Origin of the sequence: Gilliamella sp. BG3 (genome assembly GCF_046635605.1) — a bacterium.
Classification (GTDB): domain Bacteria; phylum Pseudomonadota; class Gammaproteobacteria; order Enterobacterales; family Orbaceae; genus Gilliamella; species Gilliamella bombi.
In genome coordinates this window covers 57,672-173,014 of sequence record NZ_JBIDFE010000002.1, presented here as the reverse complement: position 1 = coordinate 173,014, position 115,343 = coordinate 57,672, and the positions used below count along the sequence as shown (strand labels likewise).

Annotated in this window: 101 protein-coding genes, 1 pseudogene and 1 riboswitch (2 of these 103 cut by a window edge); of the genes and pseudogenes, 32 read left to right on the top strand and 70 right to left on the bottom strand. The window is 35.0% G+C overall.

Features of this window, described 5'->3' with window-relative positions; genetic code table 11:
* A protein-coding gene (gene mprF / locus ACGH6S_RS01710; RefSeq protein WP_411578249.1) for a bifunctional lysylphosphatidylglycerol flippase/synthetase MprF crosses the window boundary here: on the bottom strand, nt 1–235 show its 5' portion. 2,369 nt of this gene lie to the left of the window's left edge; 235 of the gene's 2,604 nt are visible here — the first part of the coding sequence; the start codon lies at nt 233–235; its stop codon lies beyond the left edge, outside the window.
* A gap of 292 nt (nt 236–527) precedes the next feature.
* Between mprF and ACGH6S_RS01705 the strand changes: the two genes are divergently transcribed.
* The gene (locus ACGH6S_RS01705; protein WP_411578248.1) at nt 528–1,217 is read left to right on the top strand and encodes an HD domain-containing protein; all 690 of its coding nucleotides are present in this window, start codon (nt 528–530) and stop codon (nt 1,215–1,217) included.
* A gap of 90 nt (nt 1,218–1,307) precedes the next feature.
* Here ACGH6S_RS01705 and ACGH6S_RS01700 read toward each other — a convergent pair whose 3' ends face one another.
* The 9 genes from ACGH6S_RS01700 to murA all read right to left on the bottom strand — a co-directional run bounded on the left by ACGH6S_RS01700 (nt 1,308) and on the right by murA (nt 13,689).
* A complete protein-coding gene (locus ACGH6S_RS01700; protein ID WP_085163899.1) occupies nt 1,308–2,231 on the bottom strand; it encodes an AEC family transporter in 924 nt (307 codons plus the stop codon).
* A 25-nt stretch (nt 2,232–2,256) separates the two neighbouring features.
* A complete protein-coding gene (glnD, locus tag ACGH6S_RS01695; RefSeq protein ID WP_411578247.1) occupies nt 2,257–4,911 on the bottom strand; it encodes a bifunctional uridylyltransferase/uridylyl-removing protein GlnD in 2,655 nt (884 codons plus the stop codon).
* A gap of 178 nt (nt 4,912–5,089) precedes the next feature.
* A complete protein-coding gene (gene nrdB / locus ACGH6S_RS01690; RefSeq protein ID WP_065608766.1) occupies nt 5,090–6,220 on the bottom strand; it encodes a class Ia ribonucleoside-diphosphate reductase subunit beta in 1,131 nt (376 codons plus the stop codon).
* A 144-nt stretch (nt 6,221–6,364) separates the two neighbouring features.
* Entirely contained in the window at nt 6,365–8,653 is a 2,289-nt protein-coding gene (gene nrdA / locus ACGH6S_RS01685) for a class 1a ribonucleoside-diphosphate reductase subunit alpha (RefSeq protein ID WP_411578246.1), read from the bottom strand.
* 695 nt (nt 8,654–9,348) lie between these two features.
* A complete protein-coding gene (locus ACGH6S_RS01680) occupies nt 9,349–9,609 on the bottom strand; it encodes a GNAT family N-acetyltransferase (RefSeq protein ID WP_034914455.1) in 261 nt (86 codons plus the stop codon).
* Between the two features lie 235 nt (nt 9,610–9,844).
* On the bottom strand, nt 9,845–10,807 hold the full coding sequence (gene pfkA / locus ACGH6S_RS01675) for a 6-phosphofructokinase (RefSeq protein WP_034914458.1): 963 nt from the start codon (nt 10,805–10,807) through the stop codon (nt 9,845–9,847).
* Nucleotides 10,808–10,900: 93 nt separating this feature from the next.
* Nucleotides 10,901–11,797: a cation diffusion facilitator family transporter gene (locus ACGH6S_RS01670; protein ID WP_065589615.1), complete on the bottom strand. Its 897-nt coding sequence runs from the start codon at nt 11,795–11,797 to the stop codon at nt 10,901–10,903.
* An 11-nt stretch (nt 11,798–11,808) separates the two neighbouring features.
* Nucleotides 11,809–12,384: a DJ-1 family glyoxalase III gene (locus tag ACGH6S_RS01665; RefSeq protein WP_366941226.1), complete on the bottom strand. Its 576-nt coding sequence runs from the start codon at nt 12,382–12,384 to the stop codon at nt 11,809–11,811.
* 51 nt (nt 12,385–12,435) lie between these two features.
* Nucleotides 12,436–13,689, bottom strand: coding sequence for a UDP-N-acetylglucosamine 1-carboxyvinyltransferase (gene murA, locus ACGH6S_RS01660; protein WP_174798879.1), 1,254 nt, complete (start codon nt 13,687–13,689; stop codon nt 12,436–12,438).
* A 483-nt stretch (nt 13,690–14,172) separates the two neighbouring features.
* On the opposite strand from murA, the gene ACGH6S_RS01655 reads away from it, so the two are divergent.
* Together ACGH6S_RS01655 and can are read left to right on the top strand one after the other, a co-directional pair.
* The gene (locus ACGH6S_RS01655) at nt 14,173–15,264 is read left to right on the top strand and encodes an FAD-binding protein (protein WP_411578245.1); all 1,092 of its coding nucleotides are present in this window, start codon (nt 14,173–14,175) and stop codon (nt 15,262–15,264) included.
* A 46-nt stretch (nt 15,265–15,310) separates the two neighbouring features.
* Nucleotides 15,311–15,970, top strand: coding sequence for a carbonate dehydratase (gene can, locus ACGH6S_RS01650; protein WP_034914468.1), 660 nt, complete (start codon nt 15,311–15,313; stop codon nt 15,968–15,970).
* Nucleotides 15,971–15,984: 14 nt separating this feature from the next.
* Here the strand turns inward: can and nrdG are convergent, their stop codons facing one another.
* The 5 genes from nrdG to trxA all read right to left on the bottom strand — a co-directional run bounded on the left by nrdG (nt 15,985) and on the right by trxA (nt 22,485).
* Nucleotides 15,985–16,449 (bottom strand): anaerobic ribonucleoside-triphosphate reductase-activating protein, encoded by a 465-nt coding sequence (gene nrdG / locus ACGH6S_RS01645; protein WP_174798878.1) that lies wholly within the window; start codon nt 16,447–16,449, stop codon nt 15,985–15,987.
* Between the two features lie 16 nt (nt 16,450–16,465).
* On the bottom strand, nt 16,466–18,601 hold the full coding sequence (gene nrdD / locus ACGH6S_RS01640) for an anaerobic ribonucleoside-triphosphate reductase (RefSeq protein WP_085163892.1): 2,136 nt from the start codon (nt 18,599–18,601) through the stop codon (nt 16,466–16,468).
* Between the two features lie 343 nt (nt 18,602–18,944).
* Complete coding sequence (gndA, locus tag ACGH6S_RS01635; RefSeq protein ID WP_411578244.1) at nt 18,945–20,360, bottom strand: NADP-dependent phosphogluconate dehydrogenase; 1,416 nt, start codon at nt 20,358–20,360, stop codon at nt 18,945–18,947.
* Nucleotides 20,361–20,532: 172 nt separating this feature from the next.
* A complete protein-coding gene (rho, locus tag ACGH6S_RS01630; protein WP_034910472.1) occupies nt 20,533–21,795 on the bottom strand; it encodes a transcription termination factor Rho in 1,263 nt (420 codons plus the stop codon).
* Between the two features lie 363 nt (nt 21,796–22,158).
* On the bottom strand, nt 22,159–22,485 hold the full coding sequence (gene trxA, locus ACGH6S_RS01625; protein WP_085163891.1) for a thioredoxin TrxA: 327 nt from the start codon (nt 22,483–22,485) through the stop codon (nt 22,159–22,161).
* Between the two features lie 150 nt (nt 22,486–22,635).
* On the opposite strand from trxA, the gene rhlB reads away from it, so the two are divergent.
* Nucleotides 22,636–23,865 (top strand): ATP-dependent RNA helicase RhlB, encoded by a 1,230-nt coding sequence (rhlB, locus tag ACGH6S_RS01620; RefSeq protein WP_065609437.1) that lies wholly within the window; start codon nt 22,636–22,638, stop codon nt 23,863–23,865.
* A gap of 153 nt (nt 23,866–24,018) precedes the next feature.
* Here rhlB and ACGH6S_RS01615 read toward each other — a convergent pair whose 3' ends face one another.
* Complete coding sequence (locus ACGH6S_RS01615; protein WP_174798876.1) at nt 24,019–24,645, bottom strand: TfoX/Sxy family DNA transformation protein; 627 nt, start codon at nt 24,643–24,645, stop codon at nt 24,019–24,021.
* Nucleotides 24,646–24,971: 326 nt separating this feature from the next.
* Between ACGH6S_RS01615 and ACGH6S_RS01610 the strand changes: the two genes are divergently transcribed.
* The gene (locus tag ACGH6S_RS01610; protein ID WP_051634156.1) at nt 24,972–25,595 is read left to right on the top strand and encodes a hypothetical protein; all 624 of its coding nucleotides are present in this window, start codon (nt 24,972–24,974) and stop codon (nt 25,593–25,595) included.
* A gap of 6 nt (nt 25,596–25,601) precedes the next feature.
* Here ACGH6S_RS01610 and glnB read toward each other — a convergent pair whose 3' ends face one another.
* Together glnB and ACGH6S_RS01600 are read right to left on the bottom strand one after the other, a co-directional pair.
* Nucleotides 25,602–25,940, bottom strand: coding sequence for a nitrogen regulatory protein P-II (gene glnB, locus ACGH6S_RS01605; protein ID WP_034910467.1), 339 nt, complete (start codon nt 25,938–25,940; stop codon nt 25,602–25,604).
* A 24-nt stretch (nt 25,941–25,964) separates the two neighbouring features.
* Complete coding sequence (locus tag ACGH6S_RS01600) at nt 25,965–27,569, bottom strand: NAD+ synthase (RefSeq protein WP_411578243.1); 1,605 nt, start codon at nt 27,567–27,569, stop codon at nt 25,965–25,967.
* Nucleotides 27,570–27,689: 120 nt separating this feature from the next.
* Here ACGH6S_RS01600 and aroB point away from each other — a divergent pair, with 120 nt between their 5' ends.
* Nucleotides 27,690–28,769 carry a 3-dehydroquinate synthase gene (gene aroB, locus ACGH6S_RS01595; RefSeq protein ID WP_034910466.1) on the top strand — a complete coding sequence of 360 codons (1,080 nt, stop codon included), beginning with the start codon at nt 27,690–27,692 and terminating at the stop codon, nt 28,767–28,769.
* Between the two features lie 21 nt (nt 28,770–28,790).
* Nucleotides 28,791–29,027: a hypothetical protein gene (locus ACGH6S_RS01590; RefSeq protein WP_174798874.1), complete on the top strand. Its 237-nt coding sequence runs from the start codon at nt 28,791–28,793 to the stop codon at nt 29,025–29,027.
* Nucleotides 29,028–29,576: 549 nt separating this feature from the next.
* Here ACGH6S_RS01590 and ACGH6S_RS01585 read toward each other — a convergent pair.
* The 29 genes from ACGH6S_RS01585 to pgk form a co-directional block, all read right to left on the bottom strand.
* The gene (locus ACGH6S_RS01585) at nt 29,577–29,945 is read right to left on the bottom strand and encodes a diacylglycerol kinase (RefSeq protein WP_034910464.1); all 369 of its coding nucleotides are present in this window, start codon (nt 29,943–29,945) and stop codon (nt 29,577–29,579) included.
* 21 nt (nt 29,946–29,966) lie between these two features.
* Nucleotides 29,967–30,926, bottom strand: coding sequence for an acetyl-CoA carboxylase carboxyl transferase subunit alpha (gene accA / locus ACGH6S_RS01580; protein WP_174798873.1), 960 nt, complete (start codon nt 30,924–30,926; stop codon nt 29,967–29,969).
* 244 nt (nt 30,927–31,170) lie between these two features.
* Nucleotides 31,171–34,650, bottom strand: a complete 3,480-nt coding sequence (gene dnaE / locus ACGH6S_RS01575) for a DNA polymerase III subunit alpha (RefSeq protein WP_174798872.1) — start codon at nt 34,648–34,650, stop codon at nt 31,171–31,173.
* A 179-nt stretch (nt 34,651–34,829) separates the two neighbouring features.
* Complete coding sequence (locus tag ACGH6S_RS01570; protein ID WP_167370036.1) at nt 34,830–34,997, bottom strand: hypothetical protein; 168 nt, start codon at nt 34,995–34,997, stop codon at nt 34,830–34,832.
* A 351-nt stretch (nt 34,998–35,348) separates the two neighbouring features.
* On the bottom strand, nt 35,349–36,593 hold the full coding sequence (gene fabF / locus ACGH6S_RS01565; protein ID WP_034910454.1) for a beta-ketoacyl-ACP synthase II: 1,245 nt from the start codon (nt 36,591–36,593) through the stop codon (nt 35,349–35,351).
* Nucleotides 36,594–36,754: 161 nt separating this feature from the next.
* Nucleotides 36,755–36,988, bottom strand: a complete 234-nt coding sequence (gene acpP, locus ACGH6S_RS01560) for an acyl carrier protein (protein ID WP_034910452.1) — start codon at nt 36,986–36,988, stop codon at nt 36,755–36,757.
* A gap of 150 nt (nt 36,989–37,138) precedes the next feature.
* On the bottom strand, nt 37,139–37,873 hold the full coding sequence (fabG, locus tag ACGH6S_RS01555) for a 3-oxoacyl-ACP reductase FabG (protein ID WP_411578242.1): 735 nt from the start codon (nt 37,871–37,873) through the stop codon (nt 37,139–37,141).
* Nucleotides 37,874–37,892: 19 nt separating this feature from the next.
* The gene (gene fabD / locus ACGH6S_RS01550) at nt 37,893–38,828 is read right to left on the bottom strand and encodes an ACP S-malonyltransferase (protein WP_174798867.1); all 936 of its coding nucleotides are present in this window, start codon (nt 38,826–38,828) and stop codon (nt 37,893–37,895) included.
* A 35-nt stretch (nt 38,829–38,863) separates the two neighbouring features.
* Nucleotides 38,864–39,817, bottom strand: coding sequence for a beta-ketoacyl-ACP synthase III (locus ACGH6S_RS01545; protein ID WP_174798866.1), 954 nt, complete (start codon nt 39,815–39,817; stop codon nt 38,864–38,866).
* Between the two features lie 4 nt (nt 39,818–39,821).
* On the bottom strand, nt 39,822–40,868 hold the full coding sequence (plsX, locus tag ACGH6S_RS01540; RefSeq protein WP_081298000.1) for a phosphate acyltransferase PlsX: 1,047 nt from the start codon (nt 40,866–40,868) through the stop codon (nt 39,822–39,824).
* Between the two features lie 33 nt (nt 40,869–40,901).
* Nucleotides 40,902–41,069: a 50S ribosomal protein L32 gene (rpmF, locus tag ACGH6S_RS01535; protein WP_025316508.1), complete on the bottom strand. Its 168-nt coding sequence runs from the start codon at nt 41,067–41,069 to the stop codon at nt 40,902–40,904.
* 4 nt (nt 41,070–41,073) lie between these two features.
* Complete coding sequence (gene yceD, locus ACGH6S_RS01530) at nt 41,074–41,583, bottom strand: 23S rRNA accumulation protein YceD (protein ID WP_065561382.1); 510 nt, start codon at nt 41,581–41,583, stop codon at nt 41,074–41,076.
* A gap of 242 nt (nt 41,584–41,825) precedes the next feature.
* Complete coding sequence (locus tag ACGH6S_RS01525; protein ID WP_411578241.1) at nt 41,826–43,748, bottom strand: BglG family transcription antiterminator; 1,923 nt, start codon at nt 43,746–43,748, stop codon at nt 41,826–41,828.
* On the bottom strand, nt 43,749–44,489 hold the full coding sequence (gene dagF, locus ACGH6S_RS01520) for a 2-dehydro-3-deoxy-phosphogluconate aldolase (RefSeq protein WP_065589631.1): 741 nt from the start codon (nt 44,487–44,489) through the stop codon (nt 43,749–43,751).
* On the bottom strand, nt 44,489–45,628 hold the full coding sequence (locus ACGH6S_RS01515) for a DgaE family pyridoxal phosphate-dependent ammonia lyase (RefSeq protein WP_411578240.1): 1,140 nt from the start codon (nt 45,626–45,628) through the stop codon (nt 44,489–44,491). The genes dagF and ACGH6S_RS01515 overlap by 1 nt, the downstream gene beginning before the upstream one ends.
* Nucleotides 45,606–46,760 (bottom strand): amidohydrolase/deacetylase family metallohydrolase, encoded by a 1,155-nt coding sequence (locus tag ACGH6S_RS01510; protein ID WP_411578239.1) that lies wholly within the window; start codon nt 46,758–46,760, stop codon nt 45,606–45,608. The genes ACGH6S_RS01515 and ACGH6S_RS01510 overlap by 23 nt, the downstream gene beginning before the upstream one ends.
* A gap of 58 nt (nt 46,761–46,818) precedes the next feature.
* Nucleotides 46,819–47,457 carry a DUF4310 family protein gene (locus ACGH6S_RS01505; protein WP_065589668.1) on the bottom strand — a complete coding sequence of 213 codons (639 nt, stop codon included), beginning with the start codon at nt 47,455–47,457 and terminating at the stop codon, nt 46,819–46,821.
* Nucleotides 47,458–47,486: 29 nt separating this feature from the next.
* Entirely contained in the window at nt 47,487–48,239 is a 753-nt protein-coding gene (locus ACGH6S_RS01500; protein WP_034910435.1) for a DUF4311 domain-containing protein, read from the bottom strand.
* Between the two features lie 20 nt (nt 48,240–48,259).
* Complete coding sequence (locus ACGH6S_RS01495) at nt 48,260–48,556, bottom strand: DUF4312 family protein (protein WP_174798863.1); 297 nt, start codon at nt 48,554–48,556, stop codon at nt 48,260–48,262.
* Nucleotides 48,557–48,569: 13 nt separating this feature from the next.
* Entirely contained in the window at nt 48,570–48,938 is a 369-nt protein-coding gene (locus tag ACGH6S_RS01490) for an SFCGS family glycine-rich protein (RefSeq protein WP_034910428.1), read from the bottom strand.
* 46 nt (nt 48,939–48,984) lie between these two features.
* The gene (locus ACGH6S_RS01485; protein WP_174798862.1) at nt 48,985–49,314 is read right to left on the bottom strand and encodes a hypothetical protein; all 330 of its coding nucleotides are present in this window, start codon (nt 49,312–49,314) and stop codon (nt 48,985–48,987) included.
* 655 nt (nt 49,315–49,969) lie between these two features.
* Nucleotides 49,970–54,187: a DNA-directed RNA polymerase subunit beta' gene (rpoC, locus tag ACGH6S_RS01480; protein ID WP_085163874.1), complete on the bottom strand. Its 4,218-nt coding sequence runs from the start codon at nt 54,185–54,187 to the stop codon at nt 49,970–49,972.
* Between the two features lie 90 nt (nt 54,188–54,277).
* Nucleotides 54,278–58,306 (bottom strand): DNA-directed RNA polymerase subunit beta, encoded by a 4,029-nt coding sequence (gene rpoB / locus ACGH6S_RS01475; RefSeq protein WP_411578238.1) that lies wholly within the window; start codon nt 58,304–58,306, stop codon nt 54,278–54,280.
* Between the two features lie 245 nt (nt 58,307–58,551).
* Nucleotides 58,552–58,920, bottom strand: a complete 369-nt coding sequence (gene rplL, locus ACGH6S_RS01470; protein ID WP_034884317.1) for a 50S ribosomal protein L7/L12 — start codon at nt 58,918–58,920, stop codon at nt 58,552–58,554.
* A 58-nt stretch (nt 58,921–58,978) separates the two neighbouring features.
* On the bottom strand, nt 58,979–59,476 hold the full coding sequence (gene rplJ, locus ACGH6S_RS01465; RefSeq protein WP_065589635.1) for a 50S ribosomal protein L10: 498 nt from the start codon (nt 59,474–59,476) through the stop codon (nt 58,979–58,981).
* Between the two features lie 231 nt (nt 59,477–59,707).
* Nucleotides 59,708–60,409: a 50S ribosomal protein L1 gene (gene rplA, locus ACGH6S_RS01460; RefSeq protein ID WP_065589636.1), complete on the bottom strand. Its 702-nt coding sequence runs from the start codon at nt 60,407–60,409 to the stop codon at nt 59,708–59,710.
* A gap of 3 nt (nt 60,410–60,412) precedes the next feature.
* Nucleotides 60,413–60,841: a 50S ribosomal protein L11 gene (gene rplK / locus ACGH6S_RS01455; protein ID WP_034884321.1), complete on the bottom strand. Its 429-nt coding sequence runs from the start codon at nt 60,839–60,841 to the stop codon at nt 60,413–60,415.
* A 187-nt stretch (nt 60,842–61,028) separates the two neighbouring features.
* Entirely contained in the window at nt 61,029–62,108 is a 1,080-nt protein-coding gene (gene fbaA / locus ACGH6S_RS01450) for a class II fructose-bisphosphate aldolase (RefSeq protein ID WP_065589637.1), read from the bottom strand.
* Nucleotides 62,109–62,180: 72 nt separating this feature from the next.
* A complete protein-coding gene (gene pgk, locus ACGH6S_RS01445; RefSeq protein ID WP_065589638.1) occupies nt 62,181–63,344 on the bottom strand; it encodes a phosphoglycerate kinase in 1,164 nt (387 codons plus the stop codon).
* 224 nt (nt 63,345–63,568) lie between these two features.
* On the opposite strand from pgk, the gene rpsT reads away from it, so the two are divergent.
* The 4 genes from rpsT to dtd all read left to right on the top strand — a co-directional run bounded on the left by rpsT (nt 63,569) and on the right by dtd (nt 65,872).
* Nucleotides 63,569–63,832, top strand: coding sequence for a 30S ribosomal protein S20 (rpsT, locus tag ACGH6S_RS01440; RefSeq protein WP_025316521.1), 264 nt, complete (start codon nt 63,569–63,571; stop codon nt 63,830–63,832).
* A gap of 198 nt (nt 63,833–64,030) precedes the next feature.
* Nucleotides 64,031–64,573 (top strand): SPOR domain-containing protein, encoded by a 543-nt coding sequence (locus ACGH6S_RS01435; protein ID WP_411578237.1) that lies wholly within the window; start codon nt 64,031–64,033, stop codon nt 64,571–64,573.
* A gap of 23 nt (nt 64,574–64,596) precedes the next feature.
* Nucleotides 64,597–65,430 carry a virulence factor BrkB family protein gene (locus ACGH6S_RS01430; protein WP_218055834.1) on the top strand — a complete coding sequence of 278 codons (834 nt, stop codon included), beginning with the start codon at nt 64,597–64,599 and terminating at the stop codon, nt 65,428–65,430.
* A 7-nt stretch (nt 65,431–65,437) separates the two neighbouring features.
* On the top strand, nt 65,438–65,872 hold the full coding sequence (gene dtd, locus ACGH6S_RS01425; RefSeq protein WP_065589641.1) for a D-aminoacyl-tRNA deacylase: 435 nt from the start codon (nt 65,438–65,440) through the stop codon (nt 65,870–65,872).
* A 155-nt stretch (nt 65,873–66,027) separates the two neighbouring features.
* On the opposite strand, the gene metA is transcribed toward dtd, so the two are convergent.
* The 6 genes from metA to rne form a co-directional block, all read right to left on the bottom strand.
* Nucleotides 66,028–66,960: a homoserine O-acetyltransferase MetA gene (gene metA / locus ACGH6S_RS01420; protein WP_065589642.1), complete on the bottom strand. Its 933-nt coding sequence runs from the start codon at nt 66,958–66,960 to the stop codon at nt 66,028–66,030.
* A gap of 211 nt (nt 66,961–67,171) precedes the next feature.
* Nucleotides 67,172–67,984 carry an ATP-binding cassette domain-containing protein gene (locus tag ACGH6S_RS01415; RefSeq protein WP_065589643.1) on the bottom strand — a complete coding sequence of 271 codons (813 nt, stop codon included), beginning with the start codon at nt 67,982–67,984 and terminating at the stop codon, nt 67,172–67,174.
* 22 nt (nt 67,985–68,006) lie between these two features.
* The gene (locus tag ACGH6S_RS01410) at nt 68,007–68,996 is read right to left on the bottom strand and encodes an oligopeptide/dipeptide ABC transporter ATP-binding protein (protein ID WP_065589644.1); all 990 of its coding nucleotides are present in this window, start codon (nt 68,994–68,996) and stop codon (nt 68,007–68,009) included.
* Between the two features lie 2 nt (nt 68,997–68,998).
* Entirely contained in the window at nt 68,999–69,859 is an 861-nt protein-coding gene (locus ACGH6S_RS01405) for an ABC transporter permease subunit (RefSeq protein WP_065589645.1), read from the bottom strand.
* Nucleotides 69,852–70,592, bottom strand: a complete 741-nt coding sequence (locus ACGH6S_RS01400; RefSeq protein ID WP_174798859.1) for an ABC transporter permease subunit — start codon at nt 70,590–70,592, stop codon at nt 69,852–69,854. Before ACGH6S_RS01400 ends, ACGH6S_RS01405 begins: the two co-directional genes overlap by 8 nt.
* A gap of 266 nt (nt 70,593–70,858) precedes the next feature.
* On the bottom strand, nt 70,859–73,549 hold the full coding sequence (rne, locus tag ACGH6S_RS01395) for a ribonuclease E (protein ID WP_065589647.1): 2,691 nt from the start codon (nt 73,547–73,549) through the stop codon (nt 70,859–70,861).
* Nucleotides 73,550–74,291: 742 nt separating this feature from the next.
* Here rne and syd point away from each other — a divergent pair.
* The 7 genes from syd (at nt 74,292) to ACGH6S_RS01360 (ending at nt 80,504) form a co-directional block, all read left to right on the top strand.
* The gene (gene syd, locus ACGH6S_RS01390; RefSeq protein ID WP_085163865.1) at nt 74,292–74,825 is read left to right on the top strand and encodes a SecY-interacting protein; all 534 of its coding nucleotides are present in this window, start codon (nt 74,292–74,294) and stop codon (nt 74,823–74,825) included.
* A 118-nt stretch (nt 74,826–74,943) separates the two neighbouring features.
* Nucleotides 74,944–76,119: an aromatic amino acid transaminase gene (locus tag ACGH6S_RS01385; protein ID WP_174798857.1), complete on the top strand. Its 1,176-nt coding sequence runs from the start codon at nt 74,944–74,946 to the stop codon at nt 76,117–76,119.
* Between the two features lie 291 nt (nt 76,120–76,410).
* On the top strand, nt 76,411–77,772 hold the full coding sequence (purB, locus tag ACGH6S_RS01380) for an adenylosuccinate lyase (protein ID WP_411578236.1): 1,362 nt from the start codon (nt 76,411–76,413) through the stop codon (nt 77,770–77,772).
* Nucleotides 77,769–78,293 (top strand): GNAT family N-acetyltransferase, encoded by a 525-nt coding sequence (locus tag ACGH6S_RS01375; protein WP_081296750.1) that lies wholly within the window; start codon nt 77,769–77,771, stop codon nt 78,291–78,293. The genes purB and ACGH6S_RS01375 overlap by 4 nt, the downstream gene beginning before the upstream one ends.
* Nucleotides 78,290–79,072 (top strand): amino acid ABC transporter substrate-binding protein, encoded by a 783-nt coding sequence (locus ACGH6S_RS01370; protein WP_085163861.1) that lies wholly within the window; start codon nt 78,290–78,292, stop codon nt 79,070–79,072. Before ACGH6S_RS01375 ends, ACGH6S_RS01370 begins: the two co-directional genes overlap by 4 nt.
* On the top strand, nt 79,069–79,740 hold the full coding sequence (locus tag ACGH6S_RS01365) for an amino acid ABC transporter permease (protein WP_411578235.1): 672 nt from the start codon (nt 79,069–79,071) through the stop codon (nt 79,738–79,740). The genes ACGH6S_RS01370 and ACGH6S_RS01365 overlap by 4 nt, the downstream gene beginning before the upstream one ends.
* A gap of 11 nt (nt 79,741–79,751) precedes the next feature.
* Entirely contained in the window at nt 79,752–80,504 is a 753-nt protein-coding gene (locus ACGH6S_RS01360; RefSeq protein WP_065568694.1) for an amino acid ABC transporter ATP-binding protein, read from the top strand.
* 37 nt (nt 80,505–80,541) lie between these two features.
* Here the strand turns inward: ACGH6S_RS01360 and ACGH6S_RS01355 are convergent, their stop codons facing one another.
* Nucleotides 80,542–81,900 (bottom strand): MmgE/PrpD family protein, encoded by a 1,359-nt coding sequence (locus ACGH6S_RS01355; protein ID WP_411578234.1) that lies wholly within the window; start codon nt 81,898–81,900, stop codon nt 80,542–80,544.
* A gap of 234 nt (nt 81,901–82,134) precedes the next feature.
* Here ACGH6S_RS01355 and folK point away from each other — a divergent pair, with 234 nt between their 5' ends.
* The 3 genes from folK (at nt 82,135) to gluQRS (ending at nt 84,135) form a co-directional block, all read left to right on the top strand.
* Nucleotides 82,135–82,620 (top strand): 2-amino-4-hydroxy-6-hydroxymethyldihydropteridine diphosphokinase, encoded by a 486-nt coding sequence (gene folK / locus ACGH6S_RS01350; protein ID WP_065589653.1) that lies wholly within the window; start codon nt 82,135–82,137, stop codon nt 82,618–82,620.
* 135 nt (nt 82,621–82,755) lie between these two features.
* Nucleotides 82,756–83,211, top strand: a complete 456-nt coding sequence (gene dksA / locus ACGH6S_RS01345; RefSeq protein WP_034910366.1) for an RNA polymerase-binding protein DksA — start codon at nt 82,756–82,758, stop codon at nt 83,209–83,211.
* Between the two features lie 33 nt (nt 83,212–83,244).
* Entirely contained in the window at nt 83,245–84,135 is an 891-nt protein-coding gene (gene gluQRS / locus ACGH6S_RS01340) for a tRNA glutamyl-Q(34) synthetase GluQRS (RefSeq protein WP_411578233.1), read from the top strand.
* Here the strand turns inward: gluQRS and moaA are convergent.
* Nucleotides 84,115–85,089, bottom strand: coding sequence for a GTP 3',8-cyclase MoaA (moaA, locus tag ACGH6S_RS01335; protein WP_411578232.1), 975 nt, complete (start codon nt 85,087–85,089; stop codon nt 84,115–84,117). The two genes, gluQRS and moaA, sit on opposite strands and share 21 nt — an antisense overlap.
* Nucleotides 85,086–85,207: riboswitch (molybdenum cofactor riboswitch) on the bottom strand. It overlaps the preceding gene by 4 nt.
* Before the next feature lie 314 nt (nt 85,208–85,521).
* Between moaA and ACGH6S_RS01330 the strand changes: the two genes are divergently transcribed.
* Genes ACGH6S_RS01330 through ACGH6S_RS01315 form a run of 4 tightly spaced genes read left to right on the top strand, consistent with a single transcriptional unit; the run spans nt 85,522 to nt 89,173 of the window.
* Nucleotides 85,522–85,806: a hypothetical protein gene (locus tag ACGH6S_RS01330; RefSeq protein ID WP_411578231.1), complete on the top strand. Its 285-nt coding sequence runs from the start codon at nt 85,522–85,524 to the stop codon at nt 85,804–85,806.
* Between the two features lie 12 nt (nt 85,807–85,818).
* On the top strand, nt 85,819–87,894 hold the full coding sequence (locus ACGH6S_RS01325) for a hypothetical protein (RefSeq protein WP_411578230.1): 2,076 nt from the start codon (nt 85,819–85,821) through the stop codon (nt 87,892–87,894).
* A complete protein-coding gene (locus tag ACGH6S_RS01320) occupies nt 87,885–88,520 on the top strand; it encodes a hypothetical protein (protein ID WP_411578229.1) in 636 nt (211 codons plus the stop codon). Before ACGH6S_RS01325 ends, ACGH6S_RS01320 begins: the two co-directional genes overlap by 10 nt.
* A 5-nt stretch (nt 88,521–88,525) precedes the next feature.
* Entirely contained in the window at nt 88,526–89,173 is a 648-nt protein-coding gene (locus ACGH6S_RS01315; RefSeq protein ID WP_065561354.1) for a hypothetical protein, read from the top strand.
* A gap of 320 nt (nt 89,174–89,493) precedes the next feature.
* Here the strand turns inward: ACGH6S_RS01315 and ACGH6S_RS01310 are convergent.
* The 5 genes and pseudogenes from ACGH6S_RS01310 to nirB form a co-directional block, all read right to left on the bottom strand.
* Nucleotides 89,494–90,042, bottom strand: a pseudogene (locus tag ACGH6S_RS01310) (IS3 family transposase); the annotation flags it as partial.
* A 32-nt stretch (nt 90,043–90,074) separates the two neighbouring features.
* Entirely contained in the window at nt 90,075–91,448 is a 1,374-nt protein-coding gene (cysG, locus tag ACGH6S_RS01305) for a siroheme synthase CysG (protein ID WP_411578228.1), read from the bottom strand.
* Nucleotides 91,449–91,676: 228 nt separating this feature from the next.
* Nucleotides 91,677–92,444: a nitrite transporter NirC gene (gene nirC, locus ACGH6S_RS01300; protein WP_411578227.1), complete on the bottom strand. Its 768-nt coding sequence runs from the start codon at nt 92,442–92,444 to the stop codon at nt 91,677–91,679.
* A gap of 27 nt (nt 92,445–92,471) precedes the next feature.
* The gene (gene nirD, locus ACGH6S_RS01295) at nt 92,472–92,804 is read right to left on the bottom strand and encodes a nitrite reductase small subunit NirD (RefSeq protein WP_085164526.1); all 333 of its coding nucleotides are present in this window, start codon (nt 92,802–92,804) and stop codon (nt 92,472–92,474) included.
* Nucleotide 92,805: 1 nt separating this feature from the next.
* A complete protein-coding gene (gene nirB / locus ACGH6S_RS01290) occupies nt 92,806–95,328 on the bottom strand; it encodes a nitrite reductase large subunit NirB (protein ID WP_411578226.1) in 2,523 nt (840 codons plus the stop codon).
* Nucleotides 95,329–95,534: 206 nt separating this feature from the next.
* On the opposite strand from nirB, the gene ACGH6S_RS01285 reads away from it, so the two are divergent.
* The 3 genes from ACGH6S_RS01285 to ACGH6S_RS01275 all read left to right on the top strand — a co-directional run bounded on the left by ACGH6S_RS01285 (nt 95,535) and on the right by ACGH6S_RS01275 (nt 98,376).
* Nucleotides 95,535–96,032 (top strand): MarR family winged helix-turn-helix transcriptional regulator, encoded by a 498-nt coding sequence (locus ACGH6S_RS01285; RefSeq protein WP_411578225.1) that lies wholly within the window; start codon nt 95,535–95,537, stop codon nt 96,030–96,032.
* 74 nt (nt 96,033–96,106) lie between these two features.
* On the top strand, nt 96,107–97,219 hold the full coding sequence (locus tag ACGH6S_RS01280; RefSeq protein ID WP_411578224.1) for an HlyD family secretion protein: 1,113 nt from the start codon (nt 96,107–96,109) through the stop codon (nt 97,217–97,219).
* Nucleotides 97,216–98,376, top strand: coding sequence for an ABC transporter permease (locus ACGH6S_RS01275; RefSeq protein WP_411578223.1), 1,161 nt, complete (start codon nt 97,216–97,218; stop codon nt 98,374–98,376). Before ACGH6S_RS01280 ends, ACGH6S_RS01275 begins: the two co-directional genes overlap by 4 nt.
* A gap of 847 nt (nt 98,377–99,223) precedes the next feature.
* Here the strand turns inward: ACGH6S_RS01275 and ACGH6S_RS01270 are convergent.
* The 7 genes from ACGH6S_RS01270 to gatA all read right to left on the bottom strand — a co-directional run bounded on the left by ACGH6S_RS01270 (nt 99,224) and on the right by gatA (nt 105,378).
* Nucleotides 99,224–100,078, bottom strand: coding sequence for a tagatose bisphosphate family class II aldolase (locus ACGH6S_RS01270; protein ID WP_085164531.1), 855 nt, complete (start codon nt 100,076–100,078; stop codon nt 99,224–99,226).
* A gap of 21 nt (nt 100,079–100,099) precedes the next feature.
* A complete protein-coding gene (locus ACGH6S_RS01265) occupies nt 100,100–101,044 on the bottom strand; it encodes a hexose kinase (RefSeq protein WP_085164533.1) in 945 nt (314 codons plus the stop codon).
* Between the two features lie 181 nt (nt 101,045–101,225).
* A complete protein-coding gene (locus ACGH6S_RS01260) occupies nt 101,226–101,999 on the bottom strand; it encodes a DeoR/GlpR family DNA-binding transcription regulator (protein ID WP_085164535.1) in 774 nt (257 codons plus the stop codon).
* Nucleotides 102,000–102,093: 94 nt separating this feature from the next.
* Nucleotides 102,094–103,137 carry an alcohol dehydrogenase catalytic domain-containing protein gene (locus tag ACGH6S_RS01255; protein ID WP_411578222.1) on the bottom strand — a complete coding sequence of 348 codons (1,044 nt, stop codon included), beginning with the start codon at nt 103,135–103,137 and terminating at the stop codon, nt 102,094–102,096.
* Nucleotides 103,138–103,238: 101 nt separating this feature from the next.
* A complete protein-coding gene (locus ACGH6S_RS01250) occupies nt 103,239–104,621 on the bottom strand; it encodes a PTS galactitol transporter subunit IIC (RefSeq protein ID WP_411578221.1) in 1,383 nt (460 codons plus the stop codon).
* A gap of 4 nt (nt 104,622–104,625) precedes the next feature.
* Complete coding sequence (gene gatB / locus ACGH6S_RS01245; RefSeq protein ID WP_065606572.1) at nt 104,626–104,910, bottom strand: PTS galactitol transporter subunit IIB; 285 nt, start codon at nt 104,908–104,910, stop codon at nt 104,626–104,628.
* A gap of 15 nt (nt 104,911–104,925) precedes the next feature.
* On the bottom strand, nt 104,926–105,378 hold the full coding sequence (gatA, locus tag ACGH6S_RS01240; protein WP_085164542.1) for a PTS galactitol transporter subunit IIA: 453 nt from the start codon (nt 105,376–105,378) through the stop codon (nt 104,926–104,928).
* 288 nt (nt 105,379–105,666) lie between these two features.
* On the opposite strand from gatA, the gene gntK reads away from it, so the two are divergent.
* Together gntK and edd are read left to right on the top strand one after the other, a co-directional pair.
* Nucleotides 105,667–106,194 (top strand): gluconokinase, encoded by a 528-nt coding sequence (gntK, locus tag ACGH6S_RS01235; RefSeq protein ID WP_411578220.1) that lies wholly within the window; start codon nt 105,667–105,669, stop codon nt 106,192–106,194.
* Between the two features lie 30 nt (nt 106,195–106,224).
* Nucleotides 106,225–108,030, top strand: coding sequence for a phosphogluconate dehydratase (gene edd / locus ACGH6S_RS01230; protein ID WP_411578219.1), 1,806 nt, complete (start codon nt 106,225–106,227; stop codon nt 108,028–108,030).
* A 131-nt stretch (nt 108,031–108,161) separates the two neighbouring features.
* On the opposite strand, the gene ACGH6S_RS01225 is transcribed toward edd, so the two are convergent.
* Nucleotides 108,162–109,883: a thiamine pyrophosphate-dependent enzyme gene (locus ACGH6S_RS01225; RefSeq protein WP_174798845.1), complete on the bottom strand. Its 1,722-nt coding sequence runs from the start codon at nt 109,881–109,883 to the stop codon at nt 108,162–108,164.
* 305 nt (nt 109,884–110,188) lie between these two features.
* Here ACGH6S_RS01225 and ACGH6S_RS01220 point away from each other — a divergent pair, with 305 nt between their 5' ends.
* Complete coding sequence (locus ACGH6S_RS01220; protein WP_411578251.1) at nt 110,189–112,030, top strand: SLC13 family permease; 1,842 nt, start codon at nt 110,189–110,191, stop codon at nt 112,028–112,030.
* 80 nt (nt 112,031–112,110) lie between these two features.
* The gene (locus ACGH6S_RS01215) at nt 112,111–112,425 is read left to right on the top strand and encodes a hypothetical protein (RefSeq protein WP_065609344.1); all 315 of its coding nucleotides are present in this window, start codon (nt 112,111–112,113) and stop codon (nt 112,423–112,425) included.
* 702 nt (nt 112,426–113,127) lie between these two features.
* Here the strand turns inward: ACGH6S_RS01215 and ACGH6S_RS01210 are convergent.
* Entirely contained in the window at nt 113,128–114,576 is a 1,449-nt protein-coding gene (locus ACGH6S_RS01210; RefSeq protein ID WP_411578218.1) for a VWA domain-containing protein, read from the bottom strand.
* Between the two features lie 128 nt (nt 114,577–114,704).
* A protein-coding gene (locus ACGH6S_RS01205) for a VWA domain-containing protein (protein ID WP_411578217.1) crosses the window boundary here: on the bottom strand, nt 114,705–115,343 show its end. It continues 729 nt past the right edge of the window; the window shows 639 of its 1,368 coding nt (coding positions 730–1,368); the start codon falls outside the window, past its right edge; it ends in the stop codon at nt 114,705–114,707.

Below are 115,343 nucleotides of genomic sequence, written 5' to 3'. Positions count from 1 at the left end.
TCAACATTAAATAACTACCAATGGCAGATAAACACGAAAATAAAATTGTAGACATTGAAAGGTGATGAATAGCTCTTTTTAACTCATTAACATTAATTGTCTTAAGTAAGTGCCAACACACAATCAGTGCTATAAAAAAGATAGATAGACCAAATAGTAGAGCTATAAATTGGCGATAACGAGTGAAGTATTCTATTAACTGCCAAGGCAAAACTTTACGCGTTGATATTTTCACTTAATCAACTCCAATATTTGCTTTGATAATATTTTGATTCGCGCATTCTACCTTTCCATTTTAGTGAAAACAATCGTGATAAAATAAAAAAAAGATAAAAAATATTTACATTCAATGTTTTTCTATATGTAGATATTTCATATAAAAATAATAAGACTATCTATTTAGCCTAAATTGATATTGATTTACTATATTAAATAACGTCTTTGCTAATTATTTAGTATATATATATACATAAAATTTTTATGTGTTTATCATTCTGTCTTTAATTAATTTGTTGAGTAAAAATGAGATGAACGAATTATCAAATACCTTCTTAACAAAGGAACAACAAAAGCTTGTTTTGGATGTTCAATCTTTTGTTAAACAGAAACTATCCAATGATTTTTCTGGTCATGATATGGCGCACATTGAACGTGTTGTAAAGTTAGCAAAAAAGATTTTACAGCATGAACCAAAAGCGAACGGTTTTATTGTGATTGTTAGCGCTTATTTACATGATGTGATTGATGAAAAAGTGGTTGCTGATGTAAGTCAAGCAATAATGGAATTGCGTGATTATTTAACGTCTCTAAAACTTACCGACACCGAAATTAAGATGATTTTTGCTATCATCGAGAATATGTCATATCGAAAAAATCTTAATCAGAAAAAAGAATTATCACTAGAAGGGCAGATCGTACAAGATGCCGATCGTTTAGATGCATTGGGTGCAATTGGTATTGCTCGCACCTTTTATTATGGCGGTAATAAGCATAATATTATGTACGATCTTAATATTTCACCACGAACTTCATTGGATGAAAATAATTATAAACATCCTAATACCGTTATTAATCATTTTTATGAAAAACTTTTTTTACTTAAAGATATGATGAATACCCCCATAGCAAAAAAGCTAGCTGAGCCAAGACATCATTTTTTAGTTCAGTTTGTTAAACAATTTGAAAAAGAATGGCAAGGAGAGGATTATTCTTACTGAAAATTAGTTTATCGATAATAGTTAGAGTATGAATAATTAATTTTTGAAAAATTTGTATAACACCTGCCTCTTTTAAAAAGACAGGTTTTACTAAAATGGAATTGGTGTTCCAACTAATCCAAGCACAATAGGAAGAGTGATCAAGCTTAATAAAGTACTGAGCAAGGTCGCACTTGATACCAGTTCTGGATGACTATCAAATTGTACTGACATTAATGTGGTATTGGCGGCACTTGGCATTGCAGCTAGGACAATTAAAACTTGTTTATAAACAGGCTCAATTGGCATAAAGTAAACCATACAAAATGCCACAATTGGTGAAATAACCATACGTGCAAGCAAGGCAAATGAGATTTTAGGATAATCAAGCTGAGTAAGTTTTATTTTTGCCAGTTGCATGCCCAAAATAATCATGATCACTACAATTGATGCGTCACCGATCATTCCGATTGAAGTCATAATCGATTTAGATAAAGGGATGTGGCACAATTGGAAAATAATACCTAAAAAAGCACCATACGCTACAGGCATGCGAATAACTTTATTAATAACGTCTTTTTGATTTACAATGTCACTATGAGCGCTACCTTTAGCCGCATAGTAAATGCCGACAGTGCTCATTACAAACTGTTGTAATACCATCATTATTACGCCAAGATCAAAGCCGACTGCTCCAAAAAAGATTAATAGTACAGGAGTACCATAGTTACCATTGTTCATAAAACAGGAACTCAAAATCATTGCACAGCGCTCTTTAACTGAATACTTCATGAGTATCGACCAAATTGAGACGATAATGACTAATGAAAAGCATAAACCAAAGACATAACCAATATAAAATAGATAATCTGTGGTTAAAGTATGAGTATAAAACGTTTTAAATGCCAAAAAGGGCGATAGCACATAAAGTGACATTTTCGATAGGTTGGCGACATCAAATTTTAAGGCTTTTTGTGCGATAAAACCTACAATAAAGATACAAAAAATAGGAAATAAAATAATAAAAAATTGCATAAGTTATATCTTTTGGTTAATTAAATTAATTCATTGAATCAAAAGCTATAATGATTGATTCTCGAAGTTTTTGACATGTTTCATCATCAAGCGCTTGATTGTTTTTATCAGTTAGAATAAACAGATCTTCAATATGTTCGCCGATAGTTGCTATTTTAGCGCTACGTAATGATAAATCTAAATTAGCAAATATTTCGCCCACACAAGCCAGCAATCCCGGTCTATCAAGTGCTATGAGCTTCATATAGGTTTGGCTGTCATTAAAGGCTGAAAGAAAATTAACCTGAGTCGGCACTGAAAACGATCGCAATCGTTGTTTCGGTGGTTTTATGGTGACAGGTTTGTATACAGGTTGTTGTAGTGCTTTATCAAGTGCATTTACTAGACCTTGGTTTCTATCTTCTTGTACTGTCTGTCCATTAGGCTCTAATACGATAAATGTATCGAGTGCAAATCCTTTTTTATTTGTAATGATAAGTGCATCATGAATAGTTAAATTATGCATACTTAGCGTATTACACACAGTTGCAAATAGATAAGGTCTATCTGGCGAATAAATAAAAAGCTCACTACCACCATGAGATGGATTTGGATTTATGGCTACTAATGTTTTGCCCAAGTCATGTTGCAATAGAATTTTTGCATGCCATACAATTTGTTCGGTTGTATAACGGACAAAGTAGTCAATGCGATAGTTTTGCCAAAGCTCTTTAATAATTTGTTCATCATAATTTTGTTTAACTAAAATGGTTAATGCTTCTTGCTTATTTTTACGTGCAACACTTCGCTGTTCGGGTATTTGGTGTATACCAGAGTCAAAGGAATTTGCTGCACTAAGATAGAGTTCGCGCATTAAACTTTGTTTCCAATTATTCCAAAGCGTTTCGTTTGTAGCACAAACATCAGCTACTGTTAGGCATAACAAATACTGTAAGCGACGCTTACTTTTGACCAATTGAACAAATTCTCCAATTACCGCAGGGTCTTGTAAATCTCTGCTTTGAGCAGTAACAGACATCAGTAAGTGATAACGTACTAGCCAGCAAATTAAATCAGTATCTTTGGTTTCGAGTTCGTGTAGTTGACAAAATTTTTCAACTAAATGAGCGCCAATTTCCGAGTGATCGCCATGCCTACCTTTGCCAATATCATGAAATAGACCAGCAATTACCAATAATTCGAGTTTAGGTAATTTAGCAAATACTTTTGCACTATTAGGATGTTTTTGTTTGCCACTTTCGGTTTTAAGACTATCAAGTTCAAGCAGTAAGCGGATAGTATGTTCATCAACAGTGTAAGCATGGAACAGATCAAATTGCATCATCCCAGATATATGCTTCCAACCCGGTATATAGACAGAAAGTATACCGTATTTATGCATTGGTAAAATGGCTTTATTAATTGCATCTGGGTGCTTGATAATCGACATGAAAAGCACTCTTGCTTTGGCATCTTCACAAAGTAAAGTGGTTAGTGTGCGCCGAGCGGAACGTAATTGTCTAATTGTATTAGAATACAGTCCTGTAATTTGAGGATTCAACAAAATAGTGTGAAAAAGCTGCATAATCATGACGGGATCTTTTTTGAAAATGTCATTATCTTTTACATCAATTAGGTTGTCTCGAACTTGAAAATATTTATCAATATCGTAAGGTTTGTTGTGTGGATTATGTTCAAGTATAGATTCATAAAACAGTTGTAATAACATTTGATTAAGTTCAGTAATATTGTGAGCAACACGATAATAATCATGCATCATTTTCTCAACAGGAGCATTACCTTCGCCTTGATAACCTAACATGTTAGCAATGCTTAACTGACGATCGAATAACAAACGATTATCATAACGAGTTATGACACAATGAAGCGCAAAACGTATTCTCCATAAAAATTTACGACAAGTTTTAAAGTCTTCAATATCTTCAGGGGTTAAATAGTTGAAATCAGCTATTTTTTGTAGAAATTCGCCACCAAAGTGACGAATCGCTATCCATTGAATAATTTGCATATCTCGCAATCCACCCGGACTATTTTTCAAATCAGGCTCTAGGTTATAAGAGGTGCTGTGATATTGCTTATGACGTTCATGTTGTTCTTGTATTTTTGCCTTATAAAAAGCACGAGACGGCCAGATTTTATCGCTAAAAATTTGCTTGTGTAGTTCATCTAATAGTAATTGATTGCCAGAAATAAGCCTTGATTCAATCAAATTAGTCATTATTGTGATATCATTTTTTGCTTCTTTTAGGCAGATTCTTAATGTTCTAACACTGTGCCCTATATCTAAATGCAAATCCCATAACAAGCGGACTAAATCACTGATCTGTTTTTCTATCTCTTTAGTCAACGGATAATCACTTAAAATTAAAATATCAATATCTGACAGTGGGTGTAATTCCGCTCGACCATAACCACCAACAGCAACCAAAGCGATACGATTACGTTTAAAGAAGGAAGAAACATGTTTAGGTATTTGATAAAAACGCCATAAGCGCTCAAGTAAACGGTCAATAAATTGACTGCGTAAATTCACTAAGGTATCAATGTCAGCTTGTTGTTCAAACTGAACCATGGACCATTGCTGAAACTCCTCAAGCTGTTGTTTTAGATATGTAATATTTATCTGTTCATCATTAAAATTAAGTGGAGAGACAGGGTAACACAAATGGGTTTTAGTCATAGCTATATTATCAAATTAAGACAATTCAATAACTATATCGTTACCCGATTTTAAATGGCTGTCAAGCTACGGTTATAAGAAAGCAAATTGTTAGTGATTGATATTAATTATACAAAAGGAACAATAATTTGTTCCCTTTGTAAAAAAGTTTCAGGTAAGTATGTGTTTGAGTATAAAATTATAAAGTAAAATCGCTTAAATCATCTTCATTAATTTCAGAATCAATTTGTCCAACTAGATATGAGCTCATTTCGGCTTCTTGTGGTGCTACTTGCACATTATCGGAAACAAGCCAGTTATTAATCCATGGAATTGGATTGGATTTAGCTTCAAAAGGTAATTTTAGTCCGACCGCTTGCATACGAATGTTCGTTATATACTCGACATATTGGCATAATATATCTTTATTTAAACCAATCATTGAGCCGCCCTCAAACAGGTATTCGGCCCATTGTTTTTCTTGATTAGCGGCTTGTAAAAATAAGTTATAACAATCTTGTTCACATTCTTTGGCAATTTCAGCCATTTCGGGATCGTCTTCACCACTGCGTAGTGTGTTGATCATAAACTGAGTGCCAGTTAAATGTAGCGCTTCGTCGCGGGCAATAAGTTTAATGATTTTGGCATTCCCTTCCATTAGTTCTCGTTCAGCAAAAGCAAATGAGCAGGCAAAACTAACATAGAAGCGAATAGCCTCAAGTGCATTGACACTCATTAAACATAAGTAAAGTTTCTTTTTAAGTTCACGTAAATTAATGCAAACAGTGCGATTATTGATGTTATGTTCACCCTCACCAAATAAATTATAGTAACTTGCATAGCTAATAAGATCATCATAATAACCTGCAATGTCACCAGCACGTTTTTGAATTTCTTTATTAGTGACAATATCATCAAAAACTACAGATGGATCGTTAACGATATTACGAATGATATGAGTATATGAACGAGAATGAATGGTTTCAGAAAACGACCAAGTTTCTACCCATGTTTCCAATTCAGGTATTGAAATAAGTGGCAGTAAAGCAACATTAGGGCTACGGCCTTGGATGGAATCAAGCAGAGTTTGATATTTTAAATTGCTGATAAAAATATGTTTTTCATGCTCTGGTAACGCAGCATAATCAATACGGTCTTGTGAAATATCGACTTCTTCTGGGCGCCAAAAAAAAGAAAGTTGTTTTTCAATTAGCTTTTCAAACATCTCATATTTTTGTTGATCATAACGCGCAACATTCACTGATTGTCCAAGGAACATTGGTTCTTTAAGCTGGTCGTTATGCACTTGCGAAAAGGTACTGTAATTCATACTCATAAAAGAACTCCTACTCATTTACTGTTGCTTTTACCGCTTCCTTTTGACAGTGTAAAAGGCAAGTTGAATGGGGAAATTACTAGTTTTCCCCGATAAAAAATTGAATTTTAGCGTGTAGCTATTTAGTTTTAATCAAGGTTAAATTTTGCAAGCGCCACCTTCACAGCCATCATCCGAATGGGTTGTTGAAACAATATCACCTTGAATATCTTCAGCGCCATCGCGTGTATTATGATAATAGAGTGTTTTTACGCCAAATTTATAAGCAGTCAATAAGTCTGATAATAGCTGTTTCATGGGTACTTTATTATTTGGGAACTTAGCTGGGTCATAATTAGTATTAGCAGAAATTGATTGATCAATAAATTTCTGCATGATGCCAACTAATTGTAAATAACCAGTGTTATTTGGAATTTGCCAAAGTAATTCGTAAAAATTTTTCAGATGGTTATACTCAGGAACCACTTGTTTTAAAATACCATCTTTTGATGCTTTTACACTAATAAAACCACGTGGTGGTTCAATACCATTTGTTGCATTGGAAATTTGTGACGAAGTTTCTGATGGCATTAATGCCGATAATGTCGAATTACGAAGTCCATAGGTTTTAATTGATGCTCGTAGTGATTCCCAGTCATAGTGTAACGGCTCTTTAGTAATGGTATCTAAATCTTTTTTATAAGTATCAATAGGTAAAATACCTTGCGAATATGTGGTTTGACTAAATAATGGGCAGGCACCCTTTTCTTTAGCTAGATTATTCGATGCTTTTAGCAAATAGTATTGCATTGCTTCAAAGGTACGGTGAGTTAAATTGTTGGCGCTGCCATCGGAATATTTAACCCCATGTTTTGCTAAATAATAGGCATAGTTAATAACACCAATACCTAATGTACGACGATTTAATGAAGAATGACGAGCTGCAGGTACAGGATAATCTTGGTAATCAAGTAGTGAATCAAGAGCACGTACTGCTAAATCGGCTAGTTCTTCAAAGTCATCTAGGGATTCTATTTTACCTAAATTAAAGGCTGATAATGTGCAAAGAGCAATTTCGCCATGTTCATCATTAACGTTATTAAGCGGTTTTGTTGGCAGTGCAATTTCCATACATAAATTAGATTGATGAACAGGTGCTAATTGAGCATTAAATGGGCTGTGAGTATTACAGTGATCGACATTTTGGATATAAATACGCCCAGTTGATGCGCGCTCTTGCATTAATAATGCAAAGAGTTCAACGGCTTTAACTTCGCGTTTGCGAATATTTGGATCTTGTTCATATTGTTTATAAAGTGTTTCAAATTTATCTTGATCGGCAAAGAAAGCATCATAAAGACCAGGAACGTCCGATGGGCTAAATAAGGTAATATTTTCGTTTTTGATTAAACGTTGATACATTAATTTATTGATTTGTACGCCATAGTCTAAATGGCGGACACGATTTTCTTCAACGCCACGGTTGTTACGTAATACTAATAAACTTTCAACTTCTAAATGCCAAAGAGGATAGAAAACAGTTGCTGCTCCTCCTCGCACACCACCTTGCGAACAAGATTTAACCGCTGTTTGGAAATATTTATAAAATGGAATGCAGCCTGTATGAAAAGCTTCACCACCACGAATTGAGCTTCCTAACGCACGAATTCGCCCTGCATTAACTCCAATTCCTGCCCGTTGTGATACATATTTAACAATAGCGCTTGCTGTGGCGTTAATAGAATCTAAACTATCATCACATTCAATTAATACGCAAGAACTGAACTGTCGAGTAGGAGTACGAACCCCCGCCATAATTGGCGTTGGTAGCGAAATTTTAAAGGTTGAAACTGCATCATAAAAGCGTTTGATATAACTAAGACGTGTATCTTTAGGATAATTAGCGAAAAGGCAAGCTGCAACTAGAATATATAAAAACTGCGCGCTTTCATAAATCTCGCCAGTGACACGATTTTGTACTAGATATTTTCCTTCAAGCTGTTTAACTGCGGCATACGAAAAAGACATATCTCGCCAGTGATCGATAATCTTATCCATTTGTTCAAATTCTTCTTGCGTATAATCTTCAAGCAAGTGTTTATCATAAAGTTCACTGTCGACCAATTTTTTAACGTGTTCATAAAGTGAAGGTGGGGTAAATTGATTAAAGGCTTTTTTACGTAAATGAAAGATTGCTAAGCGTGCAGCTAAATATTGATAGTCTGGCGCTTCTTGTGAGATCAGATCGGCTGCAGCACGAATAATTGTCTCATGAATATCCGATGTACGAATGCCATCATAAAATTGAATATGTGAACGTAATTCAACCTGAGAAACAGAAACATTTTCTAATCCTTCAGCAGCCCATGTAATAACACGGTGGATTTTATCAAGGTTTATTGGTTCTTTCTTTCCATCTCGTTTGGTAACGAGTATTGATTTATTCATTCTTTCATTCCAATGTTAAAGTATATTTTTAATTATGATAATTGATATTTATCAAAATATACAATATGTAGTACCTATTAATTAAATTTATCACTATATGTAGTATTATTAATCAATAGTTCAAATTTATTAATTAAAATAAAACGTTATTGATTTTAATAGCTAGAATTTATTTTTTCATAAAAAATGAAAAAAAGAACTTATGCCAGTTACCGTCGTGCTGTCGATATCTTTTAATTGATTATCGGCAAAGTAAAAATTTGTGTAAAGCGATAACAAAAAATTTGAAAGCGATTTATCAGGCTACAACAGAACAGCAAGCACAAGCATTTACGCATTTTGGGTGAATTTGGGTTGAAAAGTAGGGCTATACTAGCCAGTCGTAGCGTATAGGAACTGGGAAAACTCAGCACCTTGTACTTACCCGTTGACATTCGCAAAGCAAATTTACATTACCAATGCAATAGAGTCTTTAAACAGTCCTATTCGCCATATCATCAAGAAATGTAAAGTTTTACAAACAGATAAATCAGTTAAAAAAGTCATTTTTTGGACAATACCACACGCTTGTAATAAATTGGCTATATCAATCCAAAACTTAAAAAAATGCTATAAGTCGGTTCATTATAAAATTTGGTGACTGAATCAACCATCACCTTGAATAGGTAAATACACAAAATTTAGGGTAGTGCCTTTCAATCTGATTTTCTAGTTAATTTCTTAATAGCAAACGAGCAAATAGGAATAATCTCACGCTTTTCTTGCTGTAATTTTTCTACTACAAGGTCTAATAAATTATCTGCAATACCTTGACCACGATACGCAGAATCAACATAAGTATGATTAATAGTAGCTTTATCTTTCCCTACCCTTGTAAAGGTCATTTCAGCTATTTCTTTATTATTAGCATCACAAGCATAAAAACGATCATTATCTTCTAAAAAATGTAGTGTCATAAAATTACCAATATAACATTGTAATTAGTTTACTATGATTCACATCCATACTTGATAAATAAAAACTCTTTTATTATTAAAAGCAACCTAATTCCATATCGACTCATTTTAAAGGAGTTAGTAGATAAACAAATAGGTGACTGTCATAAAATATCATTTTTACCAGTTCACCTATTAATAAAACAATCAGATATTTATCTACTACTAATTATGCTTAAATGGCACAATTAACAATTTAAAATAATCGTTTGGCTGTATTGTATAGATCCATATCAAATGGACGCTTCATATTATTGATAGCATCTATAATATCGTGATGTACTAATTTACCATTTTGTACGCCAACGCTTCTACCTGCATAGCCTTGTAGCAGTAATTCAACAGCATAAGCCCCCATACGAGACCCCAAAATACGATCATAAGGGACAGGAGAACCACCACGTTGAACGTGCCCTAATACTGTGGCACGAGTTTCGTGATGAACAGCAGCTTCAATGTCTACTGCAAGTTGATTTACATCACACATATGTTCTGTAACAGTCACAATTGCATGTTTTTTACCTTTTGCAAAGCCTAGTTTAATTTCTTCGATTAGATCTTCCTTCGTATAAGAAACCTCTGGAATAATCATAAATTCACAACCACCAGCAACTGCTGCATTTAAGGTTAAATCACCACAATCTCTCCCCATTATTTCAATAACTGAAATTCGGTTATGTGAAGAACAAGTATCACGTAATCTATCGATTGCTTCAACAGCAGTACTAAGTGCAGTAAAATACCCTATAGTATAATCAGTACCACGAATATCATTATCAATAGTTCCTGGTAAACCAATACATGGAAAACCTTCTTCAGTTAATCGCATTGCGCCCATATATGAACCATCACCACCAATAACAACTAAAGCATCAATTTGATGTTTTTTTAGATTAGCAATGGCTTTTTGTCTTACAGCTTTATCTTTAAACTCTGGAAATCTAGCCGAACCAAGAAATGTACCACCACGAGTAATAATATCAGATACACTTGAACGCTTTAGTTGAACAATGCGATCTTCACAAAGTCCCATATAACCATCATAAACACCAAAAACATCCAACCCTTCTGATAATGCTGTTCTCACTACACCTCGAATAGCAGCATTCATTCCTGGAGCATCGCCACCACTGGTTAAAATACCTATTTTTTTTATCATATAAAATAACTCCAAATTATTAACTTTTAGTTATTATAGAGTCTTAACAGATATCTAACAATAGACAATAAAAGCTATTTTTGATTAAGTTTTCTACTTCATCATTTCGATGGGCACAACAGAAATTGGATCTTGATGAATAATCACCGTTGCAGGAGAAAATTCTTTAGAAATATGTTTTTCAATAGCATCAGCAATGGCATGAGCAGTGATTAAAGGCATATCATCGTCTAATTCAAGATGCAATTGAATAAATTTGAGAGGGCCTGCTTGGCGGGTCTTTAGATCATGAAAACCTCTTACATCTGGATATGAAGCAACAATTTCAGCTATTCGCAAATTATCACTATCTGGTAAAGCATGATCTAATAGGTCTTTAATTGCATTATGTGCAATGTGATAAGCATTATAACAAATATACAAAGCAATAAAAATTGCAAAAGCCGCATCAGCATAAGTAATGCCATACCAACTTAAACAAAGTGCAATTATAACAGCAATATTCAACAACATGTCGGAAGAATAATGCAACATATCGGCTTGAATAGCATTACTTTTAGTGATTTTTACAACATATCTTTGATACAAAACAAGAATGCATGTCACTACAGCAGAAACAGTTGAGACAATAATCCCCAATAAAGGTTCCTGCAGTTCATTCGGATAAATAAAAGAGCGAATACTAGAAAGTAACAAAATTATTGCAGAACCAATAATAAACGCGCTTTGTAATAATCCTGCCAAAGATTCGGCCTTGCCATGACCAAAAGTATGATCAGCATCTGCAGGCTTTAGTGCATAACGAACTAAAAAAAAGTTAACACCAGAAGCAAGTAAATCGATACTTGAATCTAATAATGAAGCAAATAAACTTATTGAACCAGTAAACCAACAAGTAATAAATTTAATTAAAATTAAGGAAATAGAGATTGAAACGGCACCTAGCGTCGCTCTTTTAACTAATTTTTCATACAAATGTGAATTTGACATTTAGTACCTATTTATTGATAGGATTCAATTCCCAAAGGAAGAACTAATTGCCGAGCAATTTCAGCTGCTTTTATTCGGCCTAACAACGCATCTATAATTTTTAAAGCAAAATCAATAGAAGTTGCGGGACCTTGGCTAGTAATAACTTTATACAACTCATCAAAATAAACTCTATCGGACTTCCAATTTTTAAACGCCTCTTTAGTGGTTGGATAACCAGTCATATATGCGTGTGGAAATAAGTTATGATGTTGTAAAACCATAGCTGGAGAAGCACAGATTGCAGCAACAATACCGCCACTTTCGTGCGTTTGTTTCAATTTTTCGATTAGCAATGGACAATCTCGAAAATTTTCAGCGCCTTTAACACCTCCAGGTAAAACAACAACATCAAAATCAATGTATTGAACATCCGAAAGTATTTTTTTGGCCAAAATGGTTACCCCTCGAGAACATTCAATTTCACGAGAATTTGAAATACTTGCAGTAGTAACTTTAATATCAGCTCGGGTTAATAAATCGATAGTGGTTACTGCTTCTGTTTCTTCACAACCATTCGATAAAAACACCAATGCTTGCTTTGTCATCATTACGCTCCTTTTGAAAAAACAACTTATTAATTTTTTAGCGAAAATGAATTATTTCACCCTTTCAATATTGGCGCCTAATTTTCTTAATTTTGCTTCAATATTGTCATAGCCTCGATCTATATGGTAAATACGATCAACAGTGGTTAAACCTTCAGCAATACAACCAGCTAAAACTAGACTCGCTGACGCCCGCAAATCCGTCGCCATCACTTGTGCACCGCTCAAGGTTTCAACACCATGGGTAATTAAGGTATTACCTTCAATTTCTGCTTTTGCACCCATGCGAATTAGCTCAGGAACATGCATAAATCGATTTTCGAAAATGGTTTCTTTAATGATTCCTGTACCTTCAGCAACCATATTTAGCAATGAGAATTGTGCTTGCATATCAGTAGGAAAACCTGGATGCGGAGCAGTATGAATGTTAACAGCTTTTGCCCTTTTTCCTTGCATATCTAAACAAATCCAATCTTCACCTACCTCAATCTTAGCACCAGCTTCCTTCAATTTAGAAAGCACCGCATCAAGTAGGGTTGGATCAGTTTTACGGCAAGTGATTTTACTTCTAGATATAGCTGCCGCAACTAAAAAAGTCCCTGTTTCAATACGATCAGGAACTATTTCATGTATACCACCACCTAAACGTTCAACCCCTTCTATCTCAATACGCATTGTACCAGCACCAGTAATTTTAGCGCCTAACATATTTAAGAATTTAGCGGTATCAACAATTTCAGGTTCACATGCTGCATTTTCGATGATAGTTTTGCCTTCAGCTAAAGTTGCGGCTGACATAATCGTAACGGTCGCGCCAACACTCACTTTATCCATGACAATATGAGTACCTTTTAGTTTTCCATTGACTGACGCTTTAACATAGCCTTCATCAAGTGCGATTGTCGCACCAAGTTGTTCAAGACCACTAATATGAAGATCAACAGGTCTTGCACCAATAGCACAACCGCCAGGTAATGAAACTTGTCCTTGCCCAAAACGAGCGACAAGAGGACCTAAAGCCCAAATTGAAGCACGCATAGTTTTTACTAGCTCATAAGGTGCACAGTAGTTATTCAGATGACCTGCATCAAGGTAAATAGAATCATTTCGTTCATATTTTACACCTAGCTGGCCTAGCAATTCCAAAGTTGTATCGATATCTTTTAATTTAGGAACATTTCGAAGTTCTACTGGTTTTTCTGCCAAAATTGCAGAAAATAAAATGGGTAGCGCAGCATTTTTTGCGCCAGAAATAACCACTTCGCCATTTAGCGATGTTGGACCTGTTACGTGAAACTTTTCCATTGTTAACTCTTATGCGTGATAAATTGGCGATTATTATAGAAGCTATTTACTAATAGTTAAATGAATTTCATTAAAAATTGAAAATATCGCTTTTTTGAGATCAATTAAAACAACTAAAAATCAATAAGTTAAAAATTTTATCTTATTTTGAATATAGTAAATAATTACGATTAATCAATGATTGACTCAAACAAATTAGCGTCTTATAGTGAATATACTATTTTCACATACAATTTGGGTTATATGATATAGACCGCAAGGCGCCATTATTTCAATACGATAATATTCAGTCGAGGGAAAAATATATTTGATTCACTTGCAAAAACAAGTCAGATTAATAACAAAAATAAATTCATTAAAAAAGAACGTTTATATCTAATTTTATACTGAAACACATAGTTACCTGAAACTTTTTTACAAGTTAACTGGCATAGAGAAGTGCTCATCTTTAATAGTCACACATAATTTAATTTGCTAACATAAATGGATTTTAAACATGGTAAAAAAGAACTACACAATAACATGGATTACGATATCGCGATTATAGGACTAGGGCCTGCTGGCAGTACGCTAGCCCGTTTACTGAGTCCTTCATTCAAAGTCATTGCATTAGATACAAAACATAAAACGGGAAATGGCGGATTTCATAAACCTTGTGGGGGACTATTAGCAGATGATGCACAAAAAGCCTTTGCTAGGCAAAATATAAACTTACCCGCTGATATTTTAACTGATCCTCAAATTTTTAATGTCAGAACTTATGACTTACAAACCAAACTTGTTCGCAATTATCAGCGGAGTTATGTAAGTTTTGATCGGCACAAATTTGATCTGTGGCTAAAGTCACTAATACCATCAAATGTAACAGTCCTTCATAATACACTCTGTAAAGAAGTAAGACGCATTATTGATGGTTATCAGATCACTTATCTTGATGAAAATAAAAATGAACACAACGCCACTGCTCAATATGTGGTCGGTGCTGACGGTGCCAATTCTCTGGTTAGACGAATGCGATATCCTCAACATACGATAAGACAATATGTAGCGATACAACAATGGTTTATAGAGCAACATCCAACGCCATTTAATTCTTGTATATTCGACAATGAATTAACAAATTGCTACTCGTGGAGTATTTCAAAAAATGGTTATTTTATCTTTGGCGGTGCTTTCCCTAAAAAGGTAGCGAATCAAAATTTTGAACAATTAAAAGAAAATTTAACTAAACAAGGGTTTATTTTTGGTAAACCTCTCAAAACAGAAAAATGTTTAGTGGTCTATCCAAATCGGCTACGTGATTTTTATACTGGTAATGAAAATATTTTTTTAATTGGTGAAGCTGCTGGTTTTATTAGTGCAAGTTCGCTAGAAGGTATTAGCTATGCTTTAGATAGCGCTGAAATTTTAAGTAAAATATTAAATAGTGGCCATCCAAAACCTAATAAATGTTATTATCAACGTACAATACCATTACGCTTCAAACTTTATAGTAAAATTGTTAAAGCCAAACTATTAACAACTCCTTTGTGGCGTAAATTAATAATGAAAAGTAAGATTCAGCATATTGAATAACTTAAAATAAAAAAATAATAATGAAATATATTGGGAAATATTAATTATGTTTGATGTAAACGATCTGATCCGTTTTAACCACGAATGGTCAGAAAAAATAGAGCAAGAAGATCCTGAATTTTTTAAACAACTTGCAGTTGAACAAAATCCTAAATTTTTATGGATCGGCTGTTCAGACAGTCGTGTGTCAGCAGAAAAACTCATTAAGTTAAAGCCAGGTGAGTTATTTGTGCATCGTAATGTCGGTAATCTTGTAATACACACTGATTTAAACTGTTTATCTGTCGTTCAATATGCAGTGGATGTACTTAAAATTGAAGATATCATTGTTTGTGGTCATTTAGGTTGTGGTGGAATTCGTGATGCGGTTGAAAATCCTGATTTAGGGCTAATTAATAACTGGTTACTGCATATTCGTGATCTTTGGTTTCGAAACAGCTCACTTCTAGGGGAATTTCCACCCGATATCCGTTTGGATGTTTTATGTGAACTTAATGTAATCGAACAAGTATACAATCTTGGACACTCTACAATTATTCAATCTGCATGGCAACGAGGTCAAAAGGTTAATTTGCATGGTTGGGTTTATGGAATTCATAATGGCAAAATTACTGATTTGCATATCACTTCATCAAGTAGCGAAAATCTTGAAATTAACTACCGAGAAGCTATTTCTTATCTTCTAAATTTACATAAATCTCACTAATTAGCCCATGATTTTTATTTAAAACGATGGATAACTTGATTGCTGCTTCCTCGCCATAATAGGCGAGGATCAGCAAGTTCCTGCACAAATTTCCCATCAATTAACACATCAATATAAGGAATAACCGCTTGTTGTTCAGCTGTTAACTCATCAAGCTTATACCCAGTCCAAAGCCAAATATCTTTATTATCGCACTCAGATTTAACACGTTGGACCAGTTTTAATATAGTTGCAACGTTTTTAGGATGCAAAGGATCACCGCCAGAAAGCGATAATCCTTGACGTTTTATTTCAGTATCTTGTAAATCTTTAATGATTTGATCTTCAAGTGCTTGTGTAAATGGTAAACCAGAATTTACTCCCCATGTACTTTTGTTATAGCAACCTGGGCACTGATGTACACACCCGGCAACAAAAAGAACACAGCGAGTTCCTTCCCCATTAACAACATCGACAGAATAATAACGATGATAATTCATAAATATTTATTGATTATTAACCAATTTGACCATTATTTAAATGTTTAACTCGACGTTTTACTTCTTCTTGTTTACCTGCATTGAATGGGCGGGCATCAGGACTACCTAAATATCCACAAACACGACGAGTAACCGATACTTTTGAAGAATCATGATTACCACAACTTGGGCAAACAAAGCCTTTGCTGGTACAAGAAAATTCACCGGTATAACCACATTCATAACATTCATCTATTGGCGTATTAGTCCCATAATAAGGAACTCGTGAATAACTATAATCCCAAACATCTTCTAATGCTTTGATATTGTTAATCATATTTGGATATTCGCCATAACAGATGAAACCACCATTAGCAACTTGAGGATAAGGTTTTTCAAATTCGATTTTTTCGTACGGATTAACCTTTTTCTCAACATCAAGATGGAAACTGTTAGTGTAATAACCTTTATCAGTAACACCTGGAATTACACCAAATTCAGCCGTATCAAGTCGGCAAAATCGATCACATAAATTTTCGCTTGGTGTGCTATATAAACTAAACCCATAACCGGTTTCGTTCTTCCATTGATCCACCGCATTACGTAAACGCTCAACAATTGCCACACCTTTTTCGCGTAATTTATCACTATCAAATGGATGCGTTTGATTTCCGTAAAGTGCATTTAATGTTTCATGAAGACCAATATAACCTAAAGAAATTGAAGCTCGCCCATTTTTGAAAATTTCAGAAACATTGTCATCTTCGTTAAGCCTTACACCACAAGCACCTTCCATATATAAAATTGGTGCCACTCTTGCTTTTACGCCATCAAGTCTAGCAATACGCGTCATTAATGCTTTTTTACATAGTTCTAAACGTTTATCTAAAATTTCCCAAAATCGAGCTTCATCACCTTTAGCTTCAATAGCTATACGAGGCAAATTTAGACTAATTACACCTAAATTATTGCGCCCATCATGAATTAACTGGCCGTTTTCTTCATAAACGCCCAAGAAACTTCGACAACCCATTGGCGTTTTAAATGAACCCGTCACTTCAACAACTTTATCGTAATTTAAAATATCTGGGTACATCCGTTTACTTGCACACTCAAGTGCAAGTTTCTTAATATCATAATTAATATCGCCCTGTTTATGGTTAATACCATCTTTAATGGCAAAAACAAGTTTTGGAAAAACTGCTGTTTTATGATTTTTACCTAATCCTTTGATACGAACTTTTAAAATAGACTCTTGAATTAAGCGTGATTCCCAACTAGTTCCTAAACCAAAACCAAAAGTAACAAACGGAGTTTGTCCATTAGCTGTGTGTAAAGTGTTTACTTCATATTCAAGAGATTGAAATGCATCATAACACTCTTTTTGAGTGCGACTTTCAGCATAAGCTTCTGGATTTGGGATATTCCATTCTTCAGCCACTTGTTTGTGTTTGTTATAACTAATAGTAACAAACTTTGCTAAAACTTCATCGATACGATTAATGGTCGTGCCACCATAAATATGGCTAGCCACTTGCGCTATAATTTGTGCAGTTACCGCAGTTGCTGTAGCAATTGATTTTGGAGGCTCAATCTCAGCATTACCCATTTTAAAACCATTTGTTAACATACCATCTAAGTCAATTAACATACAGTTAAACATAGGGAAAAATGGCGCATAATCTAAATCATGATAATGAATTTCACCACAATCATGAGCACGAGAAATATCTTTAGGTAATAAATACTGCTTTGCATAATGCCTTGCTACAATACCCGCAAGTAAATCACGTTGAGTTGGAATAACCTTGCTATCTTTGTTAGCATTTTCATTTAAAATGGCGACATTACTTTGCTCAATTAACCCTCGAATATCTTGATTTAGACGGCTACGTTCTTCTCGAGCACGATCACGATCATGACGATACTCAATATAAGTTCTCGCTAATTTTTTATAAGGGCCTGACATTAACTGATTTTCAACTGCATTTTGAATTTCGTTGATATCAACACTTTCACGTTCGCTCATTTGATTAGTAACAACACGAGCAACCGTTTCGCAATAATCAGGATCATGAACATTCGTCGCCACAGCTGCTTTGACAATTGCATCTTTAATTCGAGTCTCATTAAATGCAGTTTGACAACCATCTCGTTTTATTACTACAGGCATATATACTCCTCAATATCCATCAATAACTCGCGTTAGTCACAGGTGTTATACCAACATTAATATTCGTTGTTATTATTCATTTTTTATCAAATCATTAGTTTTTTGATATAATCCCGAGGCTTTCTACCGCTTAAATAACACTATATATAGTAAATAATATTCAATTATACACAATATATAGTGTTTTTCTAGGCTTTTTAATAAATGAAATCACTTGACAAATTTAAAATCAATAATGACAAGGAGTTATGAAATATTGAGATACAAAAGGGGAAAAAGCTATACAAAAGTGCAAACTTACTTGCACTCTTGTATAGCAAAATAAGATTATAAATTGAAAATATTAAGATTCAATATTTAACCAATCGGTATGGAACACACCTTCTTTATCAATACGCTCATAGGTATGAGCACCAAAATAATCTCTCTGAGCTTGAATCAAATTAGCTGGTAATACCGCTGATCGATAACTATCATAATAAGCAATCGCTGCTGAAAGTGTTGGAACAGCAATACCTTGTTGTACCGCTAAAGATACCACATCACGTAATGATTGTTGGTAAGCCTCAACTGTTTGATTAAAATAAGGCGCTAACAATAAATTATCAATCTCATTATTATCGGCATAAGCATCAGTAATTTTTTGAAGAAACTGTGCACGAATAATACACCCTGCTCTAAAAATCTTAGCTATTTCACCATAATTTAAATTCCATTGATATGTATGAGAAGCAGCTTTTAGCTGTGCAAAACCTTGTGCATAAGAAATAATTTTACCCATATACAGTGCTTTACGGACTTTTTCTATGAGCTCCTGCTTATCACCACTATAAGGCGCTTTTTGAGGACCTTTTAACACTTTTGCCGCCGCAACTCGCTGATCTTTAATTGCTGATAGATAACGAGCAAATACAGACTCAGTGATTAAAGATAAAGGCTCACCCAAATCTAAAGCACTTTGGCTGGTCCATTTACCTGTACCTTTATTGCCTGCCGCATCTAAAATCACATCAATTAAATAATTACCATCTTCGTCTTTATGCTTAAAGATATCAGCGGTAATTTCGATTAAATAACTGTCTAACTCGCCTTTATTCCAATCTGTAAACACCTCAGCAAGTTCATCATTAGTTAAACCAACAACATGTTTTAATACCGAATAGCTTTCAGCTATCAGTTGCATATCGCCATACTCAATGCCGTTATGAGCCATTTTTACATAATGACCAGCGCCATTTGGACCTATATAAGCAACACAAGGCTCACCATTAGCCTTAGCAGCAATCTTCTCTAATATTGGTGCAACTAATTCATAAGCCTCTTTTTGCCCACCAGGCATAATTGATGGACCTTTTAGCGCTCCCTCTTCGCCACCTGAAACACCAGTACCAATAAAGTTAAATCCTTCTGCTAACAATGTTTTGTTTCGACGAATTGTATCTTCAAAATAGGCATTCCCGCCATCGATAATAATATCACCTTTATCTAAAAGTGGACGCAACTCATCAATTACCGCATCGGTACCTTTACCTGCTTGCACCATAATCAGGATACGGCGTGGTTTTTCTAAAGAATTGACAAAATCTTCAATTGTATAATAAGGAACCAATTTCTTATCAGAATGTTCAGCCATGACTTGTTCTGTTTTATCTTTAGAGCGATTATAAATAGCAACAGAAAATCCTCGACTTTCAATATTGAGCGCAAGATTTCGCCCCATAACTGCCATTCCAATAACACCGATTTGTTGTTTTGACATGATTTGGCTCCTTTATTAAACCTCTATAACCTTAACCATAAGGTTTTAACAACACCTAAAACTTAATTAAGTTTTATAAATTACGCTATATTTTGCCATAAAAAAAGCCGTATCAGAATACAATACGGCTCTTTTTCATGACTTTAATGATATTTACTATCAACTGAATAAATCATGAACGTTTCATCATTTCGAAAAACTCATCATTAGTTTTAGTCATGGCAAGTTTATCGATCAAGAACTCCATTGCATCAGTCTCACCCATTGGGTTAAGAATTTTGCGTAAAATCCACATTTTTTGTAGTTCATCAGGCGAAGTCATTAGATCTTCTTTACGTGTACCTGAACGATTAAAGTCAATAGCAGGAAACACACGACGTTCAGCAATTTTACGCGATAAATGGACTTCCATATTACCTGTACCTTTAAACTCTTCATAGATAACTTCATCCATTTTAGAGCCAGTATCAATCAATGCTGTTGCAATAATTGTTAAACTACCACCTTCTTCCACATTACGTGCTGCACCAAAAAAACGTTTCGGACGATGTAATGCATTCGCATCCACACCACCAGTCAACACTTTACCTGATGAAGGAACAACTGTATTGTATGCACGAGCCAAACGGGTGATCGAATCTAATAAAATAATCACATCTTTTTTATGTTCAACCAAACGTTTTGCGCGTTCAATAACCATTTCAGCAACTTGAACATGTCTTGCTGCTGGTTCATCGAATGTCGATGCAACAACTTCACCTTTAACTAGACGCTGCATTTCGGTCACTTCTTCGGGACGCTCATCAATCATTAATACAACTAACTCGCATTCAGGATGATTAACCGCTAAGCTTTGTGCAATATTTTGTAAAAGCATTGTTTTACCTGCTTTTGGTGGTGCAACAATCAAGCCACGTTGACCTTTACCAATTGGTGATGCTAAATCAAGAACTCTTGCGGTGATATCTTCGGTAGAACCGTTACCTCGTTCCATTCGTAAACGAGAATTTGGATGAAGTGGAGTTAAGTTTTCGAAAAGAATTTTATTGCGGGCATCTTCTGGTTTATCGTGATTTACTTCATTTACTTTTAACAAAGCAAAATATCGTTCACCTTCTTTTGGCGGACGGATTTTACCTGCAATGGTATCACCAGTCCTTAAATTAAATCGTCGAATCTGACTTGGTGATACATAAATATCATCAGGACCAGCTAAATAAGAGCTATCAGCTGAACGCAAAAAGCCAAATCCATCTTGCAAAATTTCCAGTACGCCATCACCAAAAATATCTTCACCACTTTTGGCATGTTGTTTTAAGATTGCAAAAATAATGTCTTGTTTTCTAAGTCGGGCAAGATTTTCAAGCCCCATCTTTTTTTCTCCAAGCGCTACAAGCTCGGAAACAGAAGTGTTTTTTAATTCAGTTAAATTCATAATGTTAAAAATTCTTGAGGATAAAATTGATATGTTTGCAATTTAATATTATTTTTGTATATTTGTTTAATTCGCTTATAAAAAAGCTCTCTTACAACACTTAAATTCAATCGATTGCTAAGCTTTTGATGATAATTGAACATTTGAATATAGAATTTCACCACTTTACCAATAAAAACAATGAATTACAGAAAGGGATACATGTAAGAGAAGCACAGATTACACTAAAATCATTAATTTGTCTACAATTAATTGAATATAACTATTATAAATTAATAAATCTAGTAAAATTAAAGACACAAAAAAAGAGTAATGCAAAATTCATTACTCTATTAACCATATTATAAAAACATAAAGTAACTATTACAATTGAGGATTAATAAAATCTCTAAGTTGAGCTTTAGATAAAGCTCCTACTTGAGTGGCAGCTACTTGTCCGTTTTTGAAAATCAATAAAGTAGGAATACCTCGAATACCAAATTTAGGTGCTATATTGGGATTTTCTTCAATATTCAATTTGGCAATAACTATCTTATCGCTATATTCTTGAGCTATTTCTTCCAAAATCGGAGCAACCATTTTACAAGGCTTACACCATGAAGCCCAAAAATCAACGAGTACTGGTTTCGATGATTCATTAACTACTTTATCAAAAGTTGCTTCTGATAACTGAACGATATTATCACTCATTTTTGTCTCCTACATTTTTACTTTTTACAATAATAGAATACTTTGAATTTCTCTACTAGCAATTAGTATAATAGGATATAATTATTAGTGATGTCACTATATTTAGTGTGTTATAATCTGACAATTCTGATAATTATATTCACAACAATAATGATTCAATCATATCTTACCAAAACAACTTTTAGCCAATTTCCTCTTCATCCTTCAGTGTTAAAAGCACTTGAAAAAAAAGGATTTGTTTATTGCACACCAATTCAAGAAAAGACATTACCGCTAACCACTAACGGAATGGATATTGCAGGGCAAGGACAAACAGGAACAGGCAAAACCATGGCGTTTTTAGCATCAACATTTAATCACTTGTTGAATCATGAGCCTTTACCTGATCACAAAATAAATCAACCAAGGGCAATAATTATTGCCCCTACACGCGAATTAGTTGTACAAATATACCATGACGCTGAACGGCTATCTGAAGAAACAGGATTAAAATTAGGATTAGCTTTTGGTGGTGATGGCTATGATAAACAATTAAAAATGCTTTCCACAGGGGTCGATATTTTAATTGCCACAACAGGACGATTGATTGATTATGCAAAGCAAAATTATATTAATTTAGACGCAATTCAAGTTGTCGTATTAGACGAAGCCGATCGCATGTTTGATTTAGGATTTATCCGTGACATACGTTGGGTTTTCAAACATATGACACCACCACAAAAAAGATTAACCATGTTGTTTTCTGCAACATTAACACACAACGTGCGTGAATTAGCCTTTGAGCATATGAATAATCCTCAGTATATTGAAGTTGAACCAGAACAAAAAATTGGGCATCGCATTAAAGAAGAACTATTTTTCCCATCTAACGAAGATAAATTAGCACTTTTACAAACACTAATTGAGGAAGAATGGCCTGATCGTTGCATTGTGTTTGCTAATACCAAAGTAACTTGCGAAAAGATTTGGCGGCACCTTATCGCTGATGGTCATCGTGTTGGATTATTAACTGGTGATATTGCTCAGAAAAAACGTTTATCAATTTTAGAACAATTTACCCAAGGTCATCTTGATATTTTAGTTGCTACCGATGTCGCAGCCAGAGGATTACATATACCTAATGTTACTCACGTTTTTAATTATGATCTGCCCGATGATTGTGATGATTATCGTCATCGAATTGGAAGAACAGGGCGTGCAGGAGCTGGAGGTTACTCAATTTCATTAGCCTGTGAACGTTATTCGCAAAATTTACCTGCTATTGAAAAAGCAATTGATCATGCTATTCCTGTTAGCCAATATGATCCTTCTGCGCTACTGGTTGATTTGCCTCATCCAAAACCATTTAGACGTCCACCACGTAGAAAACCATCAAATTGACTAAACTAAATAGTAGATAGAAAACATAAATAATATCAACCATAAAAAATTATCTAAAAATGTAATTATACTTCATCGTAAAGCATTTTTAGATAACTGTTATTATTATGGTGATATTATTATAAGTACTTTGATCAACATAGCCAGTCAAAATTATTCTTTATATGAGTCATTATCCATCTGGTTTAAAAAACATTGATATTCAAGTTCAATTTCTTTTTTAGTCTCCTTGGACAAAGTTGCAACATGAAAACGATGTAAAGAACTATATAAAACAAACAATATATTAATGGAAATGGTTTCTTTTTTTTGTTTTATTTTATAATATGCATTCAAATAACCTACCTTTTGAAAGGTATCAACATCTTTAATTCCAACACTACACAATAACCTTTCTAACGACAAAGTCATATTTGGCAACTCTTTTATCCGTTTTGCTTTGATTTCGTTTTTTTCATATTGCTCTTTTTTAGTATACTTTATCACCATCTGTACCATAGAAAACAGTTTTTCATGATCCTTAAAAAGTTCATTACCTACCTTATAATAATCAAGCAATTTAGTAGACATGCCTGTCGTTATACTTAATGGCTGCATACCCAAATTAATAAAAAGTGAACGATAATCTGGATGCCCTCTTAAATAAAAGCTTTTTTGGGTAACCCAACCAAACATTATATCTTTACTATTAACACTAAATCCTCCAAAAAACGTTTTAATTGAAATATCTTCAACGTCAGAAAGCTCTGTTAAAATTCGATTTGCAAATGTTGAGCACATAATTAATTTCCATCTAAACTTTATTGAGTAACTGAAGTAACTTAATAGTTAATCTAAATTATAGTTATTTTATATTCAAACTATTTCTAAATTAATACATAAATATGCGATCTGCATTCCATATATAAATATAAAATACATTATTACTTGATAAATTATATTTTTGTGAAATTAAATTAATTTTTGTAAAGAGTTTTAGCAAAGAAAGACAAAGCTAAATAGTTAGAAAAAAAGAAAATAGCTTTAACATTGTTATTCTGTCGTAATAATTATACAATCACGGGGTCATTAATTTTGGTACCTAAATTTTGCCTAATCGAATCAATATGATAAAAAACATCATTACTCTATTTTTTATATTTTATTCTTTTATCGCATCAGCCGATAAAGTGCCATTGATTGATTCGTTAATGCTTTGCAACTCTGATTTTTTTAAAGAAGTTTATAGCAATAAAAATGAACTAGAAAAATATACTAATATAAAAGTTTTTAATAAAAATCAAGCCAATATTGTTATTGAAAATCGCTCTGATATAACTAAAAACTACGTTTATTTCAAAACTCCTATGACTTATAAAAACCTAACAATCATTGGCTATTATGATAGTGCCATGGATCTTGGCAAAATGGGAAAATATTATTTCTGGGGATTTATAATCGATAATGATATTAATCAAATCAAAGATGCTTTGAATTTTGTAGATTGGAAAAATATGGAAGATAACCTACTGTATATCGCAAATCCAAAGATTCGTAATATTAATGACGATCTCCAGACTTGGCATAAAAATACCGGAACTGTTGTCGGTGTTAAAACCATTCCAGCTCCAGATACCACCGAAAAACTGCTATTACTCGAAAAAAGCCCAAATATGAACCTTCTTATTTGTTCGATTCAAGGTATTGTGACTTCTGAGCTACTCAAACAAGAACGACCTGACATTCAGTAATTTAAACTAAATCGCAGATTCATCCATTTCGCCAGTTCGAATACGAATGACTTGTTCAACGTTATAAACAAAAATTTTGCCATCACCAATTTTACCGGTTTGTGCTGTCTTCATAATAGTCTCAATACACATTTCTAAAATATCATCAGACACAATAAGTTCAATTTTCACCTTCGGCAGAAAATCAACCATATATTCCGCACCGCGATAAAGTTCAGTATGCCCCTTTTGACGACCAAAACCTTTAACTTCAGTAACTGTCATACCTGTAATACCTTGATCAGCAAGTGCCTCTCGAATATCATCTAATTTAAATGGTTTAATAATAGCTTCAATCTTTTTCATATTTAATTTACCTTTAATTCAAGATCACCAATTTTTAAATCCAAAAGCAGAAGTAATAGGATAACGGCGACCTTTGCCAAAGTTACGAGCTGTTATTTTCGGGCCGACCGCTGATTGGCGACGTTTATACTCATTTATATCAACCAATTTAATAACACGCCTTACAGTTGCTTCATCATAACCTTGCGCAATAAGTTGTTCAACGGAAAGATCAAGTTCGACATAACCTTTCAAAATTCCATCTAAAATATCATAAGGCGGTAAACTGTCTTCATCTTTTTGATCTGGAGCCAACTCTGCTGATGGAGGGCGAGTGATCACTCTTTCAGGAATAACATAAGAACGAGTATTCCGATATTTTGACAATGCAAAAACCATGGTTTTAGGCACATCTTTCAGAACATCAAACCCACCAGCCATATCGCCATAAAGAGTTGCATAACCTACCGACATTTCACTTTTATTACCCGTTGTCAGCACCAGCCTGCGCTGTTTATTTGATAGTGCCATTAAAACAACACCACGACAACGTGCTTGAAGATTTTCTTCAGTAGTATCTTTTGGCGTACCAACAAACATTGGACTTAACGATGCCATAAACGCATCAAACATTGGCTCAATCGAAATAATATCAAATTCAACCCCTAATATTTCAGCTTCTTCTTTGGCATCAGCAATACTAATATCGGCTGTATAACGAAATGGCATCATCACTGCCTGCACTTTATCTTTTCCTAGCGCATCAACTGCAATAGCAAGGGTTAAAGCTGAATCAATCCCTCCAGAAAGCCCTAATACTGCACCTTGAAAGCCATTTTTAGTAACATAATCGCGAGTTGCAAGTACCAATGCATCATAAACTGAAGCTAATTGATCATTTCCATTATTATCAATTATCGCCTGATGATTTACACCATATTCAAAAGAAGAAACTTGCTCTTCAAATGATTTTAGCTGACAAACAATTTCACCAAGCTCATTACAAACAAATGATCCGCCATCAAACACCAGCTCGTCTTGACCACCCACTTGATTAACATAAATGAAAGGTAAACCTGTTCGTTTAACATGCTGTTTAACTAACTCTCGACGATTTTTCTGCTTGTCGCAGTCATAAGGCGAAGCGTTAATAGCCACAACAAAATCAGCTTGAGCCTTATGGATATTATCAACTGGCTCAAATTGCCAAAGATCTTCACAAATTAGTAAACCAATCCTTTTACCTTTAAAATCAACTACGCAAGTTTGATTGTCAGCCGTAAAGTAACGCTTTTCATCAAATACATCATAATTAGGTAATCGCTGTTTATGATAGCGAGCTAACAATTCGCCATCATAAAAAAATGAAAGGGCATTATAAATATTTTGATCTTGCCAATGCGGATGTCCAACAATAACTGCACAGTACCGACTCGCTTGTTGAATCAACGATAATGCTTTTTGGCAACGAGCTTTAAAATCAGAACGAAAAATTAAATCTTCGGGTGGATAACCACACAAAGCAAGTTCTGGAAAAATAATAAGATCATCGGATGAGTGGCTATTTATCAATTCAATAATCTGCTGAACGTTCCCTTCAATGTCGCCCACACGCCAATTTTTTTGTGCTAAAACAATAGATAAAGACATATAAAATTTAATATCACAAATCGAAATTATCGACAAGTTTAAATGATTCTAAGTTGCACTGCCACTTTTTTATCGCTAACATGCAACAATAAATCCACTTTGACTTGTCTGGAAATTAATATGCAAAAAACATTAAATGTAGCGCTAGCTAAACGCAGTTATCCAATCACAATTGGTGAAAATCTACTAAGTGAATTTCAACATTTTAAACTCCAAGCAGGGCAACGCGTACTCATTGCTACCAATGAAACCATAGCCCCACTTTATTTACAAACACTAATTGATATGCTTGAAAAGCATGGTGTAAAAACCGATTCAGTTGTTGTTCCTGATGGTGAAAAATATAAGACCATGGAAACATGGAATAGCATTTTGACAACGTTACTGGCAAACAATCATACTCGCAGTAGTATACTTATAGCACTAGGTGGAGGTGTGATTGGTGACATTGCAGGATTTGCCGCCTCAGCTTATCAACGTGGAATTAAGTTTATTCAAGTGCCTACAACGCTACTATCACAGGTTGATTCCTCGGTAGGAGGTAAAACAGCGATTAATCACCCACTGGGTAAAAATATGATTGGCGCATTTTATCAACCACAGTCGGTAGTGATTGATCTCAGTTGTTTAAAAACATTACCACAAAGAGAGCTTTCGGCTGGACTTGCCGAAGTTATAAAATACGGCATTATTTTAGATGCTAAATTTTTTGATTGGCTTGAAGAACACATCAACGATTTACTAAACCTAGATGTTAATGCATTAAGCTACTGTATTTACCATTGCTGTGAACTCAAAGCACAAGTGGTTGCTGCTGACGAAACAGAACAAAACATGCGAGCAATCTTAAATCTTGGTCACACTTATGGGCATGCCATAGAAGCAGAACTAGGCTATGGAAATTGGCTACATGGCGAAGCTGTCAGTGTTGGTATGCTAATGGCTGCACAAACAGCCAAATTACTTGGTAAATTGGATCAAACTGATATTGAACGAATTAAGAACTTATTAATTCGCGCTAAACTACCTGTTAACAGACCAAAAAAAATGTCAATTGAATCTTATCTGCCACATATGTTACGAGACAAAAAAGTATTATCTGGGCAATTAAGGCTTGTTATACCAACTAAAATTGGCCATGCTGAAGTGATAGATGGTATTGATAAAGATATGGTAATTCAGTCTATACAATTAACTTAATCTATAATTGATAACCAATAGTTGCATCATTTACATATAGAAATTAAACGTCTGGTTAAAGGCGGAAAGTCCATTGAAGTTAAATTAAGGCGACAAGCTAAACGCTATAACAAAACCTATCTGGGAGGAAATACTACAATACCAAACGTTTACCTTTACTTAAAAACGAAGCCAAACAAAAGAGGCGAGAGTATTTATTTGTCGGTCAGTATTGATGATTTTTCACAAGAGCTTTATGCAGGCATTTACTCCCAATAAATCCCGATTTAACTAGCACTATTTATACAAACAATGTGTTAACCCTATATCCTTTATCATTGAATGTATTTATTCCAAGAATGGACATGAATATCAAGGCACAGGTGAAGAGCTATTTGTTAAAACGTGTAACAACCATCGTATCCATCAAAAATTCACGAAACTAGCCTGTCCACAAACGAATGGGAAAGCTCAAAAGAGTGATACGATCTTTAATGGAAATGTAGAATAATCAGAAAATATTTAGCCATTAAAAAGATAGAAAACACAATATTAAACGATTTATTAACTATTATAATACAATTAAACCCCATAAAGCGATTTCGAAAAAAACGCCTTATAAGTTTTTAGAGGATTATTTTAACCATAAAGTGTAAATAACCCTGTATTTTCCTACAAAAGCGTTGTTATTTTTATTTTCCAGCGTAATTATAATAATATTTTTATAAATTTTTATTGGAAAACCAATCCTATTCTAGTTTAAGAATAGTTTTTTGCGATTAAACTATTGTCAAAAACTTTCAGGAAAACCTACGTTTAAATCAAAAATCATGATGAAAAATGACAAGAAAATAGATAAATCCACAAAATAATAGTCAATAATAACGACAAAAATACCGCCGCCGAGCCATAATCCTTTGCTCGGCCAGATAAATCATGCCTTTCAGAGCCAATACGATCAACTACACACTCAATTGCACTATTTATTAACTCAGTAATCATCACCACTCCAATTGAACCAAGTAGCAAAATACGCTCATAAATAGAGAAATCAATTAGCATTACAACAATATAAGCCACAACTAATAGAATTAACTCTTGGCGAAATGCAGCTTCATGTTTGATCGCCGATTTTAAGCCTTTTAAAGAATATTTTGTTGCTTTAAGGATACGTAGTAAGCCTGTCGATTTTTTCATTACAATATTCCAAATTTAAAATTACCTTACGTAGCCATAGTTCATCAAGCGTTGATATCTTCTTTCTAGTAATACAGATAAATCCATACTTTCAAGTTCATCAAGATCACTAAGTAACTGTGTTTTGAGTGAATTAGATACAACAGCATAATCACGGTGGGCACCGCCCAGTGGCTCAGCTATAATCGAATCAATAAGATTCAATTTTAGTAATTTATCTGCAGTCATATTCATAGCTTCAGCTGCAACTGGTGCTTTATCAGCACTTTTCCATAAAATCGAAGCACAACCTTCTGGCGATATAACAGAGTAAGTACTATATTGAAGCATATTAACTTTATCGGCAACCCCAATAGCAAGAGCCCCCCCAGAGCCTCCCTCTCCAATTACTGTACAAATAGTAGGTACTTTAAGACGTGACATTTCTCTTAAATTACGAGCAATAGCTTCTGCTTGACCTCGCTCTTCGGCACCAATACCAGGATAAGCACCTGGAGTATCAATAAAAGTAATAATTGGTAATTTAAAACGCTCCGCTAATTGCATTAATCGTAAAGCTTTACGATACCCTTCTGGAGCGGGCATACCAAAGTTCCGATAAATTTTCTGTTTTGTTTCTCGACCTTTTTGATGCCCAATAACCACCACAGATCTTCCATCAATACGAGCTATTCCACCAACAATTGCTTTGTCGTCAGCATAAGCCCTATCACCAGCTAATTCATCAAAATCAGTAAAAATTTCTTTCAGATAATCCAATGTATAAGGACGATTTGGATGTCTTGCTAGTTGCGCAATTTCCCAAGGAGTTAAATTAGCAAATATTTTTTTTGTTAATTCACGACTTTTTTTATGTAATTGCTTAATCTCTTTATCTAAATTAATATCTAATTCAACTTGTTGCGAATCAATATTCTTTAAGGAATTAATTTTTGCTTCTAATTCCGCTATCGGCTTTTCAAATTCCAAAAAATTGTTCATAACGCTTGTAATTGCCTCTTAATTTATTTGGTATTTTAAAAAAATACACATCTAATACAGTATACTGGCTAATTCTTAAAATAAAATTAATCCAATTCTACTATGTAATACTCATTGAAGTCACCTAAATTTATATTATTAGACTTCAACTATTCAAAATGTTATACCACTTACATTTAATTAAAGTAACATTATTTAATAAATTTAATTAATCAACCAGACTACTATTAACAAGTTTATTTTCTTATTCAAACTCAAATTCAATACGATCAATACCAATAAGTGTCTTTAATTCAATAATCAGAGCGTCCTCTGGAATAACCCTCCATGTCGTACCGAATTGAATCCTAACAACCGAATCACTCCGGTGATAATATAAGCTAACAGGCACACTACCATGACGATAAGGTTCTAAAACTTGTTGTAAACGTTGCAATATTGCTTGATTTGCTTCGCTTTCTGTTAATGTAATGGACAGTCCTTTTACATATTTAGTACGGGCATCTTTTAGATCAACAATATCTCGCACTGACATTTTAAAACCACCATTAAAATCATCATTACTAACTTGGCCTGTAACAATTAAGATCTTATCTTTTACGAGTAAATGTCCAAAATTTTCCAAAGATTCTGCAAAAAGCATACCATCAATACGACCTGAACGATCATCTAAAGTAAACAAGCCAATTTTTTTACCTTTTTTAGTAATTCGAGTCCTAGCATCAGTAACAATACCAGCAAAAGTAACTGTTTTTCCCCAGCCTGTCGGAGATGCTTCACTAATTCGCAATCCACCAGTATAACGATTTAATTCTTTTAAATATTGCGTTACAGGATGCCCTGTTAAATAAAGCCCTAAAGCTTCACGTTCTCCATCAAGCAAAACTTGATCGGGTAATTCAGGTACCGCAGCATAAGCATGCTCAACTTGTTCAGGTTCTTCAGCTAAGACTCCAAACATATCTTCTTGACCAATATCTTGAGCTTTTGCATATTGATCCGCTGCCTGCATTGCATCATTAATACTATGCAAAATAGCTGCTCTGTGAGGGCCTAATTTATCAAATGCCCCTGCCATAGTAAGTTTTTCAAGTACACGGCGGTTGATCTTTTTCATATCTGTTCGAGCACAAAGTTCGAATATATTTTTAAAATATCCACCACTATTACGTGCTTCAACAATTGCCTCAATAGGACCTTCACCGACACCCTTTATAGCCCCAATCCCATAAACAATCTCACCTTTATCATTCACATGAAAGTGATAAAGACCACTATTAATATCTGGTGGATTAACCTTTAATCCCATCCGTAAGCATTCATCAACCAAACCGACAATTTTATCAGTATTATCCATATCGGCAGTCATAACTGCAGCCATAAATTCTGCTGGATAATGAGTTTTTAACCATAATGTTTGATAAGAAACAAGCGCATAAGCTGCTGAATGAGATTTATTAAAACCATAACCGGCAAATTTTTCCACTAAATCAAAAATGCGCATGGAAAGCTCACCATCGATACCTTGCTTTTCGGCACCTTCTTTAAAAACAGAGCGTTGCTTTGCCATTTCCTCAGGTTTTTTCTTCCCCATAGCTCGACGTAATAAATCCGCACCACCTAATGTATAACCCGACAAAGTCTGAGCAATTTGCATAACTTGTTCTTGGTACAAAATAATACCGTATGTTGGTTCTAAGATAGGTTTTAATGATTCATGTTGATATTTAATATCAGGATAGGATACTTCTTCTCTGCCATGTTTACGGTCAATAAAGTTGTCTACCATGCCTGATTGTAACGGACCGGGTCTAAATAAAGCAACTAAAGCGATCATATCCTCAAAACAGTCAGGTTTTAATCGCCTTATTAAGTCTTTCATACCTCGAGATTCAAGTTGGAACACAGCTGTTGTTTCGGCTTTCAATAACAAATCAAATGACGCCTGATCATCGAGAGGAATTCGAGTAATATCGATAGGTTTATTTCCTTCTCTTAACTGACGTTCATTAATCATTTTGATTGCCCAATCAATAATGGTTAATGTCCTTAGTCCTAAAAAGTCAAATTTAACAAGGCCTGCATATTCAACATCATTTTTATCAAACTGGGTTACTGGGTGATTTCCTTCTGGATCACAATAAATTGGCGAAAAATCTGTAATCTTAGTTGGTGAAATTACAACGCCCCCAGCATGCTTACCTGCATTTCTAGTTACACCTTCTAATTGACGTGCGATATCAATTAATGATTTAATTTCTTCATTATTATCGTATAACTCCTGAAGTTGAGGCTCAACTTCAAAAGCTTTAACCAATGTCATTCCCGGATCTAAGGGAATTAATTTGGAAATCCGATCAACAAAGCCATAAGGATGTCCAAGTACTCGGCCAACATCCCTGATTACTGCTTTAGCCGCCATAGTTCCAAAAGTAATAATCTGAGAGACTGCATCACGACCATACATATCAGCAACATGATCAATTACTAGATCTCGCTTTTCCATACAAAAGTCGACATCAAAATCAGGCATTGAAACACGTTCAGGATTCAAAAATCGTTCAAAAAGTAAGTCAAACGCCAATGGGTCTAAATCGGTAATTTTTAAAGCATACGCAACTAGTGAACCCGCACCTGAACCACGCCCAGGTCCCACGGGAATATCATTATCTTTCGACCATTGAATAAATTCCATAACAATTAGAAAGTATCCAGGAAAACCCATCTGATTAATAACCGTTAATTCTGTTTCTAAACGCTCATCATATTCAGGTCTTCTTTGTTTTCTAACTTCTGGATCGGGAAATAAAAACTCAAGTCTTTCTTCTAAACCTTCACGCGATTTATGCACCAAAAAATCTTCGGTCGACATATCACCAGTAGGAAATTTAGGTAAAAAATATTCACCTAACCGGATGGTTACATTACAGCGCTTTGCTATTTCAACACTATTTTCAAGCGCTTCTGGTATATCAGAGAATAGTTCACACATTTCCTGTTCAGATCGTAAATATTGCTCTGCTGAGTAATTTTTAGGTCGGGAAGGATCTTCAAGTGTATTCCCATCATGAATAGCAACACGAATTTCATGAGCCTCAAAATCTGAAGCTTTTAAAAAACGAACATCATTAGAAGCAACCACGGGTAATTGATACTGTTCAGCCAATCTTACTGCACTATGAATAAATAGCTCTTCATTGATTCGTTTAGTCCGTACTAGCTCAAAATAAAAATGCTCATTAAAATTTTCAAGGTAAAAATTAATAGCATGCTCAATAATAGTTTGATTATTGCGAACGATACCGATACCAATATCACTTTCTCGTCCAGCTAATACAATTAACCCTTCTCGATGCTCAATTAACCACTCATTATCAACAACAGGCAAATCTCCAATGTATCCTCGCTGATAAGCTTTAGAAATCAATAAAGTAAGATTTTGATATCCCTGATTATTAGCTGCTAACAGAGTTAGATGATAAATATCATCAGGCAATTGAGAACTTCTAATAGCGAGATCTGCACCAATGATAGGTTTAATACCTTTTGACATTGCTGAGCCGTAAAACTTAACCAGTCCACAAAGATTAGTAAAATCAGTGATCGCAAATGCAGGCATCTGCAACTTGCTCATTTCATTTACTAATGCACCTACCTTAGCAATTCCATCAATCATAGAGAAATCACTATGTAAATGAAGATGAATAAATTTTGGTTCTGCCATAATTACCAGAAATGAAGGATAAAATTAGCTTTGAATTATAACACAAGCAAGAAGAATATTCTTATTCTCTTTACCTACATGAACTTACAACAAAATGTAAAAGAAATAAAAATTCTTGATGTAAAAAACCAACCAGAGTACATTTAAAGTTAGCACAATTAATCTAAAAAAGTGCAAAACTATTTACGACGTAGTCCCTCTGTAGTTGCTACTTTTATAACGATTTTCATCAACTCTTCATCACTGGTATTAGCTAAGCCAAATTCAGCCAGCATGGTTGATAAACCGACAGATTCGCAGAAATTATATACAGTTTCAATCATATCTGAATTACTATCGATTAACATTACCAATGTACCTATCGCTACTGTTTCTCCAGCCAATAATCATGCGTTGTTTCTGATACAGTAAAGCCATTATGAATGGCATGAGCAACAGGCATCCGCCACATTTAAAGCTTCTAAAATATAAGAATAAAATTTGAACATACACTAAACATATCGTCTTCAATCAAGGAGAAAATATATTTGTTGATATAAATATAAAACAAGCTTTAACATTCAATTTACCAAATAGAATGTTAGAAAAATGAGGAATACGCTACATTTTTACTTAATAAAAATGGACTATTATTGACAACACATTAACAAGAGATGAATAAATTCCCACCATTTTTAGTGATGGGAAAATAATTAAAATTATATTTTTTTAAATAGGACCGAACCATTGGTTCCGCCAAAACCAAAAGAGTTACAAAGTGCATATTCTAAATTTTTAACCTGACGCGCTGTATGAGGAACATAATCAAGATCACATCCCTCATCAGGATTATCAAGATTAATTGTCGGCGGAACAGCTTGATCACGTAATGCTAGGACAGTGAAAATTGACTCAACTGCACCAGCTGCACCCAATAAATGCCCTATCATAGATTTAGTTGAACTCACCATCACTTTGCTAGCATTTTCTTTAAAAATACTTTTTACCGCTTGGGTTTCAGCCTTATCACCAGCGGGGGTCGATGTACCATGAGCATTAATATAACCAACCTGATCTGGAGCAATACCTGCATCACGAAGTGCACATTTCATTGCTAAGGCCGCACCACTACCATCGGCTGGTGGTGAAGTCATATGATAAGCATCACCACTCATACCAAATCCAACTAGTTCAGCGTAAATCTTAGCTCCGCGTTTTTTGGCATGTTCATATTCTTCTAAGAACATGATTCCTGCACCATCACCCAACACAAAACCATCACGGTCTTTATCCCAAGGACGGCTTGCTGCTTTAGGATTGTCGTTATTAGTTGATAAAGCACGGGCTGCACCAAAACCACCGATACCCAATGGGGTACTCGCTTTTTCGCCACCACCCGCTAACATCGCATCTGCATCACCATAAGCAATCATGCGTGCAGCATGACCAATATTATGAACACCTGAAGAACAAGCTGTTGCAATAGTAATACTCGGTCCTTTTAATCCATAAATAATAGATAAGTGACCTGCAATCATATTAACAATTGTTGATGGTACAAAAAACGGGCTAATTTTGCGTGGTCCACCATTTACTAATGCACTGTGGTTTTCTTCAATCAACCCAAGCCCACCAATACCAGAACCTATAGCACAACCGATTCGTTCTGCGTTTTCATTCGTGATTTCAATGCCTGCATCTTGCATTGCCTGCATACCTGCAGCAATGCCATATTGGATAAAATAATCCATTTTACGTGCATCTTTGCGTGAAATATTATAATCTTCGCCATTAAAGTTTTTAACCATCGCTGCGAAGCGCGTTGCGAAAGGGGCTGTATCAAAGTGCTCTATGAGTTCAACACCACTTTGCCCAGCTAATAAAGCTTGCCAAGTGGATTCAACTGTATTACCTACAGGAGATATCATGCCCATTCCAGTAACAACAACTCTGCGTTTAGACACATTGCCCTCCAGGAAAGGATTGAAATGAAATTTGAATCATTGAAAAATTTTATTTTGAGTTTTCTAAAGATTTATACCGACTTGTTTTTAATTTAATAATTAAAGATATAAATACAAACTAGGCGATCATTTGACCGCCTATCATAAAAACTCTACTAACCTTATTGATTTGCAGTAATATAATCAATTGCAGATTGAACAGTTGTAATTTTTTCAGCTTCTTCGTCAGGAATTTCAGTATCAAATTCTTCCTCTAAAGCCATAACTAATTCAACTGTATCAAGAGAGTCAGCGCCAAGATCTTCAATGAAAGAAGATTCGTTTTTAACTTCTTCCTCTTTTACACCAAGTTGCTCAACAATAATTTTCTTAACTCGCTCTTCAATAGTGCTCATACTCTTTTTTTTCCTATAAAAATCGCCGAAAGTGGCGGTGAATGTAAGTTTATAAAATGTTGAAAAAGATGCCAATCATTTTCCAACCCAATTGCTTAGTTTTTGTTCAAAACGTTAAAATAATGGCTCATTTTACACTATTCTAACCAATTACACCATATACATGCCACCATTGACATGTAAAGTTTCACCAGTAATATAAGATGCTTCATCTGATACTAAAAATGCTACTGCATTAGCTATTTCTGTTGGTTCACCTAATCGTCCAGCAGGAACTTGTGCTAATGTTAAAGATTTTTGTTCATCGGTTAATGCATTGGTCATATCAGTTGCGATAAAACCAGGTGCAACCACGTTAACAGTAATACCTCGTGATGCAACTTCACGTGCTAATGATTTACTAAAACCAATTAATCCAGCTTTAGCTGCAGCATAGTTAGCTTGGCCGGCATTTCCCATTGTGCCTACTACTGAGCCAATGGTTACAATTCTTCCATAGCGTTTTTTCATCATTGTGCGCAATAATGCTTTAGATAAGCGAAAAACAGATGTTAAATTTGTATCCAAAATATCTTGCCATTCGTCTTCTTTCATTCGCATTAATAAATTGTCACGAGTAATACCTGCGTTATTAACCAAAATATCAATATCACCAAATTCAGCCTTAATTGCACCAATAACTGACTCAATTGATGTTTGATCTGTCACATTTAAAGCAAGACCTTTACCATTTGCTCCTAAGTAATGGCTAATAGCTTCAGCACCTTTTTCTGTTGTTGCCGTACCAATAACAGTTGCGCCACAAGCAACTAATTTTTCTGCAATTGCTTTACCAATTCCACGACTTGCTCCCGTAACTAAAGCAATTTTTCCTGATAGGTTCATAACCACCTCTTTTACCATTTTACTTTGTGTTTTCTAATGCCGTTTCTAATGATACTTTATCATTAACCACAAGACCAGAAAGTGTATCAACAATACGTTTAGTTAATCCCGTTAACACTTTCCCAGGGCCCATTTCGATTAAAAGTTTTACATCTTGTTTTGCCATATATTCAACAGTTTCAGTCCAACGTACAGGGCTGTAAAGCTGAGCAATTAATGCAGTTTTAATTTTTTCTGCAGATGTTTCAACTTTAACGTCGACATTATTGATAACAGCAAACTTTGGTGTATTAAATTCAATATCATTTAATGTAGTCGCTAATTTGTCAGCTGCTGGCTTCATTAACGCACAATGTGATGGTACGCTAACAGAAAGCGGTAATGCACGCTTAGCACCCGCATCTTTACATAGTGAGCCTGCACGTTCAACAGCTTCCTTATTACCAGCAATAACTACTTGACCAGGTGAATTAAAATTCACTGGCGCAACAATCTGCCCTTGAGCCGCTTGTTCACATGCTTTGCTAATTGATTCGTTATCTAATCCAATAATAGCGTACATTGCACCTGTGCCGCTTGGCACGGCTTCTTGCATTAATTTTCCGCGTAATTCGACTAATTTAATCGCATCTTTAAACTCAATCACGCCTGCACAAACTAAAGCAGAATATTCGCCTAAACTATGACCAGCCATAAAATCAGGTTGAGTACCATTAACACTTTGCCAGACTCTAAATATTGCAACAGATGAAGCAAGTAGTGCTGGTTGTGTCTGCCATGTTTTATTTAGTTCTTCAACTGGGCCTTTTTGTACTAAATCCCACAAATCATAACCTAACACATCAGAAGCTTCATCAAATGTTGATTTGACAATCGGAAAATTATCAGCAAGATCTTTTAACATACCGACAGCTTGAGAGCCTTGTCCTGGAAATACCATTGCAAATTTGGTCATTCTTAAATCCTTGATCATTAAAAATACTTCATAAACTAAAATCTAACTAGTGCAGATCCCCAAACAAATCCGCCACCAAAGGCTTCTAATAAAATTAGATGACCTCGTTGAATTCGTCCATCTCTTACACCAGTATCTAAAGCACAAGGCACAGAAGCAGCAGAAGTATTGCCCTGCTTATCTAATGTGACAATAACTTTATTCATATCCATATCTAAGCGTTTTGCGGTTGCAGAAATAATTCTTAAATTAGCTTGATGCGGAACTAACCAATCTAAATCTGCTTTATTGAGCGTGTTTTCAGTTAAAAGCTCGTCAACCAAATTTGATAGCTCTTTAACTGCCACTTTAAACACTTCATTGCCATGCATTGTCATATAAACAGGATCATTCATATTACGGCGATCAACATATGGATATTTTAATAAATCACCATAACGACCATCAGCATGGAGATGCGAAGCAATAATACCAGGTTCTTCTGATGCACCGACAACAACCGCTCCTGCACCATCCCCAAAAATGATAATGGTGCCTCGATCATTTGGATCAACACCACGGGTTAACATGTCAGAACCAACAACTAAAGCATTTTTAATTGCACCACTTTTAACATATTTGTCAGCAATATCAAGCGCATAAATAAACCCAGAACAAGCAGCTGACACGTCAAAAGCAACGACATCACCAATACCTAATTTAGCTTGTAATTCTGTTGCAGAACTTGGAAATGCATTGCCCGAAGTTGCTGTTGCAACAATAATCATACCTATTTCTTCTTTATCGATATTGGCCATTTCAATTGCATTTATAGCAGCTTCATAAGCCATGCTCGTTACTGTTTCATCTGGCTCTGCGATACGTCTTTCTTTAATACCAGTACGCGTTGTGATCCATTCATCACTGGTATCAACCATTTTTTCAAGATCTGCATTAGTTCTTATCTGTTTTGGAAGATAACTCCCAGTTCCTAATATCTTTGTATACATCTAATTATTCGCTCTTGGGTAGTGCGGAAGAAAGGCTCGTTGCAATCTTCTCAGGTATATTTGTTTGTATAGCCAAAATAGCTTGTTCTATTGCTGCATAAAATGATTTTTGATTGGCACTACCGTGACTTTTAATCACAATACTTCGAAGTCCAAGCAAGCAAGCGCCATTATATCGTCCGGGATCTAAATAACCAAAATTTTTTGCAATTTTCCTTTGTAGCCATTTACTCAATAATTTCAATAATAGTGAATGATGACCTAACGATAATTTAAAAGAAGACATAAAAATTTTTATTAAACCTTCTACTGTTTTTAACGTTACATTACCCACAAAACCATCACAAACAAGTACATCGGTTTTACCCGTTAAAAGTTCGTTACCTTCTAAATAACCGATATAATTAATTTTGTTATTTGATTTCAAAATAGCAGAAGCCGCACGAATTTTATCCAAACCTTTAATATCTTCTTCACCAATATTAAGTAATGCAACACGAGGATATTCAATATTAAGCACTGTTTTAGCTAAAATTTCACCCATTATCGCAAACTGAACTAACATATCACTATCACACTCAGCATTAGCTCCTAAATCCAATACTACTGTATTTTGATTGTTTAATGCTGGAACTATAGCGACGAGTGCAGGACGATCTATACCCGTCAATGAATGCAAAAGTAGTTTTGACAGCCCCATTAACGCACCAGTATTACCGGCACTTACACATGCTTGAGCTTTATTATCTTTAACTAGTTCAAGCGCAATTCTCATAGAAGATCCTTGACTATGACGAATTGCATAAGAAGGTTTCATATCATTAGCTATTACTGATGTCGATTCTATCAACATTAATCGACCTTCTTGTTGGTATTGAGTAATTAACTTTGCTTTTTCTTTAGGCAAAAAAAGATTGATTTCTGTTAGACACCCTACCAGAAAAATTGAAAGAGTTGGATAATTATTTAGTGCTTGTATTGCAGCAGGAACAACAATACGAGGACCGAAGTCCCCGCTCATAGCATCTAACGCAATGGTTAGATTATCCAAAATGTCACCTGAGGATTTCTAATTACTAAATAATTATTTAGAAATCACTTTACGACCACGATAATAACCATCAGCGGTTACGTGATGACGCAAATGTGTTTTACCTGATTCATCAACTGAGATATTAGCAACAGTTAATGCATCATGAGAACGACGCATACCACGTTTTGCACGAGTTTTACGATTCTGTTGAACAGCCATGGATTTACCCCTTATTCTTTAAACTAACTAAAATTGCAAATGGATTTGTTTTTTCATTCTCAGTAGGAATTTCACCAAATACCATATCTGCCTCTGACACTTCGCAGTGTTTACTATCATGTACCGGCGCAATTGGTAACGAGAGAATAATTTCGTCCTCAAGTAACGCTAATATATCTACTTCACCAAACTCGTTCATCAAAACGGGTTCATAATGTTCCGGTAGCGTCTCTGCTTGAGCATCGCTCTTAACAGGACTAAATTTATTCGTCACATGAACTTCAGTGACAAAAGGTTTAAAACAACGTTGACAAGTTTGTTCTAACGTTAATTTTGCATCAATATTGATAATGCAGAGTTTTTGTTCATCATAATAAAAAGACAAACTACACTCAATATCACTTTTTGGGCTATCAACCCTATTTACCGCTTGAAGTGGATAATATCCAATATAATCAAGTCGTTTTTGTGCCGATTTAATCGGATCAATAGTAAATGGTAATTTATTTTGCATAAGATATGCATACTACCTTAAAAAAATTTTTTTAGTGTAGTTAAAAACTACACAATGCCATAAGGCGCGCATATTACCTTTAAATCAAGGTTTCGTCAATGGGATCACACAATATAATTTGTTTTAGTTGTTGATTATTACTTTAATATTCATTTTGTTAATGATTATTTTTTTCTTGCAAAGTTTTTTCAGAAAACACCCATATTTCAGTATAAAAGTTGTCATTTTGGTCTTTTCATTTATTATGATAATCGACACAAACTATCTTTCATAATCGCTCGAAAATCATCAAAAGTTCTGCTATCTAATAAACGTTTGGTAGACTTTTCTTTGACAAAGTTTACAAACAAATTATATATTCGCATAGCATCTTCATATTCATCTTTGCTAATTGCTAATAAAAAAATAACATGCGCAACTTCATTTTTATCCCAAACAATACCTTGTGGTGCTAAAATAGTCGTAACTACAGTTTTTTTTGCCAACAATCCAACTGAATGAGGAATAGCAATATTTTCACCTAATAATGTAGAGACTATTTCTTCCCGCTCAACAAGTGATGGATAAAAATCACCACCAACATATCCTGATTGTTCAAGCCTTACACAAATACTTTTAAAAATTTCTTTTTGTGTCATTGGCTTATCAATAATAATAAAGAACTTTTCATCAAAAAAACGTTCAATAATATAAGGCATTTTTCGGTCAACCATTGCCAATCGCCCTAATTGTTCAAGCTGATAAGCTGTCGGAAATGGTGCTATTTTGACAATTTGTTTGTCTTTTTCGGTTAAGCGAACAGTTGATACAACAAAATCCTCTTCTATTTGTGTTAATTGCTCATACTCTCGATAGGAAAGTGTACGATTAATTTGGATATGCGGAAAATCTCTCTTAATTTTTGATTCAACCATACGCAAAGTTGAGTTACTGAGCTCACTAACTAATAGAATTTGTGCAAATCTTTCATGCCCTGCACTATAATTTCGCTCCAATGCTACACCAATATGTAAGGCTAAATAACTTATTTCATCCTCTGTCATTTTTGATTCAGTGTATTTTTCTGTATTAGTTAACGCAGAAAGCGTAATATCATAAGCAAATGGATAATATTGTTTAATTTCATGCAATAAAGGATTGGTTGTTCTTATTTGATATTTTATCCTAGATAACATTGATGACGTATGAATCAGCATATCTTGGCGTAATTTAGTATCATCCCATAAATTATAGTGATATGTATCATTAATATAAGATAATATATGCTCAACTAACGCCAAACTTTTTGCTTGATTTGGGGATTCTGTTATTATTCGAGAAATAATTTGTACACACAGATAATTAAATTCCGCATCACAAAGTACACTGCCTAAAAAATATGAAAACTCTTCTGAAATTTCACGTGCAGCACTAATAACTGTTGTATTAATTTGATCAACTTGATATTCAAGCAGCTCATAACCTTGAGTAATACGAGTAATAGATACAGCGCAACTGTAAAGCAAATATCCCTGTCCTTCAGCATTTAACTTTAGTTCAAAACGTTCAAGTTGGTTTTGTAAAATCTTTTCAAGATAATCTAAATCAATATCATTTAATATTGTCTGACGAAGCCTGTTTACGTTTATAGTATCTTCTGCCATATGACGTTGCCACAATATATCAGTTAAACATGCTCGAATTGATGACTCCTCTCCAACTAAGTACATCCCATAATAAGGACGATTTTCAAGAGATAAATTGTACTTATCTAAATATTGTTTAACCTCGATAACATCATTTTGTAAAGTACTGCGACTTAAAAACCACTCATCAGCTATATCATCCAATTTCACAGAAATGGACTGTGTTAAAAAAGCAATCAATAAAGCCGAAACCCTTTCTTTACTAGTTCTTGGTACTTGCTCAATTGCTTGAGTAATAGGCAATTGAGCATAACTGACTGGATCGGTTACTACAAGTTGATATCCTACATTTTTAGTATAATCAACTTGAGCACCATAACTACGTAAAACATCGTTAAGTGCTGAAACATCAGTACGAATTGTGCGAGTAGATACTGAAAAGCGATTAGCTAACTCTTGCTGAGGTAGTGTCTCTTTTTTTATAGTATCAAATAAATACGCTAATCGCTGATAAGAGAAAAGCACTTTAGATGACATCATTTATCCTACTAGTTTTTGTGTGATAGCTAAAAGTTGTTTGACATCATTGGTTCGCGTTGCACCAGTCGCTTTGTCAATAATAGAACTATAGATGTGTGGAATAATTTTTTTTACACCTGCATCTAAGGCAATTTTTAAAATTGCTTCATAATTATCTAAATCAATTCCACCTGTCGGCTCAAGATAGAAATCGTACTCAGCACAACACTTAGCCACATACTCAAATTCATCTTTATGTTTTAGACCTCCCATAGGAAAATATTTTATTGAACTGCCGCCCATATCTTTCAGTAAAGCGATAGCTGTTTCCACTGGAATAACTCCTGCTGGCGAATTTGAGCTTAAAGGTCCAGTTGCAATATTAACTAAACCAACTTTACCTGTCGGCGAAACTAAACCATTAATGATTGTTTGTTTTTGTCCTAACAATGCTCGGCTAGTCGCAACACCCGTGAAAACTTGGTTAATATGCTGTGGTTGAAGTACCGCTGAAATTTCAGACACCATAGTTGACTGATTTGGATCACCTGCACCAAGCCCCACAGAAATAGCATTATCGATAGCTGCAGCGTATTTTTGCATATCCTCAATCGCCGATTCATTATCTGAATAGTTTTTAGATAAGATACCAACAACTACATGACTTTGTGCCGCTTCATAAATCTCTTTTGCATTATCGATTGAATTTGCTAAAACATTTAAACAAACACGATCATTATAATAATTTGGAGTCAGTTGCATTATTTTGCTCCTTGAATAATATTTTTGATTTTGTTGTAAATAATATCGAGTTGGGCTGATGTTACACTACGCACATCGGCATCAACTTTACCTTCATTGGCTTTATATTCTCTGAAATACACTGCTATTTCGCCTTTTTTCATCAGGTCAACTATCTCAATTGCAGATTTACCTATTACACTTGCATCAAACGTTATTTCTGCACGCGCAATATCACGTCCTGCGCCATCCCAAACGACTCTGGCTGATACTCCATCAAGTGTATTTAGGCTTTCAATAAATGGCGTCATTTTAGTCACCATTTGCTGTCCTGTTTCAGTCTTTTTATCAGTAATATAAAGTTCAATAGCTTTTGTTAATCCTAAAATACCTTCTTTTCCTACTTTCATTGGTCGGCCAATACCTTGTGATTGTAGTTTTAACCATTCCACCGCCTGATGACGACCAATAACCAAACCACTAGTTGGCCCTTCGATTGCTTTAGCACCACTATAAACAACCAAATCTGCGCCTTGCTGATAATAAGTTTGTAAATCTTCTTCTGCCGCTGCATCAACAATTAATGGGACATTATGTTTTTTTGCAATTGCTGCTGTTTGTGCAACCGACAACATACTTTTTTGTACACAATGATGTGACTTAATATATAAAATTGCGGCAGTATCTGGATTAATTAGTGATTCAATATGCTCAGGCTTACACTCGTTGGCATAACCAGCTTCAACAATAATCCCTCCACCTAAAGAAACCATTGTGCCAATTGGTGCACCAAAATTAACATTATGACCTTTAGGAACAATGATTTCACGGGGGACATATTTGTCAGATGAATGTAAATTAAATAATAAATCGCGATCATCCTTAATAATTAATCCAGCAACAGCTTGGGCAATACCAGCAGAAGCACATGATACTACCACCGAATTTTCAACATTAAGCAATTTAGCAATATATTGGCCTGTTTTATCAACCAAATCTTTAATTTCAAAATATTCATTTAGCCCATGGGATACAGTATCGACCACTTCAGGCCTTGGCGTTGAAACACCTAAAATTGTCATTCGTCCTGATGCATTAATTACCTTTTTTAGGTTATATTTACTGTAAACATCTTTTTCAGTTTGAGATTCTGAGCTCATTTTTACTACCTTCTTCTGTTATTTCAATTCGTATCAAATGGTTTTTCTCATCAGCAACAATAGAGGCTAGAGGAACAAATTGCTCATCACTTTGTCTAACTTCACCTTCTGAATCTAATAATGAAACTGTTTGCTGTCTAATATCAAAAATAGTCAAATCTGCATCATAACCAACCGATAAAACACCTTTATTTTTAAGTTGCAAAACTTGTGCCACATTTTTCGTCACACTATCAATGATTCTTTTTCGACTATAACCAAGACAGATAAACTTTGTCATCACATTAGCCAGGCTAAAAACTGGTCCCTGTAAACGATTTTTAGAATAAATATCAGAGCTAATAGTATTAGGATAAATATCTAAGCATTTAGCTCGTTCTGCTACTGAAAAACTAAAACTTTCACCACCATGACCGACATCCAATATCACACCACGTTCAATTGCTCGTTTAATTGAACCACGCAGTTTATTTTGTTTATCAAAGATTTGATTGGGTTTACCATTAAAACAATGTGTAATAATGTCACCTTTTGTTAACAAATCAGCAATTTCATCAAGCTCTGGAGGATTATTGCCAACATGGATCATTAAAGGTAAACCACTCTTTCTTTGCATTTCTTTAGCTTTAATTAAGGGTAAAATGCCATTTTCACCTACTACACTACGGCTCATTCGCACTTTGATCCCAATAATAAAATCGGGATACTTAGCTAATGCCTCATCAAATAAGGGTACATCAATATCTTGTATATCGGCGAGTTCACTTTGCCTTAATAACCCGATTTTAGAAATATTTAAAAAAGAGTAAACATGTGTACTTGCTTGCTGAGCTAATTGATAAAACTCATCTACATCGATAGCTCCAATGCTACCAGCATCAACAACCGCAGTAACACCAGCTTTAACGCCGATCAAATCAGGCTCATCATGATAAATAGGTGAATGAGCAAAACAATGGGTGTGTGAATCAATCCATCCGGCACTGATATAGTGCTTATTTTGTAGATCTAAGACACGCTCAGATTGGTCTGTAATAGAACTAGCAATCGCAACAATCTTTCCATGATGAATAGCAATATCTGTTACTGATTCATCAATTTGTTTGGCATTTTTTATAATTAAATCATACATAATTTATTCCGAATCCCCTCTTTGCAATTTAATAAATTACAGAGGGGAATAACTAATATTATAAAATTGGAAATATACCACCAAAAATCATAGCACCTAAAATAGCTCCACCTGTGATTGGTTTTTTCCATACATAAAAAAGTAGCGCCCCCAATAATGAACCGGTACCAATAGGAATTGAAGCAACCATCGCAGATAAAATAATCATAGGACCAAGAAATCGTCCTGATGCATTACCTGCCCCCATCATGACATCAGCACCAAAAGTCGAACCACCACCACTATTGACAGTGAATTTACGGATAATAATAATAATTAAGCCTATAAGCACACCTAATATCAATCCAGTTGCTAACGCTGCAAAAAAATTTTCAATAGGTAAAGTATAGCCGCCAGCTAGCAGTAACGCAGGTACACCAAGCCCAATACCTGTTTGCAATGCACCACCGATATCTAAAATGCCGACCAAGGAACCCTCAATAACACGAGCAAATAAAAAACTAGCACCAAAAGCCGCAACAGCGCCATAATCGCCAGTGGTCATTCCTGATTTGAGCATAGCAACAAATGCAATTTCATTAAATGCACCAATACCGTACACATAGAATGTATGCGTTCCAGCAAAAATACCGGCAGATAATAGCCCACAAATAATAGGGAAAGACCAATCGGCATACCAAAAACTTTTATTGACCATTGTTTGTGTATTCATAATGTGTCCCTATATTATTTAAACCAATAAGATAAACCATCTCTAAACGAGTTAATCATCTTCAAATCAAAACCACGGAAATATCCACTCATAACAAATAAAATAATGACAGCAACTAACATAATTTTCATCACACGGTTCCAGCCACTATCATCTACACCTTTGCCAATCAATATACCCAACACCAACCCTGGTACTGCATTGCCCATAATTAACTGTGCAAGCCCACCAAATAACGTTCCCCAAAATCCACTACGACGCCCTGCATCTAGAGCGGCTAACCAGAAAATAACAGGCATAACCGTTGCAACTAACAAGTTAGCGGCAGGAACAAGAACCTTCGTTGCAGTAATTTTTAGCGAATCAGGAATAACTGAAGTGGTTGTATTTAAAAATAACACCACAATCATCCCAATAAATGCACAAGCAAATGCCATTTTTTTAGGATCATGTAAGGTTTCTGCAAGATTACGATTTTTTATCATCAATAAAGCTCCACCCCAGTTAGGGATGATGCGATGATCAACGTCTTGAGTAAAAGAACCAGCAGCAACCGATGAAGCCCACGCATTAAAAAAAAACCCTAAACCAAATGAAAAGTGCGCTGCAGGATCACCTTCACAAGAATTAAGTTCACCTAATGTCCGAAACGCACCCATCCCTTGATAAGTTGGCGCATGAAACATTCGAGCAGCTCCCGCACCGACCCCAAAACCACAAAGTCCGCCGATAATAATAGACTTGAATGCAATAATTAAAATTTCCATAACTTCCCTTTTACGTTATGTTATTTTGAAGTAAATTTAATATCATTTAAATCAATAAAAATTACGTTAACAGATACATCAAGCGTGATTTCATAAAATGTCTTTTTCCTTGGCAAAAAGATAAACAAAAAACGTTCTGTTGTTATCTTTTCTATTGCTGATACAACTTGAATATCAATTGGTTCTATTCGCAACATAATATTATTAATGTTTTTGAGTACTTCTTTCTGAACCTGACTTAAAGCTATAGCAAAAGCTCGCTGCTTAGAATCACCATGACCTTTTACTCTAACAAGTTTCTGTTCTGTTTTTTTCATTCTTATTTACCGTTTATGAACGTGGATATTTTTTTAGAAATGCTTTTGCTACACGTTGTCCTAATTCTTCCGTGTCCATGAAACCAAAACCAAGAACTTTACAGCCGTCATTAATAGCTGTTTCACCTTCCTCAATTGATCGCATACCATGGCGTTGTGAATAGCCATATTTATTTTGTGCAGTAATAGCACCAGCTCCACCACTACCACAAAATGAAAGGCCCAAATCGGCATTTTCTTTATTCATTACATCACCTAATTTCATATCTGCTGCCATACCTGGAATGACGATTGCACGACAACCTTCTACTGAGTTAATTCCCTCCGCAATTTTTTGCCCTTTTCCCATTCTATCGCCGATAACAATGACTACTTCTGCCATAATATTTCTCCTATTAATTATTGTTTTTTACTTGTCTAGTAATCGTTTAATTTGCTTTAGCTACTTCATAATGAACTGCCAATAAATATGCTTCTTCTATCGGTAAATTATCAAATAAGTTTATTGTTTTTCTTGCCAGTTCTAAAGATTCTTCTGAAAGTTCATCAAATAACCCAGGGTCGACTTCAGGTAATGTTTCTAATGTTTTGGCCCTTTCAACCATAGCTTTTACATGTGAAAATAACATCGCTTTTTGAACATCATTTTGTATGATTTGATGCTGTACTAACCAACTATTGATGATCGTAATGGTTTGTTCAATAACTAACTCTGGTTCTAAATTATCCTCGATCATTCGAAATTTTATTGGGTTCATAGCTAATACATATCTCTTATTGTTTTTTGAATTGGATAGAATAAGCGTAAATCAATCAAGGCTTAATGTGGATAGAGAATTTTTCCGTCTGCAAGAGGAAATTTATTATAAAGTTTGCTAAATACAGCAATAAGCAAGAATTGTTACTCTTGATACAACTATTTATTGATTAAATCTATGTTCAATTTTGTGATTTAGATCATAAAACCCGACCTTCACAAATACATTTAAAAATACAATTTCTATAATTTGATTAATTAGATAATACTGTCATTTATACATTGAGGATAATATTCAAACATTGTAAAAAATAGGTAAAAATTAAAAAATTAGTTTATTTTTCCAAAAATGCTCAGGTTTGCTATTGATTTTATTTGATTTTTTAATGTTTAAAAAATTAATCTTTTTATACTTAGCTATTTATATTATGAAGACTATGAGCAAATTGTGCAAAATTAACTTAAGCTTTAAAATCCACTTTAGACATCCACTCTGTAGAAAACAGCGCATAGCTTTCTTCTATTTTCTCTTGTGAAAGGTAAAGACGATTCATTACAACATACATGCCTATACTTTTTATATTTATGACTTTTAGTCATCATATAAAAAAATAGCACGCTATGCGTGCTATTTATGAATCAAATCTATAATGAGACTATTGATTTTCTTCAGCTGAATTTAGTAACTCAGCTAAATTAGCTGTAGCTTCTTCAGCTGAAATTGTTGTTTGAATCTCATCAGTCGATGGCATTGCTCGTTTACGTAAACGTTCCTTATGGTAAGCATAACCTGTACCAGCTGGAATTAATCGACCAACAATTACGTTTTCTTTTAAGCCACGTAATTCGTCATTTTTACCAGCTACCGCTGCCTCTGTTAAGACGCGAGTCGTTTCTTGGAACGAAGCTGCAGAAATAAACGATTCAGTCGTTAATGATGCTTTGGTAATACCAAGTAGATCGTGTAAATAAACAATCGGTTCTTTACCTTGAGCCTCAAGTTCACGGTTGATAATCTTCAAGCGTGAAACTTCAAGTTGTTCGCCTTCAAGCAAGCGAGAGCCACCAGGATGGATAACTGTTGCTTTACGTAACATTTGGCGCACAATAACTTCAATGTGTTTATCGTTAATTTTTACACCTTGTAGACGATAAACTTCTTGAACCTCGTTTACAATATAACGTGTTACAGCATTAACACCACGTAGACGTAAAATGTCATGAGCCGATTCAGGTCCATCAGAAATTACATCTCCACGACCAACTTGTTCACCTTCAAATACGTTAAGTTGACGCCATTTTGGAATCATTTCCTCATATGGTTCACTACCATCTAACGGAGTGATAATTAAACGACGTTTACCTTTCGTTTCTTTACCAAATGAAATGATACCATCAATTTCAGCTAAAATAGCAGGCTCTTTTGGTTTACGAGCTTCAAATAGGTCAGCAACACGTGGTAAACCACCGGTGATATCTTTGGTACCAACAGATGCTTGTGGAATACGAGCAAGTGTGTCACCAATATTGATTTCTGCACCATCCTCTAACTGTACTAACGCTTTACCTGGTAAAAAGTATTGTGCAAGCATTTCTGTACCAGTAAGATAAATATCTTTACCTTCAGCATCAACAATTTTAATTGCTGGACGTAAATCTTTACCCACCCCAGTTCGTTCAGCTACGTCTAATATCACAATAGATGATAAACCAGTTAACTCATCAGTTTGGCGAGTAATAGTTTGTCCATCAACCATATCAACAAAACGAACAAAACCTTTTGCTTCTGAAATAACTGGCATTGTATGCGGATCCCAGTTAGCAACGGTTTCACCCGCATCAACTGTTACACCATCACCTTTACTTAAAATCGAACCATAAGGAACTTTATAGGTTTCTTTCATTCGACCTAATTCATCAATAATCGTTAATTCTGCATTACGCGAAGTAATAACTAATTTCTTATCTGGGTTAGTTACAAATTTAGCATTAGTTAATTTAATACTACCTTTGTTTTTAACTTGCACACTTGATTCAGCAGCAGCACGCGACGCCGCACCACCGATATGGAACGTACGCATGGTTAACTGAGTACCTGGTTCACCAATTGACTGCGCAGCAATAACGCCGATGGCTTCACCTTTATTAACCAAATGACCTCGAGCCAAATCTCGTCCATAACATTTTGCACAAACACCAAAATCAGTATCACACGAAACGACTGAACGTACTTTAACGCTATCTACCGATTCAGCTTCAAGTAAGTCACATTTACTTTCATCAAGTAAAGTATTACGTGGAATTAAGATATCTGCACTACCAGGTTTTAATACATCTTCAGCTGTGACTCGACCTAATACACGCTCACGAAGTGGTTCTTTAACATCACCACCTTCAATAACTGGTGTCATGACCACACCTTCTAAGGTGCCACAGTCGTCTTCGATTACCACTAGATCTTGTGCAACGTCAACTAAACGTCGAGTTAAATAACCTGAGTTTGCTGTTTTTAATGCAGTATCGGCAAGACCTTTACGCGCACCATGAGTAGAAATAAAGTATTGAAGTACGTTTAATCCTTCACGGAAATTCGCTGTGATAGGTGTTTCGATAATCGAACCATCTGGTTTTGCCATCAAACCACGCATACCAGCAAGCTGACGAATCTGTGCAGCAGAACCACGTGCACCTGAGTCAGCCATCATGTAAATACTATTGAAAGAAGATTGAACTTCCTCTTCACCTTCACGGTTAATGACTTTTTCAGTTGATAAGTTATCCATCATGGCTTTAGCAACACGTTCATTAGCAGCTGCCCAAATATCGATAACTTTATTATAACGTTCACCAGCAGTTACTAAGCCTGATTGGAATTGCTCTTGAATTTCAGCAACTTCAATTTCAGCTTCATTGATGATTTGTGATTTCTTAGCTGGAATCTCCATATCATCAATACCAACAGATACCCCTGAACGTGCTGCATAAGCAAATCCAGTGTACATAATTTGGTCGGCTAAAATTACCGTATCTTTCATACCTAATTGGCGATAACAAATATTTAAAATCTTAGAAATCGCTTTTTTACCAAGAGGTTGATTAATAACAGAGAAGTTCATTCCTTTTGGCATAATTAACCATAAAATTGCACGACCGACAGTTGTATCAACAATCGAGGTAGTATCTTCCCACTCACCTACACTATTTCGTTGGCTTTCAGTAATACGAACTTTAACTTTAGCATGTAATTCAACTAGACCTAAACGGTATAGCTTTTCAGCTTCTTTAGGACCAGTTAATACCATGCCTTCGCCTTTGGCATTAATTTTATCACGAGTCATATAGTAAAGACCTAAAACCACATCCTGAGAAGGAACGATAATAGGTTCTCCACTTGCAGGTGAAAGAATATTGTTGGTTGACATCATTAACGCACGTGCTTCTAACTGAGCTTCTAACGTTAATGGAACGTGAACCGCCATTTGGTCACCATCAAAGTCAGCATTAAATGCCGCACAAACTAGTGGGTGTAATTGAATCGCTTTACCTTCAATTAGGATAGGTTCAAATGCCTGAATACCTAATCTATGTAATGTTGGAGCACGGTTTAATAATACTGGATGTTCACGAATAACTTCATCTAAGATATCCCAAACAATTGCATCTTCACGCTCAACCATTTTCTTCGCAGCTTTAATGGTTGTTGCATAACCGCGACGTTCTAATTTCCCATAAATAAATGGTTTGAATAATTCAAGTGCCATTTTCTTTGGTAAACCACACTGATGCAAATGCAAGTATGGACCTACAGTAATTACAGAACGACCCGAATAGTCAACACGTTTACCTAACAGGTTTTGACGGAAACGACCTTGCTTACCTTTGATCATATCAGCGAGGGATTTTAATGGGCGTTTGTTAGAACCTGTAATTGCACGACCTCGGCGACCATTATCTAATAATGCGTCAACAGATTCTTGTAACATACGTTTTTCATTACGTACAATAATATCTGGTGCAGCTAAATCCAATAAACGTTTTAAACGGTTATTACGGTTAATAACTCTACGGTAAAGATCATTTAGATCTGATGTTGCAAAACGCCCACCATCTAGTGGAACCAATGGACGTAAATCTGGTGGCAACACAGGTAATACATTTAAGATCATCCATTCAGGTTTGTTTTCTGATTGAATAAATGCTTCAATAATCTTAATACGTTTAGTTAGTTTTTTACGCTTAGTTTCAGAATTAGTAGTTGCTAGCTCATCGCGTAGAGCTTCACATTCTGCTTGCACATCAATATTACGCAATAATTCTTGGATAGCTTCAGCACCCATACGAGCATCAAACTCATCACCAAACTCTTCTAACGCGTCAAGATATTGCTCTTCAGTTAAAATCTGACCTCGCTCTAAATTAGTCATGCCACCATCAAGAACCATAAATGACTCAAAATAAAGCACTCGTTCAATATCGCGAAGTGGCATATCAAGTAATAAGCCGATGCGAGAAGGTAATGATTTTAAAAACCAGATATGAGCAGTTGGAGATGCAAGTTCAATGTGCCCCATACGTTCACGACGTACTTTAGCTTGAGTTACTTCAACTCCACATTTTTCACAAATAACACCACGGTGTTTTAGACGTTTATATTTTCCACATAAACATTCATAATCTTTTACTGGTCCGAAAATACGTGCACAAAACAACCCATCACGTTCAGGTTTGAACGTACGATAATTGATTGTTTCAGGTTTTTTGACTTCACCAAAAGACCATGAACGAATCATATCAGGAGAAGCAAGGCCTATCTTGATAGCATCAAAGTCTTCAGTTTTTGTTTGTGCTTTTAGAAACTTTAATAAGTCTTTCACAATTGACTCCTATGGAGTTAAACCAATTAGATAACTTATTATTACTAATAAGTTATCCCTATAAATAGAAATCATTTAAGTTAGAGAAAATTACTCTTCATCTAACTCTATATTTATACCTAGCGAACGAATCTCTTTTAATAGTACATTAAATGATTCTGGAATCGCAGGCTCCATACGATGATCACCATCTACAATATTTTTATACATCTTAGTTCGACCGTTTACGTCATCTGATTTAACAGTTAACATTTCTTGTAAGGTATAAGCTGCACCATATGCTTCAAGTGCCCACACTTCCATCTCACCAAAACGTTGACCACCAAATTGAGCTTTACCACCCAATGGTTGTTGAGTAACCAGACTGTATGAACCAGTAGAACGAGCATGCATTTTGTCATCAACTAAGTGATTCAATTTGAGCATATACATATAACCTACAGTAACTGGACGTTCAAATTTTTCACCTGTACGACCATCATACAAAGTAATTTGACCAGAAGTTGGTAAGTCACCCAGTTCAAGTAATGCCTTAATTTCTTGCTCTTTAGCACCATCAAATACCGGTGTTGCTAATGGCATACCATTACGTAAATTTTGTGCTAAAGTCATCACTTCTTGATCAGTGAATTGTGCAACATTAACTTTTTGCGCAGCACCTAAACCAAGATCATACGCTTTTTGAATAAATTCACGTAATTTAGCTAATTCTTGCTGTTCTTTTAACATAGCATCGATCTTCTGACCAATACCTTTAGCAGCCATACCCAAATGAGTTTCTAATATCTGTCCAATATTCATACGGGACGGAACACCTAGCGGATTCAATACGATATCAACTGGACGACCTTTTTCATCATATGGCATATCTTCAATTGGATTAATTTTTGAAATAACCCCTTTGTTACCATGACGACCAGCCATCTTATCACCAGGCTGAATTTGACGTTTAACTGCCAAGTAAACTTTAACGATTTTAAGAACGCCAGGCTGTAGATCATCGCCTTGAGTAATCTTCATACGTTTAGCTTCAAGTTTTTTGTTAAACTCTGTTTTTATTTCGTCGTACTGTTCAGCCAACTGTTCTAATTGAGCTTGTTTATCTTCGTCTGCGATACCAATTGTTAGCCATTTTTGATGTGGTAAAGCATCTAATTTATCCGCTTTGATTCCACCTGAAATTAATACATCACGAATTCGAGCAAACAATGCAGCTTCTAAGATTTTAAGTTCTTCAGTTAAATCTTTTCTTGCCTGCTTGAGTTGCATCTCTTCGATTTCAATTGCACGTTTATCTTTTTCTACGCCATCACGAGTAAACACTTGAACATCAATAACAGTACCTGAAACACCATTTGGCACACGTAATGAGGTATCTTTAACGTCAGATGCCTTTTCACCAAAAATAGCACGTAGTAATTTTTCTTCTGGCGTTAATTGAGTTTCACCTTTAGGTGTCACTTTACCAACCAGAATATCGCCACCTTTTACTTCAGCACCGATGTATACAATACCTGATTCATCAAGTTTAGACAGTGCTGCTTCACCTACGTTTGGAATATCCGCAGTAATTTCTTCTGCACCTAATTTTGTATCACGAGAAATACAAGATAACTCTTGAATATGAATCGAGGTAAAACGGTCGTCTTGTACCACTTTTTCAGAAACTAAAATAGAATCCTCAAAGTTATAACCATTCCATGGCATAAATGCCACTCGCATATTTTGCCCTAGTGCCAATTCACCTAAGTCAGTAGATGGACCATCTGCAAGTACATCACCACGCTCAACTTTTTCTCCCAATTCCACACATGGAATTTGGTTAATACAAGTATTTTGGTTAGACCGTGTATATTTAGTTAAGTTATAAATATCAATACCTGTTTCACCAGCATATATTTCATCTGAATTAACATTAACCACAATACGCGATGCATCAACATATTGAACTGTACCACCACGACGAGCAACCGCTGTTACACCCGAGTCAACAGCTACTGCACGTTCCATACCAGTCCCAACAAACGGCTTTTCAGCTTTTAAGGTTGGTACTGCTTGACGTTGCATGTTCGCACCCATTAAGGCACGGTTCGCATCATCATGTTCAAGGAACGGAATTAATGAAGCACCAACTGATACGATTTGTTGAGTTGATACATCCATATAATGAATTTGTTCAGGACTATATAAACCCGATTCACCACTTAAACGACAAGTTACTAAATCTTCTTTAAAACGACCATTTTCATCAAGATTTGAGTTTGCCTGAGCAATTACAAATTCACTTTCATCAATCGCTGATAAATAGGTAATTTCATCAGTTACAATACCATCAATAACACGACGGTATGGTGTTTCTAAAAAGCCATACTCATTGGTACGAGCATAAACTGCTAATGAATTAATCAAACCAATGTTTGGACCTTCAGGCGTTTCGATTGGACAGACACGTCCATAGTGCGTTGGATGTACGTCACGCACTTCAAATCCTGCTCGTTCACGCGTTAAACCACCTGGTCCTAAAGCTGAAATACGACGTTTATGCGTAATTTCGGATAGTGGATTGTTTTGATCCATAAACTGAGATAACTGACTTGAACCAAAGAATTCACGAATCGCTGCTGAAATTGGTTTAGCATTAATCATATCTTGTGGCATTAGTGAATCAAGATCACCTAGAGATAAGCGTTCTTTCACTGCTCGTTCAACACGAACTAAACCAATACGGAATTGGTTTTCTGCCATTTCACCAACACTACGAATACGTCTATTACCTAAATGGTCGATATCATCAACTTCACCGTGACCATTACGAATAGCGATTAATTTCTTTATTACGTCAACGATATCATCTTTCGTTAAAACGCTTTCACCTTCAATGTCATCACGCCCTAATGAACGGTTAAACTTCATTCGACCAACAGCAGATAAATCATAACGTTCTTCAGAAAAGAATAAATTATCAAATAACGCTTCAGCTGCTTCTTTTGTAGGTGGCTCACCTGGACGCATCATGCGATAAATTTCAACTAATGCTCCAAGTCGGTCACGAGTTGAATCAACATTTAATGTCTCAGAAATAAATGCACCATGATCTAAATCATTAGTGAATAATGTTTCTATCTTTTTATAGCCAGCATTCGTTAATTGAAGTAATAGTTCTAGTGAAATCGGTGTATTGGCAAAAGCAATTACCTCACCTGTTTCTTCATCAACATAATTTTTAGCAAGAACTTTATTAACAATATATTCAACTGGTACATCAATTTTGCTAACTTTATCTTTTTCTAACTCACGAATGTGACGAGCTGTAATACGTCGGCCTTTTTCAGCGTAAACTTTACCTTTTGACTCAATATCAAATAGTGCTGTATCACCACGTAAACGCTCTGGAATAAGATCCATTTTTAACTTAGATTTGCTAACTTCAAAAATAGTTTTTTCAAAGAAAATATCTAAAATTTCTTCTGTTTCATAACCTAATGCACGTAAAATAATGGTTGCTGGAAGTTTACGACGACGGTCAATACGAGCAAAAAGATTATCTTTTGGATCAAATTCAAAATCAAGCCAAGAACCACGATAAGGAATAATCCGAGCATTATATAAAACTTTACCAGAAGAGTGCGTTTTACCTTTATCACTATCAAAGAACACACCTGGACTACGATGTAATTGCGATACGATTACACGCTCTGTACCGTTTATCACAAATGTACCATTGTCTGTCATTAAAGGAATTTCGCCCATATAGACGTCTTGCTCTTTAATATCTTTAACTGTTCCCTCTGGCGCATCTTTATCATAAATAACTAAACGTAATTTTACGCGCAACGGTGCTGAGTAAGTGATCCCTCTAATTTGACATTCTTTAACATCAAACACAGGTTCGCCCATCATAAAGCTCACGTACTGTAACTCAGCGTTACCACTATAACTTTTTATCGGAAATATTGAACGGAATGCAGCTTCTAAGCCATATTGTCCTTCTGGATCTTGCTCAATAAATTTCTGGAACGAATCAAGTTGAATAGAAAGAAGATACGGTATATCCAAGACTTGTGGACGCTTACCAAAATTCTTACGAATTCGTTTTTTCTCGGTATAAGAGTAAACCATTAGTTCCTCAACTTGCTTATCTGCTATTTTAGCATGATTAAATATTCATCAGGGTGTTATCGCCAACTGATACACCTGACACCTCATCGAAAATATCTATAAATATCAATTGATTAGGCTTAATAAATATACTATTTCTTTATTATTTTTTATTGATAATCTTCAAATAAAATTCTTTAACTTATTATAGCGCAAAAAGGCTGGAGGTATAAAACCCCCAGCCATTTATCGGAATATCGATAAACTTATTTAAGCTCGACAACTGCACCAGATTCTTCAAGTGCTTTCTTAAGTTCATCAGCATCGGCTTTGCTAACGCCTTCTTTAACTGTTGCTGGAGCTGATTCAACAAGGTCTTTAGCTTCTTTTAAGCCTAAACCAGTTGCACCACGAACTGCTTTGATAACAGCTACTTTATTAGCACCAACATCTTTTAAGATTACATCAAATTCAGTTTTCTCTTCTGCTGCTTCAGCTGGACCTGCTGCGGCTACGGCTACAGCTGCTGCTGCAGAAACACCAAATTTTTCTTCCATCATTGATACAAGCTCAACAACATCCATAACAGACATTTCAGCAACTGCATCTAAAATTTGTTCTTTAGTGATAGACATAATATAGTTTCCCAAATTTACATTTTTTAATTAATAAAATTCACAATCAAACCGCCAATTAAGCAGCTTCTTTTTGATCGCGAACCGCTGCAAGAGTACGAACCAATTTGCCAGCTGCGGCTTCTTTCATGGTTGACATCAAGCGAGCTAATGCTTCTTCATATGTAGGTAATGTTGCTAAGCGATCAATATTCGCTGCAGTAATCAACTCACCTTCAAAGGCTGCGGCTTTAATCTCAAATTTTTCATTTTCTTTCGCAAACGCCTTAAAAATACGCGCTGCAGCACCTGGGTGCTCATTTGAAAATGCAATTAGAGTTGGACCAACAAACGTATCTTTTAAACACTCATATTGAGTGCCCTCAACAACACGGCGTAATAGCGTATTACGAACAACACGCATATAAACACCCGCTTCACGAGCAGATTTACGTAATGCAGTCATTTTTTCTACAGTTATGCCTCGAGAATCAGCAACAACTGCAGATAGCGCACCTTTGGCGATTTCATTGACTTCAGCAACAATTTCTTGTTTATTTTGAAGATTTAGTGCCATTGGTATTGCTCCTGGATTATACTAGGCAAAAGCCTAGACTTATTCAAGCTAGCTACAAATATAGCTAGCACAACCACGATGAGCAGAATCCTTCTATTATATCTTATCAGGTTCTGTCACCGTCTACGTAGGAAAATTAAGTAGTCACACAACAACCACACCTACGGTCTTGGACGGGGTCTGGTTAAGGCCAGACACCAACCGATTTCTCTATTTAATTATAAATAATAATTAAACAGTTGCATTTAATGTTGCTTGATCAATAGCAACACCAGCACCCATTGTAGTAGAAAGGCTAACTTTCTTAATAAATACACCTTTAGAAGAGGCTGGTTTTGCACGTTTCAACGCAACAAGTAATGCTTCTAAATTTTCTTTAAGCTTATCTGCATCAAAATCAGCTTTACCAATAGTAGTATGGATAATACCATTCTTATCATTACGGTAACGGATCTGACCAGCTTTAGCGTTTTTTACAGCTTCTGCAACGTTAGGAGTTACAGTTCCAACTTTAGGATTTGGCATTAAACCACGTGGTCCTAAAATTTGACCTAATTGACCAACAACGCGCATAGCGTCAGGTGATGCAATTACGACATCAAAATCCATTTCGCCTTTTTTGATTTGATCTGCAAGATCGTCCATACCCACTAATTCAGCACCAGCTTCTTTTGCAGCCTCTGCATTTGCACCCTGAGTAAAGACAGCAACACGCACGCTACGTCCAGTACCATGAGGAAGAACGATCGCACCACGAACATTTTGATCTGATTTACGTGAATCAATACCTAAATTAACAGCAACATCAACACTTTCTGTAAATTTAGCTGTAGCTAATTCTTTTAATAAAGTAATTGCTTCATTGATATCATATTGTTTAGTTGCGTTTACTTTTTCGCGGATAAGTTTAGCCTTCTTAGATAATTTAGCCATGAATTAACCCTCCACTTCCAAGCCCATTGAACGAGCTGTCCCTTCAATAGAACGCATCATCGTTTCAATGGTAGCACCATTCATATCTGCAGCCTTCAATTCAGCGATTTCGCGAATTTGTGCACTCGTTACTTTACCTACTTTTTTCTTATTAGGTTCACCTGAACCAGATTTGATTTTAGCCGCTTTCTTTAACAAAACAGCAGCTGGAGGTGTTTTAGTTACGAATGTAAATGAACGGTCAGAATATACTGTAATTACAACAGGAATTGGTAAGCCTTTTTCCATGCTTTCTGTTTTTGCATTAAATGCTTTACAGAATTCCATGATATTCACACCATGTTGACCAAGTGCTGGACCAACTGGCGGACTAGGATTTGCTGCACCAGCTGCAACTTGCAACTTGATGTAAGCTTGTACTTTTTTTGCCATTTTTAGTTTCCTTTGCTTGGGTGCAAACGCCTCTATTAATAATAATTATTAATAAATAGACAGCTCCCCTAAGTTAAATGAGGGCAGAATTATCCTATAACTTAATTGAAAATGCAAGATTTAATTTAAGTATAGATAAATCAAAAGCAAGGCAAATACCTTGCTTTAATCCTAAATAACATAAAAATTAAAGAACACCTACAGCATTAAGCTCTTTAAATGCAAGTTCTAAACGAGCAACTAAAGAATCTTGTCCCTTACGTAACCATACGCGAGGATCGTAGTATTTTTTATTTGGAGCATCAACGCCTTCAGGGTTACCTAATTGCCCCTGTAAGTAAGCTTCATTTGCTTTGTAATAATCTAAGATACCAGACCAGTTAGCCCATTGCGTATCTGTGTCAATATTCATTTTAATTACACCATAACTAACTGCTTCAGCTATTTCTTCCGGTGTAGAGCCTGATCCACCATGGAATACAAAGTTTAATGATTTAGCTGGTAGATTATATTTTTCAGATACATATTTTTGTGAGTTATCTAAAATTTTTGGCGTTAATTTAACATTACCTGGTTTATAAACTCCATGCACATTACCAAATGAAGCTGCAATAGTAAAACGAGGACTGATAGCACTTAAACGCTCATAAGCATAAGCTACATCTTCTGGTTGAGTATAAAGTGCTGAGCTATCCATATGACTATTATCAACACCATCTTCTTCACCACCAGTACATCCTAGCTCTAACTCTAAAGTCATTTTCATTGCTGACATACGAGCAAGATATTGACAACAAATATCAATATTATCTTTTAATGACTCTTCTGAAAGATCAATCATATGAGATGAAAATAATGGTTTACCTGTTTTAGCAAAATGAGTTTCACCTGCATCCAGTAACCCATCAACCCATGGAAGTAATTTTTTAGCGCAGTGATCAGTATGAACAATAACAGGGACTCCATATTTTTCAGCCATAAGATGAACATGTTTTGCGCCAGAAATAGCACCCAACACAGCACATTCTTGACCTTCTAATTTTAGGCCTTTACCAGCAATAAATTGAGCTCCACCGTTAGAAAACTGAACAATAACAGGAGAACCTACTTTTGCGGCTGTTTCAATAACGGCATTGATAGTATTTGTGTCAACACAGTTAACCGCAGGTAATGCAAAGTTATTTTCGCGAGCGATTTGAAATACTTTTTGAACATCATCACCAGTGACAACACCAGGTTTAACAACATCAGAAATCTTAGTAACCATTTTATTACCTATAAATTTATTATAAAAATTAAAGGATGAGTAATTATCTCATCCTTTTACTGAACTCAAATACTAGGCCTTTGCTCTAGCTTCTAACATCGCAACAGCGGGTAGTTTTTTACCTTCAACAAATTCAAGAAAAGCCCCGCCACCAGTTGAAATATAAGAGATTTTATCTTCAATACCAAATAGATCGATTGCAGCTAATGTATCCCCACCACCAGCAATTGAAAAACCTTCGCTATCGGCAATTGCTTTGGCTACAATTTCAGTACCACGACGGAAATTAGGAAATTCAAAAACACCCACTGGACCATTCCATAAAATGGTTTTAGCATTTTTGATAATATTTGCTAATACTTCTGCTGATTTATCACCTAAATCAAGAATTTGTTCATTTTCTTTAACATCTTTAACTGATTTTTCAGTCGCTGTTGCTGTTTCACTAAATTCTGTTGCAACACGAACATCAGTTGGAACTGGGATTTCACAGTTAGCCATTAATTTTTTAGCTTCTGGAATTAAGTCTGCTTCATAAAGAGACTTACCTACATTATAACCTTCAGCGGCAATAAAAGTATTAGCAATACCGCCACCAACAATAATTTGGTCAGCAATTTTTGATAAAGAATCAAGTACGGTTAATTTTGTTGATACCTTAGAACCGGCAACGATAGCAACCATTGGCCTTGCTGGATTATCTAATGCTTTACCTAACGCATCAAGTTCAGCTGCTAACAATGGCCCAGCACAAGCCACTGGCGCAAATTTACCAGCACCATGAGTCGAAGCTTGAGCTCGGTGAGCTGTACCAAATGCATCCATTACATAAATATCACAAAGAGCAGCGTATTTTTTAGACAAAGTTTCATCATCTTTACCTTCGCCTACATTGAAACGAACGTTTTCAAGTACAACTAATTCGCCTTCTTTTACATCTACACCATTGAGGTAATCTTTTACTAAACGAACAGGGAATGACACGTGTTCTTTTAAATAATCAACAACAGGTTGTAAAGAGAACTCTGGATTATACTCACCTTCTGTTGGACGGCCAATATGAGAGGTAACCATTACTTTAGCACCTTTTTTGATGGCTTCTTCAATAGTAGGTAGTGATGCTTTAATACGCGCATCGGAAGTTACCTTACCATTTTTGACCGGCACATTAAGATCTGAGCGAATAAATAAGCGTTTTCCTTTTAGATCAAGATCTTGCATTCTAATAATAGACATGATACTTCCCCTTGTAAAATATAAATAAAATAAAACTTACGCTATTCTAACATAAAAATTCTTTTTAGGTTATAGGGATTGCTGTGCAAATAATAAACATTAATAATAAATACAAAAACTACCAACATATTTTTTTATGTAACGCCATTGACAATAGGAAGAAATTAAGGCATATTTTGCCACCTTATTAATATGTAATTTTTATCTAAACTTGGGAGTTGACTTTGGCTAATATCAAATCAGCTAAGAAGCGTGCGGTTCAATCCGAAAAACGCCGTAAACATAATGCTAGTAACCGTTCAATGATGCGTACTTATATTAAGAAAGTTTACGCAGCTGTTGCAGCTGGTGATAAACAAACAGCTGAAGTGGCATTCAAAGACATGCAAGCAGTTGTTGACCGTCAAGCGGCTCGTGGCTTAATTCACAAAAATAAAGCTGCACGTCATAAAGCAAATTTAATCAAACAAATTAAAGCGTTGGCTTAATACATTAATTTTTTAACTAACATAGTTAAAGAAATACGAAAAAAAGTGGTGTAAGCCACTTTTTTTATTTATATACTAGTTTTATTTTACACAATATTATTAAAAAGAGAGTTTATTGTGGTTCAGCGTGATTATGTCAGAAAAAAGAGCCAATCAAAAAAAAGTAAGTCACGAAATAAGCCTAATTTTATGATATTTTTGGCTATTATAATCATTATTTTATTTTCTGCTATTCTCTATTTTGTTGCAAATAATACACCTAAAAAAACCGCTGAACCGCCAAAAACAAAAACTCAACCTCCTTCAATAACTTTACCTGAACAACCTCAAGAGCGTTGGACATACCTTAAGGAATTAGAAACTCCTAATGCTAATTATGGTTCTGCGTCAAGTTCAATTGCTAGTGAAAGAGAGCAAATCCTAAATAGCTTTGTTAATAATTCACGCAGTGTGACGTCTTCTAAAAAAGAAGCAACAACGCAAAACCAAACATCAAATGTAACATCACAACCAACACAAGCTATTACAAACAAATGGCTATTGCAATGTGGAGCATTTAAAGATAAATCTAATGCTGATAAACTAAAAGCTAAGCTTGCAATGACTGGGGTTAGTGGCAATATTTCTTCAGGCCAATTATATCGAGTCACAGTAGGACCTTATACCAGTAAAAAAGAAGCCGATACCACATTAAACTTATTAAATAGTAATGGGATTAATAATTGTGTTATTTCTAACTAGAATATAAAAAGCCGATGAGATCAATGACGCAAATACAGATTTTTATAAAAATGTTATGGAATCGTATCAACCATGACCGGCTAACAACATCTTCTGCGGGACTTGCTTATACCACTATACTAGCACTAGTTCCACTTATTACCGTTATTTTTTCTTTACTTTCAGCTTTTCCTATGTTTGATGAAATTAGCCATTTATTGAAACAATTAATCTATAACAATCTTGTTCCAACGGCGAGTGACACCATTCAAAATTATTTAGAACAATTCATCTCCAATACAAAAAAAATGACCTTTGTTGGTGTAATTGGTCTGATTGTTACATCACTGTTGCTTATCAACTCAATTAATACAGCACTTAATCATATTTGGCAAACTAAACGCAAACGTTCCTTCATGTACAATCTAACCATGTATTGGACAATACTAACCTTAGGCCCAATTTTAATTGGTTCTAGTATAGCGATTAGCTCTTATATTTTTTCATTGAAATGGCTATCTACCGCAACAACGGGTAATATACTACTTAATTGCTTACCATTTATTATTTCTATGATTGGATTTTGGCTACTTTATAGCATTATCCCGACCGAGTCTGTACCTTTAAAAGAATCGATGATTGGAGCGTTTGTCGCTGCAGCATTATTTGAAATAGGAAAACGCGCATTTGCACTATATGTTACTTCGTTTCCAACATATCAACTTATTTACGGAGTAGTATCATCAATCCCCATTATGTTAGTTTGGATCTATTTTTCTTGGTGCATTGTCTTGTTTGGGGCCGAATTTGCAGCAACCTTAACTGACTATAATCGACAAAAAAAACATATTGTTAACAACCCTTCTTTACCAGAGTAATTAAATTATGATCGCCTTAATCCAACGAGTAAAACAAGCTAGTGTGACAATAGACAATAATATCATTGGGCAGATTAATCAGGGTTTACTGATTTTCCTGGGAGTTGAGCAAGATGATGACGAACAAAAAGCAATTCGTTTATGTGATAAAGTTTTAGGTTATCGTATTTTCAGCGATAATGAAGGAAAAATGAATTTAAATGTTAACCAAGCTAATGGCGAAATATTAGTTGTTTCTCAATTCACCCTAGCTGCAGACACTAAAAAAGGAATGCGACCAAGCTTTACAAAAGGCGCTAAACCCGATGAAGCAAATAGGCTTTACCAGTTTTTTGTAGAACAATGCCAACAAAAAATAACAACTCAAACAGGTCAATTTGCAGCTGACATGCAAGTATCATTGATTAATGATGGTCCTGTAACATTCTGGTTACAAGTCTAGTTATATAACTAAAATTACATTTAGATAATATTTCGCAAGTTTTACCAATTATTATTTAATATTTGGCATTGTAAGATCCAATTTAAATAGGTTATTGTTAAATAAATCTAGCAACAACCTAACAAAATTTGATTATAAGATGCGGCTAACCTTTATTAGTCATCAATCGTTAAATTTCGAGTAGTTAAATCAAATGGAGTTAACTGGTAAACATAATAGTTGAGCCAATTACTAAATAATAGGTAAGCGTGGCTACGCCATGTGGCTTTTGGTGTTAAATGAGGATTATTATCAGGAAAATAATTATATGGCATATCAGGATGAATACCTGCATTTAAATCTCGATAATATTCATTTGCCAACGTTGAAGAATCATATTCAGGATGACCTGTTACAAACACCATTCGCTTATCAGCTGTAGCCATTAAATAAGGACCGGTAATATCAGACTCAGCTAAAATAGTTAAATCGGTATATGTTTTTATTTTATCAATTGGAAAATCAGCATAACGAGAATGAGGAGCCCAAAAGGTATCATCAAAACCACGTGTTAAAATCGCATTAGTTTGCACAATATGATGCTGAAAAACACCCGATAACTTTTGCGTGCGAGTAAATTTTGGTAAATCATATAAGACATTCAAAGCAGCTTGAACACCCCAACAAACAAACATAGTTGAAGTAACATGATCCTTTGCCCAAGTAATAATTTTGGCTAACTTAGACCAATACACAACATCGGAAAAAGCCACTTTCCCTAGTGGGGCACCTGTTATAATTAACCCATCAAAATTTTGCTCACAAATATCATCAAAATCACAATAAAAACTATTTAAATGTTCAATAGGCGTATTTTTAGACTCTCGCTGATCAATACGTAATAACTGAATATCAACTTGTAAAGACGAATTAGAAAGTAAGCGTAAAAATTGGTTTTCTGTTTCGATTTTTTTAGGCATTAAATTTAAAAAAAGAAGCTTAAGAGGTCGAATTTCTTGGGTATTAGCACGCGATGAAGTCATAACAAATACATTCTCATTACGTAATACATCAACCGCAGGTAATGAGTCAGGAATACAAATAGGCATAACAAAAACTCCTAAATCGGTAAGTCATTTTTAAACATCAAAATAGACGTCTAGAAATCTATATAGCTAAATATAGTATCTTTTAATTTATTTGTCGAGATTTTTTATTTAACAAAATCATCAGAATAATCAAATTACAAATTAACAAACATTCTAAAGAAATGTGTATTACTTCATGCAAAAATCAAAATCACTCCGATAGATTTGTTAATTAAAAAGTACGAGTATCGGTACGCCAAGTATCTGCAGTAAGCGCTTCACCAAAATAGCTATTGATTAATTTTTGGGTAATATCACTCAGCGGTGAAGCTAATACTTCAGCAGTATTACCATATTCAACCAATTCGCCATTATGCATAACTAAAATTTCATCGCTGATATGTTTCATCATCCCAATATCTTGAGTAACATATACATAAGAGATATTTTGTTCAGCTTGTAACATCAGCATTAAATTAACAATTTGTGAACGCATCGAAATATCAAGTGCAGCTAATGCTTCATCTAAAATTATCACTTTAGGTTTTAAAATCAATGCTCGAGCTAATGCTACTCGCTGTTTTTGCCCCGCAGCCATCACTGAAGGATAATAAGAGGCATGTTCAGGTAACAATCCAACTTGCTTCAATACATCTCTAATTAACTTTTCACGTTCATGAGCATCATAATTAGCATTACACTTTAATGGGATTTCAAGCAATTGCCCAATACGTAATCGTGGATCAAATGAACTTTCTACATGCTGAAATATCATACGAATTAGTTGACAACGATAGCTATAATCGCCGTATTGAACTTTATTACCGTCAATCCAGATATCTCCACTATCAGGCTTTATCATACCAACTAACATTTTTGCGAGTGTCGATTTGCCAGAGCCATTTTGTCCGATAATTGCAAGCGTTTTACCTTCATTAAGAGAAAACGATAATGGCTTCACCGCATTAATGTATAAATGTCCCAGAAATCCTTTAGGAATTTTAAATTGCTTAGATAAGTTACGCACTCTTAATATTGGATTCATCGTATATTCCTATTATTTATGGCTACTCATCAGTATTTAACGGAAAATGACAGGCTACGAAATGATCTTTTATCGGTATCAATTCTGGCGCCAAAATACATTTTTTCTGGGCATATGGACAACGAGGACCTAATCGACAACCTATTGGTAGGTGTTCTAATGATGGGATCACTCCAGGCAAAGTATTTAAAGGACTTTTATGCGGCATCGCTTTACCAAAGTCAGGAATTGCATAAATTAGCGCCTGAGTATAAGGATGATAAGGCGATTTAATTAAATCTTTACTATCAGCAACTTCAACTGTCTGTCCACAATATAAAACATTGATACGATCAGTCCATCTGGTAACCATTTGCAGATCATGACTAATAAATAAGATAGTGGTACCCACATTTTGATTCATACTAGCTAGCAACCTAAAAATTTGTGCTTCTGTAGTTGCTTCCATCGCATTTGTCGGCTCATCAGCAATAAGTAGCTTAGGCTGATTAGCCAACGCAATTGCAATCATGACTTTTTGACATTCACCTTCAGTCAATTCAAACGGATAAGATTTTAATATCTCCTTATGATTCTTAATTCCTACCCGATGCAATAACTCAATCGCTCGATGTTTACGCCAAAATAACCTTTGCCACCAATGCCCTTTAAATGTCCTTCTTGGAATTGCACTAATTAACTGTTGTCCTACTTTCATGGAAGGATCTAAGCAAGATTGTGGTTCTTGGAATATCATCGATATATTGGCACTAATGACTTTTCGGCGCTGTCTAGGAGTGAGTTTAAGTAAATCAATGTCATTAAAATAAAATCGATCAGCTGAAATCTTCCAATTATGATTAGTCACACCTAAAATAGCTTTAGCGATAAGGCTTTTTCCAGATCCTGACTCACCAACTAAACCTCGAATTTCACCTTCTGACAACTTTAAATTTACACGATCAATTGCACGTAAAAGACCATCTGGTGTAATAAACTCAATGGTTAAATTCCGAATATCTAACAATGCCATAATTAAGTTCCTGCTCGACGGCCATATAATCCAAAATTGAATAAATAAACCAAAATAATTGTAGCAGAAACCGCAATTCCCGGAGATAAAAAGGCTAAATAATTAGTTGCAATGATATCTTTCATTTGAAACATCATCATACCTAAATCTGGTCGAGAAACATCATTAGCAAAACCTAAAAAAGTTATAGTAGTAATAGTTAAAATAATCGAACCAAATAGCGAAACAATTTCAGTCAAATAAATAGGTAAAATATTAGGTAAAATATAATGATTAAAAATTGTAAAGGAAGATAATCCATCAAGTCTATAGGCCGTAATATATGTTTTATTCCATTCATTGATGGCACGCTGATGAATATTATAAATAAAGCGTGGCGTATAAGATAACCCTATTACCAATAAAATATTAGTAATGTCATCTTCTAATAATAAGCTAATAACAATCACACCAAGTAACGGTGGTACTACCATACAAAATTTAAAAACAAATAATATAAAAGGGCGTATAAATGATATAAAAAACATTAAATAATTGATTAACCCACCAATGACTACCACATAAAAAACCGCCTTTAAGGTCATTGACATAGTTGAGCGATAACCAATTAACAAATAATCAAAAATATCTTGTCCTTTAGCGTTAGTACCTAATACATGATTAATATCACCATTAGACCACCAAGCAGGTGGTAATGAAGTTGGGTAAATAGGGTTTAAATGGGCATGAAAGAACCATTTGGTTGATAATGCCACAAAGGCAAGCGCCAATATGCCATAAAGGCCAACAACTAAGTAGAAATTACTATGCAACCGATTAAAGCTTAAATTGACATTTTGAAGCAATCTTGCTCGCCTAGACATAATGTTCCTTATGACGTAAAGGATAAATAACTACCGCCGAAATTTCGCCCAATAACGTTAACAAACTGATGACAGTGCCACAGGCTAAAATGGCAATAGAAATAACAAAATAATTATGATGATGATAAGCAAGCATCACCCATTGCCCCAATCCTACTCGATTAAATAAAATTTCAATTACCATAGTTGAAAAAAGTAGTGTTGTCGTATTATAAGTCAGCTGTGGAATAGTTGCAGGAATGGAATTAGGTAATAAATGGCGGCGTAAAATTTTAAACGGTGATCGTTCACGAATAATCGCCATTTTAATAAAATTCTGTCGTGATGTATTTCTTACATTCTGGCTAACGAGTTGAATAGTCATAATGCTTGGTTGAATAGCTAAAATAATGATCGGCAAAAACAAATAGTGAAGTTGGCCCAATATCATATGCCATTTATCTGTTTTTGATGAAATTAAAAGATCCAATAACGAAGTTCCAGCTACTGATGGCGATACATTAAAATTCATCGATATCGACCAAGTTGGCGATAACCAATACATAACAATAATAACAACCATAACTATAGGGCAAGAATACAAAGATAAAGATCCTAAACGGATAATATTATTTAACCAATGAATATTACTAAGTCCAAGAAAAATTCCCAATGGCAATCCAATCAGTAAAGCAACGAATAAAGCAAGAATGCACAGTTCAAATGTAGCCAATAGTGTATGGAGAAACGGCACTGTTTCTCCAGTTAACAATCTGAATTGCCCCTGCAGCAACTGTTTAAAAAAAGCACTGTAGGCATCCAAAAAGCTTAAATTATTAATGTTAAATGTTGAGTGAGGGCTAAAATAAACTAAACAAAAACTAATCTGAGCTAATACGCAGATAATAAACAAAAACGTTACTATTTTCTTGAAAATATAGATAATCATTATTTATCTTTATCGCTATTATAATTAATTAAAACACGGCAACATAACCACGCCACCGTGTTTTAATCTATTTATTGATTATCCAGTATTACTGGTTTACTTGCTGCGGCATAAGCATGATCCTGAGCACTTAAACCACCAGCATTACCTTTACCTTCAAAATGATAATCTGATTCTTCACGCAATTTTATTTCAACATCATAAGTCACATATTCTGGTGCAGGTGCTTTAGTCATTGCTGATGAGGAATAACCTATTGAGTGTGAATCATTAATTACAAGATCATTATCATTTTTCTCACTAACGTTAAAATCCTCTTGAGCACTTACAAATATGGGAGCTTTTGATACCTCATCAACACTAGCAGTTCTATTTACATCTTCCTCATTTTTAACAATAACAGGAAGTAAAAGCGATGGAATGACAGGTACCACATTATGTGGTTCATAATTAGCTATTTGACTGTAATCAACAACAACACGACCTAAAGCTAATTCCAATGATGCTGCAGCAAACGGCAATGGTATTGGAGACTGTTTTAGTTCTACATTACGAACACGGCGTTTATTACGTTGGCCATTCATTCGTAAATGTCTTGAAGTACGACGCTGACGTTTCGGTTGAATTTCCGATACAATATTGCCCTCAGCTGATTCTGAGACAATAACAGGTAATAATAAAGAAGGGATAATTACTCGTTCTTGTTCAGTCTGCACCGTGGCAGTAGTATTACTATTTTTCACACGAACACTTTTAGTTAATGCTCGTTGTTGGCGTCTTGGCTTAGCCTCACGCAGTTTTGGTTGTACCACTTCCTCGACAACTCTATCTGCCTTAAGATTGTTTTCAGAGTCTGACAAATTAGCATTTGAATTACTATTTTGTTTAGCTCTGCGATTATTATTTCGACTTGATTCTTTAACCTCGTCAATATTGCCTGCTGCAACAAAATTACCATTATTAGCAGCATTGTTATTTCGGTGATTACGTTGACGTCGATTGTTTGAACGTTGATTATCCCGTCTTTTAGTCGGTCTTGTTTTAACTTCTGGCTGTGGTTCTACTTTTTCAGTAACAAACAGTTTACGTAATTTACCAAATAATCCACTAAACAGACCGCCTGATTTTATAGTTTTTGACTCTACCTTTTCTTTTGGTGTTGCACAAGCTTCAACTTTAGGTCCAGATAATACAGCTTGTTCAACAATAACTTCAACAGCTTGTTGCTCTTCTTCCTCTTCCTCAAGTTCACGAATCAATTTTGGAAGATTATAACTCAGTACATCTGTTTCTTCGCCTCTACGCTTACGAATCACCTTATACAATGGTGTTTCCATCTCTTCATCGCCAGCAATCACAATTTTGACATCAGGATGCATACTTTCAATATTGGTGATAGCACGACGTTTTTCGTTGAGTAAGTAGCTCGCTATTGGCACAGGAACAATGACATCGATTTGTACTGTATTATCTTTCATTGCTTCTTCTTGAATCAATCGAAGAATAGATAAAGACAATGAATTATTGTCCCTAACTGTGCCTGTACCTTGACAACGAGGGCAAATGTGATGCGTTGCTTCGCGTAATGAAGGGCTTAAACGTTGGCGCGACATTTCAAGTAAACCAAAGCGTGAAATTCGCGTAGTTTGAATTCGTGCACGATCGGTTTTCATCGCTTCTTTTAAGCGGTTTTCTACCTCACGTTGATTACGGACTGGTGTCATATCAATAAAATCGATAACAATCAAACCACCTAAATCGCGTAAACGTAGTTGACGAGCTATTTCTTCGGCTGCCTCAAGGTTAGTATTAAATGCTGTTTCTTCAATATCACTACCACGAATGGATTTAGCCGAGTTAATATCGATTGCTGTAAGCGCTTCTGTGGCATCAATAACAATTGAACCACCAGAAGGTAAGCGAACTTCTCGCTGAAATGCCGATTCAATCTGCCCCTCAATTTGGAAATGATTAAATAATGGCACATCACCCTCATAAAGCTTTAAGCGACCGATATACTCAACTCGTCCCAAATCAGCTAAACGTTTTTTAGCAATCTCAAGTACTTTAGGATTATCAATTAAAATATCACCAACATCATCACGCAAATAATCACGAAACGCACGAGTAATGATATCACTTTCTTTATGAATCAAGCTTGGTGCAGGATGTTTTTTGGCTTCGTTTTGAATTGCTGTCCAATAGTTAACTAATGCATCTAAATCTTGTTGCAACTCCTCTTGGCTTTTACCAACACCCGCCGTCCGAGCTATAACACCCATGCCTTTTGGCTTTTCAATTGCATCAATAATACGCTTAAGATCTGCTCTTTCTTCACCTTCTATACGGCGCGAAACACCGCCAGCACGAGGATCATTAGGCATCAACACCAAGTAGCTACCAGCTAAACTAATATAGGTGGTTAAAGCCGCACCTTTTTTGCCACGAATCTCTTTTTCAATTTGGATAAGGACTTCTTGACCTTCCTGTAGATGTTTAATACTACGACGACCAGAAATATTAGATGGGAAATAGCTTTCAGCAATCTCTTTTAAAGGTAAAAAACCATCACGCTCACCACCATACGAAACAAAAGCAGCTTCTAAACTTGGATTGATTTTAGTGATTTTACCTTTATAAATATTCGCTTTTTTTTGTTCATGTCCAAGGCTTTCGATATCTAAATCATACAATCGTTGACCATCAACAAGCGCAACTCGCAGCTCTTCTTGCTGGGTTGCATTGATTAGCATTCTTTTCATTATTCTACACTCTTGATTAATCTTAATTAACAGTAGGTAGAATCTTATTATTGATAAGTGATTATTTTAACAATGATGAATAATGGTACTTAACTAAATATTGGTATACAGCATTCATTATTTTATTTATGTTATTTTTGTTATTATTTTATGTGAACCTGATACCGCTTACACAACATCAATATCATACATTAAGTAACATGCTAAATTAAAAAGCACTAAATATTTAAAAAAACCTAATTGTATAATTTATTGACACTATTAATATGGCTAATTTGCAAACCTATGTTTCTTAACGGCTTTAGCAAATAAACTAAATCTTTATGCAATTGTTTAAAATAAACATATTATCTAATTATAATGATTCTACTTACGCTATTTTATTTTGAAAAACTGTAATGTCTAACGCCATTGCTGCATTACAAGGATAAAATTATCCGTCACTATTATTAACGTTTCAGTCAAGGATAGCAAGCAAATTAAACTGGCTGTTTTACAAACAGTTAAGAATTCATTTTTAGCTATATTCAACTTGCTTTAATCACACAATAAATAACTTATTTAATTTGCTTAAATTTTTTACTGAAACACATAGTTACCTGAAACTTTTTTACAAAATTTTTTCTTACTAATTATCCCATTAACTAAAAATAAAACACCGATGCAATTATGCATAACGAATCCTAATCAGTATAATTACAATAAAATGACATTATAATTTAAATATGAGATATATCTGTTTATGAACTCTGCCAATAAAACTGCCTTACTTAATTTTACTACTCGTTGGATTGAGCAATTCAAATACGCACCACAAAGCGAAGAACTACATGCCATCCCCTCGCCTTGTATTTTAAAAACTGACCATCTCACGGTATTTTGGCAACCATTTTTATTAGAACCACCAAGAGATCTCTCGATTGTTGAACAAGTTATTGGTATCATTTTACATCCCTCTGCTCACATTTTTTATGGTACACAATATGCTGGCAATATGACGGCTAAATTTACCGACACACATTTAACCTTAATTCAAGCATGGAACGATGATGACTTTTCAACTTTAGAACAAAATTTAATAGCTCATTTATCCCAACAAAAAAGATTAAAACGAACAGCAACCATTTTTATAGCTACGACAGATGACAGCACAAAAATAATTTCATTAAACAATTTAACGGGCGAAATAGTAAAAGAGGACTTAATTACAGGAGAACTAACGACATTAACTAATGATTTGATTTCATTTTTTAATCAACTTACAGTTTTTCAGTAACTATAAGAACGTTAAAAATTTTACAAAAATCTATTTTATCGTATACCTATTTGAAATTGTAACTTACAAAATAATGTGTATATAATGCAGTAATAATAATCAATTAAATAGGTGGATTATGTTTGAAAATTTGACAGCAGCACCAGCCGATCCCATTTTAGGGCTAGCAGACCTTTATAATAAAGATGAACGCACCAATAAAATTAATTTAAGTGTCGGTATTTATAAAGATGAAACGACCAAAACCCCTATTTTAGAAAGTGTCAGAAAAGCAGGGCATTTGTTACTAAATGACGAAACCACAAAAAGTTACTTTCCTATTGACGGCCTCAAATCCTTCAATATTGCAACGCAAACTTTGCTTTTTGGTAGTGAAAATGAACGAGCAAAAACTGCACAAGCACCTGGAGGAACAGGGGCTTTACGCATTATGGCAGACTTTTTAGCTCGTCGAACCAAAATAAAACGAGTTTGGGTTAGTAATCCAACTTGGCCAAATCATCGTAGTGTATTCCAAATGGCAGGCCTTGAAGTACGCGAATACCATTATTACAGTGCACAAACGCACACTCTTGATTTTGATGCCATGATGAGTAGCTTAAACCAAGTTACCGCTGGCGAAGCGGTATTATTCCATGGATGCTGTCATAACCCAACGGGTATCGATCCAACCCCAGAACAATGGCAAGCTATATCGGATCTTGCCTTAAAAAATGGTTGGTTACCGCTGTTTGATTTAGCTTATCAAGGCTTTGGACAAGGTATAGAAGAAGACGTTTATGGGTTACGGTTATTTGCCAATAATCATCCAGAACTACTTATTGCAAGTTCATACTCTAAAAATTTCGGTTTATATAACGAACGAGTGGGAGCATTTACATTAATTGCGGCAAATGCTGAAATTGCCGATCGAGCCTTTAGTCAAGTCAAAACAATTATTCGAGCTAATTACTCAAACCCTCCTGCCCATGGTGCTAAAATCGTCTCTTATATATTAAACAATGAAGAATTAAAAGAAGAGTGGATCGATGAATTAACAAGTATGCGTCAACGTATTCACCGCATGCGACAACTATTTGTAAAAACCTTACAAGACAAAGGTGCAAATCAAGATTTTAGTTTTATTGCCAAACAAAATGGCATGTTTTCGTTCAGTGGCTTGAACGAAGAACAAGTGCTAAAATTGCGTAATGATTATGGCATCTACATCGTAAACTCAGGACGTATCAACGTGGCTGGTATGACATTAGATAACATGTCCAGACTTTGCGAATCAATTGTTGAAGTACTATAGAAATTTTAATAATAAACAGTCATAACAATAGAAGCGCTCAAATAAAGGGTGTTTCTATTTACTTCCCCCCCTTTAAATTAATATGTTTTTTACTATAAAAAACAGGTTTAGCTTTGGCATACATATCCTTATTAATCAAAAATTATCCTAATGATTACTTACACCTCCCCCCTTCTCATTAGTATTTTATTCCATTTGGTTATATCAATAGAAAAACAGATTATTAGACGATACTGCAATAATTACTAATAATTATTAAGTAAGATAGTAACAATTATTGAGGATAGTTTGGTGGTGTCACATATTTTAGATTTTTTAATTTTGGGCAATAACTTTGGTACTAACGAAATGAGAGCAATTTGGTCAGAGACAAATCGCTTGCAAAAACAGGTCGATGTCGAAGTTGCTTTAGCTAAAGCGGAAGGCGAGTTAGGCGTTATTCCAATTGAAGCAGCCAATTCAATCATATCCAAAGCCGATGCATCTAAATTATCAATTGAACAAATTGCCGAAGAAGCAGCTAAAGCCAAACATTCGTTAATGTCAACAATTAATGCACTGCAAAAACAAGTCGGTGATGCGGGTCAATATATTCATTACGGCGCAACTACACAAGATATCGTCGATACTGCAACTGTTTTACAATTAAAACAATCTTTTACTGTAATTGAACGCGATAGCAAACTAGTGTCACTAGAACTAAAACGTTTAGCTAAAAAGTATCAGTATTTACCCATGGTTGGACGAACCCATGGCATGCAAGCACTCCCTACAACCTTTGGTTTTAAACTTGCCGTATGGTTAGATGAATTTATTCGGCACTTACAACGTTTAAGTGAAATCAAACAGCGAGTATTAGTCGGTAATATTAGTGGTGCAATTTGTACTTATGCCTCAATGGGCAAGTTAGGACCACAAGTTGAAACGCGTGCTTTAACAATACTGGGACTAAATACCCCTAATATCGGTTGGCAAGCAGCTCGTGACCGTTTTTCTGAATATGCATCAGTCATTGCGCTAATTAGTGGCACATTAGGTAAAATGGGCAATGAATTTTACAACTTAATGCGTACCGAAATTAACGAAGTTGAAGAACCGTTCTCGGAAGGAAAAATAGGTTCAACTACCATGCCGCATAAACGCAACCCAGCGGCATTAGAAGGTTTAGCCAGTTTGACAGCTCCACTTTTAAAAAGTGTCGCATTAATTCACGAATCAATGAAAGTTGAACATGAACGCGATGCCATGAGTTGGCGAGCCGAATGGATCGCACTACCAGAAATTAACCTTTATATTTCAGCACAATTACAGACAGCCCTTGCCGTACTTAAAGGACTTAAAATCAATGCAGAAAAAATGTTGATCAATTTATCACTACAAAATGGTTTACTACTATCTGAAAAAGTGATGTTTGAAATCGGCAAACGATTAGGCAAACAAACTGCACATAATTTAGTTTACCAAAGCGCCATGAAAGCATTTGAACAAAATCGACCATTTAAAGATATATTATTAGAAGATCCACGTTTAAATAAAGAATTCACCGAATCCGAACTTGATGCTTGGTTAGATCCAATTAGCTATATTGGCTCTGCACCTGAAAAAGTAGCACAAGTTATTCAATATGCTGAACAGTGTGGAGTATTAGCATGAGCTTTCGCTTAATCACTCATAAAGACATTCCTGCTTATCAGGCGCTATTGCATAATGCTTATCAATCCACCACTCAATTAGGCATCCATTTTGTCGCAGCAACAGTCACGCAATCGCAAATTGCTGACCATATTAATTCCAATGCCGTGTATCTATTTGAAAAAGAAGGTGATCTACTATCAACCTTAAGTATTCGCTTTCCATGGGGTAATAACCCAGGACCTTATGGGTTACCGCATTTAGGTTGGTTTGCAACAGCGCCACAATATAAAGGCAAAGGTTATGGTAATGCATTATGGGATTTTGTTGAACAGCAAATTCTAATTAACCAACTAAAATTACCTGCTGTCACGTTAGGCACTGCTGCAAATCATCCATGGCTTGCCCAAACTTATATTAATAGAGGCTATAAAAAAATAGGGCAAGCTAATTTAACACTCGATCATACCACACTTTATTTTGAAAAAATCTTAAATCATAAAAACTATACCGAATGGAAAAAAAGGAGTAATAAACAATGAAAAAAATAAGCAAGTTACTGTCCGCTCTTTTATTAACTAGCCTAGCCTTAATTGGTTGTGATAATAAATCCAATCACCAAGTAACAGAGCAAAATGTCATTAAAGTGGGCTCCACAGGACAAAGCTATCCAAACGGTTATAAACAAGATGGCAATTTAGTCGGATTTGATGTTGAAGTTACTGAAGCAATTGCTAACGAATTAGGCTATAAAGTCGAATGGATCATTGCTGAATTTGGTGGCTTAATGGGGCAATTTGATTCAGGGCGTTTAGATACTATTGCCAATGCAGTTGCGGTTACAGATGCTCGTCAAGCCAAATATGATTTTTCCAATACCTATAGCCTTTACGGTAGCCAAGTTGTTACCCACAAAGATAACAACGATATTAAGCAATTATCTGATTTTAAAGGTAAAACCATTGCCGGTGTGCTAGGCTCAAATCATATAAACAATCTAAAAAAAGCCTTTCCTAACAACGAAATAACAATCAAGACCTATGAAACACGAGATGGTGCAATGTATGACACGGAGTATCGACGAGTTGATGGTTATGTCAATTCTAAGCCAATATTACTGGCTGAAATTAAGCGTAAAAACCTACCGTTTAAATTAGTGGGTGAGCCAATTACTATTGAGCACGTTGCTTTTCCATTTAGTAAAGATGAAAAAGGCCAAGCACTACGTGAAAAATTCAATCAAGCCATCGAAAAGTTACGCACCAATGGCACATTGAAAAACCTTGCAATTAAATATTTTGGTGAAGATATTACCCTATGAATTTTAATGTAAACTATTTTTTAAGTGTATTTCCGCAGATATTACCTTATCTGCCTGTTACACTTTTTATTACCATCATATCGATTATGTTTGCCATTATATTTGGACTTGCGATTGCACTATTACGTAGCAATAAAATAATCATTATCGATTCGTTTTTTGCACTGTTTATTTCACTGTTTCGAGGAATACCTTCTGTTGTTTTACTGTTTATTATTTATTATGGATTACCACAAATTTTTCCTGTTTTAAAACAAATGGGCGCTACAACAGCAGCCATTATCTGCTTCAGTTTAAAATATTCGTCCTATTTAGCTGAAATTTTCCGAGCAAGTTTAAAGTCCGTTGATCAGGGGCAGAAAGAGGCAGGAATAACCGTTGGTTTAAGTAAAATACAAGTTTATCAAGGTATTATACTACCACAAGCTATGGTCAATGCTCTACCAAACGCCGGCAATATGTTCATTTCATTACTTAAAGATTCATCTGTTGCCTTTTTTGTTGGCGTGCAAGAACTATTAGCATCGGGGAAAATGTTAACTGCTAACTCATTCCTCTACTTCGAAACCTATTTAGCTGTAGGTATTGTTTACTGGCTAACTGTTGTTGCCTATTCTTGGATACAAAAACAATTAGAGCAAAAGCTCAGTATACCTTATCATCGTTAAGGAGTAAGGTTATGATTTCTGTTTCGCATTTATCTAAACGTTTTGCAAATAATGAAGTATTAAAAGACATCAACTTAAATATAAAACAAGGTGAAGTTGTTGCCATTATTGGCCCATCAGGCTCAGGAAAATCAACTCTGTTACGTTGTTTAAATTTACTAGAAAAACCAAATACAGGCACTATCAAAATAGGAACTGTATCACTTAATAGTAAGCATTATAGTATTAAAGAAGAAAGCAACTTACGAAAACAGTCCGCTATGGTTTTTCAACACTATAATTTATTTAAAAATAAAACAGCATTAGAAAATATAACTTATCCATTAATTGTTGGTCAAAAAATGGATAAAACCAAAGCAAAACAACAAGGATTATCATTATTAGAACGAGTCGGTATGTTGCCATACGCAACACAATATCCCATCACTTTATCGGGTGGTCAACAACAACGTGTTGCAATTGCAAGAGCTTTAGCTGTTAAACCAAATGTATTATTATTTGATGAACCGACTTCTGCACTCGATCCTGAGCGAGTACACGAAGTATTGCAAGTCATGCTACAGCTAGCAAAAGAACATATTACTATGATTATAGTAACGCATGAAATGGAGTTTGCTAAGTACGTTGCAGATCGAATTATCTTTATGGCTGAAGGAATGATTATCGAAGAGGGACCAGCAAAATCAGTCATCGATAATCCTCAAAATGAAATTACGCAACGATTTTTACGCCAGCTAACTGACGAAATTGATTTTGAAATTTAGTTAAAAACTATACTAACTAATGATAATAATTTAACATTTAAAGAGTAAATAAATAAGATAATAGAAATTGACGAATATCTAAACCTTTTGCTAGTTTATGAATGTCTGTTAATAATTGCTCTGCTTTAGTTTGATCTTTAATCGCTGAATGCAATTTTAACGACATTTCAGTTTGGCTATATGGGTTTTTAGGAGAACCTTTGGGAATATCAATACGCTGACTTATCTTTTTACCATTTTTAAGAAAAATATCAATAATTACATAACGCCCATTATAAGCTTCTGGATGTGGCGTAAGATGCGTTTGATAACTTCGTTTCATCTTCTGCATTAATTGTTTTATTGCATTTGAAATAGGTTGTGATGAAAACTGCTCAAAACCAAGTGGCAATCCTAAAAGAGTTAATGCTAAAACATATTCAGCCGAAAAACGTCCTTGCTGCGCCAATGAAGGGGTTTTATATATCAGTGCAGCATCACTATTTGGCGGTGCAAAATAAATAACAATATTATTAATATTATCAAATTCAAAGCTAGGATTTTGGTAAAGTAATTGACCTGCATCAGCAATATAAGCAGCAGCTGAACAATAAGAATAATTTTTAAACCATAATCCGGGATCCACAATCTTCCAAGTTTTACCCCAATGACTTAAATCAAAATGTGTATTACCTTGCCCATAAATAGCCAAAAAACCTAATTTATCATCTAAAAAATCCTGATCGGCATGTATACCAGCTCTTAACCATTCAACGGATTGTACAGCATGCTGTGCTGCTAATCCTGCATGTAAAAATTTGATCGGAGTACCCATTAACAAACGCATCCCTGATGCTTGTGTAGCTGCTAATGTTAATGCCTGTGATAAAAAAGGTTCATCATAGAGGTAACAAATAGCAGCAGTGGCAGCAATCCCACCCAAAGTAATAGTTGCATGCCAACCTTTTTCATAATGCTGTGGATTAACACTTTTACCCAACAAAGCCATCACTTCGATACCAATAACATAAGCCGTTAAAAAACGTCGACTATCAACCTTTTGTTCAATACTATCTAATCGAACACTAGCAATAAGAGCGGATAAAATAACGGCTGAGGGGTGGCCTCTAACATCTGAATGTACATCATCATAATCTAAACAATGCGCTTGGAAGCCATTAAAAAGTGCTGCTTGCCTTGCCGTAGCTAACTTTTTTTGACCAATCAGCAAAGCTCTAGTATTTCCACCCTCATCTGCTATCCATGCTAGTAATTTATGAACATCATCTTCCTGACAAGCTTGTAAACTACAGGCAAAATAATCGGTTATCCCCTTGATAGCACAATCAATAACTTGAGGATCACTGATTATTGAAGTATTTTTTATTAAAATACTTAATTGTTGACCTAAATTCATTTTATATTCTCAATAAATACAATAATTAATAAAAATAACCATTTAATAAAATAATTTGCTTTACCATAAGTAACATAGAGAAAAATAAATAAAAAGTTAAAGATTATATGGTTATATTTTTATAACACAAAGTCATAAGCATGAATCTATTTATATAATCATTCTTGGCAATTGTTTTATGTGCTAAGATATTGCCATCAATTGTATTTAACATCACAAAAAATAAGTCTAATTATGTCAATTTGTTATGTTGCTTTAGGGAGCAACCTTGAAGATCCGCTTGCACAAGCTAATCGTGCTATTGAATCATTACGCTGTTTACCTAGCACAAAAGTGGTAGATATTTCACCATTTTACCGAAGTAAGCCCTTAGGGCCACAAGATCAAAATGATTATCTTAATGCAGTAATTAAACTGACGACAAGCTTATCACCTATAGCATTGCTTGATGAACTACAAGCAATTGAAAAAGCACAAGGACGCGTACGCAAAGATAATCGTTGGGGTGCTAGAACCCTAGATTTAGATATTTTACTTTATGATGACTTAGTCATTAATAATGAAAGACTTACTATCCCTCATTATCATATGAAAAATAGAGAATTTGTCCTCTATCCACTATTTGATATCAGTCCTGAACTTATTTTCCCCGATAACGACAAATTGTACGATTTAGTAGCTAAATGCCCTGAAAATGGATTAAAAAAGTGGAATAATTAATTATCTTTATTAATAACATATAGTTGTACTATTTTTTTATTTTTTAATTATAAAAATGATAAAAAAAATTTGCCAAAGGCTGAATTATTGCTATAGTTTAGCGCTTTCAAATAATCTTTACTTAAGGGGATTGCAGTGAAAAAGGAACAAAAAGTAAATACATCTTCTCTTAGCCTGCTTTCAATTGCTGGGCTTGAGCCTTATAAAGAGGCAAAAGGCGAGGAGTACATGAACCCTAAGCAATTGAAACATTTCAAACTTATTTTAGAAGCTTGGCTAACACAGCTACAAGGTGAAATGGGAAAAACAGTTACACATATGCAAGATGAAGCAGCGAACTTTCCAGATCCGGCTGACCGAGCAACACAAGAAGAAGAATTCAGCCTTGAATTACGCGCTCGAGATAGAGAAAGAAGACTCATCAAAAAAATTGAAAAAACGTTAAAGAAAATCGAATCAGACGATTTTGGTTATTGTGAATCTTGTGGTGTTGAAATTGGAATTCGCCGTTTAGAAGCAAGACCAACGGCCGATTTATGTATCGATTGTAAAACGCTTGCTGAACTTCGCGAAAAACAAATGGGTATGTGATCCCAGTTTTATCTATCATTCCAAATCAGACCTATGCATTATATCGGTCGTTTTGCCCCTTCACCATCAGGGCCATTACATTTTGGTTCGTTGGTAACGGCTCTTGGTAGTTATCTCCAAGCTAAATCTTGTCGTGGTAAATGGCTTGTCCGTATCGAAGATATCGACCCACCACGAGAAGTCAAAGGGGCATCATCACTTATATTAAAAACGCTTGAAGCGCTTAATTTATATTGGGATGATACAGTCTTGTATCAATCATCTTGCAGTGAGCGTTACCGCACTGTTTTAAAAACACTAATAGATAAACAACAAGCCTATTATTGTGACTGTACTAGACAACGAATTCAAAACCTAACAAATGGTATTTACGATAACTTTTGTCGTGAACGACATTTATCTATCAATAATAAGCAACAAGTTGCTATACGTTTAAAACAAAATCATCCTATTTTTCAATTTAAAGATCAGATTCTTGGCTTACAAACAGTTGAAAAAGCAAGTGCGCAAGAAGATTTTATTATTCACCGCAAAGACAGCTTATTTGCCTATAACTTAGTGGTAGTTTTAGACGATCATGAACAAGGAATTACCGAAATTGTTCGTGGCGCGGATCTTTTACCTGTTACTGCAAAACAAATCTCACTATATCAACTGCTTGGTTTTTCTGTGCCAAGTTACTGCCATTTACCACTAGTATTAGATAAAAATGGCAATAAACTATCAAAACAAAATCATGCTAGCCCGATTGATTTAAACAATTTTAAAGCGTTAACCGTCCAGGCTTTACAGTTTCTAGGACAATATGTGCCAGAAGATTGGCAAGACGCCACTCAAAAACAGTTACTAGATTGGGCTATACAACATTGGCAAATTGACAATGTCCCAAAACAGAACAGCCAATTATCCACCGATATAAGATAAATTAGGGATGAGCCCTACACGATGATCATGTAACAAATGCTTTTCTGGTTTAATCATTAATGAAGCAAGAATTCTTGCTTTTAATTGTTGTTTCTGTTCTGAGCTTTCCAACAAATCACGTAAATCAACCGCCGCATCACCAAATAGGCAGTAATGTAATTTACCGATAGATGATACACGTAATCGATTGCAGCTTTTACAAAAATCTTTTGAATAGGGCATAATCAAACCAATTTTTCCTTGATAGTCGCTGTGCACATAAATCTTAGCAGGACCTGATAATGGTTTTTTGGGTTGTAACTCCCAACCCTGCGCAATTAGTTGTTTTTCAATAAAACTACCAGACAAGTGATAACGATTAAATATATCATTGCTTTCACCTGTTTCCATAAGTTCAATAAAACGCAACTCTACTGGAATATTTTTAATCCATAACAAATAATCATTTAAATTATCATTCATGTTTTTCATCAAAACAGTGTTAATTTTGACTTTTTTTATACCTACTTCTAACGATTTATCAACACACTGCAGTAATTCTTTAAGCTTATCTTGACCAGTAATTAATTTAAATAAATGGGGAGAAAAACTATCAATACTAATATTAATCGCATTTAAACCAGCTTGATGCCAATGGTGAATATTTTTTAATAAACGCGAACCATTGGTCGTAATAGCGAGTTCTTTCACGCTGGGATAGGAAGATATGAGCGATAAGATATCAATAAAATCGCGACGCAAAGTGGGCTCACCACCCGTTAACCGAATTTTACGCACACCAAGTTCAGTAAATGTTGCAACAACATGATTAATCTCACTGAGCGACAAAAATTTATGTTCCTTGTTAGGCTGATAACCACTTGGTAAACAGTACTGACACTGAAAATTACACAGCTCGGTAATCGACAAACGTAGATATTGAAATCGACGCTGATAATTATCAACTAATTGCATATATACATTAAACACCTTATCCAAATCGGGAAGCATAACCATTTCTGCGTTATACCGCGGCTAATCCACCATATGAAAATGCCACTTAGGTAAAAAAGCTTCAGAGTTTGATTCAGTCTAGCATAGGCTTTATTTTTTGACTATGAGCAAAGTGATTTTTATAACGCGTCTTCTTTCCAATTAATAGAAACTTATCTATAAAAAATTTATTTACATTATGTTAATTTCTGCTAACCTTATTCAATTAAATTAATTATTTTATAATCCTAATCAATATATAATTAACCGAGGAATAGGTATAAATTTATAGCATAATAGATAATGTAATGGAATATAAGTTATATAAAGTGAGTCAATTTTAAATAAACACTAATAATAAAAGTTCCATGACAAATAACATCGATTTTGCAATAAATTGACCAATAATGAAGAATGAAAAAGGCATTTGCTTTTTTATTAGGCTGTGAAGATTCAAATCTAAAATCTATTGATAATACATTATTGGAAAATATAAAGACATATTATCTTCAAAAGATTCCAAGTAAAGATAATCAAATCTGTTTTTATTTAAGAAATATCTTATTTCCTTATCAAACTAAACAATTAACCTATTCTAAACAATCTATAACAAAAGTTTGGGTAAATAATCAACTTAATCAACATTTGGATCTATTTAACCGACTTATATTTAATCGCAAAACAATCCTATTTTTATAACAATCAATTATTATGAATAACAAAATAATAAAATCTGCCCGATATCTAACAAATTTAAGCTTAATTTTATTCCCAATCTTAGCATTCTCTGATGATGCTAGTCGCTATATAACTTATAACAATCTACTTTTTGATCGTGACGGCACAGTTATTATCGATAACAGCCAAGAAATTGACTCAATAAAATACCAAGATCATTATTGGATTGTGCAGTTAACCAACAGTAGCAATAACCTCCTCTACAGCAATATAAAAAAGATAGATAATTTTAAATTTGCTTTTGAAAAAAAAGGCGACATATTAAAGTTTAAAATCAAAAATAACTTAACTTATTTGGGCGCCGAACGAATAGCCTATTATTACCAAGATACACATTTATCAGTTGTCATTGATACCGATGGTAATTTAATTACACCCAAAGGGCGTTATTATCTCGAAATCGGCCCCTTTATTAACGGTTATGCCGAAGTAACTACCCCAGAATATGATGAAGGCTATTTAAATCTACAAGGTAAATTTTTTAAAAAACTCCCTAAAACAACACTGACACAAAAAACGCAATCCCAAACCAAACCACAATGCAAAATAATCACATCCGATACAATAATGCAGCTATGTAAAAAAAATAACAGCCAATATCTAGTTAATAGCAAAACAGGCAAAGAAACCGATGTTGGTTCCAAAGCGTGGACGACTAATTTTGAGTGCATCCCACAAAACCTTTCAGCAGGTTATTTTTGGCTAGGCAATTATCAAGATGGTTATCATGTTTATCAAATTTATGATTATGATGGGAAAATGCATTATGAAAATCAGTTTGATAGCATTTCTCCTTTATACGGTAAAGTAAGTTGGGTAAAAAATAATTATAATTCTAAAAAATATCACCTTATTGATATCAAAGGTAAAACACTTGGTGAATATGATTATTATACAGTTAAAGATGTTGGTAAGGAAAAACTTTATTATGCCCAAAAAGCCGCACCCAAAAATCAAAGTGAGGATGAAAAAGAGTTATTAAAAATTTTGGATATAAATGGTAATATTTTATTTTATGAAGATATCGTCGGTCAGGCACAATACAACTTTTGCAACCGTAATTTTAAAGTATTAAAAAATAAGGAAAATAAAATAGTTTGGCCAACAGACTTAGAGCGAGAATGTCTTTTAGATCGTTATATTCAATCAGTAAAAACCGATAACGACAACAGTTATCGACATAAAGAGCAAGAAAGTAAAGCGATTGAAATACCAAAAGATAAAGTTCCCGAAATCAGCCGCTATTTTACACAAATTCAATCCAACAAAAATACCAATCCATTTACATTCGAAAAAGGTGATATTTATCTTACAGGTCCCAACACAACTAAAATTGAAGGTATCGCAGAACTAAGTATACCTGAAGGATATATATATAGTGAAAAATATAACCCATCTAACACAGAACATTGTGACAGGTTTGTTGCGCCAGCTTATGACAATCAAAACCGATTATGTATAAATGTTTATAAACTCGGATTTATTGACTTACTTGAAGTCAAAAAGTTATTTGATGACAAAACCAACATCGAAAATTTAAAAACAAAAATTTCTTCAAGAATAGAAGATTATAAAGAATACAAAGACTATCAAAAATTTGAATGGTTAATCGACCCTGAATTTGATTTTGAAAACCAAAGTTTAAAATTCGGCTATCGATATCACATAGCAGAAAGCGATCAAAACAGAACCAGTCAAATTATCGAATATATAAAATTTGCCAAAGACCACATCATTGTGTTTAAAAACGATTATTACGACGATTATAACGATTTTAAGCCAATGGAATTTGATTGGCTTAATCGCATTAAGGTTTTTGAAAAGGCCGATATCAGCTCGACTTATCCTTGCAGCAAATTATCAATAAAAGACTCGGCATTATCTGCCAATAAATTTATTTATTTAGATAAAGAATTTTGCTTTCCACTACCGATAACCACACTCTTTGAAAGATATCCTACGCAAACTGAATTAAATAGTTACCATGAGTTATTTTCCTTCAGGGAAAACCAATACCCAATAAAAGAGGGAAAAACCTTATGGAATTAATAAAATATCTTCTCAGCACAATAGCTGTAACAATAATCGGACTCACTCTAAATGCGTGTGATGCTCCGCCACAACAAAGCCAATCCGAACTCAAAAAACTGCCCGAGGTTTTTAATTTAACTGAACAACAATGGCAAAACGAAATCCAACAACGATTTGACACCATAAACGGTAATGGCGAACCAATAAAATGCATATCAATAGTAATGACTGCGCCTTATTACATATTTGACAGACGATACGACTCTGACACATTGATCCTATTACAAACGTTAACAGAAGCAGGCTTGCTAACAGAACAAATTGAAATTAGCGGAATGGATAAAAATCGCATCGTTTATATCTATAACCTTACCGAAGAAGGCAAAAAATACTACAGAAAATGGCCTAACTTGAGTTCGTCAGGATTTTGTTTTGGCAAAGTGATTGTCAAGTCGGTAACCAAAATAACGCCATATAGCAATTATATTGAAATTGAATATCAATATGTTATTGATAAATTACCCCCCAAATTAATGCCCCAAAATGAATTAAAAACCGATACCGTAAGGTTTTATTATGATGAACAAACAAAAAAGCTCTATAGCCGTGGTATTGGCTTAATTGTTAAAAACTATTGGGATTAATTATCATGAATCTAAAATATCCACTGATAACTACTTTCAGCTTACTACTATTTGGTTGCAATAATGTAGATTATAAGCAATCGCTACAAGAAACTTTAAGTAGAGAAGATAATCGTGCATTATGTTATTTCCTGCCAAATAACCAAAACATCTTTCCTAACGATGTGTTTTTCGATAAACAAACTGAAATACTCGACCTATTTGTCGATCTCAAATTCTTAAAAATCAAAAACATCACAGCCCAATTTTATGATGCCAATACAGATATAACCACCCTGCCTAGATCCCCCACCAAAATTGAAGGATTAAGATATCAATTAACTAATGAAGGTAAAAAATATTTTGTTGGTAATAAAGGTGCTTTTTGCTTTGGCGATATCATCATTGATAAAGTGAACGACACTTACAATATAGAAATGATAAGAGGAGGTTTTCAGGTCGACACAGGTAAATGGATAGATTATAACTATCATTATACTAATATCCCTGATTGGGCTTATGATCAACGTTTTGAGCAATACTATAAAAAAATTTCACTGAATAGTCAGATATTACACAGTGCCAGAGCAACTTATTATAATAGTAACAATAGTTATGAAACGGGAATTAATAAAACAAAATTAATTACTTTAAAAACTAAAGATGAAGAATAAAAATAACTTAATATTTTTATTTAAAAATTAATAAAAAATGAATACTCAATAAAAGTTGGATTTTTTAAATCTTCTTTTAAGAAATCAATTATCACTAACAAAGCCTTCTTATAGTTATTATAATCTTCAATGATACAAGTAACATTAAGAAGGATCCACTCAGTTTCCTCTTAACTCGGACATATCATTAATTTCATTTATTCCTGAATTCAAACATGAAGTGCAATTTTAAACACGGTGGAGTGAAGAAAGTAGAAAGGTGATTTATACTAGCACCTTCGCACCACCACAGTTTGGAGATTGTGATCCTCGCCAAAATATTAGACAGTGCCCGCCTCTATCATTTTTTCGTTTTGGTAATATTGTTGTTCATATTGTTCAGGTGATACCCAGCCATTGGCTGAATGACGGCGTATCCGATTATAATAGATTTCAATATATTCAAATAGTGCTTTATTAGCCTGCTTCCTCGTTTTGTAGTAACAGTCATGAATAATATGGGTTTTGAGTGTATGAAAAAAACTCTCAACAACCGCATTATCAAAGCAGTTTCCTCTTCGACTCATGCTTTGCCTTAGCTCATATTGTAACAATAATTGCTTGAAATCAGCACTGCAATATTGGCTTCCTTGGTCACTATGAATGAGTACATTTTTAGGAAAGTGACGCCGAAATAAGGCTTGTTTTAATGTATTACACACTAAATGACGGTCTATGTAGCGACTGGTTTGCCTAGCAATCACTTTTCGTCCATATAAATCGATAATCACCGACAAATATAACCAACCTTCACCCGTTTTGATATAAGTAATATCGATTACCCATGTCGTATTCGGCTTATCAGGGTTAAATTGCCTATCTACTCCATTAAAATATTAACAGATCAAACCTTTAGCACCCACTAACACTCAGAAAACCAATTTAGCTTTTCTCGTAATGCAACAACAGGCCCAATAATAATTAAACTAGGACTACAGGCTTGCAAAGATAATTGTGCTAAATCACATAACTGGCCCGATATTACTTTTTGTTTCGTTGTTGTGCCTTCTTCAACAATTACAATTGGCGTATTTGCATTCATACCGTATTTAATTAATTGTTTTTCGATGTTACTGGCTTGAGATAATCCCATATAAAAAACTAATGTTTGCTTTTCAGCGGCTAAACTCTTCCAGTCAAGGTGACTACCATCTTTCAAATGACCAGTAATTAAACGTACGCTATGAGCATAATCCCGATGCGTTAATGGGATCCCACTATATGCAGAACAACCTGAAGCTGCTGTAATTCCTGGTACTACAGAAAATGGAATATCGGCGTTAAATAATGTTTCGAGCTCTTCACCACCTCGACCAAAAATAAAAGGATCTCCACCTTTTAAACGTACAACACGCTTACCTTTTTTAGCTTGTTGTAAAAGAATCTGATTTATTTGTTCTTGAGGTACACAATGAAATCCTGCTCGCTTACCAACAAAAATACGTTGAGCATCGCGACGGGTTAGATTCATAATTTCATCCGATACTAATCTATCATAGACAATAATATCTGCTTGTTGGATTTGCTGTAATCCCTTTAAAGTCAACAAGCCCGCATCACCTGGACCAGCACCAACTAACACAACCTCACCACGGGAATCAAGTGAAGTATCAAATAACTCATTAGTGAGTTTTTCAACATGATCTGAATCGCTATTAGCAATCGCTTGAGCTAACCTATCATGAGAAAATAACCTTTCCCAAAACCGACGACGTTCCGTCACTGTTTGATAGGTTGTTTTAACTTTATTACGTAAATAACCAGCATATTTAGCTAATTTGCCCAAATGTTGGGGTAAAATGGACTCTAGTTTTTCACGCAATAATCTAGCCAAAACAGGAGCATGCCCTTCTGAAGAGACAGCAACCATAATAGGGGAACGATCAATAATTGAGGGCATAATAAAACTCGCATCTCTTGGAGAATCGACTACATTACAAAAAATACGCCTTTTTTCCGTCTCAACACTCACCCTTTGATTAGTTTCCTGACAGTCTGTTGCCGCAATAACTAACCATTTATCATCCAGTAATTCAGCATTAAACTCCCCTTGAACTAAAACTAGTTGTTTTTGTTCATTCCAGCATATGAATTGCTCGTTAAATTCATGCGCATTGACAGTTAAGCGGGCACCAGCTTCAAGTAATAATCGAGCTTTACGTTCAGCAACTTCACCGCCACCGACTAATAAGCAATCACGGTTTTCTAGCTTACAAAATAAGGGGAAATAATCCATAACACCTCAAAATAAAACATTATCTGTTTAAAAATTTATTAACAACTAACCTCTAATAATAGAAATTTATTAATTATCCTATTGTTAATTGCTTCGTTATTTTTTTATCACTAATTATGATTAAAACCAAATATAATCCTAATTAATTTAACGTCTTTGGGGGATTGCTTACCATGCTTTCCCCCTTATATTGGTTATTTTAACCACACTTACTAAATTAAACAGCTATTAAGCTCGATCTTCTTTGGGGGTTGAATACCAGTATCCCAGTCCCATAAATAATGCACCAGAAACAAGATTTCCTAATGAAACCCATAATAGATTATGACCAATTCCAGCTAATGTGTAAGCATCGCTATGATGACCAAACCACGAAAGTGAAAAAAGTGTCATGTTCGCAACGGAGTGTTCATAACCACAAGCAATAAATGCTAACAAACACCACCAAATAGCGATAAACTTTGCCGAACCTTCAACTCGATTAGCCATCCAAATCGCTAAACAAACTAACCAGTTACATAAAATACCTCTAAAAAATAATGCCGAAGCTGAAGCAGATGTTTTTGCTAAAGCCGCTGCATGAACCAAACTAGTATCCGTTGATAATAGAGGTGTTGAAGCATAAAAATACAATGCAGCAACAAAAATTGAACCTAATAAATTTCCTAACCATGTTTGTGGCAATACTGTCCACATTTGGGTATGAGTAATTTTTTTGCATTTTACTCCTAGGGTTAAAAACATGGTATGCCCTGTAAATAATTCAGAGCCAGCAATTACAACCAATGTTAAAGCAATACCAAACGTTGCTCCCATAAGTAAAGGTCTTATTGATGGTTCAACAAGGTTTCCTAAAGTAAAAATCAAAATAATACCTATTCCTACATAAGCCCCAGCCATAGCAGAACTTAGCCAAAAACCAAATGGGTTCGTTTTTGCCAAACGAACAATACGCGCAGCATTTGCTGCACATTTATTAATTGTCTCTGTATACATAATTAATTTATCCTTTTAAAAATACATTTAGCGCGACTTTACTTGTACGATCCCATCGTCATTAACATCTACTTCATAATGAGGGATTGAATATTGTTCATCTTCCAAACAATAACCATCTTTTAAACGAAAGCGTTGCTTTTTAAGCGGACTTGCCACCCATAACTCATTTTCATGTTCTGCTATAATGCCTCGGGATAAAACACTTGCCTTAGCAAATGGATCAATATTACTAATCGCATAAAGCTCAGCATTATTATAAGGGCGAAAAATAGCCACATGATCATTACCAACAAGTGCACAAACTCCTGTGCCAGGTAAAATCTCATCAAGTTTACAAATAGTTATCCATTGACTCATATTATTCCCCTAACATTACTTTACGTTCTTCTGCTGTTGCTGGGCGATGCTGATCACGCTCAGGTACGATTTGGACATTCTCATCACGTTTGTTACTATTAATAAAATGAGAAAATCGAATTTGACCTTCTGTATTTTCAACAGCTTCCTTCCATTCACATACCATTAATTTACGTAAGCGTGTCATTTCACTTTCTAACTCAGCATTTATGCCTAATTTATCGTCAATAATAACACTACGTAAATAATCAATACCGCCATCTAAATTTTCAAGCCAGACTGACGTCCGTTGTAATTTATCTGCGGTACGAATATAAAACATAAGGAAACGATCAATATATCGAATTAGTGTATTTTTATCGAGATCAGCAGCAAGTAAATCAGCATGACGAGGCTTCATACCACCATTACCACACACATAAAGATTCCATCCCTTTTCAGTAGCAATAACACCAATATCTTTACCTTGAGCTTCGGCACATTCACGCGTACAACCTGATACGCCTAGTTTAAATTTATGTGGTGCACGAATGCCTTTATAACGGTTTTCTAGCTCAACGCCCAAACCAACACTATCTCCGACACCGAATCGACACCAAGTACTACCTACACAGGTTTTTGCCATTCTTAATGCTTTGGCATAAGCATGACCACTCTCAAAACCAGCCTCAATAAGCTCCTTCCAAATAGCTGGAAGATCGTCTTTTTGTGCTCCAAATAAGCCAATGCGCTGTGAACCAGTAATTTTAGAATAGAGCTGATATTTTTTAGCTATTTGACCAACAGCAATTAATCCTTCTGGAGTAATTTCACCACCAGCACTACGCGGAATTATCGAATAAGTACCATTTTTTTGAATATTACCTAAGAAAATATCATTACTATCTTGTAGAGGAATCAAATTATCTTTAAGAATATAATCATTCCAACATGAAGCTAATAAAGATCCGACGGTAGGTTTACAAATTTCACAGCCATAACCTTTACCATGTTTTTTAATCACTTGCTCAAAAGACGTTAGGCCCTCAACACGGATAAGATGATATAACTCCTGACGAGAGTATTTAAAATGTCCGCATAATGCATGGCTGACCTCAATGCCTTGTTTAGCTAACTCTAAATTAAGAATTTGTGTAACAAGTGGAATGCAGCCTCCACACCCAGTCCCAGCTTTAGTTTCAGCTTTTATTGCTGCAACCGTATGACAACCAGCATTAATGGCATTAACAATTTTTTCTTTAGTCACATCAAAACAAGAGCAAATCTGTGCTGAATCGGGAAGCGCATCAACACCCATAGCTGGTTTTGCTCCTGCATGTGCAGGCAGTATCAGCGTATCTGGATGTTCAGGTAGATCCATATCATTAAGCATTAATTGCAATAAATTACTATAATCTGACGTATCGCCAACCAATACCGCACCCAAGAGTTTTTTATTATCATTCGAAACAACCAATTTTTTATAAACTGGCGTTGTTTCATCTAAATAAACATAACTATGACACCCTATTGTTTTTGCTTTAGCATCGCCAATGCTACCGACATCGACTCCCATCAGCTTTAGCTTAGCGCTCATATCGGCGCCTTCAAATTTATCTGTTTGTCCCATTAAATGCGCTAAGGCTATCTGAGCCATTTTGTAGCCCGGTGCAACTAAACCAAAAACCTTGTTTTGCCAACAAGCACATTCACCAATAGCATAAATATCAGGATCCGAAGTTTGGCAATAATCATTAATAACAATTCCCCCACGAGGACCGATTTCTAACTCGCATTCTTGAGCTAATTTATCATTTGCTCTAATGCCAGTTGAAAAAACAATAAAATCGACTTCAAGTGCAGAGCCATCCGCAAATTGCATGATTTTCCCAGCAGGTGTATGAATAATTTCTTGAGTATTTTTACTGGTGTGAACACCTACCCCCATCTCCTCAATTTTACGACGCAGTTGTTCTCCACCCTGAACATCCAACTGTTCGGCCATAAGCACTGGAGCAAACTCAACCACATGCGTTTCCATACCTAAGTTTTTTAAAGCTCCAGCTGCCTCAAGTCCAAGCAATCCACCACCCACAACAGCGCCTTTTTGACAACGCTTTGCACATTCTTGAATAGCATCAAGATCTTCAATCGTACGATAAACAAAACAATCCGAACCATTAGCACCTTTAATCGGTGGTACCCAAGGATAAGATCCTGTCGCAATAATCAATTTATCATAAGCAACAATTCGCCCTTGTTGAGAATGAATCTCCTTACGCTGACGATTAATTAAAATAGCCCGTTCATTAAGTAAGACTTTAATATTATTCTCTTCGTATAAACCTTCACGAACTAGAGAAAGCGCTTCTGCTGTGTGACCAGAAAAATAAGAAGAAAGATGTACCCGATCATAGGCAAGACGAGGTTCTTCACAAAAAATAGTAATATTGAATTGATTGGGCTGCATTTTATCAATTAACTCTTCAATAAAACGATGCCCAACCATCCCATTACCAATAACAACGAGGTTGGTTTTACTCATACATAACTCCAATTTTAATTTAATTAAATTGCTAAAAAATTTTAATTTAATAACATTGTATGAAACTGTGCATAGAATATAACTACCCTCAAGGATTACTACTTTAGTAGTATTTAAATATCAACTTGCTAAAACGCACTTAAAATAATTGCCAATTTTAGCTAAACCAGTATAATTAGCCGACTAAATAAATTGAGTAATAAAAATTGAATTACAATTCAAGAAAGCTGCCTTCACGTGAAACCTTAGCTCGAGCGCAAAGATTTAACGATGACATCGTTGATGTTTCTGGTGTTGATCTGGTTTTGAGCTTAATAACAACGGCCGATCTAATTCGTGCTAATATCTATGCGCAATTAGATAAAGATTACGGCGTTTCTGAAGGTAAGTTTGCCTTATTGATGTCATTGTTTTCAGAAGGTGAAACCTGTGCCAGTGATCTTGCTTTGCGCATTGGCGTAACACCTGCGACAGTATCAGTAATGGTTAAACGAATGCTGGCAGCGCCAGAGCCTTTAATCTCGATGTCAAAAAGTGGTGATGATGGTCGTTCTCGATTAATCACTTTAACACATACAGGCGAAAAGCTGATTCAAAATGCATTACCCAATCACCTAAAATCAATTCGCTCTTTTGCACAAGTACTCAATTCGCAAGAACAAGAGTCTTTAATATTGATGTTACGTAAATTATTACGAAAATAACGGACTTTAATCATTAAAGTTCTTCATTTCACTTAAATAGTTAGCTGACTAAATAAATGGAAAATAAGCTATATATGAAAAAAAATGTCAAAATTCCTGTTATCTTTTTACTCCTGCTAATCTTTGGCTCATTTTTAATCTTTTTAGGTTCAAGAAATGATGCGGTCTCGGTTGCCAAAAGCATCAAATCTGGTGTATTAACTGCCGATGAGATTAATATTGCCTTTCAAAATGTCGGCGGAAAAGTCACCAAGCGATTTGTAGAAGAATCACAAATAGTAAAAAAAGGTGATCCTTTAATGCAATTAGAAGATATCGATACCAAACTAGCTATCGATCGACTACAAGCTTTAGTTGATAGCCAAAAGGCGGCAGTAAACCAAGAACAAAAAAATATTGAAATCACTGAAAGTGAAACCAACCTTTCAGAATTATCAACTTGGCGAAAAATAGAAGAAGTGCAAGCCAATTTAGAAGCAGCGAAATCGGCTCGATACCTAGCTAATACTGAATTTGATCGCCAAACCCAATTACGTAAATCGGGGGGAAACTCGCAGTCACAACTTGATAATGCTCGCAATGTTTTTATTAATGCAAAAATGCAAGTTATTCAAATTGAAAGCCAACTTTCTACCTTAATGATTGGTGCGACGCCTGAACAAATTAGCCAATTTGAACAAACAAAAAATGCAACAGGAATGACAATACAATCAATCTTAATTGCACGACAAAAACTGTTAAACCGCCAAAATCAATTAACACAGCTTCAATCACAACTCGCGCAAGGCGAAGCTGAATTAAAACAACTACAGCTTAATTATGATCGACTAACATTAAGAGCATCTGAAGATGGAAAAGTATTAAAACTTATGTTTGAAGATGGCGAAATGGTACCAAACGGTGCGCCAGCAGTCTTATTAGAAACCGATCGTAAATATATCGACATTTATGTGAATGAAAAAATGGTTAATGACTATCAACCAGGCACAACGGTTACAGCAAATGTAATTGCACTTAACAAAGAAGTAAAAGGAAAAGTACGTTTTGCCACCGCTGCGCCATCATTTGCTGATTTACGCATGACACGAGAACGAGGTCAAGCTGATTTAACCTCTTATCAAGTCAGAATTTACATAGAATCAATTCCTAAACTATTAACTGGAATGACACTTGAGGTTGAAAAATGATGCAAAACATCATTAAATCCATGCTTGAAGAGCTTGACGCCATGTTGTCTGGCCATTTTATACCTTATTATAAAGTTTCGCTTGGCTTAGCTGCTATTGTTTCGCTTGTTTTTTCAATTGTATTAAGTCATGGAGCTGTGTTTGAAGGAAAAATTGCGGTTATTGATCTTGATGGTTCTCATTATTCGACTGAATTAATTAGCAAAGTCAATACATCGCCTTATATTGAAGTGACAGAAGTAATAAGATCGCCAGTAAATCCAATAACATTGGTTTCACACGACCGTAATTTAGGTGTTTTATATATTCCTAAAGGTCTAGAAAAAAGCTTAAAAAAAGGCGATCAAACCGTACGCCTAGGCTATTTTGCTGATGATACAAACGATGCACAAAATGCCAAAGTACTACAAAGCCTTAATGAATATATTCCAGAATTGGGGGCTGAACTTAGTGTTGGTAAAGTTGCAGCATTAGGACTTGGTAAAGAAGGCATTGAAGCAACTTTATCACCAATGCAACTTAAAACACGATATATGTTTAATCCAGCAAGCTCGTCCACCATATCGACGATTATATATTTTGTCTACTTTTTCTCGTCACTGACTTACGGCCTAACCTCATTAATGATTATTGGCCGCTTGAAAGTAACTGGCATGTGGGAACAAACAATAGAAAGAGGACTCTTACCTTTATTAGCAAAAACAATCCCTTATGCACTATTTTTTACAACAGCATTAACGCTTATCACAGCCATACTTGTTATATTTGGACAACTGCGTTTTGGCGGTAACTATTTTGCTTTTGTACCGAGCATATTTATGACCGGATTAGCATTTGGTTGGCTAGGATTGTTACTGTCTTGGAAAACTAACAACCCAGGAGAAGGCGCTGGTCGAATGATTTTCTTAGTACCACCCGGGTTTATCATGGGCGGTTCAACAATGGCTGTGGGAATAATGCCAATTTGGACTTACTATGTCAGCCATGCTTTCCCATTAGTTTGGTTATTTAAATTTTTCCGCGATTTTGCCATGCGAGGGCGTTCACTGATTGATATGTTAGCAACTTATGGGGCTTTCATCATCTATTTAACGATTATTGCTTTTGTCGTGATGATATTTGTTGAGCGAGCAAAAAAAGCGGCTAATGCATCATAATTTATTAGTAATTTTAGTTTCGAGCGTTTTAAGCATTATAAAAAAAACAATACAATACCTCGCTCGAAAAAAATAATCGATAAATTTATGTATATAAAAAAGCCTAATTTGTAGGAAAACGTCGAGTTATTTACAATTCATGATTAAAATAATCCTCTAAAAACTCATAAGACGTTTTCCCTGAAATCGCTTTATACGGTATAAAAATTAATAAAGCGTTTGAGCTTTTGTTTTCTAACCTTTGAATCGCTCATTATTTGCTGATTGTGCAACCTCTCAATTAACGAACGTATCACACTTTCGATTTAACCATTCGTTTGAAAGCAGGCAGATTTGGTGAATGTTTAATTGATACGATGGTTCTCACACATTTTAATAAATGGAAAACAAAGAAATCTAAATTCATCACAAAACGGTATAGAATCCTGAATATTTTTTACAAAATAGCGCCTAAATGTGAATAATTGGTTAAATATCTAATAGTTAGAATACAACTCACCTAGAAAATGACGCTATCTGTATTCCGTGTTTTATATTCAATGGGAGCATGTTATTTAATGTTTGATGAGATCTTTCAGTGCAATAAATGGCTAGACAACTGACCATAAAGCGGTTAGCCAAATCAGTGACGGTGATTTTTCTTTATGATATAGGCATCATCATCTGTTTGGGATACAGAGTTATGTCTATGCATTACAATTGTTTTTCAAATTACGGTAAACAACGCAAGTCATTCCTACAAATACTTAATGTGCTATCACTTAACACATTTTAACCAGCAGCGTTCAACTGCTGGTAATGAATTGTACGTTCTTGCTAATTCAAAACAACGCCTTGATCTTTCATATTATAATTTACCTGCACTACCGCAAATACGAATTTTATCTTCAACAATTTTTTTCATGGCAGCTTTTGCTGGCTGCATATAGTGTCTTGGATCGTTGACGTCAGGATGGAGTTTAAAATCTTGTTTTAAAGCATCTGAAAAGGCAATTTTTAATTCAGTTGCCACATTTACTTTGCAAATACCCAATGAAATCGATTTTTTTACCATCGCCTCAGGTATACCCGATGCACCATGTAACACTAGTGGAATATCAACTTTATTTCGAATTTTGGCTAATCGTTCAAAATCAAGTTTAGGCTCACCTTTGTACATACCATGAGCTGAACCAATAGCTACCGCAAGTGAATCTATTCCTGTGCGTTCGACATACTCTTTTGCCGCATTGGGATCTGTAAAAGCACTATCTTTGTTATCGACAATAAGATCGTCTTCTTGCCCGCCAAGCCGCCCTAATTCGGCTTCAACACTAGCATTATATTTATGACTAAAAGTAACCATTTTACTAACTATATCAATGTTTTCTTCAAAGGGGTGATGCGAAGCATCAATCATAATCGATCTAATTCCTGCCTCTATTTTTGTTTGAATATCACTGATATTTTCATGATGATCCAAATGTAACGCAAAAGGAAAATGATGAATGCTTGCTGCTGTTTCACAAATACTGATTAAATACTGTATTCCTGCGTAACTATAAGTTGCTGGCGTTGCTGCAAGTATCACGGGGGATTGCATCTGTTTAGCGGTATCAATAACAACTTGGATAGTTTCAAGGTTGTGTATATTAAATGCGGGCACAGCATAACATTCACGTTGAGCTTTTTTTAACATCTCTTGACTAGAAATAAGATACATAATTTAATCCTCATTAATCTGTTATTTTGCAATGATTTTGGTGACTTTAACGTGTTGATAATACTTGTCATAATTATCCATATTGACAAAACCGGTTTGCGATTCCATTGCATTTAGCATTCCCATAGTCATCGCACGTTTAAGCATTACCTCTACAGCTTCATTTTCATGAATGCTAACAGCAAGCCCAGCTAACGTAACATCACCCGATCCAACAGGATTAACCACGTTAATTTTAGGAATTGAAACTTGGTAATAATTGTGATGACAACGAGCAAAAGCACCGTTTTTACCTAATGAGATGATGATAAAAGCAATATCATTTAGTAAAGGATGATTAACGGCTTTAACTAATGAAGTTACATCATTTGGATCGATATCCATTTGAATAATCTGCTGTAGTTCATCTTTATTGGGTTTGATTAAAAAAGGTTTATTTTTAGAGATGAGCGTTTCTAATAACATCTTACCGGATGAGTCTAGCAATACAGGGATCTGATACTTATTTGCCTTTTCAATTAATTGAGTATAAAAACCGACTGGAAATCCTTGTGGCAATGACCCTGAAATAGCAATAACCTGCGCTTGGCTAAGCAAATTTAGGTAGTGTTCCAGAAAAACATTGACATCATGATTATCTAATACTGGCCCTGACTCTAGGATTTCAGTTTGATTTCCCTCATGTAAAATGGCAATACAGTTTCTTGATTCATGTTGGGTGATATAAAAGTTGTAATTAATATTATCGTTATCTAATTGTTTTTGAATATACTCGCCCGTTGTTCCACCAATAATGCCTGATGCAAGAACAGGAATACCTGAGTATTTAATGCCTCGAGTTACATTAAGCCCTTTACCTCCTGCGGTTTTTTTTACCTCTGAAACTCGATTAATATCATTAATCGCTAATTTATTTAATGGATACGATATATCCACCGAAGGGTTCATCGTAATTGTTAATATCATATTTTCTCCTACGCATTGATATCGTTGGGAGAAATAACAAGCTTAAATGATCACTACCATTAAATCGACTTGGCTAGAAGCAAAAATTTTTATCATTTAGGGTATCGAACCTAAACGAGTAATGGTTTTTAATATTTATGACCAATTAAGATATAAAAACACACGAGTGTAAGCACAAATATTAAACCGCTATTAATTTAATACCCTTTACCACAAATTCTTGTTTACAGCTACTGTCAACATCAGTATCAGTAATAATGGTATCAAGTTGGCTAAGTGGTAACACAACATTAATCCCATTACGACCAAATTTTGATGAATCGAGCACGGCAATCACATTTTTGGCGACATTAGCCATAACACTGCTGATAGTGTAACCTTCGTTAAACGTTGTTATTCCTCTTTTTGCATCAATTCCATCTGCACCAACAAACAAAATATCAGCAGAGATGCCAGTTAACGATTGCTCAGCAATTTTTCCATGAAAAGAACGCGTTTTATGTCTAAGTGTACCACCACACATAAATAGCATAATGTCACTATTGTCTGATAATATAAATGCAGAAGTAAGACTATTGGTAATCACAGTAATATGCTTCAATTTTACGAGTTCTTCAGCTATCAACATGGTTGTACTACCACTATCTAAAATAATAGTGTCACCTTCTTTAACATGTTTAACCGCTTCAATTGCAATACGTTTTTTAGCTTCTATAAATCGCTGATAACGTTCTTCTAATTGCAGTTCTTTAAATGATTTTAAGTCACCGTTATTTATGATTTTGGTTGCTCCGCCATGAAATCGTGTTAGCACTCCTTGTTTTTCTAGCAATCTCAGATCGGTTCTGGTTGTGACCTCAGAAACATTGAACTGTTCCGACAAATCAGAAACTAACACAGTTCCTTTCATATTAAGAAGTACTACTATCTGTTGGCGTCTTTCACTTGCATTCATAATATTTCCTTTTTCGAAAATTTTTTAGCAGTGTATAACAAACAGAATCAAAAGATAAGATTTCATTTTCAATCGCTGACTTAAATCAAAATAATTACATGCAATTTAATAAAATTTTGCCATTCATAGGACGACCATTTAAGGCAGTCACTTGTTTAATAAATGAATCAAATCCCTCTATGCCAGCAATCAGCTCATCAAGTTTAATTTTTCCATCCATAAAGTACTGACTTACTAATTGCCACTCTTTACCTGGCCATGGCGCTGAATAGTTCATCCAACTGCCTAAAATTTGTAACTCTTTTCGTAAAATCAGTCCAAATGTTTTTTCTGGAAGTGTAATATCATGATGAAGTGTACCCACCAAGGCTATCTTCGCTCTAGGGCCTGCAATTTCAATGGCTAAGTTGACCGTAACTGGTGAACCCGCCGTTTCTAATACAATTTGATCAAAGCGAGATAAAGATAAAGCTTGGTAAATCGCATCGGTGCTAAGATCTTGAGAATGATATACCATATCAGCGCCTAGTTGTTTGGCTAGATCGAGGCGCTGCTGGTTAATATCAAGCACCGCAACTGATTTTGCCCCCATTGCCTTGGCACATTGCATAGCAAGTAATCCGATTGTGCCACCACCAACGATGACAACATTTTTGCCCTCACATCCATTAGCCAATAACAAAGCATGCATTCCAACAGTCATTGGTTCAAAAAATGCACCCTCAAGCGGGCTGATACCTTTAGGTAATTTAAACGCATTTTTCTTATCTAACACAATATACTCAGCAAAACCGCCTGTTATCCTTGAACCAACAAAAGTATAATTCTTACAAAGTGAATAATAATGATTTTGGCATTCATCACATTTAAAACATGGTAACAATGGCACGCAAGATATTAAATCATCAATCTCAAATTCAGTCACACCACACCCAATTTCAACAACTGTGCCACTAAATTCATGTCCCAATGTAATGGGATAAAAATGAGCACCATGGTGAAATATACGCGGAATATCTGAACCACATAAACCACAATAAGCCACTTTAACTAAAATTTGATCTGGAGATGTTATTTTGGGCATTTCTATATTTTGTATAGATAAAGCTCCCCCTTCATTGACAACAACCGCTTTCATGTTATTTTCCTTTATTGGTAAACAAATTACGTTGATGTATTGCTTTCACTCGTTACTGAGTGAAAGCTTTCTGATTGATTTTGGTGATGACTGTTTTGGGATTATTTTATTACTCCATCTTCTTGATATAATGATTGATTTTTTAAAAATAACTGGTATTTTTGTGCACGTTTCCATGTCAAAAATAAGCAGAAAAGGTAAAACAATCCAATAAGGGCAAAACCAATAGGTTGTTTCAAGTTGACCAACTGAACCATAAGATAAGTAATGGGTGACCCACCTTGATCCATTGCACCAACTGAAATGCCATTATTCGTAGCCATCGTGCCTGCATTAATGGCTAGTTGAGTAGTCAATGGAACCATTTGGGTGGCAATCCAAAGTGTAATGGCGATAATGATAGAACCAGAAATAATGATTCTAAACAGGTTACCTTGATGAACCGCTACCCCCATTGCGATAAAAAAGCCAATAGTTGCCAGATCACCAAAAGGTAAAACTTCATTACCAGGTAGGATAATGGCGATAAAAATACTTAATGGAATAAATATTAAACTTGCCGATACTACCGTTGAATGTCCTAATAACAATGCTGGATCTAAACCAATAAGAAAATCTTGCCCACCAAATTTTGATTGCAAATGTTTACGAGCTTGTTTAGAGATCGGTGTTAATCCATCCATAATAGGTTTAATTACGCGTGGCATTAATAACATTACCGCTGCAGTTTGAATCGCTAGTTGTAGCGTTTCTTTCACCCCATACCCTGCTAATAAACCTAATATGATGCCCATGAATAAGCCTACGGTAACAGGCTCACCAAACGCACCAAACCGCTTTTGCATATCAACAGCATTAAAATTAATCTTATTAATGCCTGGGATTTTTTCAATGACAGCGTCAACAAAAACAGCAATTGGACCACAATATGCAGAAGTACCATGAGGAACCGCAATACCGTCAAGCTCAAAAAAATTTTTGGTATCTTTGGCAAACCAATCACCCAGTTTATAAGCAATAATGGCATGAACAATAACCCCTACAATACCAAGCCAGTAAGAGCCTGTTGCAATGTAAACAAGCGCGCCAGTAAATGTCATGTGCCATATATTCCAAATATCAACATTAACAACCCTAGTTAATCTTAAAACTAACATAATAATATTTACTGCAATAGCGATGGGAATGGCTACTAAAGCAATTTGTGAAGCCCAAGTCATAGGCGCTGCACCAGGCCAACCAACATCGATAACATTTAGACTAATATCAAATCTTTCAGCCATCGCTTGAGCAGCAGGCCCAACAGAACTGGTTAACAAACCAACAACTAGTCCTATACCAACAAACCCTATTCCTATATGAATTCCAGCTTTTAGTGCATCACCCAACTTCATTCTTAAAGCTAATGAAAACAAGATAATCACAATGGGTAGCATCACCGATGGGCCAAGATCGAGAATGTACTGCATAATTTCAGTAAACATAGATTTATCCTTTTAAAATAGATAATATTTTTTCTTTTAGTTGATCAATACCAACCCCTGATACAAAAGGCATTCCATGAACAATTGGAATATCACCAAAATTCTGATCCATTCGGGCTGTAGTACAGATCAAATCAACATCATCAATAAAAGTATTAATTTCATTAATGCGACATTGAATAAGATCAAATTGAATATTATTCTCGTTGCACAATTCTTTTATCTCTTCAGCAGCTAAAGTGGAAGTTGCAACAGCACCACCACAAGCAACAATAATCTTCTTTTTCATAATGCCTCCTGAAACTTATTGATTAAATATCACGTTATTAAAATGATCCACAACTTCATTTTGCGGAGCGTTTAATAAAAATTGGTAAAAGTCTTTATTTTGTAAATTTGAAAAAAGCGCTTTTAATAGCTCAATTTGATCCTCAGGTGAAGTCACAACAAGTGAAATAATCAATGAAATATCAATATTGCTATCATCATCAGCTCGATTAAAAGCAACTGGGGATTGAGTGCGAATAATAAAGATTGCAGGAGTATTTGCATGTTTTGCTTCACAATGCGGAATCGCCACAGCATAACCATCAAAAGCAATACCCGTTGGAAATAATGCTTCCCTTTCGATTAAGGCTTTTAAATGACTTTCTTTAACAATGCCCTTTTGTTGTAATTGCTCACTAATATAAGTTAATGCTTCTAATGCATTATCAAATTTAAGGTTGTTTTCGAAAAAAAGCTGAAATTTATTCATATTTGTTCTCCACTATTTTTTAGTTTATTTTTTCGAATTTGACTTTCGAAAACAAAACAATAACGAAAGATTATTGCCTTTCGAATTAAAAAGCAAATAAGATTTTATATTTTTGTGATCGGAATCTATTTTTCAATAGTAACGCTCAACTAATAGATAATTTTCTATTTATTAATAATTAAAAGTAAAACCTGATCCAGATCACAAATAAACTTTTTTTATATTGCAAATAGAGGTCAGCATGTCAAAATGTTACCCGTAACTAGTTGGATGTACGAAGGATCAATAATGACTAAAAAAAATAAACAAGTTTTTGTATTAATGGGAGTATCTGGTTGTGGTAAATCAGCTGTTGCCAAACAAGTTGCTTACAATCTGGATGCTGCTTTTTTAGATGGTGATTTTTTACATCCAAAGGCTAATATTTTAAAAATGCGGAGCGGTACACCTCTAAACGATGAAGATAGAATGCCTTGGCTTAGCTTAATCAGTAATGCCGTATTTGCTATGAGTAATGTTAACGATGTCTCAATTATTATCTGTTCGGCATTAAAACGAAAATATCGAGATATTATTCGCGGTGAAAATGAAAACGTACATTTTATTTATTTGAAAGGAAGTTTCGATGTAATCGCTGAAAGACTAGCTAAACGTAAAGGACACTACCAAAAAACAGGGATGCTTCAATCTCAATTCGATACTCTAGAAGAACCAACTACTGATGAAAAAGATGTCTACAACATCAATATTGAACAACCATTAGAAAAGGTTGTGCACGATACTGAAAAAGTAATACGCACAATATGTCATTGTTAAAAAAATAGAAAAAAATAAGACGAGGTCAATGTGAATCCGACTATTCAGGCTGTAACTCAACGTATTATTGAGCGTTCTAGGGCATCTCGTACCGCTTATCTGCAAAAAATAGAAAGAGCTATGCATAAAAAAGTAACTCGATCTAGTTTACCATGTAGTAATTTAGCCCATGGTTTTGCTGCTTGTTGTAGCGATGATAAAAGTGATCTAAAAAACATTTTAAAAAGTAACATAGGGATTATTAGTTCTTATAATGACATGTTATCAGCTCATAAACCGTATGAGTTTTATCCTGAACAAATTCGAAAAGCACTTCACGAAGTTGGCGCAGTTGGGCAAATGGCTGGTGGAGTACCTGCCATGTGCGACGGTGTAACTCAAGGCGAGCCTGGAATGGAGCTATCATTAATGAGCCGTGATGTGATTGCAATGTCGGTTGCTGTCGGGCTTTCACATAATATGTTTGATGGTGCTCTATATCTTGGAATATGCGATAAAATTGTACCAGGTCTATTTATTGGCGCATTAACGTTTGGTCACTTACCTGCTATTTTTGTACCTGCAGGACCAATGCCATCGGGCTTACCTAATAAAGAAAAGGTGCGTATCCGCCAGCTTTACTCAGAAGGTAAAGCTTCGCGTGAAGACTTACTTGAATCAGAATCGGCATCTTATCACACTAGTGGTACTTGTACTTTTTATGGTACCGCAAATAGTAACCAAATGGTTATTGAATTAATGGGACTACATTTGCCAGGGACGGCCTTTGTTCATCCTGAAACAGCATTACGTTATGAATTAACCAATGCTGCTGCTAAACAAATTACTCGCCTAACCAACCAATCAGGAAACTATATGCCTATTGGTAAAATGGTAGATGAAAAGGTGATTGTCAATGGTCTAGTTGCACTACTCGCAACTGGCGGTTCAACTAATTTAACAATGCATATTGTGGCGATGGCTAAAGCAGCAGGCATAATTATTAATTGGAATGATATTTCAGATCTATCAACAGCAGTACCACTACTTTGCCGAATTTACCCGAATGGTCCAGCCGATATAAACTATTTTCAAGCCGCTGGAGGGACATCTTTATTGGTTCGCGAATTATTATCGGGTGGTTTATTACATGAAGATGTTGAAACTGTAGTAGGGCGTGGACTTAGTCGTTATACTCAAGAACCTATTTTAGAAAATGGCAAACTTACTTTCCGTGAAGGTCCAACAAAATCATTAGATGACAGCGTCATTGCATCAATCAAAAGACCATTTAATTCTCATGGTGGATTAAAAGTGATGTCAGGAAATCTTGGTCGTGCAATTATGAAAACATCAGCCGTTGCACCTGAACATCAAATTATTGAAGCACCAGCAGTCATCTTTAATAGCCAATATGATTTAGATGCCGAATATAAAGCAGGCAAACTAGATAAAGACTGCGTAGTTGTTGTCCGTTATCAAGGCCCAAAAGCAATTGGCATGCCAGAATTGCATAAACTAATAACACCGCTAGGTGTTCTGCAAGATAAAGGTTATAAAGTTGCGTTATTAACTGATGGTCGATTATCGGGAGCTTCGGGTAAAGTACCTGCCGCAATTCATGTCACCCCCGAAGCTTATGATGGAGGTTTACTCAGTAAAATCCAAAATGGAGACATGATCCGTGTTAATGGTCAAACTGGCGAAATAACATTATTAGTAGACGAAGCAGAATTAGCCAAACGTGAACCTTATTCTTTCGACTTAACGGATTCACATCTAGGTTATGGGCGTGAACTATTTACCGTTATCCGAGAAAATTTAACTTCCGCAGAAGAAGGCGCCGTTAGTTTTTAATTCATTTATTCTGCCGCAAATCAGCGGCAGATCCCCCCAAATTATACTGAAACACCCCTATTTCCTGAAACTTTTTAACAAAAACTCTCTGTAAACTTGTCATTTAAAATAAATATAAAAAATAATATAAACTATTTCTTGATAAAATTATCCACCAATAGATTTACTACATCGCCCATTTTCCCTTGCAAAGAAGCTTTTACACTGTAAAGCGCCATTCCCATAACCTGCGATGCTTGAATTTCAGGCGGCATAACTAATTCATTAGAGCTGGTTTTAACATCTAATAATGCAGGACCTTGATGCGATAAAAATGATTGCATTGCTTCATCAAGAGAATCAGAGTTATCAACTCTTATCGCAAATAATCCCATCGAATCGGCAACTTTTGCAAAATTAGGATTCTGTAAATCGGTATAGTGATCAACTAAACCTTCTGATTTCTGTTCCAATTCAACAAAATTAAGTGAACTATTATTAAGCACAATAATTTTAATTGGCAAATTTTCTTGAATTGTAGTTAACAAATCGCCTAATAACATACTAATACCACCATCACCTGATAAAGTAATAACCTGACGATTAGGAAATGCTTTTTGCACGCCTAACGCTTGCGGCATTGCATTTGCCATTGTGCCATGTTTCAAACTAATGACAGTACGTCTTTTCCCATTGGTATTAAAATGCCTACAAGCCCAAACCATAGCAGAGCCAACATCAGCACAAAGCACAGCGTCTTGTGTCGCATATTTATCAACAAGCTCGGTTAAATATTGAGGATGAATCATTGTTTGAGACGGTACAGCTTTCTTATTCAATTTATCCATTGCTTTTATATACAATTGGCGACATTTTTCTAAAAACTTAGAATCTTGCTTTTCATCAACTAAAGGAATTAAAGCGGCTAACGTTGGCTTACTACTACCAACAACCCCCACACTCACTGGATGACGCCGCCCAAGATGAGTGGCATCAATATCAACTTGAATAATAATCGCTTTATCAGGATAAAATTGCGACCACGCAAAATCAGCACCTAACATAATTAACACATCACACTCTTTAATCGCTGTTGTTCCTGACTCCATACCAAACATACCAGTCATACCAACGTTATAAGGATTATCATACTCAACAAAATCTTTACCCCTCGATGTATGCACAATAGGTGATTTTAATTTTTCAGCAAAGGCAATAAGCTCATCGTGAGCCTCACACACTCCTTGCCCAGCGAAGATAGCTATTTTATGATTATTATTAAGTATTTCTGCGATTTGATTCAATTCTTCATTTGACGGGCGAATAATAGGTTTAGGATGATAAATTTTATGCCCACTATTATCTTCAACCTTAATTAAACTAATATTATAAGGTACCACTAAAACAGCTACACCTCGTTGATTAATTGCAGCTTGAACTGCTGCGGTTGTTATTTGTCTTGCTTGGGTTGGATCATTGATTTGCTGACAAAATACAGAACAATTTTTATAAATAGATTCAAAGTCAACTTCTTGCGGAAAATCGGTACCTTGTTGCGAAGTCACCAATTGGCTTGCCAATAAAACAACAGGTACTTTATTACGGTGTGCTTCATAAATACCGTTAATAAAATGCAAACTTCCTGGACCACAAGATCCAGCACAAGCCGTAATTTGGTCTGTTAAATAAGCTTCTGCCCCTGCGGCAAAAGCACCGACTTCCTCATGACGAACATGTACCCATTCAATATTACTTTTTTTAATAGAAGAAGTAATATGATTCAAAGTATCCCCAACAATACCATAACAATGCTTAACACCTGCTTCAGACAAAACATCAACTATAATTTGTGCAACAGATTTTTTTGATGACATATTCTCTCCTAAAGAGTTAACGATTAAATAGGTTTAGTTGCTTAAATTACACCTACTTTTCAATAATGCGAATAGGTCATAAAGAAAATAGCAAAAAATGTTAAAAAACGAAAAATAACGTAAAAAAAATTAACGATAAAGTAATTATAGCCATATAAACTTTATTTAGAGATATTCCCTATTACAATAAATCAAGGTATTATGTACAAAATGTAATCTGTATCATAGAGCTACTTTTTGTGGAACATTTGTCATCTGAGGATGGTTTAGTATCATCAATCGCTAAATTCTTACCTAATTATTTTATTGAATATTACCCACTTATTACTGTCTGCATATTATTATTAATAGCAATTTTAATGTTTTCGTTCAGCAAATTAAGAATGGACATTATTGCATTGCTCACAATAACGGCAATCACCATCACAGGCGTATTAACACCAGCTGAAGCCCTCGCTGGATTTAGCGATCCTAATATTATCTTAATTGCCCTTCTATTTATTATTGGTGAAAGCTTGGTTAGAACAGGTATTTCATACAAAATGAGCGAATACATATTAAAAGTCGCAGGCAAAAACGATATTCGCATTATCACCTGCATTATGTTAGGCGTTGCTTTGCTTGGCTCAGTGATGAGCTCAACTGGCGTAGTTGCAATTTTTATACCCGTTGCCATTAGCATTGCTAACCATACTGGTATTCATGTAAAAAAATTAATGATGCCACTTTGTATTGCGGCATTAATAAGTGGCATGATGACACTGGTTGCCACCGCTCCAAACCTTGTTGTAAACAGTGAATTAAACCGTGCCGCTTTGACTGAATTCAGTTTTTTCTCGATCACCCCAATTGGTATTGGTGTTTTAATTGTCGGGGTTATATATTGCATATTAACACGCAATTGGTTACTCACAGCAGAACAAGTTACCCCAACTAATACCCAACCACAAAGACGAAAAATCACCGATTTAATTCGAGACTATAAATTAATTGGCCGAGCCCATCGAGCACAAATACTAGCTGGCTCACCTTTTGTTGGGCGCACAATTGATGGCTTACATTTGCGTAGTGAACATGGTGTAAATGTTATTGGTATTGAACGTTGGCGCAAATTCCACAAAGTACTAATCCCCGTTAATGGCTCAACCGAATTTCGTGAAAATGATATTTTATTACTCGATATGTCACACTCCGAAGCCGATTATCGAACCTTTTTAAACACCAACAACCTTGAACCGAAAGTATTACGAGGTGAATATTTTTCAGAACAGGTTAAACAAGTCGGCATGGCCGAAGTTGCCCTGCTCCCAGAATCGACACTGTGTGGAAAAACACTTAATGAAATTGATTTTAGAGGAAAATATTTCCTGACTGTAATTGGTATTTGGCGTAATCATGCACCAGTTGAAACAAACAACTTATTCCAAGAACGTTTAGAAATGAGTGATACATTACTAGTTTGTGGTGACTGGGGTTCGATCCAAAAACTACAAACTCGAACCAATGACTTTGTTGTATTAGACTTTCCGGCCGATATCGACGACATTGCACCAGCAAGCTCACAAGCACCAGCGGCTTTAATTAATCTCGCCATTATGATTATTTTAATGGTGACAGGTATTGTGCCTAATGTGGTTGCGGCATTAGTCGCCTGCTTACTGATGGGAGCAACACGATGCATTGACATGGCTAATGCCTATAAATCCATACATTGGCCAACCTTAATTCTAATTATAGGTATGATGCCTTTTGCACTAGCACTCAACAAAACGGGGGGGATTTCGCTCATATCAGCTTGGCTTGAAGTCCACTTACGCTCTTTCGGCCCATACATGGTGCTAACATTTGTTTTCTTATTATGCTCAACAATTGGATTATTTATATCCAATACTGCAACAGCCATTTTAATTGCGCCAATCGCTATTGATTTAGGACTAAAATTTGGTTACTCACCTTATCCATTTGCCATGACGGTGGCAATTGCCACATCAGCGTCATTTATTACGCCCGTATCCTCACCGATTAAAACCATGGTAGTAGCACCGGGAGGATACAGCTTTAGCGATTTTGTCAAAATTGGCGTACCGTTAACTTTTTTAGTAATGGCGGTGGATATTGCTTTAGTACCGGTGTTTTTTCCGTTTTAAAGCCTAACTATGGTAATGATTGAAAATAATACTAATATAAAAGCATATTTTATTAAATTGAGAAATAGGAGAATTTAAAAATGATGAATTTTTTACAAACCATTATGGGACTTGCAGTTTTTGCTGCATTAATTATCGGACTGTTGACTTTCTTAGGCATATTTATTCTATTGCTATGTTACACAATTATAAAGCAAGTAAAATCAGATAAAAAAAGTGATAAAATAAGTGATGAAATATTAATACAACACTATAATATGTTTAAAAAATACAAAGATAGTGTTGCTCTTGCAGTTTTGTGCTACGGCATTCTTTATATGTATGGCATGAAATTAAATCAAAAAGCTTTTGATGCTTATAAACAATGTATGATTAAACGTAATTTACCTTTATAATTTTTACTCACCAATTTAAACATAGTAATGGCAACAACAAAATAATCCACCAAACCTCCTGTTTTGCGTGCTGCTCTTACTTATAATTGTCATTACATTCTGACACCATAAAGAAGATTCCCATATTTACTTTACGGTGTTGTGAGCGTTTATTTTGATTTAAAACCATCAAGATATAGAATTTGATTGTATTGGAATTTTTGTTTTGCTTTTTTAAATTAAATCTGTTGGTTACAGCGTGCTAAGATTTTGTTTGGTGTAGTGGTTTTAGACGTTTTAGCCTTTTGGTGGAATAAATAACAATAGTGGCAAGCAAGCTATGCGAATTGCCAGATCCCATTTAACAATCTCATTCTTAGCTGTACAGAATAAAGCCTACTTATATTTACTCATATTATCCTGATACTCGCCTTTTCGAGATCATTTTCACTTTGCTCAAATATTCAAATTTGTTACAGAAAATATATCCGCCAGCGCTCAGTTTTAACTCATCCGCTATAATTCGTTCTTGACTAGCGCAGCCAAACATTCCTGTTGGCTTGGCCTTATGGAATTTCGCATAAAATTCGCCAAATCGGACGTTAGTCGAATGTTATTTATTCTATAAAAAAGTCTGAAACATTGTCGAGCTCAAATAACTGTATAGCTGTATAATTGAATTAAAAAAACTCAATAAAATTAGTTAATATAATTTTTTATTATTTATTGGCACACAGGCCTATCAATTTTCAAATTTGAAACCGCTTTATTCATTTGTTTAATCATATCTTTAGGGCTTTGAGCAATATAAACTTTTCCTCCTGTTGCATTAGCAATACAGTCAATTTTGTGTTCACCAGCAATATCCACAATATTAATCTTTAATCGTGGTTTTTGTGCAGCTATATAATTTGCTAATGTACAAATATTTTTCCTTGTACAATTATCTTCACCATCGCTAATAATAAGAATATAATCATCACGATTTATGCCATCAAGCATTTTACTCGCTTTTTCTAAACCATTATATAAAGGTGTTCCTCCTCCTCCAGCTGCAGTCGGTGTTAAGTTTCTAATTCTATGCTTTAGTGATGGGCGATTTTTGTAATTATAAAACGGCGAAACTTCTGCTGCTGGGCAATTAGTCAACGTTACCAGTGAAATACCAATATTCGGTTGTATTTTATCAATACTCGATGTAGCCACACTCTTACTACTTGATAAACGAGTTGGTAAACGGGTCATACGCTTTTCGTATTTGATTCTTTCTTCTTCTGACATATTACTACCATACGTCAAATATCGAAAATATTGTTCAACCGCTGATGGCGATTCATTTAATGTTACTGTCATTGATAATGAATTATCAAACACTATTGCCATTTTAGATGGATTAGGATCTTTATTCATCTCTTCTTTGGTTATACAGTTCGGTGGATTTTTTACCTTTGGCTTTAACGGTGGCTGAGGTATCGGTTCAGGTTTAGGCTCTGATTTTGCAATTGGCGTAGATTCTTCAGGCACGGTATCTTTTGGCTCAGTAACAGGCTCAGACGCCGGTTTAGGTTCAGGCTTCTTCACTATAACAGCCGGCGCAACAATAGCTATAGGATCGGGAACAACTGTTTTTTGTTTACCAAAAGGGCAAAATAAATACCACAGAATACCAAGCAAACCAACAAGCAATAAGGCTAATAGTAAAAAATGCCACCAACGCCAAAATGGTTTTAGTGGAATAACTGGAGCTACTACAGGTAAAACTGGTTCTTCAAAGGTATTAATAATAACGGGCTCATCATTAATAACATAAATTAGGTTACCTAAACTTTTAATTCTTGGAAGCCATGCTGAAACTAAATTTCGCTCTTCATCGTTTAATGGCATTAGTTTAATAGCATTTTCAATATCATTAATACGTGTTTGTAATGTCTTGGCTATTTTGTTTCTATGCGATTCATCGACAAGACTATCAAGTAATATAGGTTGCCCTTCAAGATTAGTGTACCATCCAATATATTCATTGTTATCAATCAATTTTGGTATTGCTAAAACCGAAAAAGTACGATCAGTTAAATGTGATTTTAATAATAATATTAAGGAATTATATTGTTCTAATAGAGAAATTTTCTCTAGATTATTATAATCAAAGACTATCCGCGTTATTCGTTGCATTATTGATTTAATTCCTTACATTCTCATATTATTACTCTAAATAATGTGCTAAATCTAACTTTTATAGATAAAAATATAAAAAACGATACATTCGAGCTATGTAATTGTATCGTTTTATTTAAAATTGATTATTCGCATATAGGTTTACTAATATTCATACTCGAAATAGCTTTATCCATTTGGTTAATTATCTGTTTTGGACTTTGAGCTATATAAACCTTACCTCCAGTTTTGTTTGCTACACAGTCAATTTTATGCTGCCCAGCGATATCAACAATATTTATTTTTAAACGAGGTTGTTGAGTGGCAATTTTGTTCGCTAAAGCACAAATATTAGCTTTGGTACAGTTATCTTCACCATCACTAATAACTAATATGTAATCATCACGGTTTACACCATCAAGCATTTTACTTGCTTGTTTTATACCACTATATAAAGGTGTTGCGCTTTTATTTTCTAATGGTTGTAACCTATTTATTTTATTTTTTAACTTGCTTCTATTTTCATAATGATAAAATGGAGTAGTTTGTGCAACAGGACAAGCAGATAGAGTTACTAGCGCAATATTAACGTCTGCTTGTATTTTATCAATGCTCGACAATGCTACTTTTTTACTTGTTGATAACCGATTTGGTAAGCGAGTCATTCGTTTTTCATATTCATCAATTTCTTGTTGTGTCATTGAATAAAAATCAGCATGCAAGTATTGATTAATGGATGCCTGAGTTTCCATTAAAGTCAATGACATCGATGCTGAATTGTCAAA

Excerpts from the sequence above, each read along its gene's own strand:
- ACGH6S_RS01705 (WP_411578248.1), top strand. The coding sequence starts at position 528 with ATGAACGAATTATCAAATACCTTCTTAACAAAGGAACAACAAAAGCTT.
- ACGH6S_RS01700 (WP_085163899.1), bottom strand. The coding sequence starts at position 2,231 with ATGCAATTTTTTATTATTTTATTTCCTATTTTTTGTATCTTTATTGTA.
- glnD (WP_411578247.1), bottom strand. The coding sequence starts at position 4,911 with ATGACTAAAACCCATTTGTGTTACCCTGTCTCTCCACTTAATTTTAAT.
- nrdB (WP_065608766.1), bottom strand. The coding sequence starts at position 6,220 with ATGAATTACAGTACCTTTTCGCAAGTGCATAACGACCAGCTTAAAGAA.
- nrdA (WP_411578246.1), bottom strand. The coding sequence starts at position 8,653 with ATGAATAAATCAATACTCGTTACCAAACGAGATGGAAAGAAAGAACCA.
- ACGH6S_RS01680 (WP_034914455.1), bottom strand. The coding sequence starts at position 9,609 with ATGACACTACATTTTTTAGAAGATAATGATCGTTTTTATGCTTGTGAT.
- pfkA (WP_034914458.1), bottom strand. The coding sequence starts at position 10,807 with ATGATAAAAAAAATAGGTATTTTAACCAGTGGTGGCGATGCTCCAGGA.
- ACGH6S_RS01670 (WP_065589615.1), bottom strand. The coding sequence starts at position 11,797 with ATGTCAAATTCACATTTGTATGAAAAATTAGTTAAAAGAGCGACGCTA.
- ACGH6S_RS01665 (WP_366941226.1), bottom strand. The coding sequence starts at position 12,384 with ATGACAAAGCAAGCATTGGTGTTTTTATCGAATGGTTGTGAAGAAACA.
- murA (WP_174798879.1), bottom strand. The coding sequence starts at position 13,689 with ATGGAAAAGTTTCACGTAACAGGTCCAACATCGCTAAATGGCGAAGTG.
- ACGH6S_RS01655 (WP_411578245.1), top strand. The coding sequence starts at position 14,173 with ATGGATTTTAAACATGGTAAAAAAGAACTACACAATAACATGGATTAC.
- can (WP_034914468.1), top strand. The coding sequence starts at position 15,311 with ATGTTTGATGTAAACGATCTGATCCGTTTTAACCACGAATGGTCAGAA.
- nrdG (WP_174798878.1), bottom strand. The coding sequence starts at position 16,449 with ATGAATTATCATCGTTATTATTCTGTCGATGTTGTTAATGGGGAAGGA.
- nrdD (WP_085163892.1), bottom strand. The coding sequence starts at position 18,601 with ATGCCTGTAGTAATAAAACGAGATGGTTGTCAAACTGCATTTAATGAG.
- gndA (WP_411578244.1), bottom strand. The coding sequence starts at position 20,360 with ATGTCAAAACAACAAATCGGTGTTATTGGAATGGCAGTTATGGGGCGA.
- rho (WP_034910472.1), bottom strand. The coding sequence starts at position 21,795 with ATGAATTTAACTGAATTAAAAAACACTTCTGTTTCCGAGCTTGTAGCG.
- trxA (WP_085163891.1), bottom strand. The coding sequence starts at position 22,485 with ATGAGTGATAATATCGTTCAGTTATCAGAAGCAACTTTTGATAAAGTA.
- rhlB (WP_065609437.1), top strand. The coding sequence starts at position 22,636 with ATGATTCAATCATATCTTACCAAAACAACTTTTAGCCAATTTCCTCTT.
- ACGH6S_RS01615 (WP_174798876.1), bottom strand. The coding sequence starts at position 24,645 with ATGTGCTCAACATTTGCAAATCGAATTTTAACAGAGCTTTCTGACGTT.
- ACGH6S_RS01610 (WP_051634156.1), top strand. The coding sequence starts at position 24,972 with ATGATAAAAAACATCATTACTCTATTTTTTATATTTTATTCTTTTATC.
- glnB (WP_034910467.1), bottom strand. The coding sequence starts at position 25,940 with ATGAAAAAGATTGAAGCTATTATTAAACCATTTAAATTAGATGATATT.
- ACGH6S_RS01600 (WP_411578243.1), bottom strand. The coding sequence starts at position 27,569 with ATGTCTTTATCTATTGTTTTAGCACAAAAAAATTGGCGTGTGGGCGAC.
- aroB (WP_034910466.1), top strand. The coding sequence starts at position 27,690 with ATGCAAAAAACATTAAATGTAGCGCTAGCTAAACGCAGTTATCCAATC.
- ACGH6S_RS01585 (WP_034910464.1), bottom strand. The coding sequence starts at position 29,945 with ATGAAAAAATCGACAGGCTTACTACGTATCCTTAAAGCAACAAAATAT.
- accA (WP_174798873.1), bottom strand. The coding sequence starts at position 30,926 with ATGAACAATTTTTTGGAATTTGAAAAGCCGATAGCGGAATTAGAAGCA.
- dnaE (WP_174798872.1), bottom strand. The coding sequence starts at position 34,650 with ATGGCAGAACCAAAATTTATTCATCTTCATTTACATAGTGATTTCTCT.
- ACGH6S_RS01570 (WP_167370036.1), bottom strand. The coding sequence starts at position 34,997 with ATGTTAATCGATAGTAATTCAGATATGATTGAAACTGTATATAATTTC.
- acpP (WP_034910452.1), bottom strand. The coding sequence starts at position 36,988 with ATGAGCACTATTGAAGAGCGAGTTAAGAAAATTATTGTTGAGCAACTT.
- fabG (WP_411578242.1), bottom strand. The coding sequence starts at position 37,873 with ATGAACCTATCAGGAAAAATTGCTTTAGTTACGGGAGCAAGTCGTGGA.
- fabD (WP_174798867.1), bottom strand. The coding sequence starts at position 38,828 with ATGACCAAATTTGCAATGGTATTTCCAGGACAAGGCTCTCAAGCTGTC.
- ACGH6S_RS01545 (WP_174798866.1), bottom strand. The coding sequence starts at position 39,817 with ATGTATACAAAGATATTAGGAACTGGGAGTTATCTTCCAAAACAGATA.
- rpmF (WP_025316508.1), bottom strand. The coding sequence starts at position 41,069 with ATGGCTGTTCAACAGAATCGTAAAACTCGTGCAAAACGTGGTATGCGT.
- yceD (WP_065561382.1), bottom strand. The coding sequence starts at position 41,583 with ATGCAAAATAAATTACCATTTACTATTGATCCGATTAAATCGGCACAA.
- ACGH6S_RS01525 (WP_411578241.1), bottom strand. The coding sequence starts at position 43,748 with ATGATGTCATCTAAAGTGCTTTTCTCTTATCAGCGATTAGCGTATTTA.
- dagF (WP_065589631.1), bottom strand. The coding sequence starts at position 44,489 with ATGCAACTGACTCCAAATTATTATAATGATCGTGTTTGTTTAAATGTT.
- ACGH6S_RS01515 (WP_411578240.1), bottom strand. The coding sequence starts at position 45,628 with ATGAGCTCAGAATCTCAAACTGAAAAAGATGTTTACAGTAAATATAAC.
- ACGH6S_RS01510 (WP_411578239.1), bottom strand. The coding sequence starts at position 46,760 with ATGTATGATTTAATTATAAAAAATGCCAAACAAATTGATGAATCAGTA.
- ACGH6S_RS01505 (WP_065589668.1), bottom strand. The coding sequence starts at position 47,457 with ATGGTCAATAAAAGTTTTTGGTATGCCGATTGGTCTTTCCCTATTATT.
- ACGH6S_RS01500 (WP_034910435.1), bottom strand. The coding sequence starts at position 48,239 with ATGGAAATTTTAATTATTGCATTCAAGTCTATTATTATCGGCGGACTT.
- ACGH6S_RS01495 (WP_174798863.1), bottom strand. The coding sequence starts at position 48,556 with ATGAAAAAAACAGAACAGAAACTTGTTAGAGTAAAAGGTCATGGTGAT.
- ACGH6S_RS01490 (WP_034910428.1), bottom strand. The coding sequence starts at position 48,938 with ATGGCAGAAGTAGTCATTGTTATCGGCGATAGAATGGGAAAAGGGCAA.
- ACGH6S_RS01485 (WP_174798862.1), bottom strand. The coding sequence starts at position 49,314 with ATGAACCCAATAAAATTTCGAATGATCGAGGATAATTTAGAACCAGAG.
- rpoB (WP_411578238.1), bottom strand. The coding sequence starts at position 58,306 with ATGGTTTACTCTTATACCGAGAAAAAACGAATTCGTAAGAATTTTGGT.
- rplL (WP_034884317.1), bottom strand. The coding sequence starts at position 58,920 with ATGTCTATCACTAAAGAACAAATTTTAGATGCAGTTGCTGAAATGTCT.
- rplJ (WP_065589635.1), bottom strand. The coding sequence starts at position 59,476 with ATGGCACTAAATCTTCAAAATAAACAAGAAATTGTTGCTGAAGTCAAT.
- rplA (WP_065589636.1), bottom strand. The coding sequence starts at position 60,409 with ATGGCTAAATTATCTAAGAAGGCTAAACTTATCCGCGAAAAAGTAAAC.
- rplK (WP_034884321.1), bottom strand. The coding sequence starts at position 60,841 with ATGGCAAAAAAAGTACAAGCTTACATCAAGTTGCAAGTTGCAGCTGGT.
- fbaA (WP_065589637.1), bottom strand. The coding sequence starts at position 62,108 with ATGGTTACTAAGATTTCTGATGTTGTTAAACCTGGTGTTGTCACTGGT.
- pgk (WP_065589638.1), bottom strand. The coding sequence starts at position 63,344 with ATGTCTATTATTAGAATGCAAGATCTTGATCTAAAAGGAAAACGCTTA.
- ACGH6S_RS01430 (WP_218055834.1), top strand. The coding sequence starts at position 64,597 with ATGACGCAAATACAGATTTTTATAAAAATGTTATGGAATCGTATCAAC.
- dtd (WP_065589641.1), top strand. The coding sequence starts at position 65,438 with ATGATCGCCTTAATCCAACGAGTAAAACAAGCTAGTGTGACAATAGAC.
- metA (WP_065589642.1), bottom strand. The coding sequence starts at position 66,960 with ATGCCTATTTGTATTCCTGACTCATTACCTGCGGTTGATGTATTACGT.
- ACGH6S_RS01415 (WP_065589643.1), bottom strand. The coding sequence starts at position 67,984 with ATGAATCCAATATTAAGAGTGCGTAACTTATCTAAGCAATTTAAAATT.
- ACGH6S_RS01410 (WP_065589644.1), bottom strand. The coding sequence starts at position 68,996 with ATGGCATTGTTAGATATTCGGAATTTAACCATTGAGTTTATTACACCA.
- ACGH6S_RS01405 (WP_065589645.1), bottom strand. The coding sequence starts at position 69,859 with ATGTCTAGGCGAGCAAGATTGCTTCAAAATGTCAATTTAAGCTTTAAT.
- rne (WP_065589647.1), bottom strand. The coding sequence starts at position 73,549 with ATGAAAAGAATGCTAATCAATGCAACCCAGCAAGAAGAGCTGCGAGTT.
- syd (WP_085163865.1), top strand. The coding sequence starts at position 74,292 with ATGAACTCTGCCAATAAAACTGCCTTACTTAATTTTACTACTCGTTGG.
- ACGH6S_RS01385 (WP_174798857.1), top strand. The coding sequence starts at position 74,944 with ATGTTTGAAAATTTGACAGCAGCACCAGCCGATCCCATTTTAGGGCTA.
- ACGH6S_RS01375 (WP_081296750.1), top strand. The coding sequence starts at position 77,769 with ATGAGCTTTCGCTTAATCACTCATAAAGACATTCCTGCTTATCAGGCG.
- ACGH6S_RS01370 (WP_085163861.1), top strand. The coding sequence starts at position 78,290 with ATGAAAAAAATAAGCAAGTTACTGTCCGCTCTTTTATTAACTAGCCTA.
- ACGH6S_RS01365 (WP_411578235.1), top strand. The coding sequence starts at position 79,069 with ATGAATTTTAATGTAAACTATTTTTTAAGTGTATTTCCGCAGATATTA.
- ACGH6S_RS01360 (WP_065568694.1), top strand. The coding sequence starts at position 79,752 with ATGATTTCTGTTTCGCATTTATCTAAACGTTTTGCAAATAATGAAGTA.
- ACGH6S_RS01355 (WP_411578234.1), bottom strand. The coding sequence starts at position 81,900 with ATGAATTTAGGTCAACAATTAAGTATTTTAATAAAAAATACTTCAATA.
- folK (WP_065589653.1), top strand. The coding sequence starts at position 82,135 with ATGTCAATTTGTTATGTTGCTTTAGGGAGCAACCTTGAAGATCCGCTT.
- gluQRS (WP_411578233.1), top strand. The coding sequence starts at position 83,245 with ATGCATTATATCGGTCGTTTTGCCCCTTCACCATCAGGGCCATTACAT.
- moaA (WP_411578232.1), bottom strand. The coding sequence starts at position 85,089 with ATGCAATTAGTTGATAATTATCAGCGTCGATTTCAATATCTACGTTTG.
- ACGH6S_RS01330 (WP_411578231.1), top strand. The coding sequence starts at position 85,522 with ATGAAAAAGGCATTTGCTTTTTTATTAGGCTGTGAAGATTCAAATCTA.
- ACGH6S_RS01325 (WP_411578230.1), top strand. The coding sequence starts at position 85,819 with ATGAATAACAAAATAATAAAATCTGCCCGATATCTAACAAATTTAAGC.
- ACGH6S_RS01320 (WP_411578229.1), top strand. The coding sequence starts at position 87,885 with ATGGAATTAATAAAATATCTTCTCAGCACAATAGCTGTAACAATAATC.
- ACGH6S_RS01315 (WP_065561354.1), top strand. The coding sequence starts at position 88,526 with ATGAATCTAAAATATCCACTGATAACTACTTTCAGCTTACTACTATTT.
- cysG (WP_411578228.1), bottom strand. The coding sequence starts at position 91,448 with ATGGATTATTTCCCCTTATTTTGTAAGCTAGAAAACCGTGATTGCTTA.
- nirC (WP_411578227.1), bottom strand. The coding sequence starts at position 92,444 with ATGTATACAGAGACAATTAATAAATGTGCAGCAAATGCTGCGCGTATT.
- nirD (WP_085164526.1), bottom strand. The coding sequence starts at position 92,804 with ATGAGTCAATGGATAACTATTTGTAAACTTGATGAGATTTTACCTGGC.
- nirB (WP_411578226.1), bottom strand. The coding sequence starts at position 95,328 with ATGAGTAAAACCAACCTCGTTGTTATTGGTAATGGGATGGTTGGGCAT.
- ACGH6S_RS01280 (WP_411578224.1), top strand. The coding sequence starts at position 96,107 with ATGAAAAAAAATGTCAAAATTCCTGTTATCTTTTTACTCCTGCTAATC.
- ACGH6S_RS01275 (WP_411578223.1), top strand. The coding sequence starts at position 97,216 with ATGATGCAAAACATCATTAAATCCATGCTTGAAGAGCTTGACGCCATG.
- ACGH6S_RS01270 (WP_085164531.1), bottom strand. The coding sequence starts at position 100,078 with ATGTATCTTATTTCTAGTCAAGAGATGTTAAAAAAAGCTCAACGTGAA.
- ACGH6S_RS01265 (WP_085164533.1), bottom strand. The coding sequence starts at position 101,044 with ATGATATTAACAATTACGATGAACCCTTCGGTGGATATATCGTATCCA.
- ACGH6S_RS01260 (WP_085164535.1), bottom strand. The coding sequence starts at position 101,999 with ATGAATGCAAGTGAAAGACGCCAACAGATAGTAGTACTTCTTAATATG.
- ACGH6S_RS01255 (WP_411578222.1), bottom strand. The coding sequence starts at position 103,137 with ATGAAAGCGGTTGTTGTCAATGAAGGGGGAGCTTTATCTATACAAAAT.
- ACGH6S_RS01250 (WP_411578221.1), bottom strand. The coding sequence starts at position 104,621 with ATGTTTACTGAAATTATGCAGTACATTCTCGATCTTGGCCCATCGGTG.
- gatB (WP_065606572.1), bottom strand. The coding sequence starts at position 104,910 with ATGAAAAAGAAGATTATTGTTGCTTGTGGTGGTGCTGTTGCAACTTCC.
- gatA (WP_085164542.1), bottom strand. The coding sequence starts at position 105,378 with ATGAATAAATTTCAGCTTTTTTTCGAAAACAACCTTAAATTTGATAAT.
- gntK (WP_411578220.1), top strand. The coding sequence starts at position 105,667 with ATGACTAAAAAAAATAAACAAGTTTTTGTATTAATGGGAGTATCTGGT.
- ACGH6S_RS01225 (WP_174798845.1), bottom strand. The coding sequence starts at position 109,883 with ATGTCATCAAAAAAATCTGTTGCACAAATTATAGTTGATGTTTTGTCT.
- ACGH6S_RS01215 (WP_065609344.1), top strand. The coding sequence starts at position 112,111 with ATGATGAATTTTTTACAAACCATTATGGGACTTGCAGTTTTTGCTGCA.
- ACGH6S_RS01210 (WP_411578218.1), bottom strand. The coding sequence starts at position 114,576 with ATGCAACGAATAACGCGGATAGTCTTTGATTATAATAATCTAGAGAAA.